Annotated in this window: 103 protein-coding genes and 5 pseudogenes; 70 read left to right on the forward strand and 38 right to left on the reverse strand. The window is 69.3% G+C overall.

Annotation, left to right across the window (positions count from 1 at the left end):
* The 6 genes and pseudogenes from ACZ434_RS09480 to ACZ434_RS09505 form a co-directional block, all read left to right on the forward strand.
* Positions 1 to 322 (forward strand): annotated as a pseudogene (locus ACZ434_RS09480) (hypothetical protein); the annotation flags it as partial.
* Positions 319 to 510 carry a hypothetical protein gene (locus ACZ434_RS09485; protein WP_007491133.1) on the forward strand — a complete coding sequence of 64 codons (192 nt, stop codon included), beginning with the start codon at positions 319 to 321 and terminating at the stop codon, positions 508 to 510. The pseudogene ACZ434_RS09480 and the gene ACZ434_RS09485, both read left to right, overlap by 4 nt.
* Positions 511 to 830: 320 nt before the next feature.
* Entirely contained in the window at positions 831 to 1,460 is a 630-nt protein-coding gene (locus tag ACZ434_RS09490; RefSeq protein WP_439454054.1) for a MobC family plasmid mobilization relaxosome protein, read from the forward strand.
* Positions 1,457 to 3,199, forward strand: a complete 1,743-nt coding sequence (locus ACZ434_RS09495) for a relaxase/mobilization nuclease domain-containing protein (RefSeq protein WP_437430034.1) — start codon at positions 1,457 to 1,459, stop codon at positions 3,197 to 3,199. Before ACZ434_RS09490 ends, ACZ434_RS09495 begins: the two co-directional genes overlap by 4 nt.
* A gap of 212 nt (positions 3,200 to 3,411) precedes the next feature.
* On the forward strand, positions 3,412 to 3,855 hold the full coding sequence (locus ACZ434_RS09500; RefSeq protein ID WP_468453527.1) for a hypothetical protein: 444 nt from the start codon (positions 3,412 to 3,414) through the stop codon (positions 3,853 to 3,855).
* Positions 3,856 to 3,934: 79 nt separating this feature from the next.
* Positions 3,935 to 4,627, forward strand: coding sequence for a hypothetical protein (locus ACZ434_RS09505; protein WP_437430036.1), 693 nt, complete (start codon positions 3,935 to 3,937; stop codon positions 4,625 to 4,627).
* A 171-nt stretch (positions 4,628 to 4,798) separates the two neighbouring features.
* Here the strand turns inward: ACZ434_RS09505 and ACZ434_RS09510 are convergent, their stop codons facing one another.
* The 3 genes from ACZ434_RS09510 to ACZ434_RS09520 all read right to left on the reverse strand — a co-directional run bounded on the left by ACZ434_RS09510 (position 4,799) and on the right by ACZ434_RS09520 (position 6,385).
* Positions 4,799 to 5,620 (reverse strand): SPDY domain-containing protein, encoded by an 822-nt coding sequence (locus tag ACZ434_RS09510; protein ID WP_437430037.1) that lies wholly within the window; start codon positions 5,618 to 5,620, stop codon positions 4,799 to 4,801.
* 15 nt (positions 5,621 to 5,635) lie between these two features.
* Entirely contained in the window at positions 5,636 to 5,926 is a 291-nt protein-coding gene (locus tag ACZ434_RS09515) for a hypothetical protein (RefSeq protein ID WP_054100434.1), read from the reverse strand.
* 105 nt (positions 5,927 to 6,031) lie between these two features.
* A complete protein-coding gene (locus ACZ434_RS09520; RefSeq protein WP_468453530.1) occupies positions 6,032 to 6,385 on the reverse strand; it encodes an SPDY domain-containing protein in 354 nt (117 codons plus the stop codon).
* 273 nt (positions 6,386 to 6,658) lie between these two features.
* On the opposite strand from ACZ434_RS09520, the gene ACZ434_RS09525 reads away from it, so the two are divergent.
* Positions 6,659 to 7,081, forward strand: coding sequence for a hypothetical protein (locus ACZ434_RS09525; RefSeq protein ID WP_468453532.1), 423 nt, complete (start codon positions 6,659 to 6,661; stop codon positions 7,079 to 7,081).
* Between the two features lie 166 nt (positions 7,082 to 7,247).
* Here ACZ434_RS09525 and ACZ434_RS09530 read toward each other — a convergent pair whose 3' ends face one another.
* The 24 genes from ACZ434_RS09530 to ACZ434_RS09645 all read right to left on the reverse strand — a co-directional run bounded on the left by ACZ434_RS09530 (position 7,248) and on the right by ACZ434_RS09645 (position 25,550).
* Positions 7,248 to 7,580, reverse strand: coding sequence for a hypothetical protein (locus ACZ434_RS09530; protein WP_468453534.1), 333 nt, complete (start codon positions 7,578 to 7,580; stop codon positions 7,248 to 7,250).
* Positions 7,581 to 8,399: 819 nt separating this feature from the next.
* Entirely contained in the window at positions 8,400 to 8,948 is a 549-nt protein-coding gene (locus ACZ434_RS09535; RefSeq protein WP_468453536.1) for a hypothetical protein, read from the reverse strand.
* Between the two features lie 389 nt (positions 8,949 to 9,337).
* On the reverse strand, positions 9,338 to 10,210 hold the full coding sequence (locus tag ACZ434_RS09540) for an ATP-dependent DNA ligase (RefSeq protein ID WP_468453538.1): 873 nt from the start codon (positions 10,208 to 10,210) through the stop codon (positions 9,338 to 9,340).
* A 42-nt stretch (positions 10,211 to 10,252) separates the two neighbouring features.
* On the reverse strand, positions 10,253 to 10,597 hold the full coding sequence (locus ACZ434_RS09545) for a DUF6233 domain-containing protein (RefSeq protein ID WP_186778953.1): 345 nt from the start codon (positions 10,595 to 10,597) through the stop codon (positions 10,253 to 10,255).
* 131 nt (positions 10,598 to 10,728) lie between these two features.
* On the reverse strand, positions 10,729 to 11,751 hold the full coding sequence (locus ACZ434_RS09550) for an MSCRAMM family protein (RefSeq protein ID WP_468453541.1): 1,023 nt from the start codon (positions 11,749 to 11,751) through the stop codon (positions 10,729 to 10,731).
* Positions 11,752 to 11,784: 33 nt separating this feature from the next.
* The gene (locus ACZ434_RS09555; RefSeq protein ID WP_468453544.1) at positions 11,785 to 12,582 is read right to left on the reverse strand and encodes an SPDY domain-containing protein; all 798 of its coding nucleotides are present in this window, start codon (positions 12,580 to 12,582) and stop codon (positions 11,785 to 11,787) included.
* Between the two features lie 47 nt (positions 12,583 to 12,629).
* Positions 12,630 to 13,118, reverse strand: a complete 489-nt coding sequence (locus ACZ434_RS09560) for a hypothetical protein (protein WP_468453546.1) — start codon at positions 13,116 to 13,118, stop codon at positions 12,630 to 12,632.
* 28 nt (positions 13,119 to 13,146) lie between these two features.
* Positions 13,147 to 14,013: an SPDY domain-containing protein gene (locus ACZ434_RS09565; RefSeq protein WP_439454032.1), complete on the reverse strand. Its 867-nt coding sequence runs from the start codon at positions 14,011 to 14,013 to the stop codon at positions 13,147 to 13,149.
* A gap of 27 nt (positions 14,014 to 14,040) precedes the next feature.
* On the reverse strand, positions 14,041 to 14,670 hold the full coding sequence (locus ACZ434_RS09570) for an HAD family hydrolase (protein ID WP_468453548.1): 630 nt from the start codon (positions 14,668 to 14,670) through the stop codon (positions 14,041 to 14,043).
* Positions 14,667 to 15,818, reverse strand: a complete 1,152-nt coding sequence (locus tag ACZ434_RS09575; RefSeq protein ID WP_439454030.1) for an MFS transporter — start codon at positions 15,816 to 15,818, stop codon at positions 14,667 to 14,669. The genes ACZ434_RS09570 and ACZ434_RS09575 overlap by 4 nt, the downstream gene beginning before the upstream one ends.
* Positions 15,815 to 17,059: an ATP-grasp domain-containing protein gene (locus ACZ434_RS09580; RefSeq protein ID WP_468453551.1), complete on the reverse strand. Its 1,245-nt coding sequence runs from the start codon at positions 17,057 to 17,059 to the stop codon at positions 15,815 to 15,817. The genes ACZ434_RS09575 and ACZ434_RS09580 overlap by 4 nt, the downstream gene beginning before the upstream one ends.
* A 50-nt stretch (positions 17,060 to 17,109) precedes the next feature.
* The gene (locus ACZ434_RS09585; RefSeq protein WP_468453553.1) at positions 17,110 to 17,412 is read right to left on the reverse strand and encodes a hypothetical protein; all 303 of its coding nucleotides are present in this window, start codon (positions 17,410 to 17,412) and stop codon (positions 17,110 to 17,112) included.
* 29 nt (positions 17,413 to 17,441) lie between these two features.
* Positions 17,442 to 18,629, reverse strand: coding sequence for an MFS transporter (locus ACZ434_RS09590; protein WP_468453555.1), 1,188 nt, complete (start codon positions 18,627 to 18,629; stop codon positions 17,442 to 17,444).
* Positions 18,630 to 18,673: 44 nt separating this feature from the next.
* Positions 18,674 to 19,189, reverse strand: a complete 516-nt coding sequence (locus ACZ434_RS09595; protein WP_468453557.1) for a regulator — start codon at positions 19,187 to 19,189, stop codon at positions 18,674 to 18,676.
* Complete coding sequence (locus ACZ434_RS09600) at positions 19,186 to 20,028, reverse strand: winged helix-turn-helix transcriptional regulator (RefSeq protein ID WP_468453559.1); 843 nt, start codon at positions 20,026 to 20,028, stop codon at positions 19,186 to 19,188. Before ACZ434_RS09600 ends, ACZ434_RS09595 begins: the two co-directional genes overlap by 4 nt.
* 47 nt (positions 20,029 to 20,075) lie before the next feature.
* The gene (locus ACZ434_RS09605) at positions 20,076 to 20,489 is read right to left on the reverse strand and encodes a hypothetical protein (RefSeq protein ID WP_439454027.1); all 414 of its coding nucleotides are present in this window, start codon (positions 20,487 to 20,489) and stop codon (positions 20,076 to 20,078) included.
* Positions 20,490 to 20,499: 10 nt separating this feature from the next.
* Positions 20,500 to 20,943 (reverse strand): hypothetical protein, encoded by a 444-nt coding sequence (locus tag ACZ434_RS09610; protein WP_468453561.1) that lies wholly within the window; start codon positions 20,941 to 20,943, stop codon positions 20,500 to 20,502.
* The gene (locus ACZ434_RS09615) at positions 20,940 to 21,422 is read right to left on the reverse strand and encodes a hypothetical protein (RefSeq protein WP_468453563.1); all 483 of its coding nucleotides are present in this window, start codon (positions 21,420 to 21,422) and stop codon (positions 20,940 to 20,942) included. Before ACZ434_RS09615 ends, ACZ434_RS09610 begins: the two co-directional genes overlap by 4 nt.
* A gap of 100 nt (positions 21,423 to 21,522) precedes the next feature.
* Entirely contained in the window at positions 21,523 to 21,876 is a 354-nt protein-coding gene (locus tag ACZ434_RS09620; RefSeq protein ID WP_468453565.1) for an SH3 domain-containing protein, read from the reverse strand.
* Positions 21,877 to 22,023: 147 nt separating this feature from the next.
* Positions 22,024 to 22,767 (reverse strand): hypothetical protein, encoded by a 744-nt coding sequence (locus ACZ434_RS09625; protein ID WP_468453567.1) that lies wholly within the window; start codon positions 22,765 to 22,767, stop codon positions 22,024 to 22,026.
* A gap of 25 nt (positions 22,768 to 22,792) precedes the next feature.
* Positions 22,793 to 23,491 carry a hypothetical protein gene (locus tag ACZ434_RS09630; protein WP_365632693.1) on the reverse strand — a complete coding sequence of 233 codons (699 nt, stop codon included), beginning with the start codon at positions 23,489 to 23,491 and terminating at the stop codon, positions 22,793 to 22,795.
* Between the two features lie 18 nt (positions 23,492 to 23,509).
* On the reverse strand, positions 23,510 to 23,995 hold the full coding sequence (locus ACZ434_RS09635) for a hypothetical protein (protein ID WP_054100375.1): 486 nt from the start codon (positions 23,993 to 23,995) through the stop codon (positions 23,510 to 23,512).
* Positions 23,992 to 24,543 carry a DUF4913 domain-containing protein gene (locus ACZ434_RS09640; RefSeq protein WP_161231090.1) on the reverse strand — a complete coding sequence of 184 codons (552 nt, stop codon included), beginning with the start codon at positions 24,541 to 24,543 and terminating at the stop codon, positions 23,992 to 23,994. The genes ACZ434_RS09635 and ACZ434_RS09640 overlap by 4 nt, the downstream gene beginning before the upstream one ends.
* Positions 24,544 to 24,794: 251 nt before the next feature.
* Positions 24,795 to 25,550: a DNA-methyltransferase gene (locus ACZ434_RS09645; protein ID WP_193458573.1), complete on the reverse strand. Its 756-nt coding sequence runs from the start codon at positions 25,548 to 25,550 to the stop codon at positions 24,795 to 24,797.
* Positions 25,551 to 26,062: 512 nt separating this feature from the next.
* Between ACZ434_RS09645 and ACZ434_RS09650 the strand changes: the two genes are divergently transcribed.
* The 38 genes from ACZ434_RS09650 to ACZ434_RS09835 all read left to right on the forward strand — a co-directional run bounded on the left by ACZ434_RS09650 (position 26,063) and on the right by ACZ434_RS09835 (position 58,124).
* The gene (locus tag ACZ434_RS09650; RefSeq protein WP_210961992.1) at positions 26,063 to 27,184 is read left to right on the forward strand and encodes a C40 family peptidase; all 1,122 of its coding nucleotides are present in this window, start codon (positions 26,063 to 26,065) and stop codon (positions 27,182 to 27,184) included.
* Between the two features lie 138 nt (positions 27,185 to 27,322).
* Positions 27,323 to 27,637: a DUF6112 family protein gene (locus ACZ434_RS09655; protein ID WP_193458575.1), complete on the forward strand. Its 315-nt coding sequence runs from the start codon at positions 27,323 to 27,325 to the stop codon at positions 27,635 to 27,637.
* A complete protein-coding gene (locus ACZ434_RS09660) occupies positions 27,637 to 28,329 on the forward strand; it encodes a hypothetical protein (protein WP_468453571.1) in 693 nt (230 codons plus the stop codon). The genes ACZ434_RS09655 and ACZ434_RS09660 overlap by 1 nt, the downstream gene beginning before the upstream one ends.
* Before the next feature lie 36 nt (positions 28,330 to 28,365).
* The gene (locus tag ACZ434_RS09665; protein ID WP_468453573.1) at positions 28,366 to 29,748 is read left to right on the forward strand and encodes an SCO6881 family protein; all 1,383 of its coding nucleotides are present in this window, start codon (positions 28,366 to 28,368) and stop codon (positions 29,746 to 29,748) included.
* An 81-nt stretch (positions 29,749 to 29,829) separates the two neighbouring features.
* On the forward strand, positions 29,830 to 31,299 hold the full coding sequence (locus ACZ434_RS09670) for an SCO6880 family protein (protein WP_468453575.1): 1,470 nt from the start codon (positions 29,830 to 29,832) through the stop codon (positions 31,297 to 31,299).
* A gap of 101 nt (positions 31,300 to 31,400) precedes the next feature.
* A complete protein-coding gene (locus ACZ434_RS09675; RefSeq protein WP_468453577.1) occupies positions 31,401 to 31,862 on the forward strand; it encodes a DUF6238 family protein in 462 nt (153 codons plus the stop codon).
* Positions 31,863 to 31,890: 28 nt separating this feature from the next.
* Positions 31,891 to 33,405 (forward strand): VirB4 family type IV secretion system protein, encoded by a 1,515-nt coding sequence (locus ACZ434_RS09680; protein ID WP_333934336.1) that lies wholly within the window; start codon positions 31,891 to 31,893, stop codon positions 33,403 to 33,405.
* A 14-nt stretch (positions 33,406 to 33,419) separates the two neighbouring features.
* Positions 33,420 to 33,992, forward strand: coding sequence for a hypothetical protein (locus ACZ434_RS09685; RefSeq protein WP_468453580.1), 573 nt, complete (start codon positions 33,420 to 33,422; stop codon positions 33,990 to 33,992).
* Positions 33,993 to 34,189: 197 nt separating this feature from the next.
* The gene (locus ACZ434_RS09690; protein ID WP_228126019.1) at positions 34,190 to 34,633 is read left to right on the forward strand and encodes a hypothetical protein; all 444 of its coding nucleotides are present in this window, start codon (positions 34,190 to 34,192) and stop codon (positions 34,631 to 34,633) included.
* A gap of 185 nt (positions 34,634 to 34,818) precedes the next feature.
* Positions 34,819 to 35,385 (forward strand): hypothetical protein, encoded by a 567-nt coding sequence (locus ACZ434_RS09695; protein ID WP_468453582.1) that lies wholly within the window; start codon positions 34,819 to 34,821, stop codon positions 35,383 to 35,385.
* 10 nt (positions 35,386 to 35,395) lie between these two features.
* Entirely contained in the window at positions 35,396 to 36,472 is a 1,077-nt protein-coding gene (locus ACZ434_RS09700) for a DUF8094 domain-containing protein (RefSeq protein ID WP_468453584.1), read from the forward strand.
* Positions 36,473 to 36,616: 144 nt separating this feature from the next.
* The gene (locus tag ACZ434_RS09705; RefSeq protein WP_165684259.1) at positions 36,617 to 37,126 is read left to right on the forward strand and encodes a hypothetical protein; all 510 of its coding nucleotides are present in this window, start codon (positions 36,617 to 36,619) and stop codon (positions 37,124 to 37,126) included.
* A 43-nt stretch (positions 37,127 to 37,169) separates the two neighbouring features.
* The gene (locus tag ACZ434_RS09710; protein ID WP_468453714.1) at positions 37,170 to 37,913 is read left to right on the forward strand and encodes a glycosyltransferase; all 744 of its coding nucleotides are present in this window, start codon (positions 37,170 to 37,172) and stop codon (positions 37,911 to 37,913) included.
* Positions 37,906 to 39,012, forward strand: a complete 1,107-nt coding sequence (locus ACZ434_RS09715; RefSeq protein WP_468453586.1) for a hypothetical protein — start codon at positions 37,906 to 37,908, stop codon at positions 39,010 to 39,012. Before ACZ434_RS09710 ends, ACZ434_RS09715 begins: the two co-directional genes overlap by 8 nt.
* Before the next feature lie 36 nt (positions 39,013 to 39,048).
* On the forward strand, positions 39,049 to 39,507 hold the full coding sequence (locus tag ACZ434_RS09720) for a hypothetical protein (protein ID WP_332056871.1): 459 nt from the start codon (positions 39,049 to 39,051) through the stop codon (positions 39,505 to 39,507).
* Positions 39,504 to 40,694 (forward strand): hypothetical protein, encoded by a 1,191-nt coding sequence (locus ACZ434_RS09725; protein ID WP_468453589.1) that lies wholly within the window; start codon positions 39,504 to 39,506, stop codon positions 40,692 to 40,694. Before ACZ434_RS09720 ends, ACZ434_RS09725 begins: the two co-directional genes overlap by 4 nt.
* A 37-nt stretch (positions 40,695 to 40,731) precedes the next feature.
* Positions 40,732 to 40,953 carry a hypothetical protein gene (locus ACZ434_RS09730; protein ID WP_332057141.1) on the forward strand — a complete coding sequence of 74 codons (222 nt, stop codon included), beginning with the start codon at positions 40,732 to 40,734 and terminating at the stop codon, positions 40,951 to 40,953.
* 191 nt (positions 40,954 to 41,144) lie between these two features.
* Positions 41,145 to 42,287 (forward strand): AAA family ATPase, encoded by a 1,143-nt coding sequence (locus tag ACZ434_RS09735; protein ID WP_468453591.1) that lies wholly within the window; start codon positions 41,145 to 41,147, stop codon positions 42,285 to 42,287.
* Positions 42,284 to 44,074, forward strand: a complete 1,791-nt coding sequence (locus ACZ434_RS09740) for a vWA domain-containing protein (RefSeq protein WP_468453593.1) — start codon at positions 42,284 to 42,286, stop codon at positions 44,072 to 44,074. The genes ACZ434_RS09735 and ACZ434_RS09740 overlap by 4 nt, the downstream gene beginning before the upstream one ends.
* A 190-nt stretch (positions 44,075 to 44,264) precedes the next feature.
* On the forward strand, positions 44,265 to 44,738 hold the full coding sequence (locus ACZ434_RS09745; protein ID WP_439454012.1) for a hypothetical protein: 474 nt from the start codon (positions 44,265 to 44,267) through the stop codon (positions 44,736 to 44,738).
* Positions 44,739 to 44,866: 128 nt separating this feature from the next.
* Complete coding sequence (locus ACZ434_RS09750; RefSeq protein WP_193458587.1) at positions 44,867 to 45,304, forward strand: hypothetical protein; 438 nt, start codon at positions 44,867 to 44,869, stop codon at positions 45,302 to 45,304.
* Complete coding sequence (locus ACZ434_RS09755; RefSeq protein WP_468453596.1) at positions 45,301 to 46,089, forward strand: hypothetical protein; 789 nt, start codon at positions 45,301 to 45,303, stop codon at positions 46,087 to 46,089. Before ACZ434_RS09750 ends, ACZ434_RS09755 begins: the two co-directional genes overlap by 4 nt.
* Positions 46,086 to 46,934 carry a relaxase/mobilization nuclease gene (locus tag ACZ434_RS09760; RefSeq protein ID WP_266073719.1) on the forward strand — a complete coding sequence of 283 codons (849 nt, stop codon included), beginning with the start codon at positions 46,086 to 46,088 and terminating at the stop codon, positions 46,932 to 46,934. Before ACZ434_RS09755 ends, ACZ434_RS09760 begins: the two co-directional genes overlap by 4 nt.
* A 13-nt stretch (positions 46,935 to 46,947) precedes the next feature.
* Positions 46,948 to 47,652 carry a hypothetical protein gene (locus tag ACZ434_RS09765; RefSeq protein WP_468453599.1) on the forward strand — a complete coding sequence of 235 codons (705 nt, stop codon included), beginning with the start codon at positions 46,948 to 46,950 and terminating at the stop codon, positions 47,650 to 47,652.
* Between the two features lie 25 nt (positions 47,653 to 47,677).
* Positions 47,678 to 48,436, forward strand: coding sequence for a hypothetical protein (locus ACZ434_RS09770; RefSeq protein ID WP_332056862.1), 759 nt, complete (start codon positions 47,678 to 47,680; stop codon positions 48,434 to 48,436).
* Positions 48,433 to 49,092, forward strand: coding sequence for a hypothetical protein (locus ACZ434_RS09775; RefSeq protein WP_468453601.1), 660 nt, complete (start codon positions 48,433 to 48,435; stop codon positions 49,090 to 49,092). The genes ACZ434_RS09770 and ACZ434_RS09775 overlap by 4 nt, the downstream gene beginning before the upstream one ends.
* Before the next feature lie 17 nt (positions 49,093 to 49,109).
* Entirely contained in the window at positions 49,110 to 49,517 is a 408-nt protein-coding gene (locus ACZ434_RS09780; RefSeq protein WP_193458592.1) for a hypothetical protein, read from the forward strand.
* 271 nt (positions 49,518 to 49,788) lie between these two features.
* The gene (locus ACZ434_RS09785) at positions 49,789 to 50,172 is read left to right on the forward strand and encodes a hypothetical protein (protein WP_127433504.1); all 384 of its coding nucleotides are present in this window, start codon (positions 49,789 to 49,791) and stop codon (positions 50,170 to 50,172) included.
* Positions 50,169 to 50,972, forward strand: a complete 804-nt coding sequence (locus tag ACZ434_RS09790) for an SPDY domain-containing protein (protein ID WP_332056860.1) — start codon at positions 50,169 to 50,171, stop codon at positions 50,970 to 50,972. Before ACZ434_RS09785 ends, ACZ434_RS09790 begins: the two co-directional genes overlap by 4 nt.
* A gap of 26 nt (positions 50,973 to 50,998) precedes the next feature.
* Positions 50,999 to 51,352 (forward strand): hypothetical protein, encoded by a 354-nt coding sequence (locus ACZ434_RS09795; protein WP_468453604.1) that lies wholly within the window; start codon positions 50,999 to 51,001, stop codon positions 51,350 to 51,352.
* A complete protein-coding gene (locus tag ACZ434_RS09800) occupies positions 51,343 to 52,164 on the forward strand; it encodes an SPDY domain-containing protein (protein WP_468453606.1) in 822 nt (273 codons plus the stop codon). Before ACZ434_RS09795 ends, ACZ434_RS09800 begins: the two co-directional genes overlap by 10 nt.
* Positions 52,165 to 52,298: 134 nt before the next feature.
* Positions 52,299 to 52,763, forward strand: coding sequence for a hypothetical protein (locus ACZ434_RS09805; RefSeq protein WP_468453608.1), 465 nt, complete (start codon positions 52,299 to 52,301; stop codon positions 52,761 to 52,763).
* Between the two features lie 2 nt (positions 52,764 to 52,765).
* The gene (locus ACZ434_RS09810; RefSeq protein ID WP_332056857.1) at positions 52,766 to 53,542 is read left to right on the forward strand and encodes an SPDY domain-containing protein; all 777 of its coding nucleotides are present in this window, start codon (positions 52,766 to 52,768) and stop codon (positions 53,540 to 53,542) included.
* A 32-nt stretch (positions 53,543 to 53,574) separates the two neighbouring features.
* Entirely contained in the window at positions 53,575 to 55,365 is a 1,791-nt protein-coding gene (locus ACZ434_RS09815; protein ID WP_468453610.1) for a type IV secretory system conjugative DNA transfer family protein, read from the forward strand.
* Positions 55,362 to 55,820 (forward strand): XF1762 family protein, encoded by a 459-nt coding sequence (locus ACZ434_RS09820; protein WP_439454007.1) that lies wholly within the window; start codon positions 55,362 to 55,364, stop codon positions 55,818 to 55,820. Before ACZ434_RS09815 ends, ACZ434_RS09820 begins: the two co-directional genes overlap by 4 nt.
* A gap of 41 nt (positions 55,821 to 55,861) precedes the next feature.
* Complete coding sequence (locus ACZ434_RS09825) at positions 55,862 to 56,452, forward strand: hypothetical protein (RefSeq protein WP_468453613.1); 591 nt, start codon at positions 55,862 to 55,864, stop codon at positions 56,450 to 56,452.
* Positions 56,449 to 57,207, forward strand: coding sequence for a hypothetical protein (locus tag ACZ434_RS09830; RefSeq protein ID WP_468453614.1), 759 nt, complete (start codon positions 56,449 to 56,451; stop codon positions 57,205 to 57,207). The genes ACZ434_RS09825 and ACZ434_RS09830 overlap by 4 nt, the downstream gene beginning before the upstream one ends.
* A gap of 191 nt (positions 57,208 to 57,398) precedes the next feature.
* Entirely contained in the window at positions 57,399 to 58,124 is a 726-nt protein-coding gene (locus ACZ434_RS09835; protein ID WP_468453616.1) for an SPDY domain-containing protein, read from the forward strand.
* A gap of 190 nt (positions 58,125 to 58,314) precedes the next feature.
* Here the strand turns inward: ACZ434_RS09835 and ACZ434_RS09840 are convergent, their stop codons facing one another.
* Positions 58,315 to 58,680: a hypothetical protein gene (locus ACZ434_RS09840; RefSeq protein ID WP_468453618.1), complete on the reverse strand. Its 366-nt coding sequence runs from the start codon at positions 58,678 to 58,680 to the stop codon at positions 58,315 to 58,317.
* A gap of 263 nt (positions 58,681 to 58,943) precedes the next feature.
* On the opposite strand from ACZ434_RS09840, the gene ACZ434_RS09845 reads away from it, so the two are divergent.
* The 6 genes from ACZ434_RS09845 (at position 58,944) to ACZ434_RS09870 (ending at position 64,126) form a co-directional block, all read left to right on the forward strand.
* Positions 58,944 to 59,483: a hypothetical protein gene (locus ACZ434_RS09845; RefSeq protein WP_468453620.1), complete on the forward strand. Its 540-nt coding sequence runs from the start codon at positions 58,944 to 58,946 to the stop codon at positions 59,481 to 59,483.
* Between the two features lie 92 nt (positions 59,484 to 59,575).
* Positions 59,576 to 60,316, forward strand: coding sequence for a tryptophan synthase subunit alpha (trpA, locus tag ACZ434_RS09850; protein WP_185931335.1), 741 nt, complete (start codon positions 59,576 to 59,578; stop codon positions 60,314 to 60,316).
* Entirely contained in the window at positions 60,309 to 60,767 is a 459-nt protein-coding gene (locus ACZ434_RS09855) for a hypothetical protein (RefSeq protein WP_468453622.1), read from the forward strand. The genes trpA and ACZ434_RS09855 overlap by 8 nt, the downstream gene beginning before the upstream one ends.
* A 52-nt stretch (positions 60,768 to 60,819) precedes the next feature.
* The gene (locus ACZ434_RS09860; RefSeq protein WP_332057139.1) at positions 60,820 to 61,743 is read left to right on the forward strand and encodes an adenine nucleotide alpha hydrolase family protein; all 924 of its coding nucleotides are present in this window, start codon (positions 60,820 to 60,822) and stop codon (positions 61,741 to 61,743) included.
* Positions 61,740 to 63,011, forward strand: a complete 1,272-nt coding sequence (locus ACZ434_RS09865; RefSeq protein WP_439454002.1) for a DNA cytosine methyltransferase — start codon at positions 61,740 to 61,742, stop codon at positions 63,009 to 63,011. The genes ACZ434_RS09860 and ACZ434_RS09865 overlap by 4 nt, the downstream gene beginning before the upstream one ends.
* Entirely contained in the window at positions 63,011 to 64,126 is a 1,116-nt protein-coding gene (locus tag ACZ434_RS09870) for a DnaB-like helicase N-terminal domain-containing protein (RefSeq protein ID WP_468453625.1), read from the forward strand. The genes ACZ434_RS09865 and ACZ434_RS09870 overlap by 1 nt, the downstream gene beginning before the upstream one ends.
* A gap of 230 nt (positions 64,127 to 64,356) precedes the next feature.
* Here the strand turns inward: ACZ434_RS09870 and ACZ434_RS09875 are convergent, their stop codons facing one another.
* Entirely contained in the window at positions 64,357 to 65,253 is an 897-nt protein-coding gene (locus ACZ434_RS09875; RefSeq protein ID WP_468453627.1) for a DUF5655 domain-containing protein, read from the reverse strand.
* A 507-nt stretch (positions 65,254 to 65,760) separates the two neighbouring features.
* On the opposite strand from ACZ434_RS09875, the gene ACZ434_RS09880 reads away from it, so the two are divergent.
* The 3 genes from ACZ434_RS09880 to ACZ434_RS09890 all read left to right on the forward strand — a co-directional run bounded on the left by ACZ434_RS09880 (position 65,761) and on the right by ACZ434_RS09890 (position 77,627).
* A complete protein-coding gene (locus tag ACZ434_RS09880) occupies positions 65,761 to 68,718 on the forward strand; it encodes a helicase-related protein (RefSeq protein WP_468453629.1) in 2,958 nt (985 codons plus the stop codon).
* Positions 68,712 to 72,557 carry an Eco57I restriction-modification methylase domain-containing protein gene (locus tag ACZ434_RS09885; protein WP_468453631.1) on the forward strand — a complete coding sequence of 1,282 codons (3,846 nt, stop codon included), beginning with the start codon at positions 68,712 to 68,714 and terminating at the stop codon, positions 72,555 to 72,557. Before ACZ434_RS09880 ends, ACZ434_RS09885 begins: the two co-directional genes overlap by 7 nt.
* A gap of 138 nt (positions 72,558 to 72,695) precedes the next feature.
* Complete coding sequence (locus ACZ434_RS09890; RefSeq protein WP_468453633.1) at positions 72,696 to 77,627, forward strand: DEAD/DEAH box helicase; 4,932 nt, start codon at positions 72,696 to 72,698, stop codon at positions 77,625 to 77,627.
* 58 nt (positions 77,628 to 77,685) lie between these two features.
* Here ACZ434_RS09890 and ACZ434_RS09895 read toward each other — a convergent pair whose 3' ends face one another.
* Positions 77,686 to 78,036, reverse strand: coding sequence for a hypothetical protein (locus ACZ434_RS09895; RefSeq protein ID WP_468453635.1), 351 nt, complete (start codon positions 78,034 to 78,036; stop codon positions 77,686 to 77,688).
* A 644-nt stretch (positions 78,037 to 78,680) separates the two neighbouring features.
* Between ACZ434_RS09895 and ACZ434_RS09900 the strand changes: the two genes are divergently transcribed.
* The 4 genes from ACZ434_RS09900 to ACZ434_RS09915 all read left to right on the forward strand — a co-directional run bounded on the left by ACZ434_RS09900 (position 78,681) and on the right by ACZ434_RS09915 (position 86,271).
* On the forward strand, positions 78,681 to 79,787 hold the full coding sequence (locus ACZ434_RS09900) for a restriction endonuclease-related protein (protein WP_468453637.1): 1,107 nt from the start codon (positions 78,681 to 78,683) through the stop codon (positions 79,785 to 79,787).
* The gene (locus ACZ434_RS09905) at positions 79,784 to 83,092 is read left to right on the forward strand and encodes a pPIWI_RE_Z domain-containing protein (RefSeq protein WP_468453639.1); all 3,309 of its coding nucleotides are present in this window, start codon (positions 79,784 to 79,786) and stop codon (positions 83,090 to 83,092) included. The genes ACZ434_RS09900 and ACZ434_RS09905 overlap by 4 nt, the downstream gene beginning before the upstream one ends.
* On the forward strand, positions 83,092 to 85,731 hold the full coding sequence (locus ACZ434_RS09910) for a pPIWI_RE module domain-containing protein (RefSeq protein ID WP_468453641.1): 2,640 nt from the start codon (positions 83,092 to 83,094) through the stop codon (positions 85,729 to 85,731). The genes ACZ434_RS09905 and ACZ434_RS09910 overlap by 1 nt, the downstream gene beginning before the upstream one ends.
* Positions 85,732 to 86,154: 423 nt before the next feature.
* On the forward strand, positions 86,155 to 86,271 hold the full coding sequence (locus ACZ434_RS09915; RefSeq protein ID WP_468453643.1) for a DUF6207 family protein: 117 nt from the start codon (positions 86,155 to 86,157) through the stop codon (positions 86,269 to 86,271).
* Between the two features lie 134 nt (positions 86,272 to 86,405).
* On the opposite strand, the pseudogene ACZ434_RS09920 reads toward ACZ434_RS09915, so the two are convergent.
* Positions 86,406 to 86,648, reverse strand: a pseudogene (locus ACZ434_RS09920) (transposase); the annotation flags it as partial.
* Between the two features lie 573 nt (positions 86,649 to 87,221).
* Here ACZ434_RS09920 and ACZ434_RS09925 point away from each other — a divergent pair.
* The 4 genes from ACZ434_RS09925 to ACZ434_RS09940 all read left to right on the forward strand — a co-directional run bounded on the left by ACZ434_RS09925 (position 87,222) and on the right by ACZ434_RS09940 (position 90,016).
* The gene (locus tag ACZ434_RS09925) at positions 87,222 to 87,455 is read left to right on the forward strand and encodes a DUF397 domain-containing protein (protein WP_468453645.1); all 234 of its coding nucleotides are present in this window, start codon (positions 87,222 to 87,224) and stop codon (positions 87,453 to 87,455) included.
* Between the two features lie 178 nt (positions 87,456 to 87,633).
* Positions 87,634 to 88,524 carry a helix-turn-helix domain-containing protein gene (locus ACZ434_RS09930; RefSeq protein WP_439453983.1) on the forward strand — a complete coding sequence of 297 codons (891 nt, stop codon included), beginning with the start codon at positions 87,634 to 87,636 and terminating at the stop codon, positions 88,522 to 88,524.
* Positions 88,525 to 88,608: 84 nt separating this feature from the next.
* A complete protein-coding gene (locus ACZ434_RS09935) occupies positions 88,609 to 89,205 on the forward strand; it encodes a hypothetical protein (RefSeq protein WP_468453647.1) in 597 nt (198 codons plus the stop codon).
* A 40-nt stretch (positions 89,206 to 89,245) separates the two neighbouring features.
* Complete coding sequence (locus ACZ434_RS09940; protein WP_468453649.1) at positions 89,246 to 90,016, forward strand: transposase; 771 nt, start codon at positions 89,246 to 89,248, stop codon at positions 90,014 to 90,016.
* A gap of 511 nt (positions 90,017 to 90,527) precedes the next feature.
* On the opposite strand, the gene ACZ434_RS09945 is transcribed toward ACZ434_RS09940, so the two are convergent.
* Positions 90,528 to 90,938 (reverse strand): four-helix bundle copper-binding protein, encoded by a 411-nt coding sequence (locus tag ACZ434_RS09945; protein WP_468453717.1) that lies wholly within the window; start codon positions 90,936 to 90,938, stop codon positions 90,528 to 90,530.
* Between the two features lie 605 nt (positions 90,939 to 91,543).
* Between ACZ434_RS09945 and ACZ434_RS09950 the strand changes: the two genes are divergently transcribed.
* Together ACZ434_RS09950 and ACZ434_RS09955 are read left to right on the forward strand one after the other, a co-directional pair.
* Positions 91,544 to 91,915 (forward strand): toxin glutamine deamidase domain-containing protein, encoded by a 372-nt coding sequence (locus tag ACZ434_RS09950; RefSeq protein ID WP_468453652.1) that lies wholly within the window; start codon positions 91,544 to 91,546, stop codon positions 91,913 to 91,915.
* A 63-nt stretch (positions 91,916 to 91,978) separates the two neighbouring features.
* Positions 91,979 to 92,197 (forward strand): hypothetical protein, encoded by a 219-nt coding sequence (locus ACZ434_RS09955; protein WP_468453654.1) that lies wholly within the window; start codon positions 91,979 to 91,981, stop codon positions 92,195 to 92,197.
* Between the two features lie 84 nt (positions 92,198 to 92,281).
* Here the strand turns inward: ACZ434_RS09955 and ACZ434_RS09960 are convergent, their stop codons facing one another.
* Together ACZ434_RS09960 and ACZ434_RS09965 are read right to left on the reverse strand one after the other, a co-directional pair.
* Positions 92,282 to 92,659 carry a transposase gene (locus tag ACZ434_RS09960; protein WP_468453656.1) on the reverse strand — a complete coding sequence of 126 codons (378 nt, stop codon included), beginning with the start codon at positions 92,657 to 92,659 and terminating at the stop codon, positions 92,282 to 92,284.
* 148 nt (positions 92,660 to 92,807) lie between these two features.
* On the reverse strand, positions 92,808 to 93,905 hold the full coding sequence (locus ACZ434_RS09965) for an IS110 family RNA-guided transposase (RefSeq protein ID WP_468453658.1): 1,098 nt from the start codon (positions 93,903 to 93,905) through the stop codon (positions 92,808 to 92,810).
* A 938-nt stretch (positions 93,906 to 94,843) separates the two neighbouring features.
* On the opposite strand from ACZ434_RS09965, the gene ACZ434_RS09970 reads away from it, so the two are divergent.
* From ACZ434_RS09970 to ACZ434_RS09980, 3 genes and pseudogenes are all read left to right on the forward strand, one after another.
* Complete coding sequence (locus tag ACZ434_RS09970; RefSeq protein WP_468453719.1) at positions 94,844 to 100,051, forward strand: DUF6531 domain-containing protein; 5,208 nt, start codon at positions 94,844 to 94,846, stop codon at positions 100,049 to 100,051.
* 799 nt (positions 100,052 to 100,850) lie between these two features.
* Positions 100,851 to 101,963: pseudogene (locus tag ACZ434_RS09975) on the forward strand (transposase); the annotation flags it as partial.
* Between the two features lie 118 nt (positions 101,964 to 102,081).
* The gene (locus tag ACZ434_RS09980) at positions 102,082 to 102,426 is read left to right on the forward strand and encodes a hypothetical protein (RefSeq protein WP_468453660.1); all 345 of its coding nucleotides are present in this window, start codon (positions 102,082 to 102,084) and stop codon (positions 102,424 to 102,426) included.
* Between the two features lie 37 nt (positions 102,427 to 102,463).
* On the opposite strand, the pseudogene istB reads toward ACZ434_RS09980, so the two are convergent.
* Positions 102,464 to 103,233 (reverse strand): annotated as a pseudogene (istB, locus tag ACZ434_RS09985) (IS21-like element helper ATPase IstB).
* On the reverse strand, positions 103,230 to 104,582 hold the full coding sequence (gene istA, locus ACZ434_RS09990; protein WP_468453662.1) for an IS21 family transposase: 1,353 nt from the start codon (positions 104,580 to 104,582) through the stop codon (positions 103,230 to 103,232). The pseudogene istB and the gene istA overlap by 4 nt, the downstream one beginning before the upstream one ends.
* Before the next feature lie 180 nt (positions 104,583 to 104,762).
* Between istA and ACZ434_RS09995 the strand changes: the two are divergent.
* Positions 104,763 to 105,317 (forward strand): annotated as a pseudogene (locus tag ACZ434_RS09995) (transposase); the annotation flags it as partial.
* Positions 105,318 to 106,492: 1,175 nt separating this feature from the next.
* Here the strand turns inward: ACZ434_RS09995 and ACZ434_RS10000 are convergent.
* Complete coding sequence (locus ACZ434_RS10000; protein ID WP_468453664.1) at positions 106,493 to 108,106, reverse strand: MFS transporter; 1,614 nt, start codon at positions 108,104 to 108,106, stop codon at positions 106,493 to 106,495.
* A 258-nt stretch (positions 108,107 to 108,364) separates the two neighbouring features.
* On the opposite strand from ACZ434_RS10000, the gene ACZ434_RS10005 reads away from it, so the two are divergent.
* The gene (locus ACZ434_RS10005; protein WP_468453666.1) at positions 108,365 to 108,979 is read left to right on the forward strand and encodes a helix-turn-helix domain-containing protein; all 615 of its coding nucleotides are present in this window, start codon (positions 108,365 to 108,367) and stop codon (positions 108,977 to 108,979) included.
* A 130-nt stretch (positions 108,980 to 109,109) separates the two neighbouring features.
* Positions 109,110 to 110,000: a methyltransferase gene (locus ACZ434_RS10010; RefSeq protein WP_468453668.1), complete on the forward strand. Its 891-nt coding sequence runs from the start codon at positions 109,110 to 109,112 to the stop codon at positions 109,998 to 110,000.
* 2 nt (positions 110,001 to 110,002) lie between these two features.
* Here the strand turns inward: ACZ434_RS10010 and ACZ434_RS10015 are convergent, their stop codons facing one another.
* A complete protein-coding gene (locus ACZ434_RS10015) occupies positions 110,003 to 111,142 on the reverse strand; it encodes an alkaline phosphatase PhoX (RefSeq protein WP_468453670.1) in 1,140 nt (379 codons plus the stop codon).
* Between the last annotated feature and the right edge of the window lie 378 nt (positions 111,143 to 111,520).

Below are 111,520 nucleotides of genomic sequence, written 5' to 3' on the forward strand. Positions count from 1 at the left end.
CCGAGGACACAAGGTCCCACTCCGCCGGAAGCCGACCAGGACGTCCCGGACGAAGAACAAGGACAAGCGTGCCCGGTCCCGCTCTCCGCAGACGGAGCGTCAGGCACGCGAGTTGGGCGAGTCCGAGAGCCAGCTTGTCCGCGAGGTGCGCCCCCATGTTCCCGCCCTGCTCGAACGGGACGGCAACGGAGCGATCACTCGGGTGCAGCTGCGCGAAATCATCCGCCGCCAGGGCCTGACGGGTGTCGGTAACGACCGACTCGGCCTGGTCCTTCAGGAGCTGCGGAACGAGGACATCACGACGACGAGGAGCACCCGATGAAGACCTGCCACCAGTTCAAGACGGTCCGCGCGGAGTACGAGCGAGAGATCGGATTCATGCTCGCTCACTCCGAGCGGCACGCGGGCAGGCCGGCGGCGAAGTCGAGTGCGAAGCAAGCTGCCTCGGCGAAACAGCGGATGGCCCGGGCGCTCAACAGTCACGTCGGGCGCTGCCCCGAATGCGGCTGAACCGGCAAACCCCAGTTCAAAGGCCATGACCGTAAAGGTGGCTCGGCTCCACGCCTGGCCACCGCCCCGCTTCGGAGGTACGCCGTGATTCCGCGTCCCCCTCGCTTTTCCGAGCCCACCACCGCCGAGGCCGATGCCTGGGCGGACGTCCTGGTCCGCCGGCACCTCCTCCACGCCGTCGTCCTCACGCCGAGCGGGCAGTGGCTCGTCCAGGACCATCCCAACAGACCGGTCCGCGTCCTTGCCAGCCCCCCAGCCGATGTCCTCGCGCTGGCCGCGACCATCCAGCAACGCACCCGCTCTACGAGGCCCGAATCCCGATGACGAACGCACCCAAGAACGGCACCACCCCGGAACCTGATCCCGGCTCCAACTCGGTCTCGGGGCGAGCAAGTTATCCCCTTGGATACTCCGCCTTGAGCGGAGTATCCAAGGGTTCCCCCGCCCCTGGGGGGACGGGGCTCGTCCGGCGCCGGGGGACGCCAGACGAGGAGGCTGCGACCGGGGGCGGATCGCAGCCAGGAGGGGCACAGGACATACGAGAGCAGCCGCGTACGCGCCGCCGCAAGTACCAGCGTCGCCAGCGTCCGCATGTCCGCAACACCCGCTTCAGTGATGACGAACTCATCCTCGTGACCGCCGGCGCGAAGGCTGCCGGCCTCACCCTCGCCGGGTTCCTCGCGCGTGCTGCTCTCTCTGCCGCCCGTGACCTTGGACGGACCGCAAGTGCCGTCGCGGACGAGCGTGAGGTAATCGCCGAATTCTTCGCCGCCCGCCGCCACCTCGGCTACATCGGCAACAACTTGAACCAGATCGCCCGAGCAGTCAACGCCGGAGCACACCCGGGCGAACTCGACGTGGTCATCGCGGCCACCGACCGCGCGATCCAGCGTGTCCAGCACGCCACCGACCAGCTCCTCCACCAGGACCAGGACTCATCAGCTCCATGATCCCCAGGATCCAGAAGCGCGGACAGCGCACCATCGGCCTCCTCTACTACCTCTACGGACCAGGCAAGTTCGAGGAGCACAACGACCCCCACCTCGTCGCCTCCTGGGACCACAACGCCCCCGACCCCGGCCGCGACACCACCGCGACCCTCAAGCAGCTCCAGCAGCTCCTGGACCAGCCCGTCGAGAACATCGACCCCTCCCAGCGCCCGAAGAAGCACGTGTGGCATCTGTCCGTGCGCAATGGCAGCGAGGACCGGATCCTCTCGGACGCAGAATGGGGCGACGTGGCCCGCCGGATGGTCGCCGCGGCAGGGATCGACAACCCCGAGGAAGGAGCGGGCTGCCGGTGGGCTGCCGTGCGTCACGCCGACGACCACATCCACATCGTCGCCACTCTGGTCCGCGAAGACGGATACAAACCCGACCTCGACAACGACGCCAACCGTGTGCAGGCCCAGGCCCGGGCGCTCGAAGCGGAACTGGGCCTGCGGCGCCTCAACAAGGGAGACGGCACCGCAGCGAAGCGGCCCACCAGCGCCGAACGCCACAAAGCGATGCGGCAGGGTCGCGAGCGCACCGCCCGAGAAGAGCTACGCGAAACCGTACGACGCGCGGTGAGCGGAGCGCGGAGCGACGAGGAGTTCTTCGACCGGCTCGCCGCCGCCGGCCTCCTGATCCGCAAGCGCGCCGCGCCCTCCGGTGACCTGCTCGGATACAAGGTCGCCCTGCCCGACGACCTGAACAAGGACGGCAAGCCGGTGTTCTACCCCGGCGCGCGCCTGGCTCCCGACCTGTCCTTGCCTCGCATCCGCGAGCGGTGGTCCGGTGATGCGCAGGATGTCCCTGCGGCCCGGCGGGAGGAAGCGATTCGTACGGGGCCGGGCAGTCCGGCCTCCGCGCGCCGCGGCACGGCATCGGCCGTGTGGCAGGCCGTGCTCGTCGTCGACCACGGCGAGGACGGGGTCGCCGCCGCCCACATCGCCGCGGTCGGCGAGGTCCTGGACGCCCTCGCGAAGACGTCCGCCGCTCACACCCGTCGCGAACTGCACGACGCCGCAACGGCCTTCGAACGGGCCTCGCGCTCTCACGTCCGCGCCGTACGCGGGCACGATCGAGCCCTGCGACAGGCCGCCCGCGACCTCGTCCAGGGCGGCCCGGCCCTCGGCCGCGGTGAGGACGGAGCCACCACGGCGATGGCGATCGACATGCTGTTCTTCCTGATCACCGCCACCGCGCACTGGCACGCCCGGAAGGGCCACGCCCAGCAGGCCGAGGCCGCCACCCGAGCTGCCGAACACCTGCGCACCGCTTACCAGGCCGCCTCTGCCCAGCCGCTCGGTGTGCTATACCAGCGCGGCCGACGTCTGAGCCGGCCGATGCTCCAGCGGCAGACCGCGCTGCTGCGCGAGGCGCTCCCGGAACTGGCCGAGCAGATCCTCGCCGAACCCGGCTGGTACGCCCTGGCCGCGACCATCACGGAAGCCGAAGCCGCCGGCCACGACCCGGCCGCCCTCCTGTCCAACGTTGCCGCTCGGCGCGAACTGGGCACCGCGGACTCCATCAGCGACGTGCTCGTATGGCGGATGCGACGGACAGCCGACCTGCCCGCCGATGCCTCCCAGCTTCCCGAGACCAGCACCGCAGCGAACCGGTCCGCGACGCGCAGGGCGACGACCAGGCCCTCCGCGCCCGGCAGGCGGCGCAGCGGAGAGGAGTCACCGCGTCAGGCCCGATAAGTACACCAGACGGCACGCAGGCTCCCCGGATCGCCGCTGTGCCGTACCGAGACATGCGTCGTGGCCTCCTCGTCACCCGGGCAGCCGAGAGGCCACACCCGTGCTGACCTGGCCGAAGGGACTGTGGACGTTGTGAATTGAAACCGCCGACGACGTGGGGCACGATCATGAAACGCGCAGGACGAGGTGCCGAGGTAGAGGAGGACGCCAGGGTGTTTCACCGAATACGCCGCAGGGCCAAGGGGCCGAGCGAAGCTCAGAAACGGTTCGCCGAGCTGCACGCGCAGATGCAGGGACAGGTCCCGCCCGGCATCGGAGTGCCGGCGCCCGAGCCGCAGCCCTCCGAGCCGACCGCCATCGTGGACGACTTCCTCCCGCCGGAGCTGCGGGTGCCGAGCCACGACCAGGTCGAGGGCAAGATGATGCCGTGGAAGCAGCCCCTGGTCCTCGACGGCGAGATGGCCACCTGCGCCGAGTGCGGCGCGTACCGGGACTGGCTCATCCTCTCCACCCGCGGTGAGATCTGGCTGCGCTGCAGGGCCGGACACCAGCAGCTGGAGACGCGCATCGACACCGCCTGGTACAACCGGCACTCCGGGCCGGCGGACTCGACGCACGCCACGTTCGAGGACTGCCTGCACCACCTCGGGCACTGACCACCACTCCTACGACCCCACCGGGCCCGCGGGCCCGCACTGACCACCCGTCGCCTAGCACCAAGGGGTCAGTTCCGTCATGCGCGTTCGCGTCGCCACCACCGCACTCGGCATCACCGCCGCCCTCCTCGCCGTGCCCGCCTGCTCCACCGACACCCCCGGGTCCAAGCACCGGACAGCCTCCTCCCGTACGGGAAAGCCGACCGAGGCCGCCCAGGAGCCGGCCGCCCTCTCCTCGGCCGCGCTCGAGTCCCGCCTGCTCGACCCGCGCGACCTCGGCAGCGGCTACCTTCCCCAGCCGGAGCGTCCGGCCCAGCACGATGACGTCACCGTCCTCGGCTGCCCGGCCCTGAGCGAGCTGGGCGGTGACGCGGCGACTGGCGGCACACTCGCCTTCCCGCACAAGGCGAAGGCGGACTTCACCTACGGCTACAGCTCCTCGGAGATCTCCGAGGAGCTGTACAGCGACAGCGTGAAGAAGCTCTCCGACGGCACCGGCCGGATCTTCGATGCCATGACAGGCTGCCCGGCCTATCAGGTCGTCGCCGGTGGCACCCAGGTCGACGTGACCTCGCAGAAGCTGCCCGCGCCCAGCGTCGGCGGTGATGAGCAGTGGAGCCTGCTTCTGACGTACATCGCCGGGGGCCGGAGCACCGTGGTCAAGCAGACCGCGATCCGCGACGGCAGCCTGCTGCTGGTCCTCTCCGGCTCCCCGGCCCTCGTCGACCGCCACCTCGACAAGGCCCTCGCCAAGGCCACGGCAACGAGCTGACCTGCGTGCACGTCACGCTGCTGCCTCCGACCGTCGCGGTCGGGGGCAGCAGTGCGTTATGGGCTAAGCACTAACGACCCGACCGGCCACTTCACCCGGGAAACAAGAAAGTCCGGCACCCCCAACTGGGAGGATGCCGGACTGCGATCGTCGAGAGGGGTGCGCGGGACGTTAGATGGCCGGCGCGCGCAGGAGGCGCTCCTGGGTGGCCTCGGGCAGCACCCGCCGCAGGACCGGTGCGGTCGAGCTGAGGGAGGCGGCGAAGGCGGCGACGAGATCGTGCGGGACGCTGGCGGCGAACGAGGCCACCCACAGAAGCGGGGCGCCGAGTACAGGCTCGGCCCACGCCTGCCATCCGGCCGGTGCCGTCTCGTCGTCCTCGGCGGACAGGGCCCGTAGGTCGCCGTCCTGGATGAGGGGCGGCACCTCCCCCAGGCTGATGTACGAGGTGAAAGTCGGGTCCATCGCCGCCGCCTCGGGCTGGTCGATGTCGCGGAACCAGCCGTGGGCGGCGACAGCGTCAAGGACCAGCTCGGTTCCGGCGAGCGCCGAGGCAGGCTGGTTGCTTGCGTCGAGCGCGACGAGGAAGTCGACCACCGCCTCGCCGGGGACGTCACGGGTGAAGTAGGCCGACCACTGGGCGAGCGGGCTGCTCGCCTCGGCTCGGGCGGAGATCTGCCAGGCGATCGGCAGCCCACCCAGGTGGAACGGCTCGTCCGCCAGCCCCCACTGGGCCCAACGCAAGGCGTTGGGGCTGATGTGCAGAACGGTGCTGCGCAGGACCTGGCGGTCCTCCGGTTCCTCGTCCGGCTCGTGCCGTCCGCGGACGATCGTCAAGCTCGTCCAGCCCAGGCCGGCGAGCGCGTCGGCGACGACGTCGTAGAGGCGTCCATCGTCACCGGCTAGATGCCGGGGGCCGACCCAGAACGCGGGCTGGCCGCCGCGCGGGGCGGACGGGTCGGGCGGAAGGTCGGGGTACAGGGGCGCCTCCAAGGGCTCGGTGCGTGTCTAGTTGCCGCCGGCACGGCGGCGAGGGCGGCGCGGGGGCGCCTGGACGGGGCCCTGCCACGTCAGGGCGATGGCGACCTCCGGCGGAAGGTGGCCGAGCTGTGCGTCCTCGTCCCGCCCTTCGGCGAGGTAGACAACGGTCCGGCCGGTCTCGTCGACCGACTGCAGGACCTGCGCCAAGCGGTGCGCCATCGGGAAGAACGGGTTCATGGCCTGGCGGACCGGAGCGCTCCGGTCGCAGCCGGACAACAGATCGATGAGATCGCCGACGGTCATCTCCGGGGACGTCACGGACAGCCTCCTGGGGTTCGAGGGAAACGGGGGCGGTGGAGCCGGGCCGGCCTACGGCACCGCCAGCGCTCATAGGACGGGCGCTATGTATCGGTGGCCGCGCTGTCAGAGGCGGCGTGAGGTCTGCAGCACCCTCGCCACGGTGGCGGCGACGATGTCGGCCGGCGTCTCGGTGTCGAACGACATGTGGTAGCCGCGGACCTGGGCAGTGCCGGTGACAGCAATCTTCCACCCCTCGCTGTCCGTGCCGGGTCGGCCGTGCGGAAACCAGCCGAGGTAGAACCGGCCGTCCTTGGAGCTGACGTGCACGTCCGCGCGATCATCAACGATCAGGTGGAAGTCCTCGGCCGAGAACTGGTCCATGACCAGAGTCGGCTGACCGGGGCCGAGCTGCCACTCCCGCAGTCGCAGGGCCTCGACAGTGGTGGAGAAACCGGGGCCCGCAGGGGCTACGGTCACGAGCAATCACCTCTCTGACCTGGGGTTTCTTGCAAGGTCGTCTACGTTGACATGCTCTCGCGCCCGTTGGCCAGTCTTTCCCGGAACATTCCTGTCTGCCCCCGGCGAACTGCCGTCCGTCGACAGCTGTGGGATCTCAAAATTTCGCTGCATAGCCTCAGGGCTAATTGCACTCCGACTGCACTTGTGCAGTCAGCATGAGATCCACAGGCGCTGACGAGCGCCGCCGGCTGGAGGGCGCTGCTGTCCCACGCGGGCACGCACGTCGCCACCATGGCGCTCGCGCTCGGCGCCGGGGCGGCCCCGCTCGACCTGCCGCTGACGCTGCCCGTCGCGGGCGGCGTACTCGCCTGGGTGGGACGGTCGCGCGGCTTCATCGGCCGCCGATGGCCGATCCAGTGGTGGATGGAGAACACCGGCAGCTCCGACTTCTTCACGAAGGGCGGGGCGCCGCTGATGGACCAAACCGCGCACGTCACCGCGCTCTTCCTCGCCGCCGCGTATGGGGCGCAGCGCGAGACTCCGACAAGGAACCGATCCTCTCAGCAACACGGGGCCGAGCCGCGCGCGGAAAAGAGCTTCCCGGCACGCGGGTCACGAGAATTGCCCGTCCCGGCGAGCCGAAAGGGGTCGAGTTGGTTAAAGGGCGTGAGCGTCTTCTACCTGGCGAGCAAGCGTCCGAGCCGAATGACTTGAACGCGAAAAAAGCTCCCTGCCTCCAACCCTGGAGATAGGGAGCTTTTCATTTTCAACTGTACCGGTGGGCTTGCCGTCGCTTGAGGCACCGGAGCCTATCGGCCTGCGGAAAAAACCCAAGCAGCCCCCCCTGCGACGCCGTCCGCAGCACCCGAGCGGTCCCGTGCTAATTCGGAACTTCCCCATCCACCAGTGCGATGGCCGCCTCATTAACGGTCATCTCTGGGTCATGGAAGGTGCCAGTGAGGTGGCTAATTCCTTTGCTCTCAACCCACTTGGCGAGGGGGCCGGTCAACCAAACCACGTCGAGCTGGTCCATACCCTTTCCATTTTTGCGCAAATCCTTGAATTTTACGGATGGATTGAGCGGGGCCCCGCGGTCGACGAATCCCTTTTCCTGCAGCTGATGCCAGACCGCTTCCTCGGCCCTTTTTTCGTTATAGGCCCTCTCTTCTTCCGGAGTGCGGATCCCATGTTCCTTCATCATCTCCTCCGACATTTCTTCCATTCTGCTGCCTTTCGATCGGGGTGCGGTTGAGCCCTACGCGTGATCAACGGTACTGTCACTCATTGAATTACGGCTCGTCGAGTGGATCACTCTCGCGCGATAAGTGCTCTTCTTATAGGACCGGTTCCAGTGGGCGTCCACTGCCAGCCCTTCGGCCCGCTGACAGCCTCTCGACAGCGGCCAGGACGTCCCGGCCCCACCCCGCCCCAGCGCAAAGCCCGACGCGAGTACGAGAACCGGGTCAGCACCCTCGCGCCTCAGACCCGGACGCCGCGTTCGACCTGCTGCTCAGGATCGCCGCTGCCGCTCACGGCCTGGCAGTTTTCCTACGACAGGGCCTGTTTGGTGTCGGAATCGCGGCCCTCTCGGGCACCGAGGAGAAGGCCGCCCGCACAGCACGGGTAATCGCGCGACAGTACGCCAGCTCGTGATCGCCTATGAGGCGAACCCCGGCGTGCAGCCACAGGGCGAGGAAGGGAAACGTTCGTGAGACTGGCGCACTGGGACACTGAGCGAGACACAAGCTGAAGTCACAGGTCGCAGCATCGTCTTGAGACATGGCCAGTGAGATCCCACTACAGCTGTGGCATCTCAGATTCCGTAGCCCTAACGCCAGCTGCCCCGGCGCACTCCCGCGCGGGGACTACGCCGTACAGCCTGGCGGCGACCTTGTCCCGAGTCGGGACACGCGGCGTGTCCCGACTCGGGACACCGGATCCGTCCCGAGTCGGGACAGGTATCCCACGATGACTTTGCTGCTGGTTCCCCAAGCGGCACCAGCCCGAGGAGGGACACCTCCCCCTCTGGGCTTCACAGGCTCTCTGGCGAGCCTGCCTCATCCGCTAGCGAGACGGATCGTGAAGCATCGGTCCGCCAGAGCCCCCCAAGGTCGGCAAGGTGCTGGCGAAGGGCGCCGCGCTGCTCCTCAAGGTCCTGCGAGGCGGGAGACAGAAGATAGACATTGTCTCGGTAGGGACGGAAACCCAGGCTCTCCCACCCCTGGGCAATTTTGGCGTTCACGCGGTCCCACTCGGCTCTGGCCGTCAGCCGACGGCTGCTGAGATCGGTGATGCCGGGCGAACAGGCGACGGCCCGGCAGCCGGCCATGAGCCGGGTGATCACCTCGCAGGCAAGCACGGCCGCCAGGCCGTGCCCGCGCCATGGCGGATCCAGCGTCACGCGATTCATGACGAGCAGCGCTGAGCCGACATACTCCAACTGTTCGCTGACTTCGTCGGTGAAGGAACCCGTCTCGGGATCAAGGAGGGCCTGCGCGGTCTCGTACAGTTCCTCCGCCTCCTCCTCCATGGCCCAGTAGGCGTTGCGGCCCCGGTCGAGGTGCACCCGGTAGAACGTCATGGAGCCGACGACTACGTCCTCGACCGTGCACGAGGAGCAATCAGCAGTCGTACACCCGCTGGAGCTGACCGGCTCGTGATGTCCACCATGAGCGCGTCGGCGGTGCAGGACGGCCACGTTCCAGCACTCCAGCGTGTCCGTTTGGGGAGTGTCCCAGAGTCCGTCGTCGTAGGAGATGCGCAGGTGTAGCTCGGAGGGGTCGCCTGGCAGCGGGGAGGGCTGGTCACGGCCGCAGCGTAACGAGGTGTCCGCGCGTTCGTGGATAACGGAGCCCCAGCTCAGAGGTGGCGTGCCCACACCCACGCCGAAGCGAGGAGTTCGTGCGCTGGGACCCGCGGTCCTTCGCCGAGCTGAAGGCCAGCTATTCCACCCGATTCGTCCGCGGCAGCTCACCGCACGCGCGTCACGGTGACCACGGCATGCCTCGTCGTCCCCGCCAGCACCTCGACGAGCAGTCCGGACTCCGCCGCCGTGAACGACTCGCCCCCAGCCGCCCGACCTCGCGCGGCCGGAGCAACGGCCACCAGCGCCGCCGCGACCTGCGCGGCCAGCTGCGCCCCGAGCCGCTGAGACAATGCAACACGGCCGTCAGGCAACCGCACCGCCAGCGCCCGCGGCCGACCCGCCGCCCCCGTGAACCCCACCACCTCCGCGTCGATCGTCTCCGCGTGTCTGACCTTCTTCCACGACGACGACCGACCCGCCCGGTACGGCGACCGCCCCGACTTCGCCACCACCCCCTCCACACCGGAGCCGGTCAGCGTCTCGTACCAAACCCGGGCGACCTCCACGTCTTCCGTCGCCGACACTGCCTGAATTGGCGACCCCTCCGGCAGCCCGGCCACCATGTCCAGCATCAAGGCGCGCCGCTCCTCATACGGACGCCCCCTCACGTCCCCGGTGGGCAACGACAAAACGTCCCACACGATGAGCAGCGCAGGGTGCCGCGCCGCCAGCTCCCGCGACCGTGCAGGCGAGGAAGCCGCCCGAGCCTGAGCGGCCTCGAACGACACCCGTCCGTCAACCACGACGGCTGCCTCGCCGTCCAGGACGACACCAGGCGGCAGGGCCATCCCCGCCACGGCAAGATCCATCCAGGGCGTCGTCACGTCCCGACCCGACCGCGCTTGAAGTCGAACCGTCTCAGCCAGCCGCCACAAAACTGTCCGGTGACCGTCGAGCTTCACTTCATACCACCAGCGCGGCCCGGTCGGCAGTTGCGGCACCAGCTCGGCCAGGGCGACGTCGACAGGGAACTCCACCCCGCCACCCTCAAACGCCGCCCGGGCCGCCCGCGCGCCGGGCTACTCCAGCAGGCCCAGCCGCGTGTCCGGCCGACACTTCGAGCACGCCGGAACCTGCTGACGTATCGCGTCGCGTGCCTGCTCCCGCGTCGCCGGCATCTGGCGCTTACCCGGGTCCCAGCAGTCCCCCGTGTGCACCGCCACCAGGCTGCTCCGGTCCAGGCCCCGCTCGATCAGCCACTCCGGGGGCGGCGGTCGCCGCTCCTCGGCCTGCCGTCGCTCGGCCTCGCGACGCTCCTCGTCCGCGATCCACCGGTCTAGCTGCCGAAGGCTCGCCCGCGCCTGCTGCTCGACCACGCGGCGCGTGAACTGCAGCAGTTCCAGACGGGACGGAGTATCGCTCACACGTTCGATTGTAGAGGGGCGGTTCACAAACACCGAGGCCCCCACATCCAGGAGGACGCTGTTGGCGGTCGCGAACAGCGTATCCAGCTGGGGCTGCGGGGGCTCCGTGTAGTGAAGAAGGGTGGGTGCGGTCAGCTCCCGGTGTTGTCTTCTGTGTGGCTGTCGGTGCGACTGCGGCGTGCCACGGCGAGGGCGCCTCCACCGGCCGCGATCAGAACGGCCGCGCCGCCGATCAGCCACAGCGTGGCGTCAGCACCGGTGTGAGCGAGAGAGCCCGTCGGCGTCTTCGGTGTGGAGTCGCCGACCGGGGTGGCGGCGATGGCGGAGGTGTCGGTTTCCGGTGTGTCGCTATCCGACGCGGACGGCGTGGCCCTGTCCGTACCGCTGTTCGGCTTGCCTGGGCTGGAGGAGGGGGTGTCGGTGGGCGTGTGCGTGGGCTTGCCCGAGGGTTCGGGCTTCGGGGTGGTGGTGGTCTTGGCGTTGGTGACGGTCACGGTCACCGGGTCGCCGGGTCCAGCGGTGACCGTCTTGGTGGGCTTGTACAGGTCGTAGCCGGCAGGGGCTTTGATCTCCTTGACCCAGAACTGGGCCTTCCGGCTCGACATGGGCAGCTCTCCGGAGGCCGTGCCCTTAGCTCCCGTGGTCAGAGTGAGCAGCGTCGAGCTGCCGGTGCCGATGTTCACGGTCGCGCCGGGCAGGAGCTTGCCGGTCTTGTCGTCCTTGGCCTGCAGGAGGACCTTGGCGGTCTTGAACGGATCGGTGATCGTCAGCCGGGTGGTCGCGCCCGGGGTGACGATGACGTCCTGGTCGGCGACGACCTCGTGCAACGGGCTGCCGGAGGCCGTCTCCTTGAGCCGGTAGACGCCGGACGCGAGGTCGGAGAAGGTCAGCTTTCCCTGTGCGTCGGTCTTCCCGTGTCCGGCTTCTTGGCCGGCGGAGTCGAGCAGCAGGAACACTGCGCCGGGCAGGGCGTCTCCGGCTGTGTCCCTGGTGGTGATCTCGACGCTGCCCACGTCCGCGGCCGGAGTCTCGGCGGCGGCGGAGGCTGAGGGGGTCGGTTCGGTGGGCTCGGCACTCGCGGCCGGTGCCCAGGTGAGGGTGCCGGCCGCGGCGACGGCGATGGCGGCGGCGGATCGGACGAGATGTGCGTGCACGACGAAGGGGACTCCTTGATCGGTCGGGGGAGGTCAGCGGGCGCGGCCGGCGGGGTGGGGTGCGGACGGCAGAGCGGGCGGCAGATGGCTGGGCGGCTGCGGGGCTGCAGCCGGTGCGACGTAGAGGTGACGACGGGTGTGGAAGGGGATCTGCTTCACGGCCCGGTGCAGCGGTTCGGTGGAGATCAGCGAGGCGGTGAAAGCCGCAGCGAGGGTGGTGGGCGCGCCGGCAGAGAACTGGGCCTGCCAGTGCGGTGCGCTCGGGTAGCCGCCCCAGGCCCGCCAGACCGGAACGTCGGCCCCAGTGGTGGCGTACCGGTGACGCACACCGCCCAGGCCCTCTGGTGGCAGAAAGGTCTGCGTACCGTCCGTTTTGACGCTGTGGCTCCAGCCGTGGGTGAGGAGCGGCGTGTACACCTCGTGCGGGGCCGTCGGATCCTCGACCAGGTGGTTCTTGTCGCTGTGGCGGTCTTCGAGGTACAGGTCGAGCAGTTCGGTGTGGACGTCGCGCAGGAGTTCGGCGGGGGTGGTGGCGTCGAAGGTGATCTCCCAGGCCCGCGGGCCGAAGGGGGCACGGTCCATGCCGATGGTCCACGTTTCTGCGCCTCGCTCCTCGGGCTTGGGAGCGAAGCGGGTCCACAGCCGGGCGCAGGGGCTGATGGCGAACACCATCCCTTCGAGTCCCTGGTGAAGGTGCCATCCGTCGTCGAAGGGGAAGGCCCAGATCGTCTCCAGGTCTGCCTGGCCGGGACCGGCGAGGTGACGCGGGAGAACTCTCACGGTCTGGGCGGGGTCGAGATTGTTGAAGGGGTCGCGTGGTTCGGGCAACACGAGGAGATGCTCCTGCTGAGTAGGTGGTGCGGGGATCGGGACGAGGCTCAGCGGGTGCGGGCCCCGGCGGGGGCGGTCGGCGGAGTTGGAGTGCTGCGCGGCGTGGGGCGGGCCGCACGCTTGGGCGCGGAGGCAGCCCAGGCGCCGGGGAACCAGACGGCCGTGTACTGCTCGATGGCGTCGCGCAGCCCGGTGGTGACGGCTCCGTCCCACGGGGGGCGGCCGGGGCGGCGGTAGGTGCCGAAGGTGCCGTACTGCTTGGTGTTCGGAGGGGTGTTGGTGGCTTCGTCGCGGCGGTGGAAGGTTCCGTGGTCCACGAAGCTGAGTGCCACCGCGTCGATCTCCCCGCGTTCCGGGTGGACGACTGCGACACGCAGCCCGCCGTAGGTGTCCGCGTGGATGGTGCGGGTGAAGTCAATCCGCAAACGCAGCGGCGTGCCCGGCACGGGGGCGGCGTAGTAGGTGTTGCCCACGACGGCGTGCTCGTGGAAAGGAAGGCACAGCTCGGTGAAGAACTCGGGAGCCTGCAGGGACACGAGGGTCTCCGGTCGGAGTTGAGTGGAGTCAGCGGCGTTGGCCGGGCAGGGCATGTCGGCTGGTGGTGCTCCAGCGCGGAACGCTGGCCGCGGGAAGCGGGGCCGGGCGGCGGGACGCTGCGGCCCGCCGGACGTCGAGCGGGGTGGGCGTCGGCGGAGAGGGCGGGTGGATCGGGGAAGTCTGGGCGTGGTCCTTGACGTAGCTGGAAGTGTCGTCCCGCCATCGAGGCAGGGGTGCGGGGTCGGCCACGGCCTCGGTCACAGCTCGCAGAAGGGCTGCGGGGGTGTCGGTGCTGGCGGTGGCGTACCAGTAGGGCCGGGCTGAGGAGGTGCCGGCCCACAGGTGCCAGCGCGCGTCGCGGGTTTCCAGCTCGATCGCCGGGTCGAGGTCGCCGGTGGTGTATTCCAGCGTGGCGAGCCCGTCGGGTGCGGTGATGGCGAAGGTCCTCAGATCCGGGCGGTCGAAGCACCAGCCTCGGTTGATGAGCGGGTCAACGGCCTGGAACGGGTCACGGTCGGTGCTTCCGGCAAGCGGGCGGGCAAGGTAGCGGTCTGGGCCCTGCCGGTACGCCTCGGCGAGGGCGGTGGTGAAGGCAGTGACGAACTCCGTGGGCGCGCTGTCGTTGAAGCAGACGCCCCAGGCCGGTGGGCCGAAGGCGTCCTTGTAGGCGTTGATGCGCCACAGGCCGTCGTCGTCGCCTTCGGGGAGGTAGCCGAGGCGGACCTTGCCGTCGGGGGCCGTGAGGTAGGCGTTGCCGAGGTGGTCGTGGTGCAGATCCCAGCCGAGGTCGCGTAGCGGGTCGAGGCCGGGGTCGCTGACCGCGGTGGAGCGGGCCAGGTGGCGTGGGGAGACGTAGACGTCGCCGTCGATGGTGTCGTGGTCGTCGTGGGGCACTGAATCCTGGGGGGGGGAGGAAGCGGGTCAGTTCGGGGGCTGCAGGGCAGCTGCGAGGTCGGTGGGGTGGCCGGTGTAGTGCAGGATGCGCAGGCCCAGGTGGCGGGCTGCATGGCAGTTGTCGTCTCGGTCGTCCACGAAGAGGACGCGGTCGGGGTCTGCGGCGCCGGTGGCGTTCATCGCGTGCTGGTAGGCGGCCGGGTCGGGTTTGCAGACCTGGAGCCGGGCCGAGTAGAAGGCGTGGGTCATCAGGCGGCGCCACGGGCGGCGGTCGAGGACATCGCTGAGGTGGCGGGGTGCGTTCGACAGCAAGACCAGCGACAGCCCGGACTCGTGGGCCTGGTGGAGAACATCGATGACGTGATCGTCGATGGACGTCCACATGTCGGTATCGGCGTCGCGGAGTCCACGCAGCCTGCGGGCACCGGGGTGGTGGCCGAGGACCGTGGCCCAGTACGCGAGGTCGCTGAGGTGGCCTGCGTCGTAGGCGGTGCGGGTGTTCCAGAAGGCGTTCTGGAAGGCGGGGAGGTCGTCCTCGGGCCACAGGGCGGTGCGGGCCAGGCGGAGCCACTGGTCGGTGGTGGGTTGCAGGCCGATGACGCCGTTGTAGTCGAGGATGACGGCGGCCAGGCCCGCCTGGGCAGTGGTGGGTGTCAAGGGGTGGTGTTCTCCAGGGCGCGGTGGGCGAGGGCGGCGACGGCGGCTGCGAGGAGGGCGGGTAGCAGCAAGGCCGTGGGCAGGGTGGTGGCGCTGGCCAGGGCGCCGATGAGGGCCGGTCCGGCGAGGAGGCCGAGGTAGCCGGTGGCGGTGACCGTGGCCACGGCCTTGGCGCCGCCGGCTCCGGCCGCGGTGATGAGCGAGGGGACGGTGGTGGACAGGCCGAGTCCGAAGACCGCCCAGCCCGTCAGCGCCAGTGGGGTGCTGTTCCCGATGACGCCGATGGTGAGTCCGGCCGTGGCGAGAAGGGCTCCGGCCCGTACGACTGTCGGGGCGCCGAAGGCAGCGGTGAGCCGGTCACCGGTCAGCCGTCCGGCCGCCATGGCCGCGCTGTACAGCGCGAACGCGGTGGCGCTCGCGGCCGTCGGGGCGCCCAGGGTGTGCAGGTGCACGGCGGCCCAGTCAGCGGCGGCTCCCTCGCCCAGCAGGCTCGCAGCGGCCAGCGCGGCCAGAAGCCAGAGCTTCCCCGGCGACGAAAGCAGGGGCAGCTTCCCGGCGCCAGCGCGCATTGCGGGTCGGTCTGCGCCGCTCAGGCTTCGGGTGACCGGCACCGCTGCGACAGCGGCCCCGGCCAGGAGGGCGCCTGTTGCGGTGAAGAGTGTGCTGTGCGGGGCCTGGGCGGTGAGGGCGGCCAGGGCGGCGCCGGCGAGGGCGCCGAGGGAGTATGCGGCGTGAAGACCAGACATGATGGGCCGGCCAAAGGCGTTCTGGCAGCGGACGGCCGCAGTGTTGGCGGCCACATCGAGGACGCCGTGCGCGAGACCGAACGCGAGAGCCGCCAGCAGCAACGCGGACAGACTCTCGCCTTGCCCCACCAGGACGAGGCACCCGGCCAGGGCGATGGACCCACTGGTGAGCTGGGCTGGTAGCCGCGGCGGCCGGGCGTAGCGGCCTCCGAGCTGCAGTCCAGCGACCATGCCGACGGCGGCGGCCAGCAGGACCAGGGCCAGCCCTGCGGTGCCGAGGTGGGCAGCCTGCTGCACGGCGGGCATCCGGGCGCCCCACACCGCCATGATGGCCCCCAGGCCGAGGAAATAGCCGGTCAGCAATGCCCGGCTATGCCGGTCAGCCGCAGACACCGCGCTCACGCCGCAGCGCTACGGGGGCCGGAGGTCCGGTCGAGGACCGCGGTGACGGCACGAGCAGCCTGGTCGGCGCGTGCACGCGCCCGCTGGCCGGTGGTGGCGGTGGTGATGAGGTAGCCGATCCGGCCGGTGTACAGGTTTCCTCCGTCGGCGGGGAGGAGGAGCTGGTCACCGGGGCGGCACTGGTAGTGCAGCCGGTCCAGCCACGTCGGGCGGGGCCCGTCGTAGGTGAGGTGGGTGAGGGTGCCGGAGGTGTCCGGATAGAGGAGGCGGATGGCGGCGGCCGAGGACCTGGTGGGCGTGAGGTCGGGGGTGCGGTCGCAGGCGATGTCGGCGGCGGCACGGACCAGGTCGATGCCGGTGGCGAGACGCACGAGGTGGCCGATCATGTCTCCGGCCAGGCGAGCGTTGACCTCGATGAGGCGGGGCCTGCCGTCGACGAGGCGCATCTCTATGTGGCTGACGCCGTCGGTGATGCCGAGGGCGTTGATCGCCGCCCGGGCGGCCCGCGCGACGGTCTCCCGGAGCGGGTCGTCGGCGTCCACACTGTGGGCCAGCTGCTCGAAGTGCGGCGGAGGGCTGATGGTCTTGCGGTTGACCGCCACCACCGTGGTGGCGCCGCGGTAGGTGACACACTCCACGGAGATCTCCGGCCCGTCGAGGAACTCCTCGACGAGGACGCTGGTGCTCTCGGTGCCCTGACCGGCCGTCCGTTCGGCCGCCCGGTAGGCGGCCGTGAGCTGGTCGCGGTCATCGACGCGGAGCACGCCGATGGCACCCGCGTGTGAGGCAGGCTTCAGCACCACGGGATAGCCGATCCGGTCGGCGGCGGCTTCGGCCTCCTGCCGAGTACGCACGCTCACCGAAGCGGCCGAGGGCACGCCGTGGCGGGCGAACAGCGACCGAGCGGTGGCCTTGTTGCGGCACCCCTGCATCACTTCGGGCGCGGTGGTGGACAAGCCGAGCTGGCGGGCGAGTCGGGCGGTCGGGACCACACTCCACTCGTCCCAGGTCATGACACCGGCGAGGTCGTGGCGTGCGGCCAGGGCCCGGCCCCCCGCCAACAGCGCGGCAGGATCGCTGAGGTCCACGACGGCGTGATCGGTGATGTGCGGCTTCTCCCACGAGGGTTCGGTGCCGGTGAGCAGCACGACTCTGTAGGCGTCGGCGACCTGCTCAAGGCAGTAGCCGCGGTAGTTCTCATCTCCGGGAGCGACGACAAGTACAACAGGGCGAGCGGGCAAGAGGGAATGCTCCGTATCAAGGGACGGCAGGGCAGGGAAAAGGGGTTGTCTCAGGCGGCGCGGCGCCGGCGCAGCTCGAACGCGTGGGACCAGTGGGGGTGGTCGTCGATGAGGTGACGGGCGTAGAGAGCGGTGAAGTTGTTGTTCAGCCCGGCGACGCCGTACGGGAGTTGGCGTCGCAGGTCTTCGAAGAGGTCCTTGAGGCTGATCCGGGTGGCGCCGGCGGCCAGGCGGCGGGCGGCCATGCGTTCGAGGGATCGGTACACGTGCGGGTTGCGGGCGTCGAAGGCGTGGAACTGCTCGGTGATGGTGCGGCCGGTCGCTCGGTGCGACCCGAGGGCGGCGATGGTCATAGGGGTCCTCCACGGGCGGGACAGGCGGGTCAGGCGCGCAGGGCAGGGTCGGTGCGCAGGCGGGCGAAGGCGCAGAACAGGCCGAGTATTTGCAGGGCGGCACAGGCGGTGATGACGTGGCCCAGCGCGTCGGGCGGGGTAAGCGCGGTGAGCACACCGGCGACCGGGAAGGGCAGCAGAAGGATGAGGATGGTGGCCGCCAGGGTGCTGCCGAATGCCTCCGGGGGGATCAGGCGGGAGCGCAGGGTGCGCAGGACGACCGCCAAGCCGCCATCGGCTGCCATCAGGACCGCGACCATGACCAGGTAGGACAGGTAGTCGGGGGCCAGGGCAGCAGCGAGACAGGCGAGCGAAGCGATGACGGAGCAGGCGACTCCCACCGGCCACAGGCCCAGGCGGTCCAACGCGAACCGACAGACGGTGACGGCCACCAAAGTGGCCGCCGCTGCGGCGGACCACACCAGGCCGACGGCCGTGGTGGACTGCCCGAAGTGCTGGACGACGATCACCGGACCGGCTGCCTGGAGAAGGCCGATAGACAGGTTGGACAGGGTCAGCCCGGCCACCAACCAGCCGAGCGCGGGGAGCGCGCGGATGGTGCGCCACCCGGTGACGAGCCCGGCGCCGGGCCGCCCCTTCGGCGCGCGGGCCGGGGCCACGGGTGAGGGCGGTGTGCGCAGGGCGAGCAGCGCGGCAAGCAGCGAGAGCACGGTGACCACCGCGAGCATCGACGGCGGCCCGGCGAGCAGCAGCACGCCGGCGAGCGCCGGTCCGGCCAAGGTCGCCGTCTGGTCGATGCCGAGCAGGGCAGCCTGGACACGGTGAGCCCGAGGTCCCGCTCGGCGGCCGGCGGCGGCACCTGCAGTCTCGACGGCGATGTAGCTGAACTCAGTGAGCACACCGGTCGCCGCCGCCAGCACCATCACCGTCACGCTCGCCGCAGCACCGGACGGGTAGAGGTACAGCAGGACAGCGCCGGCGGCGAGAGCCAGCGCCCGTCCCAGGGAGGCGAGGTGGAAGACCACCGAGGCGCCGCGTCGGTCGACGACCGACCCGGCCCACCCGAACGCTGCCAGGCGCGGGATCCACTCCAGGGCGAAGGCGGCCCCTGTCAGTACGGCGGATCCAGTCGTGGCCAGAACGAGCAACGGGATGCCGTAGGTGGACATCGCGAATGCCAACGCGTCCGCCGTGCGCGGCAGGTAAATGCTGCTCATCAGCCCGGCCGTGTGGCGTGCGTGCCGGGGTGTGACCGCTGCGCTCACGCGGCCCGCTCGGGCTCGGCCCTGGTCACCTGGGGGTTGCCGGCCAGCCACTGGATCAGGTGCGTGCGGACGCGCGCTAGGTCCGCCTCAGCCTCCGCGCTGATCGGGTGCGCGTCGGGCAGGGGTGCGGGGCGGTCGGCGTTCCCGGGGGTGAGTGAGGGTGCCAGCAGGCCGAGAACGTGCTGGATGCGGCTGCTGAACTCGCAGGCGGCGGCGGGGGCCGAGTGACGTCGCGCCCACCGGGCTAGCGCGTCGTACAAGTCGGCCAGTTCCATCCCGGAGTCCGTGAGTTCCAGACTGGCGCCGGGCGCGACCCGGACGAGGCCGTGGGCGCGGGCCGTGTCGGATGCACTGCGCAGTTGGTGTGCGGAAAGGTCGGGCAGGGTGCCGGCGAGCCGTCGCGGCGGTATGGCGCCGTTGTCGTCGATCTCGGTGACCAGACGGATCAAGGAGCGTGAGGCCAGCAGTTCGACAGCGCGACGCGCTTCGGCAGGGGTGAAGGAAGTGCTCATCGGCGCGGTCCTCCCGCCGGGATGGCTGCCGTCGGGCGGCCGGTGGCAGCGTGCGAGAAGAGGTCGCGGTGGTGCCACACCGGGGACGACCCAACCGCCCGAGCAGGTGGAAGCGCCACGGGCGCCGGCCGTGACGAACTGCTGACCCACGGCCTCGGCGTGCTCTTGGCCTGCGGCTGCCCCCAGACGGGGTGGCTGGCTGCCTGGTCGAGGGGTTGCCCGGCGGACCAGGCGGACAGCGTGCCGAGGACGGGGCCCAGGGCGTCGCCGGCGGCGGACAGCCGGTAGGGCCGGCCGTTTCCCTCGGTATCGGCCAGACCGTCGGCAACGAGCTGGCGCAACGGCGGATAGATGTTGGTCCAGTCGCTGCTGGGCATCACGATCCGGGCCAGAACCCGGCCACTGACCTCCTTACGCGACTTGAGCACCCACAGGATGGCGGCAGCATGGCGCCGGGTGAGCAGGGCGAGGCTGTCCTCGATCTGCTCGATCGCGGCCAGCGGGCGCTCCGCCTTCTCCAGGTGCTCTTCGGCCCAGGTGACGATCATCGGCAGGATCGGCAGCAGGGCAGTGGCTCGCTCGGTGTGGCCGTAGGTGACGTGCCGTGCGGTGTGTTCGGTGCGCTCGACGAGACCGGCGTCGCACAACGACTTCAACTTGGGGTGGAGCTGGCCGTTCTGCAGCCAGGACACCTTGGCCGCCAACTCGCTGTAGCGCAGCGGCGGGCCGGAGAGGGCCAGCAGGATCCTCACGTTCCAGCGCGGGGTGATCATGGCGAGGGCCTCGGTGACCCGGGCGATGTCGGCGTCGGCATCGGGGGGCAGAGCGGTGATGGCCAAGGGAGGAACTCCTGGGTGAAAGAAGGGGGAATCGCCTGGGGGTCGGGTCAGCGGCTGTGCGCCGCGCTCTGCGCCATAAGGGGCGCGGCCGGAGCAGGCTGCGCGGGAGTCGGAGAGGCAGACGTCGGGGCCGGGACGCGGGCCAGGCTCTGCAGGACGGCTGCGACCGATGTGGCCTGGGCCTCGCGGACGGCGACGGCTTCGGCGAGCCGGCGGGTACCGTCGAGGAGGTGGGACACCTCGTGCGGGCCGATCTGCCGCTCGGGGTGGACGAGCCGGGCCAGCTGGTCGCGGTGGAAGTCGATACTGCGCTCGGCCAGGGCGAGGGCGCCGTGCATGCCGAGCAGGGCGGACAGCATGCCGGGTGGCTGTTCCTGTGCATGGGCTTCGAGGTCGGCGAGCGGTGCGCCGTACAGGTCCTCGATCCGGTCGGCTATGTCGGTAGACGTGAGGTGGGGCAATCGAGGGCTTTCACGGTCGGCGGGCCCGGGCCGCCCCGGCACGCTGAGGTGCCGGGGCGGCAGACGGAGGCAGGGTGGCGGTGGCCCTGAGCTGAGCCGTGCGAGCGGGCCGGGTTTGCTTTGCAGGCGGGGGCATGGTGCGCAGCAGCTCGCCGAGGGCTGCGCGGTAGCCGTCGCGGGCCTCCAGTGCCGCTTCCAGCCACTGCGCGTCGAAGCGGAGCTTGTCCGCCGACAGTTCGCCCATGTCCCGCTCGGGATCCATGTCGGCGTGGACGCGGTCACGGACGCGGGTGACCTGCTCCTCGGTGAGCGCCAGGAACGAGCGCAGCTCCAGAGCACGGGCGAGCGCAGGCGAGGCATCGTGGCCGGCAGCCGCCTCGTACAGCTCGGGTACCGGGTTCCCGAAAACCTTCTGCAGGTCGGTGTCCATGGTGCTGGCCTTGTCCCGGCTCATCGGGCGGACCTCGCCAGCCGCCACGCCGACGCCGGTGCGAGTGTCCCTGCCGGCCGGTTGGGGGCGCTGGTCTGTACCGCCGGGCCGCTTCGGGGCCGGAGACGGGCCAGGCGCTCTGCGGCGAGGTCCTTCTTGCCCGGAGCGTCCGGGTCGAGGAGCCACCGCACGACCATGGCCCGGCCGTCGCGGGCAGTGACGGCGGCGTTCACCCGATGGGCGAGGCCCATCGTCGGGTCGTCGACCTCGCTGGGCTGGGTCTCAAGGGCGGCGAGGAGGTCGTCCTCTGCGCGCTCCAGCACGGACTGGGCCTCGACGAGAAGGCCGTGCCACTTGACGACGTCGGTGGCGTCGGGGTTCGCGGTCGGAGCGGCGGCGACCGCGGCCTTCAACTGGTCCATGCCCATGTCGAAGCGTGCCTCGATCCGTTCGGTGAGCACGCCCACGACATCCGCAGACTCATCGGATATGCCGTCGGTCAAAAGGGATCTCCTGTTCTGGATAGGCCGGTGCCTGCGGAATGTGAGGGGCGGCCGTACTCGGTGCCCCCGCCGCTGGGCGGGACGTGCTGGATCCGGTCAGTCAGTCCAGACACATGCGGACGTCGCGGTAGACGTACGTGCCGGAGACCCAGCCCTTGACGCCGGTCGTCTTGTCCGTGATGTAGAGCCAGTTGCCGCTCTTCTTGGACACGCTGAACTTGTGGCTCTTGTAGAGCACACCGAGCGCGGTGGACTTCGAGCTGGCCTTGGACCGGATGATCACGGCCTTGGCGTGCACCTCGTAAGGGAGCGGCGGCAGGTTGTGGCAGCTCACGGCAGGGGTGGCGGTTGCTGCGGTGGGTACGGTCGCGGCGCTGGCGGGCGTGGCGGACAGCGCCGGCAGCGCGAGCGCGCCGAGCATCGCCGCGGATATGGCAATTCGGGTGGAGCGCATGCGGAAGAAACCTCCGTGAAGGCACAGGGAATGCGGGGAAAGTGCCGCGGGAGTTGTCCCGGCGGCTGTATAAGAGTCCGGAGAATCGCCGGTTTGGCTAACCGGCGATCGTCGGCTATGTTGCGCCGGCCGCGACTGGACCAGCGCTCAGCGAGAGCGGCCGGGCGGGTGTGGGGCAGGGGCCTTCGCTACACCTGCCGGGCGGCTGGGGGTGGCTGCCGGGCGGATCGGCGGGAGCGGCCCGGCCTTGCCGGTGAGGCGGTCGTCGCACCACTGCAGGGCCTCACCGGCCGTGTCGAAGCCGCCCTCTCGCAGGGTGTGCGTCCACCTCTCGGTATCGACCTCCTCGACCACCACGCGGAACGGGCTGGGGACTTGCTCGTCCTGTGCACGCAGTACCACGACGATGACCATGTCGTCCGGGTCGTCGCTGGTGTAGGAGTAGCCCATGGCGTAGTGGTCGCCGTCACCGACGAGGCGTCGCTCCAGTGCTCGCGTGGCCTCGTCCGCCGGAGGCGGGCCCAGTTCGGGGTGGAGGCCGATGGCGTCGGGCGGGCAGCCGCGATGGATGAGCCAGGACTGCGCCATCGCAGACAGCGGCAGCTGAGCGTGCTCGAAGCTGAACATGCCTTTTTCGTGGTCCCGTTGCAGATGCACGGCGAGCACCTGGGGCATGCCGGGGCGTCCCCAGGTGGCGGTGCGGTCGAACAGCACGTAGTAGCTGTTCGGGCCGTCGTGGTGTTCGGCGAGGGGGACGAGCATGTCCTCGTAGACAGCGACCTTGCGATAGAAGTCGAGGTACCTCTCCTCGTCGGAGTCGAGGTCGTCCAGCTCGAAGTCGACGTGGGGAATGGGCTTCCGGACCGGCGCCGGTTCGGTGGGGGACAACAAGAGCCTTTCGGTGGATCGGTGCAGTTCAGCGCCGCTTCGCTGGAGTGGACGGCGGGGCGCCGGGGCGAGCCGGGCTCGTCGGCGCATGCGTTGCAGGAGTCCGGCGGGCGTCCAGCAGTGCGGCTCGTCCGGCGTCGGTGAGGGAGACGGGCTGGCCGGCGTGCACAGGGTGGCTGGTGTCCCGGACGGTGAGGCCGGCGCGTTCCAGCTGCTGCATCTGGGGATAGGGGATGCGGGTGCCGGAGGAGGCGGTCACGGACAGTCGGCCTGTCAGCAGGTGTTCGTGGAGCTTGGCACCGCCGGCGATGGCGAGCAGTGCCGCCCGGTCGTCGGTCGAGAGTCGTCCTTCGTCAGGCGTCGATGCTGCGGCGGCGGCCTCGATGGGCTCCAGGGCGGCGAGCACCTCTTGGGCGGCGGCGTCGCGCGCGTTGGCGGCTTCCTCCAGCTGGTCCACGGTGCGGTCGATGCGTACGAAGAGGGCACCGTCGACAGGGAACTCACCGCTCGTGAGACGGTTGAGCAGCTTGAGGTAGAAGGTGACGCCGATCTGGGCGTTGGCCAGGGTGCGGTGCCGGTCGACCAGCTGGGTGTGTGGCTCGTCGAGGGCGCCGCGGTCGCGGTAGGTCCACAGGGTGTCGATGTCGTGGCCGGTGATCGCTTCGAGGCGGTGGTCGAGCTGCGTGACCGCACGCCGGGTGGGTGTCGGCGCGGGTTGAGGGGGCATGGGCGGCGCTCCGTGCGTTCAGCGGGTGGGATGGTGCGCGGGGTTGGGGGCGGGACGGGGCAGGCCCGGCAGTGCGGCAGGCGGCGGGCCGGGCCGGGGCTTGGGAGGGCGGGTGGTCAGCTGCGGGGAACGCGAGCGGGCCGCGTGCGTGCGGGCGCTCAGCGGCCGGCGGGTCATCCCCAGGCGGCGGCCGACCTCGTCGTAGACGTCGTTGCCCGCACGCGGCCGTACCGCGACGACGTGGATCTCCTTGGGGTGGGCGGATTCCGCGGGCGCCGGGCGGACGCCGTAGACGACGCGCCAGTCCTTGCGGCGGTCCACGAACAGCTTCCGGAATCCCTCCAGGTCGCCGTCGAGGCGCTGTCCGAAGCGCTGGGCGTTCACGACTTCCTGCAGGTAGGCGAGGGTGAGGTCGCGGATATCGCTGGGGGCCTGGAGGAGATCGGTCAGCGCGCGGGGGTCGAAGCTCAGTCCGAAGGCGGGCTGTCCCGCTCCCGCGGTCATGACGTCGGCTCGCCCGGCTCGGCAGTGCCGGTGCCATCCGCCGTGGCCGCCGTCTCGGTGCGTACGGACGGCGGCGGGCCGGGCAGGAGACGGTGCGCGGGCCGGTCGGGGGAGGTCATGCAGGCCGACAGCGGTCCGCCCGGCGCGCGGATCGCGGCGATGGCGTGGGTGAGGAAGTCGCGGTGCCACACGAACAGGCCGGAGAGCCCGGCTTCGGGGTCCTTGTGCTGCTGGTAGGCGAGCCACAGGGCGTGGAGCCAGGCCACGACGTCGTCGTGTTCCTGCCACTGCAGGCACCAAGGTGCCGCGGTGGTGACCTCCGCCCCGTAGACCGGGAGGAAGAAGTCGTCGACCCAGTCCGAGAGGGCGTCGAGTTCGTCTTCCCGTTCCTCCCCGTCGAGTTCCAGGATCGGGCGGGGCTCCGGCGGAGCGGCGGCCGGAGGCCCGCCGAACCCCGGCATGCCGAACGCGGCAAACGGTGACCCGCTCGGCGCCGGCGCGGATGCGAGGTGGTCGAGCTGCTGAGCCTGTTGCGCCGACTGCTCCATGAGCCGCCGCACGCTCGCCTCGATTCCCTCCAACTGCGGATCCGGAATACGAACCGGCTCCAACTCCCCATCGTCAGACGGCCTTGCGGATTCAGACATTGAAAGTTCAGCCTCCTACGAGACACGGGTTGGGAGAAAGGCGAAGGCGTCCTTGCACGGACCGGGCAGTGAAATTGCACGTCCGCTCCGGCGGTGCTCCGCCGGCGGCTCAGCAGGGAGCCGGTTGCCTTGGCGGCAGGAGAGGACGCGGCTCAGGTTGCGAGAACCACGTCGTCCTTGGTGAGGGTGGCGCGGATCGTCTCGGTGAGCCGGTCGGCCGCGATCGACGCGTAGTGCTCGGTCTTCTCCACGCCGATGAAGTCCCGGCCTTCCAGCAGGGCGGCGACGCCCGTGGAGCCGGAGCCGGCGCAGAAGTCGAGGACCGTGCCGCCTTCGGGGCTGATCTTGACCAGCTCGCGCATCACCTCGACCGGCTTCTGCGTGATGTGCTGACGCTTGGACCCCGAGGGCTGCGAAGCCGAGTACATACCCGGCAGGTAGACCGGGTTCCGGGAGCCGTCGATCGGCCCCTTGGACGCCCAGACGATGAATTCGCAGTTCTGGGTGAACCGGCCCTTCTGGGGCCTGGCCTGCGGCTTGTGCCAGGCCAGCACACCCCGCCACAGCCACCCGGCCGCCTGGATCGCGTCCGTCGTCGTGGGGAGCTGGCGCCAGTCGGTGAACAGCAGCGCGGTCCCGCCGGTCTTCGTCAGCCGGTGTGCTTCGGTCATGATCTGCGTCAGCCAGAATCCGTAGGAGCGCTGGTCCATGTTCTCGCCGGTGAAGTCGGCAAGGTCGTTCTTGGAATCGGCGGAGGTGTACTTCTGCTTCGCGGAGCGGGTGGTGCGCTCCTTCGCGGTCCGGCCGCCGCTGTTGTACGGCGGGTCGGTGATGACGGAGTCGACGCAGCCGTCCGGTAGGCCGGAGAGAACGGCCAGAGCGTCGCCCTGGTGCAGAGAAAAAGGCAAAGAGGAACCCCTATTCGGGTGCGGAAATCGCGGAGGGAAACCCCGTCTCACACAGGAGTCCTCGCGGGCCGAAAGCGGGCATGCAGAAGCCCGTGGCCGCAGACCGAGGAGGGCGAGGGGGAGTCAAAAAACTGTAGAGGCGAATCCGCCGACGACCAAGAAACCCTTACCGATGTACCGGTTTCCGGCACCTCACGCCGAGCTTTTTGGTCAACCGCCGATCCGCACCTACTGTTTTTGAACCGCCCGGCGCACACCGCCGCTGGCTACATCCTCGCCACACCTCATGGAGATACCCCTGCCCCGGCACACCTAGCTCACAGCACGGCCGCGCGGAGCGAGCGGCAACTCCCCCGCACCGGCCCGCCTCCGATCGCCCACCCCGGCTGCCGCGCCCTTCCACCACGCCTCGCGCACGCGAACGCCGGACACCACATCCCGAAGGACTCGTTCATGACGTCTGACCACCCACCCATGCCCGAACCCGCTGACCGGCGAGCGGTCCGCTCGGGTTGAAGGCACTCGCCGCCGGCATCGGCGTCGTCTTCCTCTCCCCGATCCTGCTCGCCGGCACCGGCATGATGCTCGCCTCCTCCGCCGAAGCCGTACAGAGCAGCAGCTCCTTCAGCAACTGCCTGACCGACATCGACAGCGACAAGGTCGCCGAGCAGGTCACCAAGATCCTCGACGGCGCGTCCGGCAAGGACGTTGACATTGAGGGCCTGGACCTGCCCGCCGAGCAGGTCCCCAACGCGGCGACGATCGTGGCCGCCGGCCTCTCGCTCGACGTCCCCAAGAAGGGACAGATCATCGCGCTCGCCACGGCGATGCAGGAGAGCCGGCTGCGCAACCTGGGCTACGGGGACCGCGACTCCCTCGGTCTCTTCCAGCAGCGTCCGTCCCAGGGGTGGGGCAGCGCCCAGCAGATCCGCGACCCAACCTACGCGAGCGAGCAGTTCTACAAGCACCTGCTCAAGGTGGACGGCTGGCAGCAGATGACCGTCACCCAGGCCGCGCAAGCCGTGCAGAAATCCGGCCTGCCGGACGCGTACGCGCAGTGGGAGAACCTGGCCATCGCGCTGCAGGCCGCCATCGTCAAGACCTTCCCCGGTGCCGGGGATGCCACGGATGACAAGGACGAGAAGCCGTCGACCAGTACGACCGGCTGCGCGCCGGGCCAGGACGGTTCCGGCTTCGGCCGCATCCCCGAAGGGAGCGTCCCCAAGGGCTACTCGATCCCCAAGGACGCCGACCCGAAGGCCCGTAAGGCCATCGAGTGGGCGATGCACCAGCTCGGCACGCTCTACCAGTGGGGCGGATCCTGCACCAACGCGCACGGCCCCGACCCCATGGGCCGCTGCGACTGCTCCAGCCTGATGCAGCAGGCGTACGCCCATGCTGGCATCACGCTCACCCGCACCACATACACGCAGGTCAACGAAGGCAAGGCTGTCTCGCCCGCTCATCTCAAGCCCGGCGACCTGATCTTCAGCCGCGGTACCGCCGCACGGCCAGAGCACGTCGGCATGTACATGGGCGAGGGCCTCGTGATCGAGGCGCCGCGCACCACCAAGCCGGTGCGGATCACCCCGATCAAGGACTGGGACATTCTCGCCGTCCGCCGCGTCCTCTGACGCCGCCCCGCCCGGTGCCAGCCCGGGCGGGCCGGGCTGACGCGGCCACTTCCGTGCCCTTCGCTCACCTCTCCCTCCCCTTTCACCTTCCCGTTGGGCCTCGCCGGGCCCGCGTATGCAAGGAGCCTCGCACCACCTATGTCCGTCCCTCTCTCAGACCGCGTCATCCAGCTCGCCTACGACCCAGGAATCACGCCCAAAGGTGGCGGGCTGCCTGGCCTCGCCGTGCTGAAGAACGTGGTCAACAGCATCAACATGTTCGGGATCATCGCCGTCGTCGGCGCCCTCGCCGTCTCGCTAGGCGTATGGGCCTGGGGCCACCACACCGGTGGACACCAGGCCGAGGCCAACGGGAAGAAGGGCGCCGTCGTCGCCGCCGGCGCCGCCCTCGGTCTGGGTGCCGCGAACGGCATCGTGGCCTTCTTCTCCGGCCTGGGATCGCAGGTCCACTGATGCGGAAACGCTTCCCCTCCTCTTCGCTGTCCTCGTACGGCTCGGGCTGGTCGACGAACCAGCGCATCGCGATCGGCGCCACCGTTGTCGCCGTTCTACTTGCCCTCGCCGGGGTCGTTGCCCTGCTGACCGGCGGTGGCAACAGCCAGCAGACTCCCAATGCCGCGCCACCGGCTCCCACGGGCGGCCCGTCCCACTCCGAGGCTGCTCCCAAGCCTTCCTCCGGGTCCGGGTCGGTGCCCAAGCCGCCGCAGATCGCCGAGCCGGTCGCCTACGCCAAGGCAGCGGCCCAGATGCTCTGGTCCTACGACACCCGCGACACCAGCCGCGACCAGCAACTCGCCGGCATGCGCGCCTGGATGACCACCGAGACCAAGTACGCCGACTGGACCTCGGTCGCAGGCCAGGTCCCCGACCCCGTGCTGTGGTCACGGATGGCCGACCAGGACCAGCACGCCACCGCCCACATCACCGAAGGCCACTACCCCGGCGCGTTCAAGCAGGCGCTGGCCGAGGATCCGTCCGCGATCACCGAGGCGTACATCTACGTCGTCACCGTCAACGGCAAGCAGACCCTCAGCTGGAAGAAGGGCGGCGGCGGAGCCGAGGAACGCGCCGTGACCCTGGCCGTCCAGTGCCGCCCGAACCACGACTGCACCCTGGCCGCCATCGCACCGAGCGTCACGCAGTGACCCGCGCCTGAGACACGAAAGGAGGAGTAACTCCTCGTGGGTTTCTGTGATTTCCCCCTGGCGGACAAACTGTGCGCCGTCGGCGACGCGGTGGACTTCGCCTCGGACCCGGGCAAAGCCATCGGTGACTGGATGGCGAAGTCCGCCGGTGAACTGGCAGCCGCCGCAGCCGACCTGGCCGCCGAAGCCGTCAACACCACCACCAAGGTCGATCTGAACGCCGGGTGGTTCCGCGACAACTACGAAATGCTGTTGCCGCTGGGCCTGGTCCTGCTGGTCGCCACCTTCTGCGCGCAACTGGTCCGGGCCGCCATCAGACGCGACGGGCAAGCCCTTACCCAAGCATTCACGGGCACCGCGTCCGGAGTCCTGTTCGCCTTCTGCGCCATCGCCCTGACCACAGTCGCCATCGAGGTCGTGGACGCCGTCAGCGACGGCCTGTTCAAAGCCGCACACCTGAACATCGAATCGGCCGTGCGCCGCGTGGTGAAGGTCAGCCAAATCGGGGCGCTGTCCGGTCTCGGCTGGCTCGTCCCGGTCGTCACCGGGCTCGGCGCCGCCATCGGCGCCTTCCTCTACTGGTGCGTGATGATGGTCCGCAAGGTCGGCATCCTCGTCATGGTCACCCTCGCGGTCTTCGCCTCCGCCGGCGGCGGCTGGGAAGTCGCCCGGCGCTGGCGCAAGGGCTGGATCGAAGCCACCGCCACCCTCGTCGTCTCCAAGCTCCTGATGACCGTCATCTTCGTCCTCGGTATCGCCGCCATGGGCAAGACCGAAGCCAATGACGGCATCGCCGCGCTCGCCGACGTCATGTCCGGCATCGTGATCATGGTCCTGGTGCTGCTGTGCCCGTACGCCGTCTTCAAATTCGTGCACTGGGCGGCCGACGGCACCGACGGCGAGTCCATCCACCGTGCCGGTGGCGCCGGGGCCCAGATCGCCAAGGCCCACGCCGAGAAGGCCGCCCGCAAGGCCGCCGCAGCCGCAGCCACCGCCGGAACCGGTAGCGCCGCAGCCGGAGCAGGTGGCGCTGCCGCCATGGGGAGTGCCGCACCGCAAGGCCCCGACGGCGGCGGATTCCCCGGCGACATCGCCACCGATCCGACCGGCGGCGAAGGCAAGGACGGTTCGCAGGGCGGTGGTACGGGAGGCTCGCCCGGCGGCGATGCCGTCAAGTCCGGCCTGGAGAAAGCCGTCCAGCCCGCGCCGACCAGCGTGTCCGACGACACCAGCGGCCAGGTGGGAGGCAGCCCCGGACCCGGCGGATCCGGCGCAAATGCCGCGTCCGGCCAGGGCGGCGGATGGCAGACCACTCCGCCGACAACGACACCGCCTCCACAGGGCGCACCCCCGTCCTCCGGCTCACAGGACGCCGCGTCGAGCGGGTCGGCACCGCCGCCGCCTCCGACCGGCCTCTGACCCCTGCCCGACGCCCGGGGGCGGGACGTGCACACCACCTCCCGCCCCCGGCCTCCACCCGCGCCTCCAGGACCCGCCCCCATGACTGACCTCTCTGTTGCTCCGGTCACGGTGAAGTTCCCCCACCGGAGCCGCCGCGGCATCCTCCTCGGCCTCTCCCTGCCCCAACTCGTTCTCGTCTCCTGCACACTGGCCCTGCTGCTGACGGTGATCTCCACCGGGCTACTCGGCGCCGTTGCCCTGGCACCGCTGTGGGCGGCATCCGGCGCACTCGTCGCCATCCGCCGCCACGGCCGCTCCCTCATCGACTGGGCACCGATCGTCACCCGGTACACGCACCGCCGCCGCACCGGCCAGACCCTCTGGCTCGCCCGACCTGTCACCAGGCCCCGGCAGGACGGCCTCCTCCATCTGCCCGGCACCGCCGCTTCCCTCAAAGTCGTCACCCCCGGCGATTCCGCCAACGGAGCCGCAGCCGTCCACGACCCGCACCAGCAGACCCTGACCGCCATCGCCCGCGTCACCAGCCGTGCCTTCGCCCTCCTCGACCCAGCCACCCAGAACCACAACGTGAGCAGCTGGGGGCGCGCGCTGGCAGGTATCGCCCGCACCGGGCACGTCGCCACCGTGCAGGTGCTGGAGCGCACCGTGCCCGACAGCGGTGACACGCTCACCCGCCACTGGACCCAGAACGGGCAGCCCCAGACCCCCGTCGCCGGACAGATCTACTCCGAACTGGTCGCCTCGGCCGGCCCGGCCGCCGCTCCTCACGAGACCTACCTCGCCATCTCCCTCGACCTCAAGGCCGCCCGGCGCCTGATCAACCAGGCCGGCGGAGGGCTGCCCGGGGCATTCACCGTCATGCAGCAGACCACCGCCTCCATCGCCCAGGCCGCCCGCAACGCCGGCCTGATGGTCACCGGATGGCTGAGCGCGCGGGAGATCGCCGCCGTCATCCGCACCGCCTACGACCCCAAGGCGCTCGCCGCGCTCCAGCAGTGGTCCGAGACCGGCCGCGCTGAGGCCGACCCCGCAGCCGCCGGTCCCGTCGTGCAGTTCGAGGAGTACGACCGCCTCGCCACCGACAGCGCGCGGCACGCGACGTACTGGGTGGAGAACTGGCCGCGCACCGAGATGGGGGCAGGGTTCCTGCACGGGATCATGTTCACGGCCGGCGTGCGCCGCACCCTGTCCCTTGTCTACGTGCCGCAGGGGCTCGAGTCCGCACTGCGGGACGTCCAGCGCAAGAAGGCCGCGATCATCGCCGACGCCAACGAACGCGCCCGCCGCGGACAGGTCGACTCCGAAGAGGATTCCGTCGAGTACGCCGACGTCAAGACCCGCGAACGCCAGCTCATCGCCGGGCACGCGGACGTAGCCCTGACCGGCCTGGTCACCGTCACCGCCGAGACCGACGCCCTCCTGGACGCCGCCTGCGCACAGATCGAGACCCACGCCGTCACCTCCGGCGTCGATCTCCGCAGGCTCAACTACCAGCAGCCGGACGCCTTCGCCCTCTCCGCGCTCCCACTCGCCCGCACCGCCCTGTGAACCAGCAGCGCCCGTGCACGCCCTGACCCACTGCACTCCGGATCACCCGCGACGGGACGCCCCATCACCACCCTGCCGACCGGCAGGAAGGACCACCACCTTTGACCTCTCCCCCGCGCCCCGACGACGCGCACCCCTACCTCCGCGCCGCGAGCGCCGGCATCCGCCACCACACACGCGCCCTCACGCCCTCGGACGCAGACCCGCCCAGGCCCGTGGACCGTCTGCACCTCGATGTACTGCACGCCCACCTCACCGCTCTGCTCCAGCTTCTGGACCGGCTCGCCGACCACACCCGGCCCCCGCACCCGGCCGCCGGACGTCACCTGGCCACCGCCCACACCAGGCTCTGGCAGGCCACCACCGAAGTCCACGCCGCCTTCCACCTGCTGCCCGGCACACCCCAGGCCGACGCCGAGACAAGCGCCTGCCATCCAGAGCGGCTTCCCGAGGGCCTGCCCGTGCTGACGATCTGCCAGCGCCACCTCGCCGCCGGACACGTCGTCCGCCGCAAGACCACCCCCGCCGACCTCCGCCCGCACGCCACGGCCTGCGTGCGATGAGCACCACCCGCAGAATCGAGGGCCCCCGATGAGCCACCGGCCCGCCCGCCGCGCCCGCCGCGCGTCCGCCAGCCCGCTGTTCACCCCCCACGGCACCGACCGCGCCAGCCGCAAGGCCGCCCGCCGCCAGCTCGCCGAGGCCGCCGCAAAAGCCCGCGCGGAAGCCAGCGCCCACCAGAGCGAAAGCACCCGCCCCGAGCAGCAGATGCCCGCCCCGCTCTACCCACCGAGCGGACGCCCCGGGCCCGCCTCCGCTCGCGGGAACCGGCTAAAACTTCCCGCCCACCGCATGACCACCGCCGTCGCGGCCGGCGCCTATCCCTTCCTCGCCGAAGGCGGACTCGGCGCCGAGGGCATCTACATCGGCCGCGACGTCCACGCCGAAGCATCCTTCGTCTTCGACCCGTTCGCTCTGTACGGCAAGGTCGAGGGGTTCACCAACCCGAACCTACTGCTCGCCGGCGTGATCGGCCAGGGCAAGAGCGCGCTGGCCAAGTCCTTCGCGCTGCGATCGGTCGCCTTCGGGTACCGCGTCTACGTCCCGTGCGACCCGAAGGGCGAGTGGACGCCGGTGGCCGAAGCCCTCGGCGGCCGGTCCGTCGCCCTCGGGCCCGGACTGCCCGGACGCCTGAACCCCCTGGACGCAGCCCCGCGCCCGGACAGCGTGGCCGAGGCCGACTGGGTCGGCGAAATCCGCAAGCGGCGCCTGCTCCTGCTCGGCTCCCTCGCCCGGACCGTACTGGGCCGGGACCTGATGCCCATGGAACACACCGCCCTGGACGTCGCCCTCGACGCCGTCGTCACCCGCGCCGCCGACACACACCGCACCCCGCTCCTCGGCAACATCGCCGCCACCCTCAACAACCCGACCGACCTCGACGAGGCCGCCGGGATGATGTCGGGCCAACTCGGCGACGCAGCCCGCGACCTGGCCCACGCCATGCGGCGCCTGGTCCACGGCGACCTGGCCGGCATGTTCGACGCCCCCTCCACCGTGAGCTTCGACCCCAACGCGCCGATGCTCACCATCGACCTCTCCCGCCTCGGCGGATCCGGAGACGACACCGCCCTCGTCCTCGCCATGACCTGCGCGAGCGCCTGGATGGAATCCGCCCTCTCCGACCCCAACGGCGGCCGGCGCTGGATCGTGTACGACGAGGCATGGCGCCTGATGCGGCACGTCGGCCTGCTCCAGCGCATGCAAGCCCAATGGAAGCTCTCCCGTGGCCTCGGCATCGCCAACCTCATGGTGATCCACCGGCTGTCCGACCTGCTCACCGCCGGCGACGCCGGATCACAGGGCCGCGCCCTGGCCGAGGGCCTCCTGGCGGACTGCTCCACCCGCATCATCTACCGCCAGGAGACCGACCAGCTCCACGCCGCAGCCTCCCTGCTCGGCCTGACCTCCGTCGAGATGGACGCCATCGCCCACCTCAACCGAGGGCGCGGATTGTGGAAAGTCGCAGGTCGGAGCTTCATCGTGCAGCACCTCCTGCACAGCCACGAACTGGCGCTCTTCGACACCGACGCCCGTATGCACTGAGGAGCAAAAGGCCCGTGAAGCCCGATTTCCAACGCGACCTGATACCGCGCGACGACGCGCTCCACCTTATCGGCGCACTCAACGCCATGAAGGACAAACTGCACGACGCCGCCCAGTGGTGGGAGCTGCTCGACGAGAACGGGCACGTTCCGGCCGCGCCGTCCTACACCGCGCTGCTCCAGCACGCCACCGATGCGCAGGACCTCTCACGCGAGGTCCTCCGCCTGGCCGACGCCTTCGCCCGGAGCCCTCACCACACCACCCGGACCGGCCGGACCGTCCTGAAGCAACTCGCCACGGCCGCGACCATCTCCAGCCACGCAGCCCCGCACTTCACCGAGACCGCAGAGGCCGCCCTGACCCTGCCCCGGACCACCAACCCCACCGACCGGCACTACCTCACGAATCGCATGGTCATCGACCACGCCTCAGCGCGAGCCTTTCTGCGGCGTGCCTCGGAATCCCTCCGCGACGCAGCCAAGGGACTCGACGACCACCTCGGCGTCCAGCGCTTCCTTGCGCCTCTGACCCGCCGGGAGGGACCGCCGGAACCACCGCCGTCCCGGCCTGGCGGTCTCCACCGCTGACCGCGCCAGAGCCGTGAACTGCTCGTGCAACAGATCGCCACCTCGGTGCAGTCCGCCCGCAACGACCTGCAGCCCGCACCAGCCCGAAGGACTCCTGCATCATCCCCCGCGACCCAGACTTCGAGCTCTACGACAACGTCGGCCGCGACGCCGACCAGATCCAAGCCGCCCGGTACAACCTCGCCACCCGCGGCGACTTGAAGCGGTGGGCACAACGCGATGCACAGCCCTTCCGCGCCGCGTACCCCCTACCCGACCAGCCCTGGCCAGCGCCCGACCTCACCCCGTACCTGGACGCCCTCGCCGCAGCCCGGACCCCGGCGGAGATCGACGCGGTCACCGACCACGTCCTGGACGCCGCCGAACCCGCACTGCGCGCCCTGAGTGACTACCTCGTCGCCGCAGCACGGTGGAAGCAGGAAAACCGCGACGCGGCCAAGGGATCGCCTTCGCACCTGCTGATGACAGCGGCCAGCCGGGCGCTGTCCGCCCTCGCTCTCGCCGACGAAGCCGGTCTGAACAGGCTGCGCGCCGCCTATGACCCGGCCCCCGCCCCCACAGCGTCGGCCGACGCCTCGCGTGGAGCTACCGCGAGCTTGCCGCCCGCTCCTCCCTCCACCGGCCCCGGGCCTCACCGTTAGCTCTTCTCCATCGGCCGTGCCCGTGCGCGCCCTGGACCCACTGCACTCCGAATCACCCCGACGCCACAGCCGTCGCCGCTCTGCCCGCCGGCAGGAAGGAGCACACCCTTTGACCTCTCCCCCACGCCCCGACGACCCGCACGCCTACCTCCGGGCCGCAAGCGGCGGCAGCCGCAGGAGGAGCCATGGCCGCTGACGAAACGACCACTCCAGAACCCGGCCAGGTACCGCTCGCACCGCTGCCCGACCACCGCAACGTGCACACGCCGTGGTGGCAGGAGCTGTGGCGTCGCCACGCACACGTCATCACGCCGCTTCGGGCACGCGGGCTGCAGTGCGACATCGAATTCGGCCTCAGCACCTACAACGTGCGCGTCTCGCTCCCCGACGACAGCTACCTGGTCATCAGTCCGCCGCACGACCCGCCCTCCGAGCGACCGCCCGGAGACCCGGAGGGCTGGATCGCTACTCGCGAGCACCCCGACGACCCGACGCTGTTCGAGGTCATCTACGACTCGGCGCCCTCCAACCATCCCGGTGCTCCCCAACGGCCCGAAGCCCGCCACGGCGGCAGCACCCAACCCCTGATCGAGGCGATCGACCACCGCCTCGCCCAGCTCAGGCTGCTACCGCACCCCGCCTTGCCCCACGAAAACTCACACGTTCCCCCAGCCCAGCCGTCACCCCTCCCGCCACGGGTCCTCCCGCCGGCATCGCCGAAAGCCGCCCCACCGGCCAGACGCACGCCCTGACTTCTTCCCCTTGCGAACCCTTGGAGCCTCCATCCGCACCGCCCGCCGTACTCTGCCGCTGATCATCGGCGCCGCCTGCCTCACCCTGGCCCTCACTGGCTGCTCCGACGAAGACGGCCCAGCCCAGGCCCGACAGACGCCCAGCGCCAGCACCGCCCCGAAGCCCGCGCCCGCTCTCAGCGCTGCTCAGGCCCGCGACGTCATCACCCGCTATTCCAAGATCAACAACGAGGCCAACGCGGACCGCGACCGGCGCCTCCTCGACACCGTCGAGGACGGACCCCTGTACGCGATGTCTGTCTCGGACTACACCGAGACCGAAGGACTCCCCGCCAAGGACCGCGAGCCGTACGAGCGCTGGTCCTACGACCTCGCCAGCGCCAAGCTGTACATCCCCCGCCTGGCCGACGGGCAGGACCGCTGGTTCGCTGCCGCCCTCTCCAGCGAGAAGGGCAAGGCCCCCTCTCGCCTGGCCGTGTTCGCCAAGCAGCCCCACCACAAGCGCTGGGAGATGGTGTCCGTCGTCGACCTCGACAGCCAGAAGCTGCCCGACGTCGCCCTGGACCGCGAGGGATACGCGACCGCCGTCGCCTCCAACGACAACAAGCAGCTGGCCGCCGACGCCGACCTGCAGCGTACTGCCGTGCTGGACAACTTCACCACCGGAGGCACGAACACCGGAAACAAGGTATTCGCGCCGACCAAGGCCAGCAAGCGGCAAGTCAAGGTCCACAGCGATGCCGCAACACGCTTCGGCGACAAGGGAACCAGCGTCTTCGACGAAGCCGACAACCGCTTCACGGACGCCTACGCCCTCAAGACGGAAGACGGCGGCGCGCTGGTCCTCTTCTCCCACACGCACACCCAGACCGACGCCGTCGCGCACTCCGGCCTGCAGATCAACCCCGGCAAGGAAGACCGGGCCTGGCTCCACGACGTGCCCCGCATGTCCATCCAGTACACGTTCGTGTGCAACGACGCCGCCACCGTCCCCGCGAAGGCCGAGCCCTCCCGCCTGATCGGCTACACCTGCGCCCGCACCGACGCCTCCGGCCCCCCGGTCCCCTCCTGGTCACACCGCGCGTAGCCGCACCCGCCCGCCACTTCGACGGCCACCGAGGACATCCCCCGCCCCCTGCTCGCTCCGGAGAACTCCCTGTCCACACACTCCTTCATCGCCCGCCCCACCCCCGGCACGGGGTACAGCGGCATCCACGTCCAGCTCGACGGCGTGCCCAGCAACCACCTCCCGCTCCTCCTGGCCGCCTACCAGTACAAGTTCGGACGCGACGTCGAGGCCATGGCCCAGCACCTCATCGACGACATCGCCGTCGGCTGGGACGAACTCGGCACCGATCTCCTCGACGACGCCCCGCCCACGCTCGTGGCCACGCTGACCGGCGGCGAACACTGGCCCAGCCGGACCCTCGATCACCTGATCACTCCGGACGGCTCGCCCCCGGTGCGCATGACGGTCACCGACACCACCGCCAGCGACCTGGGCATGCCGTGGGGCTACATCCTGCATCCGCAGGGCATCGAAGTGATCAGCATGGCTCACACAGGCACGGGCCCCCTCGTGGCCTGGGACACCGACCCCAACACCCCCTTCAGCGACCACCCGGCGCACTGGCCCGCCATCACCACACGCCGGACGCCCACCACCTCGCGCACCGCGCGCCCACCGCGGCCCGCTGCCGGTGCAGCACCGACCGGGCCCCGCACGGCTGCCCGCCGCTGACCCTCACCTCCCCTCATTGCCGGAGACTTCCCTGCCCGCTCCCCTGATTACGGTCGTCATCGCCACCCGCCTGCGCGACGACCGCCTCGACTACCTGACCACCATGCACGCCAGCCTCACCCGGCAGTCCGTGCCGTGGGAGGCCGTGATCGCGCTCGACGGCACCACACCCGAACGCCTGCCGACCGCGCTCGCGCAGGACTCCCGCATCCGCACGCTGACGCTGCCCCGGCCGGTCGGCGCCGCCTGCGCCAGGAACCTGGCCCTCACACACGTGCGCACCCCCTACGTCAACTGGGCCGACGATGACGACCAGTTCACCGATGACGCCATGTCCGTACGGCTGGACACCCTGGAATCCACCGGAGTCGGCTGGTGCGCGGGCTGGAGCGAGGACCAGCACCCCGACGGCTCGACCCGTCTGTGGCGCTGCCCGACCCCGCCCGGCCGGCACGAGGCCGGCGACGTGTGGGCCTATTGGAAGACGCCGACGGACACGATCCCCATCGGGCCGACCACGATCCTCGCCCGCACCGATCTCGTGCGCGCAGCGCCGATGGGCGGCCTCGTCCAGGGCGAGGACTACTGCGCGGCCCTCGGCGTCACCACGCTCGCGCCCGGAATCCTGCTGCCGGTGCCCGTGTACCGGTACCGCAAGCACCCCGGGCAGATGACGGCCCAGGTCGGGTACGACCAGCTGGAGGCGGCGGCCCGGCAGCACGCCTGGGCGTACGGGCGCAGCCTGCGCGCCGTCCTGCGCGGTGGCGAAGACCTGGTCCATGGCTGAGGCGCAGATCATCCTGTCGCACAGCCGGGAGTCGGGGATCGTCGCCATCGCCTCGGGCGAGCAGTATCCGTGGGCGCACACCGCCCTCGCCGAGAGCGGCTTCCAGCGAGACGACGACGGCGTCTGGCACCTGGCCGCGGACGGCACCCAGACCACCGTGGTCGATCTGGTCACGTGCGCGAAGCGGCACCGCGCCAGCGTGCACACGAGCAGCCGGCGGTACATCGGCGACGCCGCCCGTGACCTCGCGCGCCTGCTGCCCGGCCAGTGGCACGCCTCGGTCGAGATCTATGCGCACCCGGCCTGGCAGGAGGACTTGGTCCCGTGGATCTGGGACAGCGGCGACCTCGGCCGCGCCGTCCAGAGCGAGCGGATCCCCTACGCCGCGGTCCTCACCGACGCGGCGCAGGGCACCACACTGTTGTTCGTCGAGCGGCCCGGCCATCATCTCGGCTACCTGGTGGGCGCCTTCTCGCCGGAAGGGCTCGAAGGAGGCTACGGCGACCCCCACGCTCCGCCCAGCATCGTCCTGCCGCCGTTTCCCGGGCGGGCTGCCCAGGCCCTCACCGACCGGTACCTTCCCGCCTACGAGCAGGCCGTCCATGCCCGCCAGACGGCGGCCATCGCCGGCGTGCTCGCAGACATCCGCTCCGAGCACGACGCCTGGCAGGCCATGAACGCCTCCGGCAGCTACAGCGACGCCACCCCGCTGGGCGCCGCCGCCCTCGGCGCCTCGACGGAGCTGTTCCTCGACCACGCCTGGCGCCGTTTCCTGACCGTCGTCGACCACGCCCCGACGCTGCTCGACCGGTGCCGGCCCGCGACCAGCCCGTGGCCCGACGACGCCTCAGCCCTCTCCCGTCTGGCCGACGCCGTGAGCGATGCCGAAGCCCTGCTCGACGAGATCGTCCACGGTGATGCCGTACCGGAGCAGGAGCGCCGAGCACGCGCGTGGCCGGCGATCGACACGTGGCTCACCGACGGCGACGCGTTCTTGCGCCAGGCCCGCCTGAGCGCACCCCACCGCCGCCCGGCCCTCCCCGTCACAGCCCCAGCCCGCCCCCTCGCCGCGGCCCGGCCGGCGTACCGCAGCCACTGACCGTTCCCCACGACAAGTCTGGAGATTCCCGCCCCTTTGCAACCCGGCACCCACTTCTCCTTCGGCGACCACAAGGAACACGGCTTCGTCGCCTCCTTCACTTCCTCGATTCCCCAGCACCTCGCCCACTGGTTCCTGGAGCGCGAGCAGTTCGAGCCCGTTCCCGGTGAACCCGGGCTGTATCGCCTCAGCGAGCCCGAGCGCGACGGAGTCCGCCGCACCCGCCAGGCTGTCCATGACCTGCGCCGCCACGGTTACACCGTGCAGGCCGACATCCGCCTCAATCCGGCCCTCTCCGCCGGTCCGCCGCGCCCTGTCCGGCCCCACGGGCTCCAGGAGCGCCGCAGCAGGCTCGCCCAGGCCGCCGCCGGCCGAACGACGCAGCGCTCCACCCCGCCCACCACCTACCCTCCGTCGGCCCGGCCGATCCCGCCGAAGCCCACCTACGCTCCCACCGTCCACCTGACGGCCGCAGCCGGCGGGCGGTCCCGATGACACCCACGAACAGCCCGGCCCCCGACAGTCCTTTGCCGACGGCGTCCGAACTGGCCAGCAAGGCAGGCGACTTCCGGCTGCGGATGGCCGTCATCGACTGCGAGACCGATGCCGCCCTCGACATGACACGCGACCGCCACGGCCGCACCGTCCACGCAGACGCCGCCGCAGCCGCACGAGCCCACCGTGACAAGGCGGCGGTGGAAGCGTACGTCACCCACCTCGCTCCGCACGCCGAGGCTCTCCTCGATGCCGCCCGACTCGCGCTCGACGATTTGCCGCCCGCCCGGCACCTGACCGGGTGGCGGGCCGTCCTGGACGGCCTGGCATCGTCCGCCGCCGAGATCCGCCGGGCCCTCGACCGGCCGGCCGCGCCCGGCTCTCCAGCCGAACGTGCTCAGCACGCGGCTCTGTGGCCGCACCTCACTGCCTGGGCGGACCACAGCCCGATCGCCAGCAACCTCGCCGACCAGCGCGACGGCCGGCACCACCAGGCTCCGCTGACCGACGAGGAACAGCAGCTGTGGACCGACAGGGCCCGGGCCGCACAGATACGTGGTGCGCTGGAGCTGACCGAGTCGTGGTATGCCGCCGACGGACAGCCGATCACCCTCGCTTACCTGGTCGAGGACGACGACTCCACAGTGGTCGCGCTGCGCGGCGACCCGGGCGTACCGGGCTGGCAGGTGATCGGGCACTTCGCCCACGAGAACGAGACAGGCAAGGCCCTGCCCGCTCCGGTTCCGCCCGGTGTGCTGCGCTCGGACATCTCCCGGTTCAACCGTCCGGCTCCGGCCCCGGAGCTGTCCCTGCAGGACCTCATCCGCGACGTCGTCGAAGGCCACAGTGCCGGTGACGCATCGAATGCTCTTCTGGGAGCTGTCCAGCGCGGTTACGCCGCCGGCCCGATGGTCCGCCTGCAAGAACTTCTGGAGACGAGCGGCCAGTTCGCCAGCGCCCTGGAGACCGTGCAGGGCCGCCAGATCGCCGCCCGCCTCTCCGCGCTGGGCCGGCAGATCGAGTTCCTCACCCGCGAAGTCGAAGAGGCAGCCGAGGACCTCGGTGCGACCGTCGCCGTCCTGCCTCCGCACCGCACCCCCGTGCTGCGCGCCCGCTCGCGCCCGGCCGTGGACACCACACCGCCCGCGCCGCCGCCCCGCGCCAGCACGACGGCCCGCCACCGTTAGGAGATCCGCGTTGCCCGAAGCAGCAGCAGAGCCGTTCATACCGATCCGGCACACCATCACCGGCGAGATCACCACCACCGGCTACAACGCCGCCGCCCGGCGGATCCTGCTCCAGGACGGCTTCGAAGAGACGCCCGGCTGCGCCTGCCGAGTGACGGGACTCGGTACGGAGCAGGCGCGCGGGGCTGCCCGGCAACCAGCCAGCTGCTCGTCGCCGGCCGTCCCGTGCCCCTGGACCGAGCCCTCGGCCGGCCGGTGAGCGCCGACGGTACGCCCCGGTTGGCCCGGTCGCCGATGTCGGCACAGCCCGTGATCCCCTCCGAGAGCGGCCGGCCTCTTTAGCGCATCGCCCACCCCGCCCCCACCCACACCTGTTGAAGGGTTCTCGTTTTGACCACACCCGGGCCTACCAGATCAGCGCGCACCAAGGGCGGCGAACTACGGGCCAAGGTGGCCCGGCTGCTGGCCGACCGGCCGGCGGACAAGCTCACCATAGGGGACATGGCCAGGCAGCTGGGCCACTCCCATGGCGCCGTCCGCAACGCCGCCCTCACCCTGGTGCGACGGGGCGAGGCCGACCAAAGCGGGACCGGGCAACCGCAGTTCCGCGCGAACGCGAAAACTGCCGCAGCCGCGCAGAGGGCTGTGATCAGCCCACCGGGCACCCACTCTCCCCGCGCCCAGGCGGCCACGACCCGTACGACCTACACCGCAGCAGCCGCGCCCAAGCAGACCGGCCCGATCCGCCGCGCGGGGGGCCAGCTCTACCACCCCCGGGAGCTGGCCGATCTGCCGGACGTCGAGGCGTTGAATCGCTTGCGCGACGCCGACGTGCCGGTACTGCTCTACGGCCCTCCGGGCACCGGCAAGACGAGTTTGGTCGAGGCGGCGTTCCCGGACCTGCTCACCGTTGCCGGTGACGGTGACACCACGGTCGGCGACTTGATCGGCGAGTACACACAGGACGACGCGGGAGCCTACGTCTTCCAGTACGGTCCGCTGGTCACCGCGATGACCGAGGGCCGCGCTCTGCTGATCGATGATGCCACCTTGATCTCACCGAAGGTCCTGGCGGCGCTGTATCCCGCGATGGACGGGCGCAGGCAGATCCAGGTCAAGGCCCACAAGGGCGAGACCATCAAGGCCGAGCCGGGCTTCTACGTGGTGGCGGGCCACAATCCCGGCGTCCACGGGGCGGTGTTGACGGAGGCGCTCGCGAGCCGGTTCAGCGTGCAGATCCAGATCGGCACGGACTACGACCTCGCCCTGGCCTTGAGGATCGATGCCCGGGTGGTCCGGGTCGCCCGACACCTCTCCCGTCAGGTCGAACTCGGCGAGCTGGGCTGGGCCCCCCAACTGCGGGAACTGCTCAGCTACCAGAAGACCGAGGCCGTCCTCGGTACCAAAGCCGCGCTCGCTAACCTCGTCGGCATCGCTCCTGTGGAGGATCGCGACGCCGTCGCCGACGCCGTCACGAAGGCTGTCGGCATCAAGAGGATCGCACCTCTCACCCTCGGCAAGCAGCTCCCCGCCTCAGCCGCCCGGCAGCCTCCGGGCAGCACCGGCTCCGCACACCGGGGCCGCCCGCGATGAGTGCCCACCACCACATCCAGTCCACGCCGGAAGACGACGCCGACCTCGCGCGCTGGGACGACGACGGCGCCCCGCCCGCGCAACCCCGCTCCTCCCCGGCCGCGTGGCTGCGCGTGGGAGCCGAACTCGGCGACCGGCTGGTCGCCCTCTCCGGCCGCCAGGACCTCCTCGTCACCTGCCGCCCCGGCACGCGCAGCGGCGCACCCGCCGCCTACTTCCCCACGCTGGGCGAGGTCGAGTTCGACGCCCGCCTGTTCGCACCCCTCCAGCCCCACGAGATCCATCCGCGGATCGTGGGCGACGAGGAGCGGTATCCCGCCGCTTGGGGAGTGTTCGTCCACGAGGCCGCGCACGCGGCCCACTCCGTCTGGACACAGCCTGCCGGAGCGAACCCCCGTGTCGTCGAGGCCGCGCTCCTGCTGGAGGAGAGCCGCGTCGAAGGCGCGCACCTGATCACGCGGCCCACGGACCGCACGTACCTGCGCACCAGTGCCCGAACCCTGGTCATGCCCGACATTGCCCACCCCGCCCTCCAGGGCATTGAGCAGGCCGCCGCCGTGGCGGCCCTGGTCCTCGGCCGCCGTGACGTCGGCATCCTGGACGCGGGCGAGACCCGGGCTGTCGCCGATCTGTGCGAAAAGGTGCTGGGCGCAAACCTGCTGACCACCCTCACCCGCATCTGGACCGCAGCTCACCAGTGCGCCGACCACGACGCCACGGCCATGCTCGCGCACGGTCAAGAATGGTGCGACGTTCTGGACGCCGCGGCCCCCGCCCTGCCCGTGCCGGAGGGCCTCTCCGATCTGCTGACCGGCGCCGTGAAGGTCGTCATGGACCACGCGGCAGCCACCGACGCGGCCGACCTCGCGGCACAGGACGCAGCGGCCAACGCCATGGCGTCGCGCTCCAAGGCGCAGGCTCAGGACCGCGCCCAGCGGGCCCGCCAGCGACGCACAGCCGCCGCCACCGCCAAGTCGGTGTTCAACGCCCGTAGCACCACCGTCCACCCCGACGGCACACCGGCACCCTCCGGCAACCCCGTCACCGGCACCCGCAGGCCCACCGCCGCCGAGCAGAGTGCCGCCGCGCGCCTGAGCCGCGCCCTGTGTGCCGCCGCCTACCGCGAGCGGACCGAGGAACGGACCACCAGCCCCACCCCGCCCGGCCGCCTCAACATGCGCGCGGCCCTCGCCCGCGACGCTCAGCGCGCGGCCGGGTCGGTCCCCACAGCGGAACCGTTCACCCACACCCGCCGCCGGAACTCCCCCACCCCACCACTGCGTGTGGGGATCGCCGTCGACGTCTCCGGCTCCATGCGTGCCGCCTGCGCGCCCGTCGCCTCCGCTGCCTGGATCGTGGCACGCGCAGCAGCCCTGACCGACCCCGACTCCCGTACCGCCACCATCGCCTACGACAGGCACCTGACCGCACTGACCCGCCCCACCCACCGAGCACCAGAGCGCGTGACGACGTTCGATGCCACCGGCGGCCACCACAACCTCGCCAACGCCATCGACGCACTCGACCACGGCCTCGAACTCAGCCGCCCCGGCGCCGGCCGCCTCCTCGTGATCGTCACCGACGCCCACTACGGCAGCGACGAAACCGCTCAAGCCGTCACCCGCGTCAAGCAGCTCACGACCGCCGGCTGCGCCGTACTCCAGCTCACCCTCACCGCGGAATCCCGCCACTTGCCGGGGACCACCTTGCTGCACCTGCCCCAGCCCTCCAGCGCTCCCGCCGCCATCGCCAAGGCGGCCACAGACGCCATCCGCAGGACCCGCTGAGACGACGCAGAAGGCGAAAGCGTCCCCGAGACCACCGCCAAGCACTCCAGATCACCCCCGTCCGTCGCATGACTCGTGCAACCCCAACCGTCAACGAAAGGCACTCGATTTGAAGCCCCAGACCAGCAGCCCGACCTCGAACGTAACGCCCATCAAACGGAATTCCCCGGGGGTAAGTACGCACTGGACCGTGGAGCACGCCTGCTCCCACCGGGTAGATCACGACCTGTCCAACCGCCCCGCCGACAAGCGGGCCGGCTTCGCCCGTTGGCTCGTGTCGAAGGACTGCACCGACTGCTGGAAGGCGGCGCGCGACGCCGACTCCGCGTCCAAGGAGAAGTGGCTCGCGGAGAAGCGCGCCGAGGAGCAGGAGGCAGCCGCCACCTGGGCCAAGCAGTTCGACATGCCGCAGCTGGAGGGCCCGGCCAAGGCCCTGGACTGGGGTGAGCGCTCCCGCCATCAGCTGATGATGGCCGCGCACACCGCCCTGGTCGTCGAGGGCAGTTGGGACGAGGCGGACTGGGCGGAGCTGGAGGAGAAGGCCCGCTCCATAACCCGTGCCGGTTGGTGGATCGACCAGCGTGACGCCGAAGGCACTGACCTGCTCGAACTCCTCGACGCAGCCACCGAGGCGGACCGCGGGACGGAGAATCCGTTCCGCTGACGGCGGGACGGAGAATCCGTTCCGCTGACGGCGGGGCAACATAGCCGGGAAACGCCGGTTAGCCAAACCGGCGTTCCTCCGGACTATTGATGCTCCCACCCCGCCAGCCATCGCGTGGAAGGAACCGCGTGCTCCCTCCGTCCTGGGACCATCAGCCCACCCCCGTCACCGCCCGCACCCCCGACCCGCTCACTCCCACCCGAGATATCACTCACGCCCACTTTCAGGCCGGGGACACCGTCGTCGTCCTCAAGGGGGTGGCCGGCGGAGAACTGTGGGGAGACTCCATGCGCATCGTCGCCCCCTCCTGGCACACCCCCACCGACGAGGACGGATGGCGACTGCGTGACCCCACCGGGGGTGCCCAGTCCTACGTCACCGCTCACCCCCGCTACCTCGTGCACCTCTCGCGCCGCTGCCCGGACTGCCTGATCTACCTGCGGGCCATGGAAGACGCCCTCCTTACGCGGTTCGCCGGCCGCGACGAGCTGATCGACTGCTGCTGGTACACCACCACCGCCCTGGGCCAGCTCGTGCACACCGCAGACACCAGGGGCGGCCGGTGACTCCCCCCACGAACCGCCCGGACCGTGCCGCTGCGCTCCACAAGGCCAGGGCCCGAGCCACCGCAACTGCGGACGATCCGTCCTGGCCGCTGCACCTGGCCGAAGACCTCCACGGCATCCGGGCCGACTGGAAAACCTCAGCCGAGGTGTGCGCGGACGCCGCCTGGGCGGCACGGTCAGCCGGTCGCAGCGTCCTGGGCCTGCTGTCCCCGGAGGATGTCCTCGCAACGAACCGCGATCCGATCACCACCCGCACCTTGGCGCATCTGTACCTGAGCGCCCTGCGGTTCGACTTCCGCCGCCCCACCCTCCAGCGCCTCGTCGAACAGCTCGCGCAGACCGCGTGTCAGCCGCTGGACTGCTACACCCGCGCCCTGTACGCCTTCGCGCTGCTTGGCCAGTCCCGCCCCGAGGGCCTGATGGTCATGGACGAAGTCCTCGCCATGGCCGAGGAGCACCCCAAGACCCTGCACGTCCTGCTGCACGGACTGTGGCTCGGCCAGGACCTGGACGAGGGTGCGGAGCGTCTCCTGGCCCTCAGCTTGCGGCCCGCCCTCGCCACCGGCACCGACCCGATCGTCCTCTTCCGCACGGCGGGTGCCCTGCGCCGGCTGGGCCGGTACGACGAGGGGCTGAGCGCCATCGACAGGGCGATCGACTGTCTTCCGCCAGGAGACATCTCGGTCCACGCCGACCTGGTGCGCGAGCGCTCGCTGCTCTGTGCAGCCCGCGACCTTCATCAGCACCGGTCACCCACCCGCGCGTCGAGTGGGGTGCCGTCGTGATCCCCCGCCTGCATGCAAGGGCCCACTCGCCGCGCGAGCCGCTGGCCGAGGCGCTCGGGCGGCCCCTTTCCCCGAACGAGGGCCTGACGGAGTACACCGTGGTCGCCCACTGGCCGGGCCTGGACTACTACACCCCGGACGACGAGCAGAGGACCTGGACGTCCGTTGAGTGGGCCGAGCACCTCGAAGATCCGTACCTGGAGCATCCGTTCGCTGCCAGCCCGGACGACGACCGGCACGCGATCCTCCATCTCGACGTCCGGCTCCATCCGGACGACCGGGAGCTGACAGGTCCCGAGTGGTCCGAAACCGCCCACCGGTTCGCGCGGGCCGCTGGTATCGAGGTACCTGGCGCCGCAGAGCACGGCTGGCGGTGGATCGCTGTCCAGGGCCAGCCCGGACGTCTGGATCTGATCGCCAACCTGATCCACCTCGACGGCACCTGGCGCACCCCTCCCGCCGACATCCTGCGACGGCTTGCGGACGAAGCGCGCCGCATCGAGCAGGACCTGCACCTGATCCCCGTCCGCACCGGCACCACGCAGTGGTCCGCTGCCCGTACGGTCCCGACCGCATCGGCGCAGCTCGCTGGCGTCCTCACGCAGCTCGCCGACGAACAGGCCGGCCCGCTGGCCACGGTCCGCGGACTGGTCGAGCACACCGCTTACCGGATCGCCCGCCAACCGGGGGCTGCCGGCACGGACACGGCGCACCGTCTGGAGCTGATCGCCCGCCGCCTCCACGCGATTCAGCAGGACCTGGACGCCACTGCGGCCCATCTAGCCCAGCCCCGGACCGCCGCCGCACCGGCCGCGGCCCGGCGCACCACCCACCGATCTCCGTAGGAGAAACGTCTCTTTGCCCCGCACCACCGGCCGCTTCCTGAACATCCGCCGTGACCCGCACTCCGGCGAACTCCTCGCCCGCGGGGGCGACGCTGAGGCGCACAGCCTTCTCCAGCGCGCGGGATTCGTCGCGGTCGTCCGCCTCCACGAGAGCTACCACCGCGCCCCCGTCGGCCTGACTGAGGACGAGGAGTCCCGTCTCGCCATCGATGCCGTAGGGCGCCTGCGGGCCGTCGGGTACCACGTCGACTGCGACGAGCCCTTCGACACCGAAGCCCGCCCCGCGGCCTATCCCACGCTCGGCGCCTCGGTCTCCCACCTCGCAGAACGCCTCCGCGAGGCCACCGACACCGCCGAGGCAGCCGACATCCTCACCGAACTCACCGCGCCCCACGACGGCATCCTCGCCGGGTTCGAGGAAACCCTCGGCGCCCTGGCGGAGTTCTTCGATGGGCTCGGCGACGCGAGCGATCCGTACACCGCCGGGCGCCTGCGCTACCTCGCCGACGCATACGTCCGCGTCATCCGCTCCGACCTCGCGCACACCCGCGAACGGCTGGCCGACCGGCACGCCCCTCACCCCGGACGCCGCGCCTGCACAGAGCAGGTTCCCGACCATGAGCCCGAACGCTCCGCGGTGTGCGCCTGCCCGCCCCCGCCGCGTGCCCTGCCGGCCCCGGCACCGCCACCCGTCGGTGCCACCCGCCTGCGCCGCTGAGCCCCTTCAACTGCCCAAGGACACCATGCACGACCACGACATATCCGAGCGCCTTGCCTCTTACGCCGACGTCCTCGCCGGCGAACTCCCCGACACCTGGACCAGCACCCACCTGACGGGCGACGCCAAGGACGACCTCGCCGAACTCACCGACCGCATCTGGGACCTGGACCTGGTCGCCGCCTCCCTGGCCGAACACCCCCTGCAGCAGGCAGCCGTCCTCAGCCGCCCCGACGGCGCCCAGCTCGTCCTGATCGACCGGCACGACGAACGCGACGGCTTCCTCCTCGCCGCCGTCGCCCCGCACGCCCTGCCGGACGAGGCGTACCGCGGCGTCCCCGAGCCCAACGGCATCGCCCTGACCGACGACCCGTTCCTCGGCGCCGAGCAGGTCGCCGGCGATCTCCTCGTCCGCTACGACCGTGCGCTCGCCCAGGTGAGGCACAACGCCCTGGACGGCATCCAGCCCTCCCAGCCGGACCGGGTCGTCCTGACCTGGCAGCCGGACGGCAGCGTCGCCACCGCCCCCGCCGACGACCGGGCCAGCACCATCCTCGCCGCCCACGGCTTCATCCAGGACCCGCACAGCGGCATCTACCGCCTGAGTGGCGACGACACCCAGGCCCAGGCCCGCGCGCTGCGCGAGATCGGCCCGCAGCTCGACGCGCTCGGCATCGGCACCGCCCTCCAGCACCCCGCCGGACGCCACGCGCCCACCTCCGCCCCGGCCTCCATGCCGCCGGCCCCCGCCGGCACCCGCACACCCACCGCCAGGACGCGATGAACCAGACGGAGCCCGACTTCTGGGTCCTGGAGTACGTCACCATCACCAAGGACCCCCGCACCGGTCTGGTCGTGGCCATCGGCGGCACCGAGCAAGCAGCAGACATCCTCCAGCGGACCGGCGGCTTCCTCACCTCTCCCGGACCCCGCGGGGACTACCACCGTCTTCCGCACGGCCTGCCCATCGAGCAGCAGCGCCTGAAGGCGACCACCGCCTCGCACGCCCTGCTCGCCGCCGGCCACAGCGTCCACCTCGACCCCGCCCTGAACATGCTGGCCGCCCCCGACGGCGACCTTGACGCAGCCCTGCGCTACCTCACCCAACTCGCCGAGCGGGCCTCGGCCGCCGAGACCAGCAGCGAGGTGGCCGAAGTCCTGACCGAGGTCGCGGCCCCCGTGCACGGGCTGCTGCCCCTGACCAGAGAAGTGATCGTCCGCGCCTGGATCGCCGCCAGTGATCTCCACGGCGCCGCGCCCGGCGAGGAACCCGAGCCCATCGCACGGCTCGGCAGCACCGCCAACTCCCTGAGCGAAGCCGCCCGCGTCATCCTGCACGCCCGCAACCACGCCGCCCGCCCGGCGCAGCCGCCAGCGACCGCACCGGCCCCGACATCGGCAGCGGGCCGTGCACCGTCCCCGGTTTCCCGCCGCCGCTGACCCCGGAGAAGAAACGTATGGCCAATCTGGCCGACGAGTACGGCACAGACGTCGAGATCTACATCAAGGCCCTGACGACCACCATCCACGCCGACACCCCCACCGGCGCCCCCGCCGGCCTCCACGACCTGCTGGAACAGCTCGGCCTCGAACGCCACGAATACCCCACAGGCGAGCCGCTCTACGTCTGGCACACCGTGCCCGATCACCTCGGTGCCGAGGAGCAGAAACACCTGGCGAACCGTGCCATCCCCGCCCTGCTCATGGCCGGATACACGGTCAACTGCGACCCCGAAGTCTTCGACGAGGCCCTCTACCAGCAGGCCGTGCACCGCCTCCAGGCGCGCGCGGCCCGACCCGCCCCGCAGCAACCGGCGCCCGCCAGTCCCCCCTCGCACTCCGCACCGGTCCGCCGCACCCCGTAAGCCCGGGCGGCCCCGGCACCACGCCGGGGCCGCCCCCCCCCGCCCGATTCCACGGAGAATCCCGTAGCAGAACGCACACCCGCACCGATCAGCCATCGGCTCAAACCCCGGCTCGCAACCGCCCTGTTCCGCCGCTATCTACGCGCCTGCATCACGGCCGGCCCCGACCGCGCCTCCCCACTAGCCGGCGCCCGCCCGGAAGCCGTCCCCAACGAGGCGCAACGCGTCGGGCAGCGCCACCACCACTGACCGTCCACACACCCGGAGGAGCATGTCCCACCCCGCCCCCTACCCGGTGGCACTGGCCGACGAGATCACCCGCCAGCTCGGCCAGCTCTCCGACCACCTCTCTCAGCTCCCCCCGCCCCAGGCAGCGCAGGTCATCGCCCGCGTCCTCGACCCCGACAACGGAGTCCTCGGCGGCGTCACTCACCTCGTCATCACCGGCAGCCACTTCGCCAAGAGCGAGGCAGAACGAGGCGCCCTGCCAGCGGAGGTATGGCTCGCCCTGGGCCGTGCCGCCAACGAACTGCACGACATCAGCCTGGACCTGGACGAGCACCAGGACCTCCTCCAGCACCTCGGCACCCGACCGGCCACCAGCGCGGCGAAGCCTCCGGCTCCTGCCCCGCTCGTCGTACGGCGGCGCCGGTGAAGAAGAAGCAGTGGCAGGGCTGGGGGCCGGGCGAGCAGGCCGAGCAGCACTACCTCGTCCAGCCCCGTGCCCTGGCCGGCGGCGGTGACGTCCGGCACGTCTCGGAGTTCCTGCGCGCCTCGGGCTGGCGGGAGAAGTCCAAGAAGGGCGGCCCGCTGCTCATGGAGAGCCCGGACCGCACCGTCCGCGTCGCCTACGACCCCTACATCCTGCCGGGCGGATGGACCATCCACGGCCGGGCAGGCGGCGCGACCGGTGAATGGTCTGCGCACCTGGGCCGGCAGACTCCGGTGGAGATCGTCGCCGGTCTTACCGACGCCCTCACCCGCCCCCGCTCCGCACACGCCCCTAACGTCTGGGCACCTCTGCAGGAGCAGAACTGGCACACGCGGTTCGAGGGCCAAGACTATTCGGCGAGCAGCCCCGACGGCACCGCGTGGATGCAGTACCGCCAGGGCGTCGATGGCTCGGCGATGTGGTGGACCGGAGCGCAGGACAAGCAGGGCAACGGCTGGACTGCCCACTTCACGCCGAACACGCCGATGCACCTGGTCCAAGCCTTCTCCACCGAACTTGCCGGCCCGGACCCGGTGATGCGCCCACGCGGACGTGTCCCGCACAGCGCCCAGATCCGGACCTGGTCGGTCTCCGTCAAGCCCTCCCAGCTCAGCGCCTGGCAGCAGGCCCGGATTACAGCTGCCCGCGCCGCCACCTGGGCCCGCAACAGCGCCCGAAGCGCCCGGCCCCGCACCACCGCCCGTCCCTACGCCCCGGCCGGCGGTGCCCGGACCCGCCGCTGATCTCCATCCCCATCTGAAGGAGCCCGATGCCTGCCCCCACCCCGGAAACCCTGCGCGCCCTGACTGAAACGCTGTCGGACGTCACCGAGTACCTGCGCGAGAATCCCGACCCCGATGAAGCCCTCGCCCTCGTCGAGCCGCTCCTCGACGAGTACACGGGCCTGCCCGTCCAGCTCGCCGACACGCTGCGTGCCCTCGCCCGCACCATCCAGGAACACCAGGCCATCCCACGTACCGCGCACGTCAACGTCCTGATCGCCGAGCTGCGTTCAGCCGCCTGGGAACAGACCGACCAGCACACCCTCCACTACGTCCTGGACGAGCTGCGTGCGCTGCACGACGACGCCGAGAGCGAGCAGGGGTGCAGCTGGTGCCGTTGAGCGAGCGCCAGCTCGACGCCTTCGCCGACAAGCACGCCGGGCAGATCCCCTTCGACACCAGCCCCCGCCACCTCGCCGGCCCGGGCGACGCCCGTCACGTCACCCACGGCCTGGCCGCGGCCGGATGGGCCACGGTCTCCGACCCGCTCAGCGCCGAGATCGTGATGGCCAGCCCCGATCACCGCTACCGCCTGCAGTTCGACCCGCAGTCCGCCACCTCCGCCTGGTGGCGGCTGCGGGCCGCCCCCGGCGACAACGACCATGGCTGGTACGCCGAGTTCGGTGAACTCGTGCCGGCCGAGGTCCTCGCCGGCCTCACCGACGCCCTCATCACACCGCCCTCATCGCAACCGGACCCCTGGCAGCCCGTGACCAGCGCAGGCTGGCAGTACGAGGATGCAGGGAGAGCGTTCTCTCTGGACTCGCTGTGCCGGATCGAGCACCGCCCCATGAGTGAGTTCCATGAACGGCCGTCCTGGCACATCGAGGTCAGGACAAGCAGCGACGAATCATTCCCGGGCCCGCGGATCTGGCATGCCTTCCTCGACGAGCACGTTCCCGATCGCCTCGTAGGTGCCTTCCTGGGCGCGCTGGCCGACCAGAGCCCGCTGCAGCGCGGCATGTTCGACCGCACCGCCCACTACAGCGCCGTCAAAGAGCCGAGCCCGCTGCGCCCGCAGCAGGTAGTGGACGCGCACACCGCCCGGGTGAAGACGCTCCGCGCACAGGCCCGCGCCGTGCGCCGTCAGCAGACTGCCAACGCGACACCCCCGGCGCCCACGACCGCCGTCCAGTCGGCCGCCCGCCGCTGACCTCAAAGGATGCTCTCATCTCCCGCACCACGAACCACGGCCGCCGCACCTCGCTGCGGCGCCTCAATCGCTATCTGCGCCACAGTGAACGGATCCTGGCGTCCTGGGACGCTTTCACCGCGTTCAACACGGACTTGGACGGTTGGCCCTTCGACGAGGACGCCTACGGCCGCCGGGCCGCCGTCCGTGACGCGGACACCGCCGCAGTGTTCGACGGCATCCGTCCTGGCGCTCGCCAATTGCTGGCCACCGCCCGGCTCCAGCTCCAGCACCTGCCCGCACACCTCACGCGGGACAGCTGGCCCGGGCAGCTGACCATCCTGGAGGAGGCACTGAGCCATCTCGACGCCTTGGACGCGCAGTGGCGCCAGACCCGGGCCCAGCTCCCCGAGGGCGCCGGTCCGGGCGGCGACGCGTACGTCGACGCGCTGGACGAGCACCACGCAGAGTGCTGGAGCTATCTGGGCGACTGGGCCTGCCACGGCCGCGTCATCCTCGACATCCAGGCCGCCGCACGCCGCGCACCGTCCCGGCCGAAGCGCTCGCAGCTCCCCGCCCTGACGTCCCGGCGCAGCGGACACGGCGCGAGGGGGCGGTGACCATGCCCGAGGTCGCCGTCAACGTTGACATCGACTACGTCGCCCCGCGCCACCTGGCTGGCGGCGGCGATCCAGCCTGGATCACCGTCCCCCTCCACCGAGCCTGCGGCTGGAGCTACGGTCACGACCCCCTGATGCCTCGCGTTCTGCTTTCCAGCCCCGACCAGAAGGCCCTCCTGCGGCTGGAGCCTGACCCCGACGGACGGTGGTGGACTCTGCAGCACGCCCCCGCGCCGGACCGGCCCGCCTGGTTCGCCAGCTTCGATGCCCGCACCCCCGTCGAGATGATCGCTGCGTTCACCGACGTGCTGACCGATCCCACTGCCGATCAAGGAGACAACTGGGATCCGCAGGAGCCGCTTCTGACAGCGGGCTGGTCTCCGGCCTACAGCCACCACCGGCTGGCCTCACCCGACGGCACCGTCCGCGTCGAGGCCGACGAGGCAACCGGGGCCTGGTGGGTCGACACCGCCCTCCGCGACTTCCGGACTCTGCTGTGGCAAGCCCACTTCAGCGAGCACACCCCACCGCACCTGATCACCGCGTTCACCGCCGCGCTCACCGACCCCCGACCGGTGCCGCGCACCGCAGGCCCCTCCAGCCTCCCGACTCGCAACCCGGACCTCATCACCCTCTCGCACCGGGAAGTACCCGCCCAGCAGGTCGCCGGCGCCCTGGAAGAACGCGTCCGCTCCCTCGCCGCACGCCGATCCGGCCCGCCGGCGACGAGCACGCATCCTCCGCAACGGCCGCAGACCGAGCGCCACCGCCTGCGCTGATCCCTCCGTCCCCGCCTGGAAGCACCTAGCCCTTGCCCCCCTCCTCCTCCAGCAGCAACACCGACGGATACGACCTCGTCCTGCGCCTCCTGCTCGGCGTGCTCGCCGTCGTTGTCCCCCTGTCCCACCTGGCCTGGCTGTGCGGCAACCTCACCGCCTCCCTCGCCGGAGGCAGCTGGGCCCCCTACCAGCCGACCAACGCCTTGCTCCACCCCGAGCAGGTCTGGCCCGAGGCCGGGGAGAACGCCCTGCTCATCGGGGCACGCATCGTTCCCGTTCTGCTCCTCCTGGCTCTGGCGGTGACGGCGGTCGCCCTGTGGCTCCGGCACAAGAACCACGGCGGCGGCCGGAAGAAGATCACCGGCATGGCCAAGGCCAGGGACATCGAGCCCTTGATGGCCAAGGCGATCACCGACAAGGCCCGCTCGCTGCGCCCGAGTTTGAAGGACGCCAAGCACATCGAAGCCCGCGACACCGGCATCCTCCTGGGCAATCTGCAGAACACCCGGCACGAGGTGCGCATGGGCTACGAGGATGTGGCCGTCGCCATCATGGCGCCCCGCTCGGGCAAGACCACCTCGCTCGCCATCCCCTCCATGCTCGCCGCGCCCGGCCCCGTCCTGCTGACCTCGAACAAGGCCGCAGGCGACGCATTCACCGCCACATACGAGGCCCGCTCCCGCGTCGGGCAGGTGTGGACCATGGACCCCCAGCAGATCGCGCACGCCGCACGCGAGATGTGGTGGAACCCCCTCGCCAGCGCGAAAACCCTGGACGGGGCGAACCGGCTCGCCGGCCACTTCCTCGCCGCCTCGGTGGACGCCTCCCAGCAGGGCGACTTCTGGTCCAAGGCCGGCAGCAACATCCTGTCCCAACTGCTGCTGGCCGCAGCGCTCGACGAGCGGCCCATCACCGACATCATGCAGTGGCTCGCCTTCCCCGCCGACCGCACCCCGCTCGACATCCTCCGCGACCACGACTTCGCCGCCGTCGCAGCACAGCTCAAGGGCACCGTCGAGGGACCCCCGGAGACGCGCGACGGCATCTACGAGACTGCCCGGCAGTACGCCACCGCACTGCTGAACAACGAGATCGCCGCCTGGGTCACCCCGCAGAAGGACGTTCCCGAGTTCCGCCCGTCGGAGTTCGTCACCTCCACCGACACGCTGTTCCTGCTGAGCAAGGACGGGGGAGGCGGGGCCTCGGCACTGATCGCCGCGTGCGCGGACTCCGTCATGCGCGCGGCCACCGCCCAGGCCGAACGGGCCGGCGGACGCCTGGACCCGCCCATGCTGGCGATCCTCGACGAGGCCGCCAACGTGTGCAAGATCAGCGACCTGCCGGACCTGTACTCCCACCTCGGCTCCCGCGGAATCATCCCGATCACCATCCTCCAGTCCTACCGCCAGGGCCAGAAGGTCTGGGGAGACGCGGGCATGGACGCCATGTGGTCCGCCTCGACCGTCAAGGTCATCGGCTCCGGCATCGACGACCCCGACTTCGCGGACAAGCTCAGCCGCTTGATCGGCGACCACGACGTCGAGACCACATCGACGTCGCACTCGGAGTCCGGCAAGAGCACGTCGGTGTCGATGCGGCAGGAACGGATCCTGCCCGCCGACGCGATCCGAGCCCTGCCCAAGGGCACCGCCCTGTGCTTCGCCACCGGCATGCGCGCCGCCATGCTCGACCTGCGGCCCTGGTACCGAGAGCCAGGAGCCGGGGAACTGTCCGCGGCGTCCGCCCGCGCGTCGAAGGCGATCACGGCTCGCGCCGTCGCGAAGCACGCGCCGACACAGTCCGACTTCGGGACGGCCGCGTGAGCGACGCCCCGCTGCACCTGGTGCCGGTCCGCTCCCGTGAGGCGAAGGACTTCGTGCGCACCTGGCACCGTCACCACCCGCCGCCCGCAGGACAGATCTTCGCGGTCGGCGCCGCCGACGAGAGGGGCACGCTGCGCGCCGTGGCCATCGTCGGCAGGCCGGTGGCCCGTCACCTGGACGACGGCGCCACCCTCGAAGTCACCCGGACCGCCAGCGACGGCGCCCGCAACGCCAACTCACTGCTCTACGGGGCCGCGTGGCGGGCGGCGAAAGCCCTCGGCTACCGACGGCTGATCACCTACACGCAGGACGGCGAGAGCGGCGCATCCCTGCGCGGCGCCGGGTGGCGCGTGATCGCCAGCCGGCCGCCCCGCGCCGGATGGCACACCCCGGCCCGCCCACGAGCCGGCCACGGCAACGACCACGTCACCCGCCTGCTGTGGGAAGCCCTGTGACCGAGCCCGTTCCTGCACAGCAACGGACTGACCATCTCACCTTGCCCCGTACCGCCCCGCGTCCTCCCGGAGTTGTCCTGCACACCGTCGACCTGACCGAACACACCCGCCTTCTCGGCGAGGTGGCCCCCGTCCTGAAGGAGCTGTCCGTGGAGGCGGCACGCATCCGGGAGGGCGAGATCGCCAAGCCCGTCCGAGAGATCGCACCCCTGAGCCTGCGGGTGCACGAGCTGGCGATGAAGTGCACGCGGCAGGTGCACGACCTGTCGGTCAGCCAGTACCCCGCAATGAAGGACGGGGCCGACAACCTGGCGCTCCTCGCCGGCGCCTGCTCCCAGATCTCACTGGCCGCCACCCTGTGCAACCTCGCCATCCATCACCGCACCGAGATCCTGCTGTACGAGGACGCCGATCCCACCCCGGCGACCAGCCGTGATCAGCTTCGCCGTGCCGGTGTCGAGATGCAGCAAGCGGCCACCACTTATCGCGCCGTAGCGCGACGGCTCTCCCGACGCCTCGCCTCATTCTCGGCGCGCGCTGAAGACCGGCAACTCATCGCCGAGGCCCAAAGGCCCAGCCCGCAGAAGGCGCCCTCCACACCGCCCGTGCTCGCTGCCCGGCGCCGCGGATGACGACGCCGCCCGAGGGCTTCCTGTTCGACGTGGCCGCCCCGCCGACGCCGGTTGAGCGCCTGTTGCTGCTCTCAGACCAGTACGTGCAGCACAACGACATGCTCGACCGTCTCCTGCGGGCCCATCCGCCATCCGAGCCCAACGCCCACGCCGCCTCCGCCCAGCGACTCGCTTCTGCGACCCGCACCGCCCTCAAAGCGGTCACCGACGGACGCCTCTTCCGCAGTCTCGACCTGTCGGACGCAGTGGTCCGCCTTGAGCAGCTCGCCTTCCTGAGCAGTGCCTCCGCGGACCAGCAGCTCCCGATGGCACGCACTCTGACCGCCTTGGCACCCGAAGCCGCGATGGGCTGCGCCAACACCCTCGCCTACGAAATCCGACGCCGCGGGGGGACGGCAGCAGGCGACGGTCCGGAGCACACCCTGACCGCCGCTCACCACACCGCCCTGTGGGAGATCGCCTGCGGGAACGTGGTGGTCACCAGCTCCCTGGGACGGCAAACCGTCCACTACCGCGACGAGCGCGTGCTCCTGGGCACACTGCGGGCGTTGGAGACAAAGGGGCTCGCGGAGCGCGTTCCGGAGTCCGCGCCTGCCGCCTATGTGGGCGGCCCGCTCCAGGACCGAGTCCGCCTCACTCCCGCCGGCACCACCGCGCTGGCCACGGCCATCAGCAGCCCGCCCACTCGCAGGGTGCCGGGCACGACGCCCGCGCCCGCACCCACCGCTGCGAAGACGGCCGCCCGCAGCCGTTAACTGACCCATCGGAGCCCACAGCAGCCCATGACCTCGCACTACCCTGCAGAACACCCGGATCCACCCCGCGCCCGGGTGGACGGATACGAGGCCCCGCCCGCACGCGTCCCAGACGTCTCCTGCACACCGGCACCGACGCGCTGCACCCGATCAGTCCTGGCCCACTGTCGCCTGCGGTACAAGGCCCGGCGGTGAGGCCCTTCGCGCCCCAGGACCGGGTCCTGGTCTCCCCGCGCTATCTGGCGGGAGCGGGCATCGACCGGCTCGCCGATGCGATCGGCCCGCTGGTCCACCTCTTCGGCTGGCCGAGCGAGCACGATCGCGCAAGCGGACGCATCAGCGTTCACAGCCCCGACGGCAGCCTGTTCGTCAACTTCAACTCCCGGCATACCCACGGCCACTGGTGGTCCCTCGCGCACCACGAGCCGTACTGGGAAGCCCGCTTCACCCGGCAGACCCCGATCGAGGCCATCGCCGCCGTCACCCAGGCTCTGCCCCAGCTGCTCGGCGACGACCGGCACATCGACCGGATCCCGCTCACCACCACCCCCCTCGCGCAGATCGCCGAACTGAACCACTGGCACCGCGAGGACGACACGTTCGCCTCGCCCGACGGCCACTGCCACCTGCAGCACACTCCGGCGGAAGACACCCCGTGGCGCTTCCGGCACCACGTGTACGACGGCTTCAACACCCACTGGGACGCCTCCTTCACCCAGGACAGCCCCGAGCGGCTCGTCGCCCAGTTCTTCACCCACCTCGCGACGACCACCCCGGTCGAGCGCACCTTCCGTGACGTCCCCTATCTCGTGCAGAACCTGGACGACGCGCTCATCACCCCCGTGCACCGAGCCGCCGTGAACCCACACGTCCACCACGCCGGCGCCCAGCTCGGCCGCGTCGTACACCGCCGCTGACACCGGCCTAACCGAAACCCGTCATCCCCAGCTGAACGAGCCGACTGGGCCGGCCGAGCACCTCCTGCTCCTCGCCGGCTACTTCACCCGGCACAACGACGCCCTGACTCGGCTGCACGTACACGTCCGTTGCCGCGAGCGCACTGCCATTTCTCCCGGCCTGCACTTCCGAATCCCTTGGACCACCGTGTCACTCCTGGACATCCCCGACGTATTCATCGGGTCCACCGACGACGGCCACACCTTCGTCATCCTCAACCGCCCCATCCGCGACGCCGACCGGCTGCTCACCGACGCCGGCTTCCTCCCTCGTGAACACCACGGCCGCAGGCTCCACCTGCTGCCTCCAGGCATCGCGCAGGACGTACACGAGCGCGCCGGCGTGGCGATGTACGGGCTCTTGGCCCACACCCACGACCTCGTCGACCTTTCCTGGACCACCCGCTGGAGTCCCGACCAGCCGGCAGGCGGCCCAAACCTGCACTTCCAGGTCAGGGACGGCAGGGTTGCCGTGACTGCCTCGACCACCGCCGCCCGGTTGCTGCTGGAGCAACACGGCTTCGTCCCCACAGCAGACGGCGCGTCCTACCGCACTCGGGACGGGCTGGACGAGCGCCAACTGCTCAGCGCCGTCACCGCTCAGCGCGCGTGTCCACCTGGGCATCCCCACACCAGCCGACATCCCCGCCAGCACCCGCCGCCGCTCAGCTCCCGCCACCGGTCCACGAATCACACCATCGGCCCCTCGCCGCACCCGCTGACCACCCCAACGCATCCGGCACCGCCATCCGAGGAGCTTCCACGTCCGACACCCCCACCGTGCATGATCTCGCCCGTGCCCTCGCCGACCAGCTCCACCCCGGTGCCGCTCCCCGGGACGTGACCGTCAACTTCGGCGCCCGCCGGCAAGCCCCCATCGAGTACCGCAGCCGCGGTCGGGGCGGGCCCGTGACGGTCTACGCCCAAGCACTGCACGCCGCCCTCTACGGCCTTCCCACGCCCGACGAGTCGCTGCCCACCGCCCTGGACGCGCTTCTGCAAGCCACACACACCGCGACCGCCCCGGAACAGAAAACCGCCGTCCTGCGGCAGGTCGCCGAGCAGCTGCGCAACGCCGCCGAGATCATCCAGCGCTACCAGTACCGAACCCAGTGGGACCGGTTCCCCACCGATGTCGCCGAGCAGCTCGCTACTGCTCACGACCAGGCCCAGCAGATCGCCCAGGCCCTCGACCGCGTGGCCCCCGCCTTCAGCCACCAGCCCACCACGGACACCACGCCCCGTGCCCGGGCCGCCCACGGCCAGAGCGCCACCATCCTCGCAACCTCCCCGCCTTCACCGGCCCCACGCCACCGCTGACCTGCCGCGACAGCGCCCTCCGAGAAAGACATCTCCTGGCCACCACCGACTCCCTCCAAGCTCTCCTCGCCCAACCCCGCTGCGCGCTCGGCGTGTTCGTCCCCGCCGGACTGCATCCGGCCCGCGCCGAGCATCATCAGCTCGACCAGATCGCCCGAGCCGGCGCCGACCTGTTCGAGATCGGCCTCGCCCACCATGACGCCGGCCTCGACGGGCCCATCATCCAAGCCGCCTACCGCCGCGCTCTGAGCCGCGGGCACCTCCTCACCCGCGCCCTGCGCGGGATCGAGCACGCCGCTGGCCTTCGGCCGACCGTCGTTATGACCTACTGGGACCCCGTCAGCCGGCACGGCCCCGAACGCCTGGCCCGGCTGCTCGCTGACGCGGGTGCCGCCGGCGCCATGGTCGTCGACCTGCCCGACGACCAGGCAGAGCGCTGGCAGGCCGCAGCGAAGGCCACGAACCTCTCCACCCCACGCCTCGTCCCCCGCCACCTCACTGACACCGGCCTCGCCACCGTGGCCGCCGGCGCATCGGGATGGCTCTACGCACCCGCCAGCACCGCCCCCACCGGCTACCGCGGCCCGCTCGACGTGCCCGCTCTCGCCGACTTCACGACACGCCTGCGCGCCGCGAGTCCCCTGCCCGTCGTATCGGGCGTGGGGATCTCCACCCCGGCCCTCGCGGAACGCGTTGCGCCACTGGTGGACGCCGTCGTCATCGGCACCCCCGTCGTCCGCGCCCTGATGACCGCCCCCGAGCAGGCCCCGGCACTCACTACCGCGTTCGCCCAAACCCTGAACCCGCACGCCACCACGGAGACCCGTGCCTGACCCCGCCGACCCGGCCCCGGTCCTCGCCCGCATCTCGTCCGACGCGGCCTCGCTGCACCAGGCCCTGCATTTCCTGCCCGCCGAACGAGGCGCATCCGCATCCACACTGGCCGCGCGCCTCACTGACGCCCATGACCTCGCCGGCACCGCTTTGCGGCTGTTTCTCACCCTCAGCCGCCAGACGACGCGGCCCTCCCCTCCGGACCTGCTGCTCCTTCACCGCGTCGCGCAGATCGCCAAGGCCGCCCAGGACGCCGCCGCCGAACTGACGGCTGCTCTTGCCCGCGCCGTGGAGAACCAGCGCCGCCAGGCCGCCGCCACATCACGGCGGGTGGTTCTGATCGGGCCGACACCGCAGCAGTTCATCGAGTCGGCCACCGACCTCGTCGACCGCATCCCCGCCCTCTGCGACGCCGTATCCCGCGACCGGCCGCAATCCCTCTGCCGCTGACGCGACCGCGATTCGAGTACTCCCTCCCCTTTCCCTAAACCCAGGACAGACCATTTCAGATCAGCCCCGATTCCGCGCCCTCTCCCTCGGTGCGGGAGTTCAATCCAGCACGCTCCTTGCCCTGTCAGCCGAGGGCATTCTCCCCAGGGTCGACTATGCGATTTTCGCCGACACCGGATGGGAACCCGAAGCGGTTTATGCACACCTTGACCGCCTGGAAGAAGAGATAGCCGCCCCCGCCGGGATACCCGTACTGCGCGTGTCGGCCGGAAATATCCGAGACGACGCCCTGAACCCGGATCACCGGTTCGCCTCCATGCCGCTCCACATCCTCAATCAGGACGGGCGACCTGGGATGACCCGGCGGCAGTGCACCGGCGAGTATAAGGTCAAGCCAATCAAGCAGAAGGTCCGCGAACTGCTCGGCTACCCCTATCCGGCACGCATCCCAAAGGGCGTTTTCGTCGAGCAGTGGGTAGGAATCTCCACGGATGAATTCCACCGCGCGAAAGACGCGGACGTCAAGTACATGCGTAACCGGCATCCCCTTCTGGACATGTCCTGGAGCAGGGCCGACTGTGCGCGCTACCTGACTTCCCTCGGTCTCGCCGATACCCCGAAATCGAGTTGCCTGGGATGCCCGTTCCATGGAAATGCGCAGTGGCGGCATATCAGGGACACATCTCCGTCCGAGTGGGCGGACGTCGTCGAATTCGACACGGCCATCCGGCAGGGCAACGCCCGCGCCAACGCCACCGGCAACAGACTGCTCGGCGAGGCGTTCCTGCACCGCTCCCGCGTCCCGCTCAGCGAAGCCCCCATCGATCACGTCACCGCCGCCGAGCGGGCCGCCCTGCGGATCAGCGCGGACGAGGCCGACGTCCTGGAGAACGGTGTCGAGGACGGCTGCTCGCCCTGGGCGTGCCGGGGCGACGCCGACGCGCTGACGCAGGACGACTTCGGGCTGGCCACGTGATACTCGACCTCTTCGCGGGGCCGGGCGGCTGGAGCAGGGCACTGCACGTCCTGGGCGTGCGCGACGTCGGCCTGGAATGGGACCCGTGGGCATGTAAGACCCGTGCTGCGGCGGGGCAGTTGACCATCCGGTGCGACGTGGCGAGGTATCCGGCCTGGCCGTTCCTCGGCCGCACCCGCGGTGTGATCGCTTCGCCGCCGTGTCAGGCATGGAGCATGGCCGGCAAGCGCCTCGGTCTTCTCGACCAGCCGCTGGTGCACGCGGCGGTCGAAGACCTGGCCGCCGGGCGCGACACCCGCGAGCGCCTCCTCACCGCCTGCCGCGACGAGCGCTCCCTGCTCGCCGCCGAGCCGATGCGCTACCTGCACGCGCTGAACGCGGTCGGCGAGCCCGACTGGGTGGCCATGGAGGAAGTACCGGACGTGCTGCCCTTGTGGAAGCAGTACGCGGCCGTCCTGCGCGGGTGGGGGTTCTCCGTCTGGTACGGGATCCTCAACGCCGCCGACTTCGGCGTCCCGCAGACCAGAAAGCGGGCAATCCTTCTGGCCTCCCGCGTCCGCACGGCGCAGCCGCCCACGCCCACGCACGCCCAGCTCGCCGAGCCGGAATCGCTGTTCGGTCCGGGCCGTGCCCGCTGGGTCAGCATGGCCGAAGCCCTGGGATGGGGCGCGACCGACCGGCCCGTCCCCACCGTCTGTGCAGGAGGTGGGCCTGGCGGCGGCCCCGAGCCGTTCCCGTCGGGCTCTCGCAAGACACTGTCCGACGCGCGGGAGCGCGGCACCTGGATGCCGCGGCCGGACGGGGTGGTTCTGCAGTCCCGCCGGGAAGGCGCGGGGTGGGCGGCCCGGCACGGCACGCGCGAGAATCGTGCGGCCGACGCTCCGGCGCCCACGTTCACCGCCGAGGCGCACCGCTGGTCCTGGTCCCTGCGCAGCAACAACCAGGCCAACGCCACCGTCCGGTCCATCCAGGAGCCGGCTGGCACGCTGTTCTTCGGGCACCGCGCCAACGAGTGCACCTGGGTCGCCGAACCCGCCACACCCTCGGCCACGGACACCGATGCGTCGGCCGTTCCCGAGCCGATCCGGATCACCGCCCGCGAGGCGGGCCTCCTGCAGACCTTTCCCGCCGACTACCCCTGGGCCGGGAACAAGGGCCAGCAGTTCTCCCAGATCGGCAACGCCGTTCCCCCGCTGCTCGCCGGCCACCTCCTCGCCCCGCACCTCGGCGTCACCCTCGACCCCGACGACTTCACCCTCGCCGCCTGATGCCCCACACCCCCGAACCCGACGAAGACGACCTTGACGCCGTCCCACCGCCCCAGCCGGTGTTCCACGTCGAGCAGGCCCTCCTGGGGGCTCTCCTCCTCGACCCGCACCGCCTGGACGACGTGAACGGCATCGCCGCCGACTCGTTCTCCACCGCCGCGCACGCCGCCCTGTATGCCGCGATCAGCACCCTGCCGCGGCCCGATCCCGCCGAGCACGCGAAGAACACCACGTGGCTCGACCGCGTACTCGCCACCGCCCTGGAGGAGGCGCGCGGACTGACCGCCTCCTACCTGCACGCCCTCGTTCAGGTCTGCCCCTGGCCCCGCCACGCCCCCGCGTACGCCCGGATGGTCGAGGCCGAGCACGCCCGCCGTCGCCTGCTGACGGCCGCCGAACGCCTCGTCCACACCGTCCACGACGCCTCCCTCCCGCACCCCGTCCAGACAGCGCTCGCCGAGGCGGATGCACTTGCCGCGGTCGTGGACGACATCGCGAACCGCTTCCCCCCGCGCTCCGGTGTCCTTCCCCGCACCCCGGCACCTCCTCCCACCGCCGCCGACGACACCGAGGCGGTCGAGGAGGAGCAGCTCCTGCTCGCGACCGCCACCGCCCGCCCGGACGACATCGACGCCGTCCGGTGGCTGCTCCCCGACGACCTCACCCTGCCCCTGCACGCCGGCCTGTGGCAGTGCCTGACCACCCTCGCCCGCCGCGACGAGCCCATCGACCCCGTCACCGTCCTGTGGGAAGCCCAGCAGCGCGGCCTGCTCGACGACGGCCGTGAACCAGGCATGGTCCTGCGCATGCTGGCCGAACCCGCCGGATCCGTCGAGCACTGGGCCGAACGCGCCCTGCAGCGCTCCCTCCTAGCCACGGCCAAGCACACGGGTCGGCGCATCGAGGCGTACGCCGGCGACCCGGCGAACACCCCGTTCCAGCTCGTCGTCGGCGCCCGCCGCGCCCTCGCCGACATCGCCGCCATCCGCACACGCTGGCAGCACGCCACCCAAGCCACCCCGCCACAGCAGCGGCGGCCCGCGCCCACTATCCGCGCCGGCCCGCCGACCACCACGGCCGCACACGCCGCCCGGTCCACACGAGCAACCCGATAACCCTCGAGTACGCCGGTGGCCGGACCCAAGGGCCCGGCCACCGGCAGAACAGATGAGACCCCCATGTGGCTCCCGCCATCGGCGCCCATGTCCGCCTCGACACCCACCCCACGCACCCGAGCGCCGTAGTCCACCGCCACGCTCTGCCCGCACGTCGAGAGGCTCCTCCCACGATCGCAGACACGACACGTAGCGCAGCCCGCCACAAGGGGGCCGTCAGCGGCAGGCGATCACGCCGCTGCGTAGCTTGCCCGGAACAGGTCCTGCGCCCGCTTCACGTCCCGTGGGCTACGGAGCTGCACCTCCAGATCACCCGTGCCGTGGTGACCGAGACCGGACACGTCCCGGGTGAAGCCCGGAACGAGGTCGACGTCCTTCGGGTCGACCTTCAGGTAGACCAGCAGCTTGCTGCGCTGCGGCGGGCATAGGCAGGCGAAGTTCCGCAGCCGCTGATACGCCCGGTAGGTCTTACGCTCCACCCGGTTCACGCCTTCTCCGAGCCCGAGCAAGACCTCGTCGACCGCGCTCGCCAGCTCCGCCATCGATGCACCCTCGGCGCCGGCCGCTGCCCGGGCAACGGCCTGGCGCCGTGTCCGGCGGGCCATCTGTATGTCGCCGCTCACGGAGGCCACGGTCTCAAGCCCGAGCAGGTCGCTGCCGAAGAGTCGATAGAGGACCAGGTCGATCGTGCGTCGGTGCTCCCGCACGGCGTGGATGTCGTAGCGGGTGAAGTCGCCGGCGACGCAGATCAGGCGCGGGCTACTCCACAGGACCTGGGACGCGGCCGTCACCCCGAGCCGGGCGCGGACCAGGTGCTCGAACTCGGCACGATGGTCCATCAGCCACGAGAGGTAGAACAGCCCCTGGTTGATGACGCCAGCGTCGACACCGCGCTTGTACTCCACGATGACCGGAGAGCCGTTCTCGTCCAGCCCGAGCGAGTCGATCCGGCCCCCGTGCACCGGACCGGTGCTGTACTCGCTCGCCAGGAACCGGACGCCCAGCAGCGTCTCCATGTGCGCCTCGACAAGGCCCTGCACATCGGCCTCGATCTTAGCAAGATGCGGTATGACCTCGGTCATACCGCTATTCGTCGTGTCCGTGCGGAACAGCTTCAGGCCCGACACCTTCCCCTCCTCGGCTCGGAGATCACCAACGCCGACGTGGTGCGGGATTGTTTCCGCTAGAGCCTTCGGGGGCGTGAGGATAGTGTGAGACCCTACGTGCGGCCCGATCGGGGAGCGCTCGCGTCCCCCGGTCACCGGGAAGCCGCGTTTTCCCCATGTGTCCCCCGTGACCCGGGGGAGAGCACCCCGGAGGCTACGTTTACGCAGGTCAGCCCCCGTAGCTCAGTGGATAGAGCAGGCGCCTTCTAAACGCTTGGCCGCTGGCCCAAACCTTGCTCCTCGGGGCCGATCCCTTTTATCTCACCGCCACCACAGGTCGGACTCTGCGGGCGCTCCCGCTGAAGCTATAAGGGGCGCAGTCTCATAGCGCTCACTCCGGTACCGACCGCAAGTGATCATGGAGCGCGGGGCTTGTATCGCGCGAGTAGTTGCCTGATCCGTCCCCCTCCGAAGTGCGTCCCGGTAGCCTGCTACCTGCTGATCAGCAGGTAGGGAGACACATCAGTCATGTACGAGCGCGGGATGCGGGTACGGCTCCGAGATCGTTTGTGGGAGGTCGAGGCGGTCCGTGGCGCGGGCAGCGAGGCATTCCTCGATCTACGCCGGGCCGATGAGCGCCCTGGGCCACGCCACCTGACAGTACTTGCCAGCAAGGAGCCGACGATCAGCCTGGAGGCGGCCACACAGCTACGCTTCGAGCCAGGCAACGCCGTCCTGCTCAACGAACTTCATGACGCGCTGGCCCTCACCATGGCCCACGGCCGTGGAGACCTTCTGGCGGTCGAGCATGGCCGAATCGATGTGGAGCCCTACCAGCTAGTGCCAGTTCTCGTCGGCATGCGCCAGCCGCGCGTACGCCTGCTGGTCGCGGATGATGTCGGTCTGGGCAAAACCATCGAGGCCGGCCTCCTGCTGATGGAACTGGCCCGCCGTGGCCGCGCGGACCGCGTACTGATCGCCTCCCCGGCAGGACTCCAAGATCAGTGGGTCGAGGAGATGCGTTTCCGCTTCAACCTCGACTTCACCAAGGTCGACAGCAAGAAGTGGCTGGAGGTTCGCCGGGACAATCCGACCACGGTCAGCCCGTGGACCGCCATCCCTTACGCGGTGTCATCGATCGACTACCTGAAGAACAACATCGGTGCCATTCAAGCCGCGCCACCGTTCGACGTGGTGATCATCGACGAGGCCCACCATGTCGCCCGCGCCTATGCGGGGGAGGGCCGCTCCAGCGCCACCGACCGCAGCCGCCTGGCCCGCGCATTGGCCGACCACAGCCGAGAGCTGCTCCTGCTGTCGGCAACGCCGCACAACGGGTACCAGGAGTCGTTCGCTAGCCTGCTCCAGCTCCTGTCTCCGCACCTGGCCGCCGATGACGGGCGGCTGGATCCCGAGCTGGTCCAGCCGTACATCGTGCGCCGACTCAAGGACGACGTCACCCGCGGCGAACCGGCTCAGCCGATCAGCCGGCGCCTGCCGCCGCAGCCCATCGAGGTCCGCCCGACCAGCCGGGAGAAGGAGATCCACCAGCGGCTGCGCGGGCACAGCAAGCGCATGCTGACTGCCCTACGCGGCACCGACTCCTACTACGTGCAGGCATTCGCCCTGGAAGTGCTGCGCAAGCGCGCCCTATCCAGCCCCTATGCGCTCTTGCAGAGCCTGCGCCGTCGAGCGGAGAACCTCGGCATCCCGCCGGTCGATCGCACTGGTCGGCAGCGCATGGACGTACTGCAGCAATACCGCGGGGACACCGCACTGCCGGAAGCAGAACTGCGGGCCGCCGAGGAACTGGCGCTGGAGGGCGTAGCTGCCCACCTTCCGGAGGACCATCTGCGCGAGGAGCAGCGCCTGGTCGGCAGGCTCCTGGAGATGGTCGAGTCCCTCAGTCCCGGCGATGACAGCAAGCTCACCCGGCTGCAGGGTTGGCTGGAAGGCTTCCGTGCCGGGCGGCGCGGGGAGAGGGTCATCCTCTTCACGGAGTACCGCGACACCCTGGACTACCTGGAGAAAAACCTGGGCCACGGGCCGCTGCTACGGGTCGACGGCACCATCCCACTGGCGAAGCGACGTGAGGTACTGGAGCGGTTCGCCGCCACGCCTGGAGCTATCCTGCTGGCCACCGATGCCGCCGGAGAAGGTCTCAACCTGCAGGACGCCTGCCACGTAGTAGTCCACTACGAACTGCCCTGGAATCCAAACCGGTTGGAACAGCGCAACGGTCGTGTCGACCGCTACGGCCAGCCGCACGTTGTCGAGATCAGCTACCTCTATCTGGCCGAGACCCGTGATGAGGAAATCCTCCAACGGCTGCGCGACAAGCTCTCCACCATCACCAAGCAGCTCGGCTCCAGCAGCGACGTTCTGGGTGTGGCCGGCCGCAGCGACGTGATCGACGGTCTCCTGGAGGACATCGACGCTGCGGAACTGGAGCAGCGCCTGGAGCGGGCTGTCCAGCAGGTCCGTGACTATCTCGAGCGCAGCGGCGCCCTCGTGCTCATGCAGAGCATGAAGAACGAGAAACAGATTGAGGGCGAGACCACAGCCGCCCGCGAACAGGCTGGCTGGCTTCTGCCAGATTTCGACGAGTTCCGGCAACTGGTGGCCTCCGTGGTGAGGCAGTGCGGCGGCTCTGTCGTGGGCAATGGCGACATCGTGACCATCGAGCCCGGGCCTCTCCTCAAGCAGTACCCGCTCGTCCCCCAAGAGGCATTTCAAGCCACCTTCAGCCGCTCCGTCGCGCTCGAACCCGAGCACCACGGAATTGCCTTCCTCACGCCCGCCCACCCTCTGGTGCGGGCGGTCCTTCAGCGCGTCCGTACCCGCCTGTACGACGAGCGCGCCGCCAACCGCGTTGCTGTGCGCCCCGTGGTTGAGGGCCATGGCGGGTGGCTGTTCACCTACGTCGGCCGGATCACCTCCGACGACGGCCGTGTCCTGGAAGAGCCCTTGGTGCCCGTCTTCGTTCCTCGCAACGCGGACGGCACACCCGCCGCGCCCAGCCAGGACCCAACTACCGACCTGCGCCGCCTCCGCCAGCGCCCCGCGCCCTCCGGCAGCCTCGACATCATTGACAAGGCCCGTCAGGAGCTGGCTCTTGAATTCGACACCGCCGTCCTATGCGGGCAGCAAGAAGCCTCCCGCCGAATCGCCGTCCGCGCCGAAGCTCTGCGAGAACACTTGACTGCCCAATCCCAACGCCTACACGCCGACCTCGACCGCTGGCACGCCGCAGAACTGGCCGAGGCCGAGAGGCGCTTCACCGCAAGTGCCGGTGACAGCATCCAGCTCGGCCTCTTTGCCGACACCGGACATGGCGCTTTCCACACCGTCGACGAAGCCCGGGCCGCAGTCAATGACGAGTTCAACCGCCGCCGGAAAGCTCTAAGCCGCGGCTACCAGGTCGCCGATGTCAGCGCCGGTGAACCAGTCGGCTGCATCGTGTGCGTGGAGGTGCCCGGATGCTGAACATCACCGTCGCCGGCACCACCCTGTCCACGTACTACCTCTCTGACCCTGCGCTGTTCCTGCGCGAACAACGCGACCGGGTCGGAGCCGACGACGCCACAGAGGGCATCCGCCATGCCAGGCGTGAGCTGCGCCGCCTGGTCGCCGATATTGACGAGACCAGCACCCCCGGGGAAACCCGCAAGCGTATGCTCACCTGGCTCTCGTACTTCGGTTGGATCTTCACCGGCAGTCTCCCGGCTCTGGAGGAGCCCGTCGCCGGTCGCGCCAGTGCTCCCGATGGCAAACCCGGCATGACCGATCTCGTTTCCGTGCTCATCACCCCGCCCGGGCAACACCTGGACGCCTCCCCCACGGGCCGCCGCGCGGGCAAGCTTCGACCCCAGCGTCAGGCCGAAGTGTGCGCCCGCGAGCACAAGCTCCCTGCTGTCCTACTCAGCAACGGCAGCGAACTGCGAGTCATCCGACGAGACCCCGGGCTCGGCGGAGAAGCAAGCTATCTGTCAGTCGACCTCGCCGGCCTGGCCGAACTCGGTGACGAGCACGAGTGGCGCGTCCTGTGGGCACTGTTGCGGCCGGAAGCCTTCATCCCCGACCCAGCCGGCGAGATCCTGTGGAAGCTCATTGAGGACGCGAGCTCCGAGGCTGCCACCGCCGTCAGTGAAAACCTCTCCGGCGGCGTACGCACCGCCATCAGCGCCATCGCCAACGGCGCTCTCCACCACTGGCGGCAACACCGGCAGCCCATCCCCGAACCCCGCGACCTCTTTGCCGACGCCCTCAAAATCGCTTACCGCCTGCTGTTCGTCGCCTACGCAGAGGACCGCGGGCTCCTGCCTGTCGGCACTCCCTCCTACGACCGCGGCTACTCCCTGCGCGCCCTCCGGCGGGAGATCCTCACCGAGGCAGGCTGGGCGCCTGACGGCGGTCTTCTATGGAACTCTCTACGGGCGTCGTGGTCCCTGCTGCGTGACGGCGTCGATGCCGGCGAACTGCAGATCACTGGCTTCAACGGGGGCCTGTTCGACCCAGCCAAGTGCCCGCTGCTCGACAACCCGGCCATGACCATCGGCGACACCTTCATCCGAGACGCGATCGACGCCCTCTCTTGGACCGAGGCTGAACGCCCCACCAGCAAAACAGCCGCAGGACGACGAGCAGTCAACTACCGTGAGCTCGGCGTCGAACAGCTGGGCAGCATTTACGAGGGGCTGCTCTCGTTCGAGCCTCAGATCGCCAACTCTCCCAAGATCCTGGCCCGCATTGGACGAGGACAGTCGGCAATTGTGCAGGTACTCGACGCCGAGCAGCTGTCCGAGGGCGCTGAGACCCTAGAAACGTACGATCCCGGCACCTTCTACCTCTTCGAAGCCAGTGGTCAGCGCAAGGGCTCTGGTTCCTACTACACCGCCCGTCCGCTGGCTCACTTCGTTGTTGGCGAAACCCTCCGACCTCTGATCAAGGACGCCGCTCCCGAAGACATCCTCAACCTGCGGATCTGTGACCCTGCCATGGGATCAGGTGCCTTCCTCGTCCCGGCTGTGCATCAGTTGACCGAGGCTTACGGTGAAGCCCTGGCCCGGGAAGGCGAACTACTCGACCACAAATTGGACGACACCGAGCGCGCAGCCTATCGCCGCCTCATCGTCGAACGCTGCATCTACGGCGTCGACCTCAACCCGATGGCGGTCGAACTAGCCAAGGTCTCACTCTGGCTTACCACGGCCGCCGCCGGGAAACCCCTCTCCTTTCTGGACGCTCACCTACGCTGCGGCAATGCAGTGATTGGAGCCGAATTCGACAAGTGGGGAGGAGTTCCTCTCCCTGCCCAAGACGGCCGCACTCTGCGTGCCGCAGCAAAAATTGACATTCTCCAGGACTCTCTCTTCACGCTGGAGGAGCCAGATCTTACATCTCTCGTTCGTGTGCGTCGGGCCCTGGCAGAAATCCCCTCGGAAGATCGGCTAGAGGTCCGCGCCAAGGAAAAACGCTTTGAGAAGCTCCTGGATGGCAACGACTTCACCAGGCTTCAGTCCCTGGGCGACTGGTGGGTCGCTCCATTCTTCCTGGATGAGCTAAAGGGGAACAGCAGCCAGTGGCTTGCCGGGCACACCAGCATCAAATCAGGAGAATTGCTACGCCAAGACCTTGCAGGAATCCCCGCTAAGGTACGCTCGAACGTTCGACCATTCCACTGGGAAGTCGAATACCCTGAAGTATTCTACAACTCCAAGGGAAAGCGTCGGCCCGACGCCGGCTTCGACGCAATCATCGGAAACCCTCCCTGGGAAGGTGTCACCTTTAAGTCGGCCGAGTTCTACGGGCGATTCGATCCGTCGTACGCACTTCTCAAGAAGAAGGACGAGAAGCTCGCACGCCAGCGGGAGCTGGAACAGCAAAGCAATGTCGCAGCGGCCAAGAGCGACGCTGACAGACAACTCACCGGAGTCAAGACATTCATCAAGAGTTCCGGGGTTTACCGGATGCTCTACGGTCACGGTATCGCTTTTAACTACTACAGGACGTTCCTTGAGCGGGAACTCGCCTTGCTGGCCCCTCGCGGCCGACTGGGCCTGGTCATCGACTCCGGCGTCGTAAATGGAGCATCAACTGCAGAGCACCGCAAAGAGCTTCTAGATCATTGCACCGTTGACCACTTCGTTCTGTGTGACAATTCGAACGGAATCTTCCCAATCCACCGAAGTGAACAATTCCTTCTATTGGTGGCGGAAGCAGGGGGATCTACAGACCCACTACCGTTCACAAGCAACGTGTCGTCACTAGAGCATCTTCTTGACCTTGAAAATCGAACCCTCCCCATCTCTCGTAGCACCCTTGAAGCCATGGATCCAGAGACGCTCGCCGTCCCTGATGCGCGAGATCCACAACTCCTCTCGCTTTTGACGGCACTCTATGACTCAAGGCCAATGCTTCTGGACCATATGTCAGCCGGGAGTTGGCAGATCGATTGGGGACGGGAACTCAACATTCATGATGATCGACGCTCGTTCTCGACAGAAGGCAGCGGAATTCCACTCAGGGAAGGGAAGAATATCCATCAGTTCGTGCACGACTTCTCAACCCCGACGTACCGCCTCGTAGAACCTGACGGAGAAGAATCTCTGGTCGGGCGCGCAGTGAAGCGCGCAAAGCTAAAGAAGCGATCTCCCACCATTCCGCGACGGCGAGGAGAAACCTCACTGAGGAGCAGTGAGGTCCGGAAAGGCGCCCTGGAGATCCCTGCGGATCACTACCGCCTCTGCTTCCGGGAGACCGCCCGCGCCACAGATGAGCGCACGTTGATTGCTGCAATCATTCCCCCCGACACAGCCATCTCACATAAGCTGCATTTCTTCTACAGGTCGACGTTTGATCATACCGCGAATGGCTATCGCACCATTCTCAGCGCAGAAGCTATGGCCTATGTCGCTGGCTTGCTTAACAGTCTCGTAATCGACTTCGTCGTAAGACGCAAGGTTTCGAGCTCTGTCAGCAAAACGGTTATGTCAACAATCCCTGTCGCCGACGTTCCGCTAGATCGCGGCCCGGGCGCGGAAGTTGTTCGAATTTCCGCTCGGCTGACCTGCCGGGCATTCGAGTTCAACGAGTTGGCCGAAGTCCTTGAGGTTAACTGCGGACCTCTTTCCAAGGAGGACGAGTACCAGCTTCGGGCGGAGCTAGATGCACGGGTCGCACGCCTCTACGGATTGTCCGCGTCACAACTGGAGCTGATCCTGGCTGACTTCCGGCAGAGCGCGGACACCGAGGGCAGTCCTGTACGGCCCAGCGAGGAGTACAAAACGCTCGTCCGCGAGCACTTCGCGCGCTTGGCTGGCTGATCTTGACCGCCAGTGCGAGACGTGTTGTCAGTGACCGGCACTACGCTCGCTTCAAGACGTAGGCGGGCCTCCTCTGTTCAGGAGCGCCCGCAGTACGGCCGGACGATCGACAACGGGTGTGGGTAGGAAGGGCGAGGGATGAATCCGCTGGAGCTGGCTGATCGGTTGCGTGAGGACTACCGGCGGTTCACCTGGACCACCTACCCCATCGCCGACCCTGGCTTGCGTTCACGCCTGGAACGGTTGGTGGACGAGGAGGCGCTGCTGTGGCGAGGCCCGTACCTGTCTGTCCAGCCGCGCTTCCAGCTGGACGCTACGTTGGCCGACCTCTCCACGAACATCGGGTTGCCACCAGAGATCACGGGCGCGTTCCCACGGGTAGAGCGTCTGTTCACACATCAGGTCACGGCGGTTACCCGAATCCGACAGGGCCTGAACACACTGGTGGCCACTGGTACGGGGTCGGGCAAGACCGAGTCCTTCCTCATCCCGGTCGTCGCGCATGCCTACGAGAATGGGCACCGTCCGGGTGTGAAGGCGATTGCGCTGTATCCGATGAATGCCCTGGTCAACGACCAGGAGGACCGCATCAAGGCGGCGTGCGAGGCACTGGGGCTGACCTACGGCGTCTACACGGGCGCGACCCCGACACACGACCGCACCCGGATGCAGGAGATGCCCCCGGACATCCTGCTGACCAACTACTCCATGCTGGAGTACATCCTGACCCGCCGGGAGGACCGGGAACTCTTCCGGAACGGGGTGCTGCGCCATCTGATCCTGGACGAGATCCACACCTACCAGGGCGCGCTGGGCACCGAGATCGCCGGCCTGGTGAGGCGGCTTCGCGGTCATGTCGCCGATGAGGGGCTGGTATGTGTCGGCCTGTCCGCGACCGTCAGCGCCGGAGGCGACCACGCGGTCGATCTGCAGCGCACCGCGGAGTTCGCGAGCAGCCTGTTCGCCGCCCCGTTCGACGTGGACGGCATCATCGAAGAGACGGCCGTGCCCCAGCCCGAGCCGGATGTGAGCCTGATCGGCCCGGCGCCGGACCGCGAGCAGCTCCGCCAGGCCCTTGCCGACGGCGGGGACACCTCCCGGCTGCGGGCCGTACTGGGCGATCCACAGGCCAGTCCGGTGCTGGATCTGCTGCGGGCGCACCTGTCGGAGCCCAGCACGGTTGATGAGCTGATGGAGCTTCTCTCCGGTCTGCCGCAGCGGCAAGGGGCCGACCGGGATGCGCTGGAAGACGAAGTAGCCGGCTGGCTGCTGCTCGGGGCGGACACCCACACCCCGGAGGGCCCGCCCGTCCTGGAGGCCAAGGTTCACCTGTTCCTGCGGAGCCTGCCCACGCCGGTGCGCTGCGCCGGGGAAGCCGAGCATTTGCTGCTGGACGGCGCGACAACGTGCAGCCACGAAGGCTGTGGCGCGAAGGCCACAACACCGTTGGGGGTCTGCCTGGGCTGTGGCCAGGATTACGACCTGGAGCGGGACGATCCCGACGGTCCGGTCGCTCGCTATGTGGCCCGTCGCCTGACGGCCGATGAACCGCTGCAGGTCCCTCGGACTGGTGACCGGAACTGGTACCCGGCGCGCCGGTGCACGAGCTGCGGCAAGGACGCCAACGGTGCCACGTGCCTGGGGTGTGGAGCCGCGACTCGCGAGGTTGTTGTCGCTGTGCCGGAGCCCGATCGGCCGCTGACGCGGTGCCCAGTGTGCGGGTATCTGCGCGCGCACGGCGCGGTGCAGGAGTTCACCGCCCGCACCGCCGCCGCGGTCACGGCCGCAGCGTTCAGCCTGCACACCGGGCTGGCGGCGCAGAGCGATGACGAGATGCTGCGGCGCCTTCTGATCTTCGCCGACTCGCGGCAGGACACCGCCTTTCAGGCCGGCTACCTGCGCGACCGGTCCCGGGCCGTGCAGGTGCGCCGTCTGATCGTGGATAGCATCTCCGACCGCGTTCGTAATGAGGAGCCACCCGCGAGCTTCAACAGCTTGGTCGAGGATGTCTTCCGGCGCGGCCAGGAGTCCGGTCTCTACGAGGATCCTGCAGGTAAGGACGCCCGCCGACGGGCCCTGCGTGTGTGCGAGTGGGACCTGCTCGGGGAAATCGCCAGCGACGAGCGACGGCCGCCGACCCTGGAACGCCTCGGGCTGGTCACGATCGGCTACCCCGGCCTGGAAGTGCTGAGTGACGATGCGCTCAAGCCGCTCACCGACACACTGGGCGCAGACGCCGCTGCGGCACGCTGGTTGCTGGCCCGCATGCTCGACCTGGTTCGCACCCGCGGCGGACTCGGCCACGACTTGCTCCAGAAGCGTCTCGACGCCAAGACCGAGGCCGAACTCGTCGACTCAGGCGCCACTATGGGCATGGGGCAGTCCATCACCGGCTATGGCGAAACCAACGTCAGGGTGCCTGGCGCCAACCCCTTGGCCATCAGCGCCAAGAGCGCGGCCGGCCGCCTGGTGCGGACCGCATTCCCAAGTGTGACCAGGTCCGACGCTGTCGAGCGGGGTGTGCGCAAGGCCGTTGACCTGCTGGCCGAGCACAGCCTGTTGGAAGGCACTCAGGTAGGCAGCGGCCGACAGCGGGTGGTGCTGCGCCAGGTTCCGCCACAGGCTCTGGAGATCAGGCCCGCCAGCGAAACCACGTACCGGTGCCGTGCCTGCCGGGCCGTGCAGCCCGGGCCCTCGCCGCAGAACAGGTGCGCCACGTTCAACTGCAAGGGCACCATGGAGCCGTGGCAGGGCGACCGGGATGACCACGAGCGGCTGTTGGCCGCCAGCGACGCTCCTCTGGTCATCAAGGCTGAGGAGCACTCCGGGCAGGTGCCCCTGGAGAACCGTGTGCAGATCGAGGAGCGCTTCAAAGAGGGCGATCTCAACCTGCTGGTGTGCACCATGACGCTGGAGCTGGGCGTGGACCTTGGCCAGCTGCTCGCCGTCATCCTGCGTAACGTACCTCCGCGCCCGAGCAATTACGCCCAGCGCGCTGGCCGAGCCGGACGGCGGGAAGAGCGGGTCGCGCTCGTCGTCACCTTCGCCGGTGGCATGCCACACGACAGCTACTACTACGCCCGGCCTGTGGAAATGATCCGCGGCGCCATCCGCCCGCCGGCGTTCCTGCTGGACAACCAGCGCGTGCTCAAGCGCCACGCCCGGGCCATGGCCCTTGAGCTGTGCGGGGAGAACCTCCCGCAGTGGATGCGGGGTCTGGTTACCGAGGACGCGGATGGAACCCTCCACGGCATCGATGAAGTCAAGACTGCCCTCGCTGAGGGACGCGACCGCAACGCGGCCAAGGTCCTCGCCGCGTTCCGTCTCGGCCTAGCCGAAGAGGATCTTCCGTGGCTCACCGAGGACTGGGCATACGAGGTGGTCGATTCCTGGATCGACGACCTCGACGCGCACGTCGAGCCGTATCGCATCCGCCAGAAGGGTCTGCTGGAGGAGTGGATGCAGGCCGCCAGCAAGCCGGGGAACAAGGAAGCCTCCCGGGCCCTCACCAGTATCAACGCCAGTCTGGAAGCCATGCGCAGCGGCGACCGCAACCGGGCGTACGTGCTGTCCTACCTCAGCTCCGTCGGCTTCCTGCCCTCCTACGCCTTCCCCACCGACACCACCAGCCTCGCGCTGGAACGCGAGACGGCCGAACTGTCCCAGGACTCCGTCCAGGCACTCAAGGACTACGCCCCCGGTCAACTCGTCTACGCCCGCGGCGACAAGTGGCTCGTCGACCAGGTCGACTTCCGCCGTGCCAACCTGATCAACTCCGACGGCGTCGGCGCCCTCGACCACATCAACCTGTGCAACCGCTGCGACACTGTGAACGCCCCCACCAACGCGCATTGCCTGTCCTGCGACAGCGACGACCTGAGCCCTCAGCTCAGCGTGCCGATGCGCGCCATGCGCGCCTCACGTCGTCAGCGGATCTCGGCAGACGAAGAACACCGCTCCCGCTCCCCCTTCGAAGTCACCCACCACCTCGGCGCCCCCAACACCGCCGAGACCTTCCTCTTCGAACGTGACGGCCTCGTCCTGCAGTGGGAGCGCGGCGCGGACCTGACCGTCCTCAACCGCGGACGCATCACCAGGAATCAGAGCAATAGCGAGCGCTTCGTCATCTGCACCGGGTGCGGCTTGTGGTTCGATGCGATCCCCGGCCCCACGCCGACCCGCGCTCAGCGAGATCGCCAGCAGTTCCATGACAAGATCTGCACCAACCAGCGACTCGAATACAGCATCCTGCAGGTTGACCGCCGCGTCGACTGCTTGCAGGTCCTCCCTGACCTGGAAGCACTCGATATCCTTCCGGACCGACTGGAGGAGTTCCTCGCCAGCGTCCGCGCCGCCTTGGACCTCGGCTGCCGCGTCATGCTCCAAGCCGGCGACGACGAGGTCTCCGGCTTCGACTGGCCACGGCCCGACCCGGAAAGCGACGAAGCCACCTTCCGGCTCGCTGTGCTATACGAAGAGGTCCCCGGCGGTGCCGGCTACCTGCGCCAGCTCGCCGCGCGCTTCGGTGAAGTGGCCGCTGCCCTCGTCCCGGTGCTGGAGGACTGCTCCTGTGAGCGCTCCTGCTACGCATGCCTGCGCTCGTACGGCAACCAGTTGGAAGAAGACCTGCTCGACCGTCACGTCGCCGCAGATTTCCTGCGTCGCTTCGCTGATGCGCCGACGGTGGACGGACGCCGGGTGCCCAGCTACACGGATGCCTTCCACGGCCGCCCGCGCTCCGCGATCGAGCGGCGCCTCGCCATCGCGTTGATGGCTCTTGGAGCACCCCGCGGCCACGCCCAGTACAACTGGGGAGACCGCGGCTCCACCGACGGAACACCCCGCCCCGTCACTGTGGCCGACTTCGCCTGGCCCGACCAGAAAGTCGCTGTCTTCTGTGACGGCTGGAAGCATCACCACACCCAGGAACGACAGGCATCGGACAAGGCCAAGCGAGACGCCATGCGGGCCGATGGCTGGACCGTTCTGTCCTACTGGGGCGGCCAGATCGTCCGCAACGCCGAGCAGTGCGCGGAAGAAGTCCTGGAGCGCCTCACCACCGAGCGCTGATTAATCCAACGGCCCTGGTAGTACCAGTCCTTGAGGCGGTACTACCGGGGCCGTCACGTCAGGCGGGACCGGTCATCGACCGGCGTGGCGTGAGAACCAGCGGGATCTCCTCGCCAATCTTTTTGGCCAAGCCGCGGGCGAGAGCAAGACCATCGAGAATTGCGGCCACCTGCTTGATGACCACCCGGGCGGCGGAGAGGCGCTCCCCGAATCCGTGAACATAGTGCGGATATCCGCCGGGGCCGAACTTGGCGTCAATCACCCACCTGAGCTCTCCCTCCAAGCGTGAAAGAAAATACATAGCTGCTCTACTGCTATCACCCATGTCAATCTCTAGCCTGACGTATAGACCCACCGCGTTGCCCAACACCGTGGATTCTTCTCTCTGCGTCATCACGAACACCGACATCGTCAGTATCCTTGGACGGTCACCCTCATCAACGGTCAGGGTGTAGCGGGAAGGTTCGGGCAAGAATTGACCTCCAACATGGAAACAAGAACACCCGAGCGGCACCGCGCCATTTTACGGTGGTCGTACTTTGACATACACGGCGCCGGGCATCCAAGCCTGCCAGGCGTTATCTGCGTCTGCCGTAAGCGAATCCCAAGGCATGACGAGGAACCATCAATACTGGATGTCGATGTCCCGCAGTTTCCAATTTCTGACCCGCTGGAAGCGGAATCGTGAGGCGGACTGACCAGACATGCCGACGGACGCACATCCGCCGGACCCCCCCTTGGAGAGCAGCTCCTCCGGCCAGTTCGCGACACCGCACAGCAATCGAATACATGGCCGAGTAATCGAATGCCAGTTTACGCCAGCGAGTGCGTTGTCAGTGGGGTCCGGTATACCGGTCGACTATGAGTGTTACTCAGAAAGCTGCTGCGTCCTCCTCCGGCCGCACGAAGCCGCGATCGGTTGACTGCGACTCTCCAGATGACTACAACCCGGCTGCTGCGGTCCTAGCATCGCGGGACGCCGGCCCTGACGGAGGAAGAGACCCGCAGACCGCGCAGGACGACTACCTGCTGGTGGAATTACTGAGTGCCGCCTTGGCGAAGATCCGCCTCGAACGACAGCGGACCGGAATTCAAGCCCACGGAACGGCCGAGTCGGGGCCATTGCCGCGTGCGTGGCGTGATGCACGGGGCCGCCTGTGGTGGAAGGCGCAGACACTGAGCTTGGAGGGGCCCGGCAACGACCTGGAACTGTTCGACTGGTGCCGTCGCCCGCTGGGGTCGTGGCCTGTACCTCTGTCGCTCTCTGAAGCCGATCTCGAAGCGGTGCTGCTGGAGGGAGATTCCCTGTCTGAATTCGCCGAGCAGGCGGCAGACTTGGTTCAGCACGCTGACGTCGAGGCAGAACTCGTTCAGAATCAGGTCTTCGCCGCCCTGATGTTGTGTGCACGGATGAACGGTGGCGACGATGATGCGGTCCAGCGGGTCTACTGTCGGCTGCGGCGCCTGCTGATCGACCTTCCGGTACTCAGCGACCGCGAGGTCCTAGCGCTGGCGCGGGAGCTGCCGGCAACGGACTCCGACCATGATTCGTTCCTGGCAAAGTTCGTCCGCGTCGCCTACGTTCACCACCCGGTCCAAGCGCCGGGGAAAGTTCGCCTGCGACGCTGCGCCGCCTGCCGAAATTTAGTTGACGACGGGGCCGTTGGCTGTGGGACTCCCGGCTGCGCGGGGGTGCCGGAGCGGCACGAGGTGGCGTGTCTGGGTGGGTATTGGACTCAGCACCGGGCCACCCGCCAGTTCTTCCACGACCCGGGACTGCTGGAGGGAAGGTTGCTGGACCACCTGGGTGAGCTCGTCGACGACATGCTGTGCGTCGAGGACTGGCCGTGCTTGGACGCCTGGGATATGGCATTGACGTTCAAGGACCAGGAACCGAGTGCCGAAGCGGAGTGCTGGGCCGTCGACGCTAAGGACTGCTCAAGCCCAGCCCTGCTCGCCCGAGGCTTTCGCTGCGATTCCCGTGTGCTGGCGCGCAGGCGCATCATCGTCATCCCCATGCACCGCCTCAAAACTCCGGGCTACCACGCGGATCTCGAGCGCGAACTACAGGGCCGGGTTTCCGGCGTCGAGGTCCTCGACGAGAGGACGTTCCTGCGGCAAGTCACCGTCCGTGCACGCCAGTCAGGAGAAAGGCGATGAGGGACACCCGCTCCTGGAGCAAGTCACTGGTGAAGGAGCTTGCGGACGACAGTGTGCGCCCCCTGCTCGGCCCCCTCAGGCCCTGGGAAGTCTGCGCCCTTGAGGTGGGCCTGTCGTTTCTGGACGACTATCTGCCCGGCCAGGGCGTCGGAGCTCTATGGCCGGTGCTTTCCGGATACATGCGTCTGGATATGGACCTGGGCCCGCAGATCCGGACTCTGCGGGAGCTGATGGGCCCGCTTGCCAAGACCGGGACCATGCGGGAAAAGCTCGATCAGTACGTGAAGCTCCCGGCACAGGTACGCGGCTTTGAACCCTGTGACATGCTGGGGCACAAGCCGGAGTTGTCGACCGTGTTCACGCGCCGGTCCACCCCGTACGCAGCGGCCCGTCATGACCTCTACCGTCAGACGCTGCAGACAATCGCCCCCTATCAGACGGCCTCCTCGTACCGGCCGCCGCTGCCGGGTTCGGTGTGTTCCTTCGAGCGGGCCGACGGCAGGCGGGAACAGATCCGCGTCCCCGAGACGCTCATCCCGGCGCCGGCACCAGCGGTGCTGCCCGCAGCAGCCTCCCGGCTGCAGGAGCCCATCCCCCTCACGCGGGACAACTTCCAGTGGGCCGCCGAACAGATCGACAAGATCCTGGAAGCCCATCCGGAGATCGAAAACCGGGACTTCGTCAAACGGTTCGAGCAGATGGAAGCCCTGCTGGCCGACCACACCGAAGGTCATCTCATCGATCAGCGGTGGCGGATGACCATCGACCGCCTGTGGCACGTGGTCGGCCTGATGAACAGTGGTAAGTCCACCCTGCTGGACCTGATCGCCTTCATCATCGCCCACCGCGGCGGCAAGGTCGGGTTCGTCCTCGCCTCCGGCAGCGACGTGTTCGCCAAGGTCAGCTTTCTGCAGGCCCTGGGCATCGACACCGTGCCCATCTTCGGACGCACCCGGGAAGGCGTCCACAAGGACCGGTTCTGGCGCTCGCTCCTCCACGACGGCGAGAAGACCTTCCCCACGGGTCTGGACCCTGCCGCAGCGTTCGCCGACGACCAGTGCTACCTGGAGGAGCTACGGCTGACTAGCAGGACCGACCGGGCACCACTGCCCCGCGAGGAGCGCCCCTGCACAGGGCGGCTCACCGTGGTCGGCGAGAGCGGTCGTCGGGACTGCCCGCTGCTGTCCCGGTGCCCGTCGCATACGGCGGCACGCAAGGTTGCCGAAGCACAGGTGTGGGTGACAACCGCAGCGGGTCTCGCGTCGACGAGGATGCCGCAGTCCCAGATCGAGGTCCGCGTCGCCGAAGCGGCCCAACACCACTTGTCTGTCCTGCTCGTCGACGAAGCCGACACCGTGCAGCAACAGTTCGACGACCGGTTCCTGCTGCACGAGATCCTTTCTCAGCCCGGCAGGGGCTGGAGTCACCGGGTGGGCGACCGAATCGGGCAGCGGCTTGAGCACTCCTGGTTCCTCGATCTGCTCAACCCGGAGGTGACGGCTGGCGACAAACATTTCCGTCGGCACGATCAGGCACTGACCGAGCTGTACCGGTTGGTCATCGCCCCTGGTGCGGATGCCGTGCGCGCTGTCATCACCGAGGGACCGTTCACCGGGTACAGCCTCCTGCGGCGCCTGACCCGCGGCCTTCACGGCCTCGGCGAACGAACCGACTTCACGGACAAGGCAGAACTGGAAGAAGCCGCCGACCAGTATTTCGAAGACCACTTCGCCTCGCTGCTCTCTGCGCCGTTCCAGGCGCCTGCGGCGAACTGGGCCGAGTTGATCGAGGCGATGACGGCAGCGCATGACACTCGTGTCTCGGCCCAGGAGGCCGCGGAGGCGTGGATCACCACGCACCAGCCCGCCATTGAGGAGGCGGATGTCCGGGACGCGCTGGCGGAGTGGGCACAGTTGCTGCAGGCCGGGGTGTGGGCCGCGCGGATCACGACCTCTTTCTTCGAAGTCGCCCAACGGCTGCCCGCCATCAGTACCTTCCCGATCGGTGACGGGGAGGACTTCTGGAGTCGGCAGCCGCCGCGTGACCTGATGCCGTTCGTGCCCGAACAGGCTGCCGGGAACCTGATGGCGCTTCAGTGGCAGCCCAACCCCGGTGGTGGCAGCGGATCGTTCAGCATCCTGTGGCTGCGCGGGGTCGGCCGCTGGCTGCTCTACCACCTTCATGATCTCCTGGCAGCCGAGGGCATCGAAGGGCCACATGTCGTCCTTGCCTCCGCCACCAGCTGGATGCCCGCCTCTCCCCGCTTCCACCTGGACGTCGCCCCGAACCTGGTACTACGGGAGCCGGCAAAGGCCAGGGCCGCGCTGAAGGAGAGCAAAATGTTCCTCCGCCCGCCGCGCTACCCCGACGGCCGCCCCGTCTTCACCTCCGGCACCGGCGGCAACCCCACCCTCCACGCCCACGCCCTGTGTACAGCAGCCGACTGGATCTGCAACCCCGCCTCCGGCGCGCGCGAATCCCTGTTCCAGCAGGCCCGTCTGCGGCTGGCCCCCGACCGTCAGCAGGTCCTGTTCACCGTGCAGAGCACCCGCGATGCCCAGACCGTCGCCGACTACATCAACCACAAGACCCCGTACACGGCCCTGCACGTCATCCGCGACGACGACCCGCCCACCCGGCACAGCATCCCGAGGCGCCGCCTGCCCGCCTTTGCCGCGTCCGGCGCGGACATCCTGGTCGCTGCCGAGGGCGCTGTCCAACGCGGCCACAACATCCTCAACGCCCGCCGCGTCGCCGCCCTGGGCGCGGTGTTCTATCTGGCCCGCATCCACCCACCCGCGGACGATGCCACCTTCCCACTTTCCCTGCTCAGCCGCGAGGCGATGCGCCGCCTCCGCAACCCTATTGAGCTGGCCGACCCCTTGATCGATCCCGTCGACCTCGCGCGCAAACTCCGCTACGGCGAACGCCGCCAATGGCAGCAACGGGTAGGAGAGCCGGTTCTCTTCTCCCGCCTGACCGACCCCGTCGAACACGCGGCGTTCGTCGGCAACTTCCTCGTCCCGCTCCACCAGACGATCGGCCGCGGCATCCGCGGCAACGAACCGGTCCTGGTGTACCTCTGCGACGCCGCCTTCGCGCCCCGCACCGCCACGCTCGATGAAACCGCCGCCGACACTCCCCGCACGAGCGTGATCGTCGCCGCCCAGCAACTCCTGCACGGCTGGCTTACCGATCCAGGCCCGACTGCCAGTGCGGCGGAGCGCCTCGACCACGCGCTCGCCCACGCCTGCTGGGGCCTGGCCTCCCATCTCCTCGACAACATCGACTGGGGTCACCGCTGATGCCTGCCTACCGCGCCACCCAAGCCACCGTGCTCACGTTCACCCCCGGGTCCAGCTGGCCCGTCACGGGCTACCGCGCGACCTGCCCACCGGGGATGCTCAGCCTTCTCCAGGCCGCCTGGGAAGCCCGTCCCGGCCGCCGAAAGCGCAACGGGCCCGACAACCTGCCGACCAAGTCACTGCGGGACCTGCTCACCCTCATCGATCCGGACATCACCTCCGTGCAGTGGGACCCGCGCCATCCCGCTTGGCTTCGCGCTCGCACCGAGATCGACCCGGACCTGCTGCTGATCGCGCTGTCGGCATGGTCCTCCGCCCACGTCGCGCCCCACATGCCGGACACCGACTGGTACGGCCGTCTCGAAGGCGCCGGCCAGTTTGAATGGATCCCCGAAGTCCTCGACCTGGCCCAGCACGGCCTCCACCCCAACGGCACCGCCAACCCTCCAGCGCACGTCTTCGACCTCCTGCCCAGCCTCGTCGCCGAACACCTCACCACCACTGGACTCCGGCCCCTGGGCCACCACCGTGATCTCCGCCTCGGCCCCACCCAAACCGACGGCCGCCGCACCCTGCACCTCGGCCAACCCGAACTACTCATCGAAGAAGACGGCGCGGCCGGCGCCAGCGTGGACGTCCTCACCTTCCACCTGGAAACCGTCCCGGGCGTCCCCGAAGTCCATCTCCACGTCGACCTGGGCATGACCCGCTTCGCAAAGAACGCAGTCGACTACATCCCCCGCCGCGGAAACGGCGACCCCACCGCCAGCGTCCTGCTCTCCGCCAAGGAAGGATTCATCCACCGCCGCGAACGTCCCATGCTCCTGCAGAGCTCAGTCACCATCCGCCGACGCGGACAGGACACCTCCTGGGCCTGGCAGCCGGGCGTCACCAGCATCCTCGCCCGCCTCACCCACCACGAGCCACCCAGCCTCGACGAGCTGCGCAACGCCCCTAGCAACGCGGCGGCACAGCCGTTCGCCGCCCACCTCGTCCACAGCACCGGCATGACTTACCGCTACCCGGACCAGGACGGCGCCCCGCCGGCTCGTACCACCCACGAGCACCCCGTCGGCCACGGCTACCAGCCCCGCGACCACATGGAGGTCCTCGCTCAGGTCGCCCGACAGCTTGAGGACAAGGGCCTGGTCCCGCTGACGCCCACGCCCAAGGCGCGGACCCGTTCGAAAACGCGCCTGCCGATGCAGCTGCCCGACTCCCCCACGTATGAACTGGAAGTCTGGGCCTCCTCCGACCGCACCTGGCAGTGCCTGCAGATCGCCGCCGGCAATCTCGGCCTGGCTCCCGCCACCTCAACAGCGGATCGCACCAGCTTCACCGGGCCGATCAACCTCACCCTCCACCGCCACGACCCGCAAGACCTCACCGCCGGCCTGCCACGCTCCACCGAGTCGGACCCAGCAGCCCGGCGGGCCGCCTACGAAGCCAGCGAGGCCGAACGCACCACGCGAATCACCCGTGCATTCCCCCGCCTCGCCCACCCCATCGCCTGCATCGTAGAGATGGAAGGCGCGGCCTACTTCACCCGCACACGCCAGCGCGACCCCAAGCCCCTCTTCAAGAAGGTCCTCCCGAGCCTCCGCCGTAACGTCCAGGGACTGCGCCCCATCCCGCCGGCCAACCCCAATCCCAGCAAAGCAACCCTCGCCAAGCGATTTCCCGGCACCGACTTCTCGACCACCGACATCGAGCGCGCCAGTTCGGCTCTCCGGGACGCCCTCCGCCAGGCGGGGCACCTGCCCAAACTCCCCGCCCCACCCGGCGTTGACGGCCCCTTCGAGCTGATCACCGTATGGCTTGCCCCCGCCGGCGAGCGGATGCTCGTGCCCATGCTGATCCGTCAGCACACCCACGAGGAACCCACGGCACAGCTCATGACGACGACGGGCAGCCCCACCGAGCGCCCCATGCCACTGACCGCGTTGCCAGAGGCCCTCGTGGCCGGACGCGGACGCGTACCCCGTACCGCTCGCGCAACCCTCGCCGACTTCCTCACCAACGCGCTGTCGCTCGACTCCACCGCCAACCGCCTGCTGCTCGTACGCCGCGCCCGGACGAGCGACAAGGGCATCTGGCCCTGGCTACAAGACGGCCGCATCACCTTCGACCAGCTCGTGCTGCCGGGCATCGACATCACGGCCTCCAATGCGGACCCAGTCCGCCGCAAGCCCGGCGACCAACCGGGCCTGCGCATCGTCCGGCTACGCGAGCGCAGCGACCGCTCTGCGGTACCCAGGGCTTTCGGCGTCACCCAGGAAATGGTCAGCGCCGGCGACGGCACCGACGAACTGATCCCGGTCACCCGACACGGGCGATTCTCCGGCCTGGTCGAAGTCGGGGAACGCGCCTTTTGGGGCATCAACCCGCGCTCGGATCAGAATCAGACCCCTCTCACGATCACCAAGTTCGACCCGGCCCAGACCGCCAACCGGACCTGGACGTGCTCCAACCCGAGCTCGCTGGAGATCGTGCCCGCCTTCCTCCAGGACGGTGACAACCCGGCCGACTGGGCCATGTACGTCCACGCCCAACGACGCCTCCACACCCACACCGCCATCGCCACCACCTGGCCCGCCATCGTCCACCTCGCCGAACTGATGGAGGAATACGTCCTGTGAAGTGCCCGGGCGGGCATGGCTGTGCCCGGCCACTTGGGTGCCGGCCAGACCGGATACGGCACAGATCACTACCGGGCGGTCGGTGTCAGGCCGGGGGTCGAGTGTGGGCAGTATCTGGACCAGTTCGTCACAGCCGCTCACGCGGCGACAGTCGAGTAGCTCGACTCGGTGGCGGCATCGGGAGCCCCTGGGGGTATGCCCCCTTCACGGCGCCTTCTTGACCGCCTCGGTATAGCGGCGAAGAAACTGCCCCAGTTCTAGAGTCGATCTGAGCCGCTGCCAGGCGCCAACCCACTTGCATTTTATGGCCGTTGGTCGATTTTGGTACTGCAAGGAATGGCAACATCCGGCCCTTTCCCGGCTGGCGAGAGCGGCAGTACGGGCCGAATACTCGCCGCCGAGAAGTGCCAGCTCCAGTGGGCGATGACATCCGCGGAACGCACCACCCGCGAGCCCGGACAACCAGGCGCACGGCTGCGCTGCTACCTCGACCTGCGCCAGCCCCTTAACCCGCCGGGCCACCCCGATGACCGCTGGTAGACGGCCGCCGGGGCTGTTGCGCAGCCCGCGCAGCAGCCCCGGGCGCCCACGATGCCAGCCCAAGGGCCAGCGCCACTGGGAGACATCTACGGCGCCGGGTCTGTCAAACGAGCGGTATGTCCAGAGTGGTTGGGTTACTGACGGGCGGCTGAGCTCCGGCCGTCGAAGGTGACGTCTAGGGCGTTCAGGGCGGTCTTCCAGCGCATGGTTCAGCGCGCCTGGCCCCTGCCGGTGGGGTCAAGGGACATGATGGCCATGCAGATGCCCTTCAGGGCGGCCTGTTCGTTGGGGAAGTGCCCGCGGGCCTTGACCGCCCGGCGGAGACGGGCGTTCACCGACTCGATCGCGTTGGTGGTGCAGACGATGCGGCGGATCTCGGGCATAGGGCCCGAGCGCACCTTGCGGCGTTCACTCATCACCGCGACCGGCCGGATCTGCCACCGCATACAGGCGTAGGCCGACGACCCGTTCCAGCTCGTCGTTGGCGCACGCTCCCTCGCCGACCCCCAGGCTCTCGCACCCGCTGGACGGGCTCCCGTCACAACAACCGAGCCCGACACGCGCCTCCCGTGCCAACCCGTGGCGGCCGCCCACTCGGCGGGCCCTTCTGTGCAATTGCAAGCCTTCAGACCATCGTGGCGAAGCACCGGACATCACTCGCCTGCGACCGCATCCCGCCCCGGCGGCTCGCCCGTGGGGGGCAAGCTTCGGCCATTCTCCATGGAGACGAGCCGTCACTTACCGCATCAATATGCTTTTCGCATTTTTCTTTCTCCTGCACTTGAAAACACCCCTTCGAGGGACGGCGCACCCCCTGTGAGATCGCTAGACTTTCACCCATTCACCTCTGGCCGTGAAATTTTCACGCCGCTGGTGAAAACGGAGGAGTGGAGTCCAGGCCAGCCGACACGGGGAGTTGTCGCTGGTCACAACAGGAAGGCGGGCAGGCGATGTCCACGATTTACAACGGAATTAACGCCGGCGAACTGAAGGAGGCGCTCTGGGTCAAGGCGTCCCGCAGCGACGGCATCAACGAGTGCATCGAGGTGGCCGCGGTCGGCGAAAACATCGCCATGCGCAACTCCCGGGACCCCCAGGGACCCGCACTCATCTTCACGCGCGGCGAACTGTCCGCTTTCGCCGACGGAGTGAGCAAGGGCGAGTTTCGGCATCTGACCGACTGAAATCTCATGGCCTGGGCTTGCTCTGAGCTGATCGGGCGATTAATCCTGTTGCCGCCGCGGCGAGGGTGCCGCTCACGCAGAAGGAGTCCGCACCGTGTCCGCTCACCTCTCCGCGATTCCAGGGCCAGGACAGAAACCGCGGCCCGCGCCACACCCCGTGGCGCGGGCCGTCGGTGCGATGCTGAAGCAGCACCGGGACCAGATGGGCTGGACGCAGGCCGAAGCCGTCTCCCGCGTCCCGGAGATGGGGTCGGTCCCCACCCTCAGCAAGTACGAGACCGGGAAGCAGGCCCAGGACCCGGTGAGGGTCGACGTCTTCCTCCGCGCCTGCGGCGCCACGGACGCCGTACGGGAGGAGGCAGCACGATCCCTGCAGCGGATGCAGAACTCGCCGTCATGGGCCAACCCCTCCGACGTCGTCTCAGAGCCCCTGGCCGGCCTGTTCGCCCTGGAGGCCACCTCCAAGGTGATCCGGACCTACCAGGAGACCGGCGTCCCCGGCATGCTCCAGACACGCAGGCACGCGCGCGCCCTCATGATGGGCGTGGCCGACGCGCAGCCCACCGAGGAAGGCCGGCGCACCTACCGCAGGCTGGTGAAGCGGCGCCTGGAGATCCGGCTGCAACGCCAGGCCCTCCTCGACGCGACGGACGGAGCGGACGACTCCCTGATGTATGAGGCCGTCCTGTGGGAGGGCGTGCTCAATACGCCGGTCGGCGGTCCGGCCGTGCACTGCGAACAGCTGCTGCACCTGTTCACCCTCGCCGCGACCCGGCCGAACATCCACATCCGTATCCTGCCGTGGTCGGCCAGCCACGAGGGCGTGGCCTTCCACCCGTCCATGATGCTGCTCAAGCCGTACGAGAACACGGTCGGCCGTGCCCTGTACCTGGAGACCCGGAACAGCAGCGGCAACCTGCTGGTCGATGACGAGGAGATCGAGAAGTACCAGGCGTCGTTGGAGGATCTGTGGACGAGGGCCTTGTCGAAGACCGAGTCGTTGGACCTCCTTGAGCAGTACATCAAACCGCTTCTCACCGAGTTCCGTGCGAAGCAGGGGGATGCCTAAGGGCTGTCCCGCAATGACCTGGAAGCCCATGCCGGGGTTCGAAAAGTGGCGATGCCGTGCGAGCAGTGCGCGTACGGTGCCGGAGTGATCGACACTGATGGCGCTCGGTTGGGTGCGGAGGCCGCGCGGCGGTTGGCTGAGGCGGACTGCTGTGAGATAGCTCCAGGGCTCACGGATGAAGAGTTCAGCCGGATCGAGGCGACCTATGGGTTTGAGTTCTCCCCAGAGCATCGTGCCTTCCTGGCGGGAGGGCTGCCGGTTGCCTCACCTCCCGAGGAAGGCGCGACGTGGCAGCAGCCCTGGCCCGACTGGCGTCACGCGGATGTAGACGACCTGCGCCATCGGCTGGAGTGGCCGGCACGAGAAGTGCTGGCCGACATCGCTCATGGCAGCTGGCATCCGGCCTTGGGGGCGCGTCCCGCCACCAATGATGAGGCCGTGGAGGTGACCCGAGCGGTACTTGCGCAAGCGCCGCAACTCGTTCCCGTATACGCGCACCGCTTCATACCTGCGGGTCGCCACACCCCGGGACATCCGGTCTTGTCGGTGTGGGGAACCGACATCATCTGCTACGGCCACGATCTGGCCGACTACATCGACCGCGAGTTCAGTGAGGTTGACGAGGATGCGCCTTGGGCTCCGCAGGCGTCCGTGCCGTTCTGGAAGGCCTTCCTCGGCTGAGACTGCCGCCAGATGGTGCCGGTCGTAAATGATCTCTGTCGTGCCTGGTGTGATCACGGCCTCGGAGCCGTCCTGGATAGCCCCATTCGCGGGGCTGAGCCCGCGCTGCTTCGGCAAGCTGCTGACCACGCTGCGGCGCGATGGAGCAGATGCAGTCCACCGAGGCCGGCCGTGGAGCCTGCCGCTGGAGGACCGGGTGTTGCTTGTCACGGCCTATTGGCGTACCAACCTGACGTTGCGACAGCTCGCTCCGTTGTTCGGCGTCTCGAAGTCCACGGCCGGCCGAGTCATCAACCACCTCGGCCCCCTGCTCGCGCTTCGGCCCCGCAAGCGGTTCGCCAAGAACACTGTGCTCATCGTGGACGGCACCCTGGTCCCCACCCGGGATCACACCATCGCCGAGCGGTCGAAGAACTACCGGTACTCCACCAACCACCAAGTCGTCATCGACGCCGTCACCCGCCTGATCGTCGTGGTCGGCCGACCGCTCGCCGGGAACCGCAACGACTGCAAGGCATGGGAGGAGTCCGGCGCCAAGGCCGCCGTCGGCAACACCCTCACGATCGCCGACGGCGGCTACCCGGGCACCGGACTCGTCATCCCGCACCGCCGGGAGCGCGGCCAGACCGAACTCCCAGCCTGGAAAGAGGATCACAACAGGTCCCACAAGCAGGTCCGGGCACGGGTCGAGCACGTCTTCGCCCGCATGAAGACCTGGAAGATCCTCCGCGACTGCCGCCTCAAAGGCGACGGCGTCCACCACGCCATGCTCGGCATCGCCCGGATGCACAACCTCGTCCTCACCGGATAGATCAACGGGCTTCACCGTGATCAACCATGCCCGAGGCGACCCGGAGATCATTTACGGGACAACCCTTAGCGGGCTGCCTCTTCCTGACGCCGTATTCGTCGTACCCCTGCCCCGGCGGCTGACGCCGAAGATCGGCGTGGTCTTGCCCACCCGACCCCGCAGACTGGACGCGGGCACGGATTGCGGATCCGACGTGCCCCTGCCCTGCCGGCCAGAATGTCTGCGGTGATGTCGGACAGCGTCTGACCCGACCCGACCCGAACGCTCCGGTGCGGAAAAGCGCCAGGGCATCCTCGGAAAACAGGTGTACTCCGCCGCGCCGACCCCTGACTGAGATCACCGCGTGCGCCGACGTCCTCTCGCTCACGGACATGCAATGCCTCCTCGCGGCATAGCCGGCCCGCTGCGTGCCCCGGGGTTGCACCGAGCATTCCTTCAAGACCATCCGGCCACTTAGGACCGGCTCGCGTGCGGTCCGCCCGGCGTAGCGGCGGAGTGGACGGGGAGTATGTCAGCCCAGGGAATCGATCAGGTCGTTGCACGCCTGTTCGCAGCGGCGGCAGGCTTCGGCGCACACGCGGCAGTGGTCGTGCTGGTCGGCGTGGCGCCCGCACTCGTCGGCACAGGCTTTGCAGACGGTGGCGCATGCCTGGAGGATCGCGCGGGTGATGTTGGCGTCGTAGCCGGTGTGGCGGGACAGTACCGCGGCGGTGGCATTGCAGATGTCGGCACAGTCGGCGTTCGTGCGGATGCACTTGGTCAGTTCACTGACCATCTCCTCCGACAGACATGCGTCCGCGCACGCGGTACACGCCTGTGCACAGGCGATGCATTCCTCGATGCACTGGGCGAGCTTCTCCCGGTCCACTCCGCCCAGATCGGCAGGGTAGGTACCGAGCATGTCCTTGACTGCAGTGGCCATAAAAGAACCCTCCAGTGGTGTCCAGCGACGGCTGATGCCGTCCACGTAGGGGTAACACCACGCCGGACGCCGCAAACCGCCGAGTGCTCCGTCAGCACCGCTCGGCCCTGATCGCGGTCGCGGTGCGTTGAACCTGGCGCGAACGGAGGCAACGGCGGCGGCCGCAGATGAGGGGGCAGGGGTGGGTGGCGGCGAGGAGGCCGTGGAGACGATGCGCCGAAGGTTCGCGGCGATCAGCCCCTTCACGTCGCGTCCCGGAACCGGAGGCGTGCCGACGCTGCGAACAGGCGCCAACGCTCTGATCACCTCCCTGGGCCGGCGGTCTTGCGGTTGGCCGGCACCCGTACCCCGGGGTAAAGCACCGGCGACTCGTGCGGTTCAGGACCTGACGTGACGAAACAGCGCGTACCCCGTCCCGGCGAGGCCGGCGCGGTCGCGGCGCGTCCGATGCGGTGGCGGCTCGCGCGCCGCTCGTTGGTAGTGCCTACGCGGGTCCCTCCGGAGAGCCGCTTACGACGGCGGCGTCCAGGGCGGGACGTTACTACGGGGAACCGAGTTCGACGCGCTTCGGACTCCCCTACTACACACTGGAAACCCCGTCGTCCATGAGCCGCATCAACCCGGAAGGCGGCCGGAGGAACTGCGGACTGTGTGCGACCGCCGGCGACGACCTCATGGCCGGCCGGAATCCGAACGGGGTGTCTGGAGCAGACCGCCCGCTGACGCGGGCCGAGTTGTCAGCGATGACGGGGCTACCGTTCCGGAAGGTCGGCGGCCTCAAGGTCATCATGAGCGACATGCTGCGCTGGGGACCCGGTGCTCGGGCGATCATAGGAGCACGGCCCAGGAAGGGCGTGGGTCACTACCTCAATGTCGCGAACATCGATGGAAAGGTGGTCTTCCTCGACTTCCAGTCGGGCAAGGCCAATCCAGCGCACAAGAAATACCGCGACTACTACGTGACGAGGACCAACTGACATGCTCGACCCGGAAGAAGCCGAGCGCAGGGCCGCGGAGTTCCTCACGGAGGAAAGCAGAGCATGGGGCTGTCCTCCAACGTGAGGATCATTCCCGAGTACTGCTTCACGGACAAGGGACGGTTCATCGCTCCCTACGACCATGTCGAGTACCTCGATCACGGACGTCAGGACATGCAACTCGGCGGGAACCTGCCCGTAGCCGTCGACCTGAATACCGGAGCGTGCTCCTTCGTCACCCGGGAGGAAGCGGATGACCTGATGGAGCGTGACCTGCTTTGAGTTCGAGCAAGCGGGTCATCCCGGTGAAGTAGCGGATTTGCCGTGCCTTCTGGTCTCAACGGCCGAGTGAGCACCGCTGTAGGACTACTGGAAAGGCACGGCAGTCCGCACGCAGTCCGGCCCGGGTGACCGCGACGCTGCCGCGTGCGAGCCCCGGCCGTCACCCAGCAGGGAAGCCCTCTTCGATGTCTTGCCCTCCTGGATGCGGCGTTCGCCGTACGTCTGGGTGTGCGGGTCGTGGCGCAGGCGGGTAATGACGATGCGGTGCAGGGCGGTGTTGGCCCGCCGGTCGCCGCTGTGGTTGAGCCGGCACGTGCTACCTCGGCCGGAGGAACATTCGATGAGGCTAGCTCCGCAAAGGGCGGTAAAGGACGCCTCGGTGTTCAGCTGCTTGGGACGTCCGTCATGGCTGCGATCGCAAATGCAGCGTCCACGAGGACAGCGCTGGAAGACAAACTGCATGACGAGCCGAACGCGTCACGCGTGCACGCACAGTCAACTTCACGGCGCCGCCTCACCGGAGCGCTCCGGTGAGGCTGCATCGCATGGCTCCGGGCAGAGGCCCGCCAAGGATGCTCCTCGGCGGGGCCTCGGTCTATCACCGACGCCCCTATAACGCAGGGGTGCGGGAAGCCGGTCTGACCAGGTTGAAGACCTCGCGGGCTGCGTATCGCTTGAGGCATCGGACGATCTCACGGCGGGTCTTGCCCTCCTGGGTGCGGCGTTCGTAGTACTCCTGGGTGCGCGGGTCGTGGCGCAGGCGGGTGAAGACGATGCGGTGCAGGGCGGCGTTGGCCTGCCGGTCTCCGCCGTAGTTGAGCCGGCGCGTGCGCCGCCGGCCGGAGGAGTACTCGATGGGGCTGACTCCGCAAAGGGCAGCAAAAGACGCCTCAGTGTTCAGCCGCTCGGGATTGTCTCCCATGGTGATCAGGAGAGTGACGGCGCTGTCCGGACCGATGCCCACCGGTGTCAGTAGCTGTGGGGCGTTACGTTCGACGAGCCGGGTCAGGCGTTGGTTCAGCTCATTGATCTGAGCCGTGAGCTGTTCGATGCGCTCGGCGAGCATGCGTAACGTCATATGGGTGGCCTGGGTCACCGCGTCCTCGTCTCCCCCACCGTCGGGTGGGCCGAGGCGCGCGCAGGTGCGGAACAGCTCGGCGTTGCCGAGGCCCGACAGCCGTTCTCGCAGAGCGGGGTCGGCGATGACCAGGACGGCTTTGAGCTGGTTGATCGCCTGGGTGCGGGCCTTGACCGCGGAGTCCTTGGCGAGTTTGTAGATCCGGGCACTGTGCACGGGTCCGTCGCCGGCTTTGGCCTGGGCCCGGGCGCGACCGCTGAGCACGGCCCGTGCGGCGGCCTGAGCGTCGAGCGGGTCCGACTTGCCGAGCAGACGGCGGGCCGTGCGGTCGGGCCGGTTCACCTCGAACACCTCGACCTGCTGAGCCAGCAGGTAGCGGGACAGGCCCGCTCCGAAGGTGCCGGTGCCCTCCACCCCGGCCCGGCGCACCGTCCCCCGCTTGCGGGCCCAGACAAGCAGTTGTCGGTAGCCGACCGCCGTGGCCGGAAAGGACTCGGTTCCCAGGACCTTCCCGAGCGGGGAGATCACGGCGGCGACATGCACCTCGCCGTGCGTGTCCACGCCCAGCACGACCTCGCCCCGACTGGGCGGATCCGTACTGGAGGAGGTGCTGCGCTCTCTGGTCGTCATGGTGGTTCGCCTCCCGGGTGGTGACGTGCTGGGTGGATGGCACCGGCCCGCTCGGGCGGTCTGAACCGTGATGGCGCCTGAAACTCGGCAAGGCCCCTATAGGGACACGCCCTGTGGCTCGGTGACAGCAGAAACCATCCCGCAACGACAGTCGACACGCCTGTGACTGGACACGTCGGTCAAAGATCTCATGAGTCAGACCCCGCCCGGGACGGCACCGCGCCACCGTCCCACTGCTCCCGGCACAACGGCATGACCCGACCACAGCCGGATGGCTTCGTCCGAACCGGTACTCAACCTGCCCCGGACGGACTGACAACGAGTTGACTTCTCGCCCACTCGTGACCGGCATTGACAGACAGCCTGTGCCCCGCCTTACCGGCAGTCCTTCATCGACCACGGAACGAACGGCCACGAACTCTCGTTCGGTAAGCGGTCGGCCGCAAGTCCTGTAGCGGCTGCGCGAGGCCGGAGAAAGATCCCGCTCAAGCAGCCCCTTCTTCCGTTTCCGGCCCGCTGCCTGCCCTTAACTCACCGTCGAGGGTCCGTTTACCCACACCGTCTCGCGCTCGGGATCACCTTCGCGCCAAATCGAGCGGCCAAGCGGAGTCCTTCGTCCACTCAGCCAGCAGACCCATGGCCAGGGCGAGGGGGACCCCGTCGCGTTTCGGCCCCGATTCCCGCAGCACGTTAGTTCGAGGGTTCTCCTGATCATGCATCACCGCGACCTCTCTTCACTCCTGACCCACAGGTGATGCACTGTGCGCACACAAGCGCGAAGACTCGTCACGGCCTTTCTGACCCTGGCTCTACTGGTGATAGCGGGTGTCGTCCCCTCCTGGGCGTTGCCCCGGGACCGTCTGCCCTCCACAGCCACCGCGACCATCGCACAGGCGCAGGTCCGGACAGCTGCCGACCTGCCCAAGCCCCCCGAGGCCATGACGCTGGCCGAGCGGCGCAGGCAGGTCGACGAGGACCGGCACGAACGGTCGCCGATGCGCGAGTACATGAACGCGCCGGAGAAGAAGCCCAGGGACGAGCCCCACAGCCGGCCGGACAAGAACCGCGTGGAGCGTGGGCCCGCCGCCGAGTCGAAGGTGGCTCTGCAGCCCCTCGCCGCGGCGGCCGAGAACCCGACGTGGGTGTCGTCCTGGGCCACCGCGTACCCCGGCATGCTGTCGATCGGCGGGCAGGTGAAGCTGCCCAAGCGCGGATCGTCGTACACCGGAATGTGGCTGTACGTCCTGGACGAGGGCGGCTACCCCGTCGTGCAGCAGGAGATCAAGAAGGCCACGGACGACCCCAGCGGTGACACCCCGGACACCGGGGCCTGGTGCTACGACTGGTGGGCGAGCAACTCCTATCCCACGGACCAGTGTTTCTGGTGGGCCGGCAGCGCGCTGGGCGGAATTCTCGAGGACGGCAAGGAGTACTACGCCTGGGTCTTCCTCAACAGCGCCGACGGGACGTCAAGTCCGGGCGGCACCACCTCGCCGCTGGTGGAGGCGTTCTACACTCCGGTGATCCCCGGTGCGCAGGCGGGAATCTGTACCTGCTACGCACAGGCGCACCGAGCAGACCCGGTCAACACGGCCACCGGCATGTTCTTCGAACAGCTCACCGACGCTTCCCTGGTGAGCCCCGGTGTGCCTCTGGCCCTGGAGCGCACCTACCGCTCCGACTCGAGCGCCGTCGGCCTGCTGGGGCGCGGCTGGGCGACGCCGTTCGATGCCAAGCTGACCGTGGCGACGGGGAAGGTGACGTACCGGACGGACGACGGGGCATCGTTCGTGTTCACGCAGAACAGTGACGGCACATACGCCGCACCCGCAGGCTCTGCGGCCAAGCTGGTCAAGGGCACGAGCACTTACACGATCACCACGCCGGACCACACCAAGCAGACCTTCGACAGCAGCGGCCGGCTCACCTCCGTGGTCGACAAGGTGGGCAAGGGCCTGAGCCTGGCGTACGCGTCCGGCGTTCTCGCCTCCGTCAAGGACGCCGCCGGCCGCACCACCACCTTCACGCCCGGCACCGACGGACTGCTGTCCAAGGTGAGCCTGCCCGACGGTACGTCGGTGTCGTACGGCTACACCGGCGGTCTGCTGACCTCGGTGACCGACCCTGCCGGGAAGGCGTCGTCGTACGCCTACGACGCGAACAAGCGACTGTCCTCCTACACGGACCCGGCGGGCGGCAAGGTCACCAACGTCTACGACACCGCGGGCCGTATCAAGTCCCAGACGGACCAGAACGGCAAGACCACGACGTTCACCTGGGACGGCAAGAGCGAGTCGCACACCACAGCGCCCGACGGCGGCGTGTGGACCGACGTGTACGCCGGCAACGTCCTGATGGAGACCATCGACCCGTACGGCAAGAGCATCGCCTACGACTACGACCGCCATCTGCGGCCCGTCTCCATCACCGACCAGCGCGGCAACACCACGGAGATGACGTACGACAGCGCCGGGCGGATGCTCACCCGTAGCGCCCCGTCCGCGCTCGGTTACGTGGAGAGCTGGACCTACGACGGTGCGGGCAACATCACCAGTCACACCGACGGCCGCAAGAACAAGACGACGTACACCTACAACACATCGAACCAGCTGACGTCCACCACGGACCCGCTGGGCGGCAAGACCGCCTACACGTACACCCCGCTCGGCTCGCTGGAGACCGTGACGACGCCGCGCGGCAAGGTCACCACCTACGGCTACGACACGGCCGGCAACCGGACCTCGGTCACCACGCCGCTGGGTGAGAAGACGACGTTCACCTACGACAAGGCCGGCCGGATCCTGACGAGGACGGACCCGCGCGGCAACGTCACCGGCGCCGACCCGGCCGACTTCACCACGACGTACGCCTACGACGGCCGCGGCCTGCTCAGCTCGGCCACCGATCCGCTGGGCCGCACCACGACCTACCAGTACAACGGGGCCGAACAACTGACGTCGGCCAAGAACCCGGCGGGCGACACCACCACGTTCACCTACGACGACGCCGGACACCTCACCCGGACCACCGACCCAGCCGGCAACTCCGTCACCCGCACCTATGACGCGAGCGGACGCCTGTCCTCCCAGACCGACGCGACCGGCGGCAAGACCACCTACACCTACGACAAAGTGGGACGCCTGCTGAGCAGCGTCTCCCCGCGCGGCAACGCCACCGGCGCCGACCCGGCCGCCCACACCACGAGTTACACCTACGACGCGGCCGGCAACACCATCAAGGTCACCGGCCCGACCGGCGCGTCCACCACCACGACCTACGACGCCATCAACCGGCCCCTCACGGTCACCGACCCGCTGGACCACACCACCAGCTACACCTACGACGCCAACGACAACGTCACCAAGATCACCGACGCCGCAGGCGAGACGGTCACCTCCGTCTACGACAAGAACAACCGACTGACCAGCAGCACCAATCAGCTGGGCAAAATCACCACCAACGCCTACGACGCCGACGGCAACCTGCTCAGCCGCACCTCCCCGCTCGGCCACAAGTCGAGCTGGACCTACGACGGTGACGGGCGCCAGGCCACCGCGGTCGACCCGCGCGGCAACACCACCGGCGCAGACCCGGCCCAGTACACGACCACCTATGGCTACGACCCGGCCGGCAACCCCACCACGGTCACCGACCCACTCGGCGGCGTGACCACCACCGCCTATGACGCCGTGAACAAGGTCGTCAAGCAGACGGACGCCGACAAGCGCGCCACCGCCTACGGATACGACAAGCTGGGCCGGCTGACCGAAGTCACCGCTCCGGGCGGTGCAGTCACCACGTACGGCTACGACACAGTGGGCAACGTCACCGAGCGTACCGACGCCAACGGGCACGTCACCACGTACGGCTACGACGCGGCCCGCCGCCCCACCTCGGTCACCGACCCGCTGCAGCGGGAGACCACCTACGCCTACGACGCCGCCGGCAACCTCACCAAAAGGACCACGCCCCGCGGATCCACCGGCTACACCTACGACCCGCGCGGCCTGCTCACCAAGGTCGACTACTCCGACGCCACCCCCGACGCGACGTTCGGCTACGACGACGCCGGCCGCATCACTGCCCGCGCCAACTCCAAGATCTCCGAGGACTTCGTCTACGACGCGGTCGGCAACCTCACCAAGACGCGCGGCTTCGCCTACACCTACGACGCCGCCGGGCAGATGCTCACCCGCAAGTACTCCGACGGCAACACGATCACCTACACCTACGACAACGACGGCCGCACCGCCACGATGCTGGCCGACGGCAAGACCACCACCTACACCTGGGACCCAGCCGGCAACCTCACCAGGTCCGCGCTGCCCAACACCGAGACCGAGGACCGCACCTACGACCGGGCCGGCCGCCTCACCGCCGTCACCTCCTCCAAGGCCGGCACCACGGTAACCAAGACCGCGCACACCCTCTCCCCGGCGGGCCTGCCCACCCACGTCGACATCACCCGCGCCAACGTCGGCACGACCGGATACGACCTCACCTACGACACCGCAGGCCGCCTCACCTCCGGCTGCTTCCCCCAGCCCTGGGTCGCCGGCTGCGCCACGAGCCGCACCACGTCCTACACCTACGACAAGGTCGGCAACCGCCTCACCTCCACCCTCGGCACCGCCTCCACCAGCTACACCTACGACGCGGCCGACCAGCTCACCTCCACCACCACCGGCACCACGACCACCGCCTACGACTACGACACCGAAGGCAACCAGACCAAGAAGGGCGCCGACACCTACACCTACGACCTGGCCGGGCAGATCTCCGCCGCCACCGTCGCAGGCGCCGCCTACACCTACGACCACGACGCCAGCGGCAACCAGGTAGCCACCCTCAAGGACGGTACGGTCACCCACCGCACCCAGTGGGACCCCAACGCCCCGCTGCCGATCCTGGCCACCGAATACGACAGCGCCTGGACCATCAAGCAGTCCTTCCGCTACGACCCCCTCGGCCAGCCCACCTCCGTCAAGACCGGCACCGGTGCGCTCTTCTACTACCACCACGACACCCAGGGCTCCCCGGTCGACGTCACCAACAGCACCGGCACCCTCTATCAGCGCTGGGCCTACGACCCGTTCGGCACCCGGGTCCTGGGCACCGTCACCGGCGGCGCCCCCGCCAGCCCTCCCGCCTACACCGGCGCCCGCTACGAGACCACCACCGGCAACCTCGACCTCCACGCCCGCCAGTACGACACCACCACCGGCCGCTTCACCCGGCCCGACCCCGCCACCCGCACCCAGACCACGCCGTACATATCGCCCTACGCCTACGCCGACAACGTCCCCACCCTCCTGACCGACCCCAGCGGACTGACCCCCGACGACCCGAACAACGGCCGCGTCGACAGCCTCGGCGAAGCAGCGGGCATCTTCGGTGACGCCTTCGTCGACGTCTTCAAGTCCCCCTTCGTGTTCCTCGGGGACGCACACGACGCCTTCACCGGCCAGAACGGCGGCGCCGGCGCCTTCGTCGACAAGTACCTCCCCGTCCGCCCCGCCTACCGCCTCTACCGCGCCGAATACATGCTCCGCCAGCAGGGCTGCGACGCCCTCGCCGACCTGTACGCCGAAACCGCCGAAGAACTGACCCAGCAGATCGCCCTTGTAGGCATCGGCGGCCTCACCGGCTGGCGCCGGGCCGCCGTCGAACCCGAGACGTCGAGTCGATTCGGGCCGGGCGCAGCACACGCCAACGATCCGGCACTAAGCGGAACGAACCCCTACACCCCTCGCGGTTTCAGCGCGTCGGGGTACCGTGAATTCACGCAGGAGCTGTATGCCGGCCTACGCGCAGCTGGCTACAATGATTCCACGGCCATATTCCAGGGGAGTTCCGTCACAGGGCAGAGCTTCAAGACAGGTGAAGCATTCCGTCCAGATAGTGACTATGATATCGCACTAGCAGGGACGGACTTGATTGAACAGGCGAAGAAAGCCGGAGTAGGACTCCGGTCAGGTGGCACCCGAACTGGCCCGCTAAGGGACATAGACCTGCGAAAAATGCGCCTGAGCGGACTCGCTGAGGCACTCTCAGAGAAAGTCGGACGGGATGTTAATTTCATGATTTACAATTCCGTTGAGGGTGCAACCGGCCGCGCACCGAGCATGATTGCACCAAGAAAGTAAAGAGGGGAACACCATGGGGCATCGCTACTACCTCTTCGGCTCTGACCAAATGGACACAAAAGGGGTACGCGATGCCCTATCAATTGCCTTAGGGATCTCATTCAACACTCGGGAAAGCGACTTCAAGGGAGGTGAATACCATCTCGCGCGCCTTCAAGAATCCGGAAAGATTACAATTGAAAAGAATTGGGCAGATGATGAGGGTTATCTCGCTGAACCCGACTTCCCACAATACTTCACACTCGTATATATCACTTCCCCGACCTCGCACACGCTATCAGCACTAGAGAATGCGAGTTACCTTCAGCGCCTCAGGGTGGAATACCTTGATTAATGCCGAAACCATGGGGAGAGGTAACGAATCGCTTGAAGCAGCACAGCGATGCGGCGAGTCCAAGAAAGGCCAGGAAAGGGCTCGCAAAGAATCAACATGCTGCTCCTGGCTGTGAGGGTGGAATGGTGCAGCCGTGCTGGGCCAGAAGGGGCTGGACTCGGCGAACGTCCCTGGTGACGTGTTCGGCGCCAAGGCCGCTGTCGGCCGCACCACGGTGATGGCCGACAGCGGCTACTGAATCTGTGCAACCCAGGCGTACAGTTTTTGATAACCACTCGCAGCCACCGGGAAGTTGCCCAGGATTCGTCCGATCATGGCAAGCACAGCCGCAACATGAAAATCACGATGCGAGAAGGCCCTGCCAAATACTGATGCTGTTGGTTAATTCGGGCCTGTGCGTGACGTCGGCCTTCAAGACCCGGTTGTGGTCTTGAAGGCCGACGTTGTCGTATGGGGTGGGTGCGGGTGTCGATGCAGCCGAAGGGGTCTGGGGAGATCCCGGCGGAGACGGTGCGGGTGGCGCGGGCAGCGTTCCCGAAGGGAAGCCTGGCGATCCGGGTGAGGGACGAGTTAGGTGTCCTGTTCACCGATGAGCAGTTCGCGGGCCTGTTTGCGGTGCGGGGCAAGCCTGCCTGGTCGCCGGGGCGGCTGGCGCTGGTGCTGGTGTTGCAGTTCGTGGAGGGGCTGACCGACCGGCAGGCCGCAGAGGCGGTGCGGGCCCGGATCGACTGGAAGTACGCGCTGGCACTGGAACTGGCCGATCCGGGGTTCGACTTCTCCGTGCTGTCAGAGTTCCGGGACCGGCTGGTGAACGCCGACGGCGGCCGGCCGGTGTTGGACGGCATCCTGGCCGCCGCCCGGGAGAAGGGGTTGCTCAGCCGTGGCGGCAAGGCTCGGACCGACTCCACGCATGTGCTGTCTGCAGCACGGGATCTGAACTGGCTGGAGCTGGTCGGCGAGAGTCTGCGGGCGGCACTGAACGTGGTGGCGCTCACCGAACCGGGCTGGCTCAGCGCGCACGCCCTACCAGACTGGTTCACGCACTACTCGACCCGGATCGAAGACTCCCGTTTCCCCAAGGCCCAGGCCAAGCGGGCCGAGGTGGGGCGCCGGATCGGCAGGGACGGCATGCGGCTGCTGGAGATGATCTGGACCGATGACGCTCCCTTGGCGCTTCGGGCACTGCCGGAGGTGGAACTCCTGCGGCAGTTGTGGATCCAGCAGTTCCACCTGGTGGAAGGCGAGGTGGAGCGGCGAGACCCAAAAGACCGGCCGCCGGGCGCAGAACGCCTGGTCACCCCCTATGACATCGAGGCCCGGGGAAGCGTCAAACGCGACACCTTCTGGGACGGCTTCAAGGTCCATCTCACCGAGACGTGCGAGCCGGGGACGGTGCACCTCGTCACGAATGTGACCACCACCGCCGCCACCGTGCCCGACGACCGGATGGCCTCCGTCGTGCATGCAGGCCTTGCCGAACGGGACCTGCTGCCCGGCGAGCACTGGGTCGACACTGGCTATGCCAATGCCGGCGCCCTGGCCGCCGCCCAGCGTGATCACGGGATCGCGCTGCACGGACTGTCCGCGTACTTCTCTGTGTGCACCGCCAAGTACAGAGATATGTGCACCGAGGTAGGTCCCGTTTCGTGGCCTGGCTCAGTCCCGTAACGTCTGCTCTCCCAGGTGTCGGAGTGCGGTGAAAGGGGATCTCTTGGAGGAAAAAGAAGCACGGAGACGTGCGGAGGAGTTCGGCCGGACCCTGACTGACCGCTGGGAGGAGTGGGCCTTCGAAATCGGCCTGTGGGCGACTCCGGATGTCACGGGCATCTATGGCTTCACCTGGTATCCCACGGCGAAGGACGAGGAGGGGCGCCAGATCCGGGTCGGGGGAAACTGGCCCATCCTCGTCGACCAGGACATTGGGGCCTGCCGACTCGTGCGCGGGCCGAAGGAGATGGCCGCGCTCAGAGGCTCGTCAACCGTCCGCACCGCGCGTTGGCGTAACGCCACTGCTCGTCGGCTGCCCCGCCCCGAGCGCTAGCTCGTCTGGGGCAGCCACAGAGAGGAGCCGTCAGTTGTCAGGCGGCGTCTGTGTCGCGTTCGATGGCTGCGAGGCGGTTCTTGAGCCGGTAGCTGTTGCCGTTGCTCGGGACGACTTCGCAGTGGTGCAGGAGGCGGTCGAGGATCGCGGTGGCCAGGACCTCGTCGCCGAAGACCTGGCCCCATTCGCCGAAGGTCTTGTTCGAGGTCAGGATGATCGAGCCCTTCTCGTAGCGCTTGGAGATCACTTGGAAGACTAGGTTCGCCTCGGTCCGTTCCAGGGGCTGGTAGCCCACCTCGTCGACCACGAGAACCGCGGGGCGGAGGTAGCTGGTGAGTTTGCTGATCAGCCGGCCCTGGTCCTCGGCGGCCTTGAGGTGGCGGACCATGTCGTCGAGGCTGGTGAAGTAGATCGAGTATCCGGCCCGGCAGGCCGCGACGGCCGGGCGACGGCGATGTGCGTCTTGCCGACCCCCGGCGGCCCGAGCAGGGCGACGTTGGCCTTGTCCTCGACGAAGGAGAGGGTGGCCAGGTCCTTGACCTTGCGCGGGTCGAGTTCGGGCTGGAAGGAGAAATCGTAGTCTTCCAGCGTTTTGTGGTGCGGCAGTTTCGACAGCCGCAGGCCGTTGCGGAAGCGGCGGTCGTCGCGGACGGCGAGTTCTTCGGACAGCACCAGGTCGAGCATGTCGAGGTAGCCCATCTTGGCCTCGTCCGCCCGCTGGATGTACTGGCTCAGGGCCTCGGCCAGGTGGGGCAGGCCGAGCTTGGTGGCGGTGGTGCGGATACGGGTGCTGGTCAGCTCGCTCAACGGGCGTCCTCGGTCGATGCGTTGGTGGTGAAGGGGCGGGTGCCGGTCAGCTCGTCATAGACCGACAGCGGCCGGCGGCCGACCTCGACATGCGCGGCGGCAGCCCGGTTCAGCAGGGCCTGCAGCGGTCCGGCCGCCGGCCCGGCCGACTGGCTGCGGCGGGGCGAGGGCAGAGCGTCGCCGGTGGTGACGCGGCGGCCGGCGCCAGTGGGTAGACCGTCCCAGTGGGTCTCATCCACGACGCGGGCCCCGCGGCCGACTGCCCGCGGATGGACGGCCAGCAGCGTCCGGCCGCCCGCGTCGGGGACGGTGGAATGCAAGCTGACCTGCGACTTCGTGGCCCGGATCTCGACCAGTTGGCGGGGACGGACCTTGCGGGCGGGCACCGAGTAGAGGTTCGCGTCGAAGGCGACCAGGCAGTCCTTGCCGACATGCCGCAGATGCTGCTGGGCGACCACATAGGGGACCTTCGGCAGCGGACGCAGAGCCATGTGATCGCGCACGGCCCGGTGCCCGATGACCTCACCGTGGGTGCCGTGGACCTTCGCCCGCCGCAGCGGCACCCAGGCCGCGAAGGCGGCGTTCATCTCCTCGATGGAGGAAAACGCCCGTCCGGCCAGCACGTGGTCGCGGACGATCAGGACCTGGCGCTCGACACGTCCCTTGCCCGTGGGCCGGTAGGCGGCCAGCACGTCGATGTCGAAGTCGTAGTGCCCGGCGAAGGCGACCGCCTCCGGATGCAGCGGGACCGCCTCGCCCGGGGCGACGTGCCGGCGCACGACCGTCTTGGTCCGGTCGTAGACGATGCTCATCGGCACCCCGCCGAAGTGCGCGAACGCATGACGATGACAGTCGAAGAACGTCGCCAGGTCCTGGCTGGTGGTGAAGCAGCAGAACGGATCGCGCGAGTACGACAGCGTCATGTGGAAGGAGTAGACCTTCGGGATCCCGACATGAGCGAGGATTCTGCCCTCATCACCCCAGTCCACCTGGGCCTGAGCACCCGGAACAACCTCGAACCGCCGGTGCAGACCCGCCAGATCACCCGGACTGATGCCCAGTTCCTCCGCGATCCGGGGCCGGGCCTCCTGCAAGTAGAGCTTCACCCGCTGGTAATTGATCGTGACCCCGTACTCCTGGACCAGGCGCTCGTGGACCACCCTTCCCTTGAGCAGGACCTCCGACCTGAGCATCGCGTCGATCAGCGGCGCAACCTCGTCCACCACCCGCCGACGCCGCTGACCTGCTGACTCTCTCTTCGGCGGCGCGAGTGAAGCGAGGTCCTTCAGGTACTTGCTGACCGTCCGGCGGTTCAGCCCGGTCTCCTTCGAGATCTCCCGCAGGCTCATCGCACCGGACTCATACAGCGGCCGGAACCGCCTCAACTCCAGCCAGCGATGTGGTTCCAAGACCACCGTCAGCCGCCTCCCTGCCACCCCGAACCGTCAGCAGCAGACTCGCGGCCTCCACCCCATCACCGCACCGAGAACGGTGCACTTTCATCCGTACGAAGTGGTGCACGTTCACTTGTACGCCGACACGGACCGCTGAAGTCCGTGACCGTCCCGCACGCCCGTGGCGAGGCCGCCTATGGGCAGGACGCGTTCACCATCGACTGGGACAACCAGCACGTGACCTGCCCGAACGGCGTCACCAGCACACAGTGGCACCAGCGCCGTTCGGAAGACGGGCTGCCAGTCATCCGGGTCCGCTTCTCTCCGGCCGACTGCCGCACCTGCCCCCAGCTGCGGGCATGCGTCAACTCCCCCAAGGCCCAACGTCGGGAGATCAACCTCAAACCCCGCGAGGAATACGAAGCGCTTCAGCAGGCCCGCAAGCTCCAGCGGACCGACGAGTGGAAGGACCGCTACAAGATCCGTGCCGGGGTCGAGGGCACTATCTCCCAGGCAGTACAAGCCTGCGGTCTGCGCAGATCCCGCTACCGAGGCCTGGCCAAGACCAGCCTCCAGCACCAGCTCACCGGCGCCGCGATCAACCTCATCCGCATCAACGCCTGGCTCACCGGCCAACCCCATGCCCGCACCCGCACCAGCCCCCTCGCAGCACTTCGCCCCGCCGCATAACGACGGGGCGAAGCAACCAGGCCCGAATTAACCAACAGCATCAATACTCGGCGGGGCCTCGTCTTCGCACTCGCGCCAAAACAGGCATCCCCAGCAGCTGTGATCGCAAATCCGTCGTCCCCACAAGTGACGCAGGAACCTGACTGAGTGAGGAGCCCAAAGCGCCCTACGCGCCAGCACGTGCCACCTAACGGCGAGGGACGTAGTAGTTACGGAAGTACGGATCGACGCCCACATAGACGTCACACGCGACAGCGATGCAGCCGCGGCCTGGCCACAGGCCGAGATGACGAGTTCAGTTGCCGGTAGCCAGCCAGTCGATCCGGCCGTCGATCCCACACTCACGCGTCCCAGTCGTGCTGGGAGGAAAAGGCACCCCGGTACGGACGGATGAGCGGGTGCGATCGCACATCAGGCACCCGAGAGAGTCACAGGCACACGGACCCCTTGGAGGCACCGACCGCATCGTGCGCGCCAACGCGTTCGACCTCACGTCGAAGCCGCACCGGAGCGCTCCGGTGCGGCTTCGACGTCTCACGGATCCGGGCAGAGGCCCCGCCATGACGGACCGCGGCGGGGCCTCGCCATATCACCCGCGTATCACACAGCCATCACCAACTGGGTAGACGCTCTCGGACCAAGAGGCTCCGACCTGCGTTTTCATGCCCGCAGTGGACTGGCACAGACGCCCCTGGACGGTCTCTACAACCTGTGCCATGTGGTACCCAGTGAGGGACCGAGGATCAGGACTGGTAGGTGTTCCGGCCCGTCAAAGCGGTACTGCAGCGTCTCGGTCTTGCCTTCGGTCACGGGTTCACACCTTCATCTGTCACGATCTGTCACACGCCCCCTGCGAGACCTCCCCATGCTTCCGCCGCCGGAGGCAGGTCCGCCACGTCCGGCTTCACGTACCACCCCTTCGTCGTCTGCACGTCGGTGTGCCCGGCCCACATGGCGAGCAGGTGTTCCGGCACCCCGTTGTTGGCCGGGTACGTGAGGCAAGACGCCCGAGCATCGTACAGACGGACCCTGCGAAGGCGGTGTGCGTCCATCACTTTGCGGTCCCGCGTTCGGAGCTGAACTGCCGTCGGGGATGCCGCGGGGACGCGGTATGCCCGACGGCCGGCTGCCGTGCGGGGCGGCCGTCGGGCTCCGTCCACGGAGTCGCTGTGAGGTCAGCGAGCGGCGATCTGGTCCACGGCCCCGGTCCTGGGGGCCGGCTCGGCGTCGGGCCGGAGGGGTGCGGTGTTGTTCGGGCCGCGCAGGGCGACGTGGACGAGCAGCGCGGCCATGACGGCGGCGCCGGCCCACATGGACTGCTGCCAGCCGTCGACGAAGGACTGCTGCGCGGCATGGACGAGGTCCTGGGCGTGGCTTCCGGTCCCGGGCGCGACCTCGACGGCGTTGGCGACGCCTTCGCGGGCGGTGTCCGCGGCTTCGTCGGGGATGCCGTCGAGCTTGCCGTCGATGGCGCTGCGGTAGCCGTTGGCCAGGAGCGCGCCGAGCATCGCGATGCCGAGGGCGGTGCCGAACTCGCGGGTGACGTCGTTGAGCGCGGAGGCGACCCCCTGTTGGGCTCGGGGCAGGGATCCGGTGATGACCTCGGTGGAGGGCGTCATCGACAGACCCATGCCGGTGCCCATGGCGAGCAGGCCGCCCAGGATCGACAGGTAGCCACCGTCGACGGAGACGAACAACGCCATCAATGCCAGGCCGAGGGTGGCCAGGGCGATGCCCGCCGTCATGGTGGAGCGGACGCCGATCCGGGCGGCCATCCTGGGGGCCAGGCCCGAGGCCGCCATCATCATGACGGCCATCGGCATCATCGCCACGGTGGACAGCAGCCCGGACCAGCCGAGTACGGCCTGGAAGAACGGGAAGAGGACGACGTTGATGCCGGCCTGGACGCCGAAGACGACCAGCAGGGTGATCGAGCCGCCGGCCAGGCCGCGCTCACGGAACAGGCGTACGTCGAGCAACGAGGCGTCGCGGCGGTGCAGTTCCCAGGCGACGAAGACGATGGCGGCGACGGCGCCGACGGTCAGGCCGACCAGGGTGACCGGGGCGGTCCAGCCCCGCTCGGGGCCTTCCTGCAGGACGAAGATGAGACCGGTCACGGCGACGGTGGAGAGCAGGGCACCGACGGTGTCGAAGGAGTGGGCGGAGCGTTCGCGGGAGTTGGGCACCGACTTCAGTGTCATCGCCAGCGCGACGACGGCCAGGACGACGGGCAGCACGAACAGCCCGCGCCAGTCGGCGACGTCGACCAGCAGGGCGGAGAGGAACATGCCGAGGATGCCGCCGCCTCCGGCGACGCCGGTCCAGACACCGATCGCCTTGCCGCGCTCCTTCTCGGGGAAGGTGGAGGTGATGACGGCGAGGGTGATCGGCATGATGATCGCGCCGCCGATACCCGCGGCCACGCGGGCGGCGATCATCACCCCGGCCGACGGGGCGAGTCCCGCGACGACGCCGGCGGCGCCGAAGACGACCAGGCCGGTGATCAGCATGGGCTTGCGGCCAAGGCGGTCGCCGATGGCGCCGAGCGGCAGGAGCAGCGCGGCCAGGGCGAGGGTGTAGACGTTGATGATCCACAGGACGGTGTTCTGCGAGGCGCCGAACTCGACGGCCATGTGGGTCTGGGCGACGTTCAGCCCGGTCACGGAGGCGATGACGGCCATCAGAGCGACCGAGACGGTGATCAGGATCGCGCGCAGCTCACGGGCGCCCGGCGCGTCCCCGCCGCTTACCGGTGCTGTCGGCGCCTGAGGGGGCTGATGGTGGTTCATGGTTTCCTTCCCAAAAAGGGCATGCGGAGTCGGCGCCGGGACCGGCCCGGTCGCCAGGTTGGTGAGGCAGGGGATGCTCACCGCTCGTACCGCCGGACGGCGGCCTCGCGGAAGTCCGGCGGCGGCCTACGTCAGCCGGTGGTCACCAGCGCCCGGCTCGCCGTCGGTGGGCGGCCTTTCGTCGTGCCCGGCCCCCGGACTGGGTCATCCGTGTTCGACGCTAAGGGCATGATGCATGCGTGGCATAGCATGTTGCCTATGACGCAAGAAGATGGGCAGCTGGACAGCCTCGTACGCAAACGGATCCGTGCGCTGCGCGTCGCACAGGGCTGGTCGCTGGAGGAACTGGCCCGCCGGGCCAACCTCAGTCAGTCCTCGCTGAGCCGCATCGAGAACGGTCGGCGCCGCCTCGCCCTGGACCAGTTGGTCACCCTCGCCCGCGCCTTGGACACCACGTTGGACCAGCTCGTGGAGAACGCCGCCGACGACGTCGTCGTCAGCCCGATGATCGACGGCGCCCACGGCCTGATGCGCTGGCCCATCAAGGGGGACCCCGGCATGAGCGTGATGCGTCAGCGGATGACCGATCCGCCGCCCGACAACCCGGCCCGCATGCGCGCGCACCCCGGCCGCGAATGGGTGGTGGTGCTGTCCGGTACCGCCGTCCTGATGCTGGGGGACCGGCGCTTCCGCATCGAGACCAACCAGGCCGCCGAGTTCCCCACCATGATGCCGCACGCCATCGGCGCCGAGGGCGGCCCCTGCGAGATCATGGGCATCTTCGACCGCGACGCCCGCCGCGGCCACCAGAAGGACGCCGGCCCCGACGCCTCCGCGGCCGACGGCGGAGGCGCCCAGGGCTCCGGCGCATAGCGGACCGCGGTCGGGCTGAGGGCCCGCGCGCGGTGGGCGATGTTGCGCCGCGGGCAATACACCGAGTCACCTTCTTGCGCAGTACGCAAAGAGGCGTGCCGGTGACGCATGGCGGGCCTACGGTGAAGCCATGCACCACACTCACCAGCACACCCACCACGGCAATGGCGGTCACCATCCCGGCCAGGGACATCACGGCCACCAGGAGCACGGCGACAGCGGTCAGGCGGAGATCCTCGACCTGGACGCCGAGGTGCTCGCCGAGCACACGGCGTCCATCACCGCCTGGCTGTCCCTGAGTGAGGAGCCGCACCGGATCGTGGACCTGGGCTGCGGGACCGGCGCGGGAACCTTCGCGCTCCTCGACCGGTTCCCGGACGCACACATCACCGCCGTCGACACCTCGGCCGGACACCTCCAGCTCCTGCGCGAGAAGGCCTGCGCCCGCGGTGTCCAGGGGCGCGTACGGACCGTGCAGGCCGACCTCGACGACAACGACTGGCCCGACCTCGGCAGGCCGGACCTGGTGTGGGCCTCGGCCTCGATGCACCACATGGCCCAGCCCGACAGCGCACTGCGCAACGTCCGCGAACTGCTCGCGCCCGGCGCTCTTTTCGCCGTCGTCGAGCTCGCGGGCGTCCCCCGCTTCCTGCCCGCCCACGCCCCGGAGAACCGGCCCGGCCTCGAAGAGCGCGCCCATGCCGCGACCGGCGGCTTCCACGCCGAACACGTACCGCACCGCGGCGCCGACTGGGGTCCGATGCTGACGGCCGCCGGCTTCACCGTCGAGGACGAACGCACACTCAACGTCACCATCGAAGGGGCCCGCAGCGAAGCGATCGGCCGCTACGCCTACGGCGTCTTGCAGCGCATCCGCGGCGTCGCCGCCCCCGCTCTCAGCCCCGAGGATCTCGCCGCGCTCGACGAACTGCTGGACACCGGCAGCCCGACGAGCCTTCTGCACCGCGAGGATCTCGCCCTTCGCACCGAGCGCACGGTCTGGGCCGCCCGCCGCGCCTGAGCTCAGCGGCGGAACGGGCCGCGGACCTCGTACGTCACGCCGCCCGAGCCGCTGATCTCGCCGCTCGTGCCACGCTGGGAGGAGAAGTAGAGGCGGCTGCCGTCCGGGGAGAAGGCCGGGCCGGTGATCTCGGAGTCGGGGTGGCCGTCGACGCGCAGGATCGGGGCGACCACGCCGTCCCGGGTGATGATGTTGATCTCCATGTTCCCGCCGTCCTCGGCGACGTAGAGGTCTCCGGCGGCCGTGCCGGTGATGTTGTCGACCCCGGTGAGGGTGCCGTCGCTGTTGTAGACGGACGTGATCGTCGCGTCCCGGGTGTCGTACGCCCAGACCTGGCGGTCGCCCTTGGCGGTGAAGTAGCAGATGCCGTCGGCGTAGTGGCAGCCCTCGCCGCCGTCGAAGTGGCGGGCGGCGGAGAGCTGCCTGCGGGTCTGGACCAGCGGCGCGGAGGGGTACGGCACCTCCCGCCACTCGACCGTGTCACCCGAGGTGGTGCACGCGACGTCGAGGCGGCCGGAGGACAGGTCGCCCCAGGTGTCGGGCGTGAAGCGGTAGAAGCAGCCGTCGTCCTCGTCCTCGGTGAGGTAGACGACCCGGTGGTCGGGGTCGCAGGCGGCGGCCTCGTGCTTGAAGCGGCCCATCGCGTGGTGCGCGACGGCCTCCTTCCGCCCGTACGGGTCGGTCTCGAAGACCCGGCCACGGAAGGTCTCCTCGCAGGACAGCCAGGTGTTCCAGGGAGTCGCGCCGCCCGCGCAGTTGAGGTTGGTGCCGGACAGGATGCGGTAGGCGCGGTCCACGGAGCCGTCGGCGCGGAAACGGATGGCGGAGGCGCCGCCCAGGAGCGGTATCTCGGAGTTGGAGACGTAGATCCAGCCGTCGCCGTCGGCGTAGCAGGCGCCGCCGTCGGGCGCCGAGTGCCAGATGGTGCCGCCGACGGGCCGCAGCGAGCGGGCGACGACGCGGCTGGTGAACCCGGCGGGCAGGGCCACACCGTTGGCGTCCGGGGCGAGGAGCGGCCCGTACGGGCTGCCGGAGGCGGCGCCGGCCGGGGCGGCGTGCCCGGCCTGCTGCCACAGGGTGCCGCAGAGGACGGCGGCACCGGTTCCGGCGGTGACCGTGCGGAGGAAGGAACGTCGCTGCATGGGACCTCTTCCGTCATGGGGTGGGGAGGGCGGTGCGGGGAGCGCCGCCGCAGACCTCCCTGGCCCGTCCGGTGGTCTGGGCGGGGTGTTGGTCAGGGGCGGTGTGGGTGAGCCGCTGTCCCGGAGGCTCCGTGGGTGATGTGCTTCAGGACGTCGTGGTCGCCGGCGAGCGGATCACGGCCTCCGGGCCGGGCCGCCGTACCCCCGGGCCCGGACCGCCGTACCCCCGGGCCCGGACCGCCGTACCCCCCCGGCCCGGGCCCGGGGGGGGGGGGGGGGGGGGGGGGGGGGGGGAGGGGGGGGGGGGGGGGGGGAGAGGGGGAGGGGGGGGGGAGGGGGGGGGGGGGGGGGGGGGAAGGAGGGGGGGGGGGGGGGGGA

Source organism: Streptomyces sp. NPDC030893 (assembly GCF_055571535.1).

Coding starts and splice junctions, on each gene's coding strand:
- ACZ434_RS09485 (WP_007491133.1), top strand. CDS start 319: ATGAAGACCTGCCACCAGTTCAAGACGGTCCGCGCGGAGTACGAGCGA.
- ACZ434_RS09490 (WP_439454054.1), top strand. CDS start 831: ATGACGAACGCACCCAAGAACGGCACCACCCCGGAACCTGATCCCGGC.
- ACZ434_RS09495 (WP_437430034.1), top strand. CDS start 1,457: ATGATCCCCAGGATCCAGAAGCGCGGACAGCGCACCATCGGCCTCCTC.
- ACZ434_RS09505 (WP_437430036.1), top strand. CDS start 3,935: ATGCGCGTTCGCGTCGCCACCACCGCACTCGGCATCACCGCCGCCCTC.
- ACZ434_RS09525 (WP_468453532.1), top strand. CDS start 6,659: ATGGCGCTCGCGCTCGGCGCCGGGGCGGCCCCGCTCGACCTGCCGCTG.
- ACZ434_RS09530 (WP_468453534.1), bottom strand. CDS start 7,580: ATGTCGGAGGAGATGATGAAGGAACATGGGATCCGCACTCCGGAAGAA.
- ACZ434_RS09535 (WP_468453536.1), bottom strand. CDS start 8,948: ATGACGTTCTACCGGGTGCACCTCGACCGGGGCCGCAACGCCTACTGG.
- ACZ434_RS09585 (WP_468453553.1), bottom strand. CDS start 17,412: ATGACCATCGCCGCCCTCGGGTCGCACCGAGCGACCGGCCGCACCATC.
- ACZ434_RS09590 (WP_468453555.1), bottom strand. CDS start 18,629: ATGAGCAGCATTTACCTGCCGCGCACGGCGGACGCGTTGGCATTCGCG.
- ACZ434_RS09595 (WP_468453557.1), bottom strand. CDS start 19,189: ATGAGCACTTCCTTCACCCCTGCCGAAGCGCGTCGCGCTGTCGAACTG.
- ACZ434_RS09610 (WP_468453561.1), bottom strand. CDS start 20,943: ATGAGCCGGGACAAGGCCAGCACCATGGACACCGACCTGCAGAAGGTT.
- ACZ434_RS09620 (WP_468453565.1), bottom strand. CDS start 21,876: ATGCGCTCCACCCGAATTGCCATATCCGCGGCGATGCTCGGCGCGCTC.
- ACZ434_RS09630 (WP_365632693.1), bottom strand. CDS start 23,491: ATGCCCCCTCAACCCGCGCCGACACCCACCCGGCGTGCGGTCACGCAG.
- ACZ434_RS09635 (WP_054100375.1), bottom strand. CDS start 23,995: ATGACCGCGGGAGCGGGACAGCCCGCCTTCGGACTGAGCTTCGACCCC.
- ACZ434_RS09640 (WP_161231090.1), bottom strand. CDS start 24,543: ATGGAGCAGTCGGCGCAACAGGCTCAGCAGCTCGACCACCTCGCATCC.
- ACZ434_RS09655 (WP_193458575.1), top strand. CDS start 27,323: ATGTCCGTCCCTCTCTCAGACCGCGTCATCCAGCTCGCCTACGACCCA.
- ACZ434_RS09660 (WP_468453571.1), top strand. CDS start 27,637: ATGCGGAAACGCTTCCCCTCCTCTTCGCTGTCCTCGTACGGCTCGGGC.
- ACZ434_RS09670 (WP_468453575.1), top strand. CDS start 29,830: ATGACTGACCTCTCTGTTGCTCCGGTCACGGTGAAGTTCCCCCACCGG.
- ACZ434_RS09680 (WP_333934336.1), top strand. CDS start 31,891: ATGAGCCACCGGCCCGCCCGCCGCGCCCGCCGCGCGTCCGCCAGCCCG.
- ACZ434_RS09695 (WP_468453582.1), top strand. CDS start 34,819: ATGGCCGCTGACGAAACGACCACTCCAGAACCCGGCCAGGTACCGCTC.
- ACZ434_RS09715 (WP_468453586.1), top strand. CDS start 37,906: ATGGCTGAGGCGCAGATCATCCTGTCGCACAGCCGGGAGTCGGGGATC.
- ACZ434_RS09725 (WP_468453589.1), top strand. CDS start 39,504: ATGACACCCACGAACAGCCCGGCCCCCGACAGTCCTTTGCCGACGGCG.
- ACZ434_RS09740 (WP_468453593.1), top strand. CDS start 42,284: ATGAGTGCCCACCACCACATCCAGTCCACGCCGGAAGACGACGCCGAC.
- ACZ434_RS09770 (WP_332056862.1), top strand. CDS start 47,678: ATGCACGACCACGACATATCCGAGCGCCTTGCCTCTTACGCCGACGTC.
- ACZ434_RS09775 (WP_468453601.1), top strand. CDS start 48,433: ATGAACCAGACGGAGCCCGACTTCTGGGTCCTGGAGTACGTCACCATC.
- ACZ434_RS09780 (WP_193458592.1), top strand. CDS start 49,110: ATGGCCAATCTGGCCGACGAGTACGGCACAGACGTCGAGATCTACATC.
- ACZ434_RS09785 (WP_127433504.1), top strand. CDS start 49,789: ATGTCCCACCCCGCCCCCTACCCGGTGGCACTGGCCGACGAGATCACC.
- ACZ434_RS09795 (WP_468453604.1), top strand. CDS start 50,999: ATGCCTGCCCCCACCCCGGAAACCCTGCGCGCCCTGACTGAAACGCTG.
- ACZ434_RS09810 (WP_332056857.1), top strand. CDS start 52,766: ATGCCCGAGGTCGCCGTCAACGTTGACATCGACTACGTCGCCCCGCGC.
- ACZ434_RS09830 (WP_468453614.1), top strand. CDS start 56,449: ATGACGACGCCGCCCGAGGGCTTCCTGTTCGACGTGGCCGCCCCGCCG.
- ACZ434_RS09870 (WP_468453625.1), top strand. CDS start 63,011: ATGCCCCACACCCCCGAACCCGACGAAGACGACCTTGACGCCGTCCCA.
- ACZ434_RS09880 (WP_468453629.1), top strand. CDS start 65,761: ATGTACGAGCGCGGGATGCGGGTACGGCTCCGAGATCGTTTGTGGGAG.
- ACZ434_RS09885 (WP_468453631.1), top strand. CDS start 68,712: ATGCTGAACATCACCGTCGCCGGCACCACCCTGTCCACGTACTACCTC.
- ACZ434_RS09890 (WP_468453633.1), top strand. CDS start 72,696: ATGAATCCGCTGGAGCTGGCTGATCGGTTGCGTGAGGACTACCGGCGG.
- ACZ434_RS09895 (WP_468453635.1), bottom strand. CDS start 78,036: ATGTCGGTGTTCGTGATGACGCAGAGAGAAGAATCCACGGTGTTGGGC.
- ACZ434_RS09905 (WP_468453639.1), top strand. CDS start 79,784: ATGAGGGACACCCGCTCCTGGAGCAAGTCACTGGTGAAGGAGCTTGCG.
- ACZ434_RS09910 (WP_468453641.1), top strand. CDS start 83,092: ATGCCTGCCTACCGCGCCACCCAAGCCACCGTGCTCACGTTCACCCCC.
- ACZ434_RS09915 (WP_468453643.1), top strand. CDS start 86,155: ATGACATCCGCGGAACGCACCACCCGCGAGCCCGGACAACCAGGCGCA.
- ACZ434_RS09925 (WP_468453645.1), top strand. CDS start 87,222: ATGTCCACGATTTACAACGGAATTAACGCCGGCGAACTGAAGGAGGCG.
- ACZ434_RS09930 (WP_439453983.1), top strand. CDS start 87,634: ATGCTGAAGCAGCACCGGGACCAGATGGGCTGGACGCAGGCCGAAGCC.
- ACZ434_RS09945 (WP_468453717.1), bottom strand. CDS start 90,938: ATGGCCACTGCAGTCAAGGACATGCTCGGTACCTACCCTGCCGATCTG.
- ACZ434_RS09950 (WP_468453652.1), top strand. CDS start 91,544: ATGAGCCGCATCAACCCGGAAGGCGGCCGGAGGAACTGCGGACTGTGT.
- ACZ434_RS09955 (WP_468453654.1), top strand. CDS start 91,979: ATGGGGCTGTCCTCCAACGTGAGGATCATTCCCGAGTACTGCTTCACG.
- ACZ434_RS09960 (WP_468453656.1), bottom strand. CDS start 92,659: ATGCAGTTTGTCTTCCAGCGCTGTCCTCGTGGACGCTGCATTTGCGAT.
- ACZ434_RS09965 (WP_468453658.1), bottom strand. CDS start 93,905: ATGACGACCAGAGAGCGCAGCACCTCCTCCAGTACGGATCCGCCCAGT.
- ACZ434_RS09970 (WP_468453719.1), top strand. CDS start 94,844: ATGACGCTGGCCGAGCGGCGCAGGCAGGTCGACGAGGACCGGCACGAA.
- istA (WP_468453662.1), bottom strand. CDS start 104,582: ATGAGCCTGCGGGAGATCTCGAAGGAGACCGGGCTGAACCGCCGGACG.
- ACZ434_RS10000 (WP_468453664.1), bottom strand. CDS start 108,106: ATGAACCACCATCAGCCCCCTCAGGCGCCGACAGCACCGGTAAGCGGC.
- ACZ434_RS10005 (WP_468453666.1), top strand. CDS start 108,365: ATGACGCAAGAAGATGGGCAGCTGGACAGCCTCGTACGCAAACGGATC.
- ACZ434_RS10010 (WP_468453668.1), top strand. CDS start 109,110: ATGCACCACACTCACCAGCACACCCACCACGGCAATGGCGGTCACCAT.
- ACZ434_RS10015 (WP_468453670.1), bottom strand. CDS start 111,142: ATGCAGCGACGTTCCTTCCTCCGCACGGTCACCGCCGGAACCGGTGCC.